This is a genomic window from Amycolatopsis pigmentata (assembly GCF_042684065.1).
In the GTDB taxonomy this organism is placed as follows: Bacteria; Actinomycetota; Actinomycetes; order Mycobacteriales; family Pseudonocardiaceae; genus Amycolatopsis_E; species Amycolatopsis_E pigmentata.
Map to the genome: position 1 here is coordinate 678,810 of NZ_JBHUKR010000004.1, position 115,343 is coordinate 794,152.

General features: G+C 68.1%; 87 protein-coding genes and 2 pseudogenes (1 of these 89 only partly in view). 56 read left to right on the forward strand and 33 right to left on the reverse strand.

Translation table 11 applies throughout. The annotated features are described in order from the left end of the window. Positions 1–112: 112 nt before the first annotated feature. The 17 genes from ACFSXZ_RS04965 to ACFSXZ_RS05045 all read left to right on the forward strand — a co-directional run bounded on the left by ACFSXZ_RS04965 (position 113) and on the right by ACFSXZ_RS05045 (position 17,271). Positions 113–1,858: a helix-turn-helix domain-containing protein gene (locus ACFSXZ_RS04965; protein WP_378261674.1), complete on the forward strand. Its 1,746-nt coding sequence runs from the start codon at positions 113–115 to the stop codon at positions 1,856–1,858. Positions 1,859–1,976: 118 nt separating this feature from the next. Beyond that, complete coding sequence (locus ACFSXZ_RS04970) at positions 1,977–3,152, forward strand: lipid-transfer protein (protein WP_378261676.1); 1,176 nt, start codon at positions 1,977–1,979, stop codon at positions 3,150–3,152. A gap of 3 nt (positions 3,153–3,155) precedes the next feature. Next, the gene (locus tag ACFSXZ_RS04975) at positions 3,156–4,697 is read left to right on the forward strand and encodes a class I adenylate-forming enzyme family protein (protein WP_378261678.1); all 1,542 of its coding nucleotides are present in this window, start codon (positions 3,156–3,158) and stop codon (positions 4,695–4,697) included. Between the two features lie 70 nt (positions 4,698–4,767). After that, positions 4,768–5,751, forward strand: a complete 984-nt coding sequence (locus ACFSXZ_RS04980; RefSeq protein WP_378261680.1) for a fumarylacetoacetate hydrolase family protein — start codon at positions 4,768–4,770, stop codon at positions 5,749–5,751. Next, a complete protein-coding gene (locus ACFSXZ_RS04985; RefSeq protein WP_378261682.1) occupies positions 5,748–5,942 on the forward strand; it encodes a ferredoxin in 195 nt (64 codons plus the stop codon). The genes ACFSXZ_RS04980 and ACFSXZ_RS04985 overlap by 4 nt, the downstream gene beginning before the upstream one ends. Position 5,943: 1 nt before the next feature. Further along, complete coding sequence (locus tag ACFSXZ_RS04990) at positions 5,944–7,119, forward strand: NAD(P)/FAD-dependent oxidoreductase (protein ID WP_378261684.1); 1,176 nt, start codon at positions 5,944–5,946, stop codon at positions 7,117–7,119. Then, positions 7,116–7,343, forward strand: coding sequence for a hypothetical protein (locus ACFSXZ_RS04995; RefSeq protein WP_378261686.1), 228 nt, complete (start codon positions 7,116–7,118; stop codon positions 7,341–7,343). The genes ACFSXZ_RS04990 and ACFSXZ_RS04995 overlap by 4 nt, the downstream gene beginning before the upstream one ends. Continuing rightward, positions 7,336–8,571, forward strand: coding sequence for an aromatic ring-hydroxylating oxygenase subunit alpha (locus ACFSXZ_RS05000; protein WP_378261688.1), 1,236 nt, complete (start codon positions 7,336–7,338; stop codon positions 8,569–8,571). Before ACFSXZ_RS04995 ends, ACFSXZ_RS05000 begins: the two co-directional genes overlap by 8 nt. Positions 8,572–8,728: 157 nt before the next feature. Continuing rightward, entirely contained in the window at positions 8,729–9,181 is a 453-nt protein-coding gene (locus ACFSXZ_RS05005) for an aromatic-ring-hydroxylating dioxygenase subunit beta (RefSeq protein WP_378261690.1), read from the forward strand. 42 nt (positions 9,182–9,223) lie between these two features. Beyond that, positions 9,224–10,204 (forward strand): MBL fold metallo-hydrolase, encoded by a 981-nt coding sequence (locus tag ACFSXZ_RS05010; protein ID WP_378261692.1) that lies wholly within the window; start codon positions 9,224–9,226, stop codon positions 10,202–10,204. Positions 10,205–10,370: 166 nt separating this feature from the next. Next, positions 10,371–11,495: a sugar ABC transporter substrate-binding protein gene (locus ACFSXZ_RS05015; protein ID WP_378261694.1), complete on the forward strand. Its 1,125-nt coding sequence runs from the start codon at positions 10,371–10,373 to the stop codon at positions 11,493–11,495. Then, a complete protein-coding gene (locus tag ACFSXZ_RS05020; RefSeq protein ID WP_378261696.1) occupies positions 11,492–13,000 on the forward strand; it encodes a sugar ABC transporter ATP-binding protein in 1,509 nt (502 codons plus the stop codon). The genes ACFSXZ_RS05015 and ACFSXZ_RS05020 overlap by 4 nt, the downstream gene beginning before the upstream one ends. Then, the gene (locus tag ACFSXZ_RS05025) at positions 12,997–14,061 is read left to right on the forward strand and encodes an ABC transporter permease (protein ID WP_378261698.1); all 1,065 of its coding nucleotides are present in this window, start codon (positions 12,997–12,999) and stop codon (positions 14,059–14,061) included. The genes ACFSXZ_RS05020 and ACFSXZ_RS05025 overlap by 4 nt, the downstream gene beginning before the upstream one ends. Positions 14,062–14,094: 33 nt before the next feature. Further along, a complete protein-coding gene (locus tag ACFSXZ_RS05030; RefSeq protein ID WP_378261700.1) occupies positions 14,095–15,087 on the forward strand; it encodes an alpha/beta hydrolase in 993 nt (330 codons plus the stop codon). Continuing rightward, positions 15,084–15,800: a CoA transferase subunit A gene (locus ACFSXZ_RS05035; RefSeq protein WP_378261702.1), complete on the forward strand. Its 717-nt coding sequence runs from the start codon at positions 15,084–15,086 to the stop codon at positions 15,798–15,800. The genes ACFSXZ_RS05030 and ACFSXZ_RS05035 overlap by 4 nt, the downstream gene beginning before the upstream one ends. Continuing rightward, the gene (locus tag ACFSXZ_RS05040; protein ID WP_378261704.1) at positions 15,800–16,450 is read left to right on the forward strand and encodes a 3-oxoacid CoA-transferase subunit B; all 651 of its coding nucleotides are present in this window, start codon (positions 15,800–15,802) and stop codon (positions 16,448–16,450) included. Before ACFSXZ_RS05035 ends, ACFSXZ_RS05040 begins: the two co-directional genes overlap by 1 nt. Positions 16,451–16,509: 59 nt before the next feature. Beyond that, the gene (locus ACFSXZ_RS05045; RefSeq protein WP_378261706.1) at positions 16,510–17,271 is read left to right on the forward strand and encodes an SDR family NAD(P)-dependent oxidoreductase; all 762 of its coding nucleotides are present in this window, start codon (positions 16,510–16,512) and stop codon (positions 17,269–17,271) included. Positions 17,272–17,316: 45 nt separating this feature from the next. On the opposite strand, the gene ACFSXZ_RS05050 is transcribed toward ACFSXZ_RS05045, so the two are convergent. Further along, entirely contained in the window at positions 17,317–17,688 is a 372-nt protein-coding gene (locus ACFSXZ_RS05050; RefSeq protein ID WP_378261708.1) for a thiamine pyrophosphate-dependent enzyme, read from the reverse strand. Positions 17,689–17,695: 7 nt separating this feature from the next. Continuing rightward, positions 17,696–18,013, reverse strand: a pseudogene (locus tag ACFSXZ_RS05055) (thiamine pyrophosphate-binding protein); the annotation flags it as partial. Between the two features lie 222 nt (positions 18,014–18,235). Here ACFSXZ_RS05055 and ACFSXZ_RS05060 point away from each other — a divergent pair. Next, a complete protein-coding gene (locus ACFSXZ_RS05060) occupies positions 18,236–18,661 on the forward strand; it encodes a cupin (RefSeq protein WP_378261710.1) in 426 nt (141 codons plus the stop codon). A gap of 107 nt (positions 18,662–18,768) precedes the next feature. Here the strand turns inward: ACFSXZ_RS05060 and ACFSXZ_RS05065 are convergent, their stop codons facing one another. Further along, positions 18,769–19,386, reverse strand: a complete 618-nt coding sequence (locus ACFSXZ_RS05065; RefSeq protein WP_378261712.1) for a TetR/AcrR family transcriptional regulator — start codon at positions 19,384–19,386, stop codon at positions 18,769–18,771. A 108-nt stretch (positions 19,387–19,494) separates the two neighbouring features. On the opposite strand from ACFSXZ_RS05065, the gene ACFSXZ_RS05070 reads away from it, so the two are divergent. The 6 genes from ACFSXZ_RS05070 (at position 19,495) to ACFSXZ_RS05095 (ending at position 24,707) form a co-directional block, all read left to right on the forward strand. Then, positions 19,495–20,001 carry a (2Fe-2S)-binding protein gene (locus ACFSXZ_RS05070; protein WP_378261714.1) on the forward strand — a complete coding sequence of 169 codons (507 nt, stop codon included), beginning with the start codon at positions 19,495–19,497 and terminating at the stop codon, positions 19,999–20,001. After that, on the forward strand, positions 19,998–20,984 hold the full coding sequence (locus ACFSXZ_RS05075; RefSeq protein WP_378261716.1) for an FAD binding domain-containing protein: 987 nt from the start codon (positions 19,998–20,000) through the stop codon (positions 20,982–20,984). The genes ACFSXZ_RS05070 and ACFSXZ_RS05075 overlap by 4 nt, the downstream gene beginning before the upstream one ends. Next, complete coding sequence (locus ACFSXZ_RS05080; protein WP_378261718.1) at positions 20,981–23,296, forward strand: xanthine dehydrogenase family protein molybdopterin-binding subunit; 2,316 nt, start codon at positions 20,981–20,983, stop codon at positions 23,294–23,296. The genes ACFSXZ_RS05075 and ACFSXZ_RS05080 overlap by 4 nt, the downstream gene beginning before the upstream one ends. 85 nt (positions 23,297–23,381) lie before the next feature. Continuing rightward, a complete protein-coding gene (locus ACFSXZ_RS05085; protein WP_378261720.1) occupies positions 23,382–23,522 on the forward strand; it encodes a hypothetical protein in 141 nt (46 codons plus the stop codon). Positions 23,523–23,620: 98 nt separating this feature from the next. Next, positions 23,621–24,052, forward strand: coding sequence for an SPW repeat protein (locus tag ACFSXZ_RS05090; RefSeq protein ID WP_378261722.1), 432 nt, complete (start codon positions 23,621–23,623; stop codon positions 24,050–24,052). A gap of 250 nt (positions 24,053–24,302) precedes the next feature. Further along, positions 24,303–24,707: a hypothetical protein gene (locus ACFSXZ_RS05095; RefSeq protein WP_378261724.1), complete on the forward strand. Its 405-nt coding sequence runs from the start codon at positions 24,303–24,305 to the stop codon at positions 24,705–24,707. A gap of 159 nt (positions 24,708–24,866) precedes the next feature. Here the strand turns inward: ACFSXZ_RS05095 and ACFSXZ_RS05100 are convergent, their stop codons facing one another. Next, the gene (locus tag ACFSXZ_RS05100) at positions 24,867–27,740 is read right to left on the reverse strand and encodes an FAD-binding and (Fe-S)-binding domain-containing protein (RefSeq protein WP_378261726.1); all 2,874 of its coding nucleotides are present in this window, start codon (positions 27,738–27,740) and stop codon (positions 24,867–24,869) included. A gap of 132 nt (positions 27,741–27,872) precedes the next feature. Between ACFSXZ_RS05100 and ACFSXZ_RS05105 the strand changes: the two genes are divergently transcribed. Both ACFSXZ_RS05105 and ACFSXZ_RS05110 read left to right on the forward strand, forming a co-directional pair. Next, positions 27,873–29,660: a thiamine pyrophosphate-dependent enzyme gene (locus ACFSXZ_RS05105; RefSeq protein ID WP_378261728.1), complete on the forward strand. Its 1,788-nt coding sequence runs from the start codon at positions 27,873–27,875 to the stop codon at positions 29,658–29,660. Between the two features lie 117 nt (positions 29,661–29,777). Further along, positions 29,778–30,455, forward strand: a complete 678-nt coding sequence (locus ACFSXZ_RS05110) for an alpha/beta hydrolase (protein ID WP_378261730.1) — start codon at positions 29,778–29,780, stop codon at positions 30,453–30,455. Here the strand turns inward: ACFSXZ_RS05110 and ACFSXZ_RS05115 are convergent, their stop codons facing one another. Next, positions 30,456–34,298 carry a CHAT domain-containing protein gene (locus ACFSXZ_RS05115; protein WP_378261732.1) on the reverse strand — a complete coding sequence of 1,281 codons (3,843 nt, stop codon included), beginning with the start codon at positions 34,296–34,298 and terminating at the stop codon, positions 30,456–30,458. Positions 34,299–34,394: 96 nt separating this feature from the next. Here ACFSXZ_RS05115 and ACFSXZ_RS05120 point away from each other — a divergent pair, with 96 nt between their 5' ends. Together ACFSXZ_RS05120 and ACFSXZ_RS05125 are read left to right on the forward strand one after the other, a co-directional pair. Beyond that, complete coding sequence (locus tag ACFSXZ_RS05120; RefSeq protein WP_378261734.1) at positions 34,395–34,796, forward strand: hypothetical protein; 402 nt, start codon at positions 34,395–34,397, stop codon at positions 34,794–34,796. Further along, on the forward strand, positions 34,793–35,734 hold the full coding sequence (locus ACFSXZ_RS05125; RefSeq protein WP_378261736.1) for a hypothetical protein: 942 nt from the start codon (positions 34,793–34,795) through the stop codon (positions 35,732–35,734). The genes ACFSXZ_RS05120 and ACFSXZ_RS05125 overlap by 4 nt, the downstream gene beginning before the upstream one ends. A 33-nt stretch (positions 35,735–35,767) precedes the next feature. Here the strand turns inward: ACFSXZ_RS05125 and ACFSXZ_RS05130 are convergent, their stop codons facing one another. The 3 genes from ACFSXZ_RS05130 to ACFSXZ_RS05140 form a co-directional block, all read right to left on the reverse strand. Next, positions 35,768–37,216, reverse strand: a complete 1,449-nt coding sequence (locus ACFSXZ_RS05130; RefSeq protein ID WP_378261738.1) for an aminotransferase class V-fold PLP-dependent enzyme — start codon at positions 37,214–37,216, stop codon at positions 35,768–35,770. Next, positions 37,213–38,766 carry an ABC transporter ATP-binding protein/permease gene (locus ACFSXZ_RS05135; RefSeq protein ID WP_378261740.1) on the reverse strand — a complete coding sequence of 518 codons (1,554 nt, stop codon included), beginning with the start codon at positions 38,764–38,766 and terminating at the stop codon, positions 37,213–37,215. Before ACFSXZ_RS05135 ends, ACFSXZ_RS05130 begins: the two co-directional genes overlap by 4 nt. A 693-nt stretch (positions 38,767–39,459) precedes the next feature. Next, positions 39,460–41,778 carry a transketolase-like TK C-terminal-containing protein gene (locus ACFSXZ_RS05140; protein ID WP_378261742.1) on the reverse strand — a complete coding sequence of 773 codons (2,319 nt, stop codon included), beginning with the start codon at positions 41,776–41,778 and terminating at the stop codon, positions 39,460–39,462. 126 nt (positions 41,779–41,904) lie between these two features. Between ACFSXZ_RS05140 and ACFSXZ_RS05145 the strand changes: the two genes are divergently transcribed. Continuing rightward, complete coding sequence (locus ACFSXZ_RS05145) at positions 41,905–42,417, forward strand: Lrp/AsnC family transcriptional regulator (RefSeq protein WP_378261744.1); 513 nt, start codon at positions 41,905–41,907, stop codon at positions 42,415–42,417. A gap of 9 nt (positions 42,418–42,426) precedes the next feature. Here the strand turns inward: ACFSXZ_RS05145 and ACFSXZ_RS05150 are convergent, their stop codons facing one another. Beyond that, positions 42,427–43,632: a glycosyltransferase gene (locus tag ACFSXZ_RS05150; protein ID WP_378261746.1), complete on the reverse strand. Its 1,206-nt coding sequence runs from the start codon at positions 43,630–43,632 to the stop codon at positions 42,427–42,429. Positions 43,633–43,810: 178 nt separating this feature from the next. Here ACFSXZ_RS05150 and ACFSXZ_RS05155 point away from each other — a divergent pair, with 178 nt between their 5' ends. Then, the gene (locus tag ACFSXZ_RS05155) at positions 43,811–44,491 is read left to right on the forward strand and encodes a hypothetical protein (RefSeq protein WP_378261748.1); all 681 of its coding nucleotides are present in this window, start codon (positions 43,811–43,813) and stop codon (positions 44,489–44,491) included. A 123-nt stretch (positions 44,492–44,614) separates the two neighbouring features. Continuing rightward, positions 44,615–44,806 carry a hypothetical protein gene (locus ACFSXZ_RS05160; RefSeq protein ID WP_378261750.1) on the forward strand — a complete coding sequence of 64 codons (192 nt, stop codon included), beginning with the start codon at positions 44,615–44,617 and terminating at the stop codon, positions 44,804–44,806. A gap of 87 nt (positions 44,807–44,893) precedes the next feature. Here ACFSXZ_RS05160 and ACFSXZ_RS05165 read toward each other — a convergent pair whose 3' ends face one another. Beyond that, the gene (locus ACFSXZ_RS05165) at positions 44,894–45,340 is read right to left on the reverse strand and encodes a winged helix-turn-helix transcriptional regulator (protein WP_378261752.1); all 447 of its coding nucleotides are present in this window, start codon (positions 45,338–45,340) and stop codon (positions 44,894–44,896) included. A gap of 137 nt (positions 45,341–45,477) precedes the next feature. On the opposite strand from ACFSXZ_RS05165, the gene ACFSXZ_RS05170 reads away from it, so the two are divergent. Next, positions 45,478–46,341, forward strand: coding sequence for an aldo/keto reductase family oxidoreductase (locus ACFSXZ_RS05170; RefSeq protein ID WP_378261754.1), 864 nt, complete (start codon positions 45,478–45,480; stop codon positions 46,339–46,341). 22 nt (positions 46,342–46,363) lie between these two features. Here the strand turns inward: ACFSXZ_RS05170 and ACFSXZ_RS05175 are convergent, their stop codons facing one another. The 7 genes from ACFSXZ_RS05175 to ACFSXZ_RS05205 all read right to left on the reverse strand — a co-directional run bounded on the left by ACFSXZ_RS05175 (position 46,364) and on the right by ACFSXZ_RS05205 (position 52,744). Continuing rightward, positions 46,364–47,236, reverse strand: coding sequence for a LysR family transcriptional regulator (locus tag ACFSXZ_RS05175; RefSeq protein ID WP_378261756.1), 873 nt, complete (start codon positions 47,234–47,236; stop codon positions 46,364–46,366). A 271-nt stretch (positions 47,237–47,507) separates the two neighbouring features. Then, positions 47,508–48,089, reverse strand: a complete 582-nt coding sequence (gene rdgB / locus ACFSXZ_RS05180; protein WP_378261758.1) for an RdgB/HAM1 family non-canonical purine NTP pyrophosphatase — start codon at positions 48,087–48,089, stop codon at positions 47,508–47,510. Beyond that, positions 48,086–49,030 carry a hypothetical protein gene (locus ACFSXZ_RS05185; protein WP_378261760.1) on the reverse strand — a complete coding sequence of 315 codons (945 nt, stop codon included), beginning with the start codon at positions 49,028–49,030 and terminating at the stop codon, positions 48,086–48,088. Before ACFSXZ_RS05185 ends, rdgB begins: the two co-directional genes overlap by 4 nt. Continuing rightward, positions 48,997–49,515 carry a hypothetical protein gene (locus tag ACFSXZ_RS05190; RefSeq protein ID WP_378261762.1) on the reverse strand — a complete coding sequence of 173 codons (519 nt, stop codon included), beginning with the start codon at positions 49,513–49,515 and terminating at the stop codon, positions 48,997–48,999. Before ACFSXZ_RS05190 ends, ACFSXZ_RS05185 begins: the two co-directional genes overlap by 34 nt. Positions 49,516–49,603: 88 nt before the next feature. Next, a complete protein-coding gene (locus ACFSXZ_RS05195; protein ID WP_378261764.1) occupies positions 49,604–50,527 on the reverse strand; it encodes a hypothetical protein in 924 nt (307 codons plus the stop codon). A 29-nt stretch (positions 50,528–50,556) separates the two neighbouring features. Next, positions 50,557–51,291: a cytidylate kinase-like family protein gene (locus tag ACFSXZ_RS05200; protein ID WP_378261766.1), complete on the reverse strand. Its 735-nt coding sequence runs from the start codon at positions 51,289–51,291 to the stop codon at positions 50,557–50,559. A 1,048-nt stretch (positions 51,292–52,339) separates the two neighbouring features. After that, the gene (locus ACFSXZ_RS05205; RefSeq protein WP_378261768.1) at positions 52,340–52,744 is read right to left on the reverse strand and encodes a recombinase family protein; all 405 of its coding nucleotides are present in this window, start codon (positions 52,742–52,744) and stop codon (positions 52,340–52,342) included. A gap of 216 nt (positions 52,745–52,960) precedes the next feature. Between ACFSXZ_RS05205 and ACFSXZ_RS05210 the strand changes: the two genes are divergently transcribed. Then, positions 52,961–54,250 (forward strand): helix-turn-helix domain-containing protein, encoded by a 1,290-nt coding sequence (locus tag ACFSXZ_RS05210; protein ID WP_378261770.1) that lies wholly within the window; start codon positions 52,961–52,963, stop codon positions 54,248–54,250. Here ACFSXZ_RS05210 and ACFSXZ_RS05215 read toward each other — a convergent pair. After that, positions 54,240–54,956, reverse strand: a complete 717-nt coding sequence (locus ACFSXZ_RS05215; protein WP_378261772.1) for a Type 1 glutamine amidotransferase-like domain-containing protein — start codon at positions 54,954–54,956, stop codon at positions 54,240–54,242. The two genes, ACFSXZ_RS05210 and ACFSXZ_RS05215, sit on opposite strands and share 11 nt — an antisense overlap. A gap of 416 nt (positions 54,957–55,372) precedes the next feature. Between ACFSXZ_RS05215 and ACFSXZ_RS05220 the strand changes: the two genes are divergently transcribed. Further along, a complete protein-coding gene (locus ACFSXZ_RS05220) occupies positions 55,373–55,762 on the forward strand; it encodes a hypothetical protein (protein ID WP_378261774.1) in 390 nt (129 codons plus the stop codon). Further along, positions 55,762–56,127, forward strand: a complete 366-nt coding sequence (locus ACFSXZ_RS05225; protein ID WP_378261776.1) for a hypothetical protein — start codon at positions 55,762–55,764, stop codon at positions 56,125–56,127. Before ACFSXZ_RS05220 ends, ACFSXZ_RS05225 begins: the two co-directional genes overlap by 1 nt. A gap of 216 nt (positions 56,128–56,343) precedes the next feature. Here ACFSXZ_RS05225 and ACFSXZ_RS05230 read toward each other — a convergent pair whose 3' ends face one another. From ACFSXZ_RS05230 to ACFSXZ_RS05240, 3 genes and pseudogenes are all read right to left on the reverse strand, one after another. Further along, positions 56,344–56,703 carry a recombinase zinc beta ribbon domain-containing protein gene (locus ACFSXZ_RS05230; RefSeq protein WP_378262767.1) on the reverse strand — a complete coding sequence of 120 codons (360 nt, stop codon included), beginning with the start codon at positions 56,701–56,703 and terminating at the stop codon, positions 56,344–56,346. A gap of 12 nt (positions 56,704–56,715) precedes the next feature. Further along, a pseudogene (locus ACFSXZ_RS05235) lies at positions 56,716–56,844 on the reverse strand (hypothetical protein); the annotation flags it as partial. A 382-nt stretch (positions 56,845–57,226) separates the two neighbouring features. Beyond that, entirely contained in the window at positions 57,227–57,379 is a 153-nt protein-coding gene (locus tag ACFSXZ_RS05240; RefSeq protein ID WP_378261778.1) for a hypothetical protein, read from the reverse strand. A gap of 360 nt (positions 57,380–57,739) precedes the next feature. On the opposite strand from ACFSXZ_RS05240, the gene ACFSXZ_RS05245 reads away from it, so the two are divergent. Next, positions 57,740–58,543, forward strand: a complete 804-nt coding sequence (locus ACFSXZ_RS05245) for an NADPH-dependent F420 reductase (RefSeq protein WP_378261780.1) — start codon at positions 57,740–57,742, stop codon at positions 58,541–58,543. A gap of 28 nt (positions 58,544–58,571) precedes the next feature. On the opposite strand, the gene ACFSXZ_RS05250 is transcribed toward ACFSXZ_RS05245, so the two are convergent. Beyond that, entirely contained in the window at positions 58,572–59,378 is an 807-nt protein-coding gene (locus tag ACFSXZ_RS05250) for a DUF1684 domain-containing protein (RefSeq protein WP_378261782.1), read from the reverse strand. Positions 59,379–59,583: 205 nt separating this feature from the next. On the opposite strand from ACFSXZ_RS05250, the gene ACFSXZ_RS05255 reads away from it, so the two are divergent. The 5 genes from ACFSXZ_RS05255 (at position 59,584) to ACFSXZ_RS05275 (ending at position 65,372) form a co-directional block, all read left to right on the forward strand. Further along, positions 59,584–60,429, forward strand: coding sequence for an SCO2525 family SAM-dependent methyltransferase (locus ACFSXZ_RS05255; RefSeq protein WP_378261784.1), 846 nt, complete (start codon positions 59,584–59,586; stop codon positions 60,427–60,429). Between the two features lie 178 nt (positions 60,430–60,607). Beyond that, positions 60,608–62,491, forward strand: coding sequence for an SCO2524 family protein (locus tag ACFSXZ_RS05260; RefSeq protein WP_378261786.1), 1,884 nt, complete (start codon positions 60,608–60,610; stop codon positions 62,489–62,491). Positions 62,492–62,493: 2 nt separating this feature from the next. Then, positions 62,494–63,405 carry an SCO2523 family variant P-loop protein gene (locus ACFSXZ_RS05265; protein WP_378261788.1) on the forward strand — a complete coding sequence of 304 codons (912 nt, stop codon included), beginning with the start codon at positions 62,494–62,496 and terminating at the stop codon, positions 63,403–63,405. Then, complete coding sequence (locus ACFSXZ_RS05270; protein ID WP_378261790.1) at positions 63,402–64,436, forward strand: SCO2522 family protein; 1,035 nt, start codon at positions 63,402–63,404, stop codon at positions 64,434–64,436. Before ACFSXZ_RS05265 ends, ACFSXZ_RS05270 begins: the two co-directional genes overlap by 4 nt. Then, the gene (locus tag ACFSXZ_RS05275) at positions 64,437–65,372 is read left to right on the forward strand and encodes an SCO2521 family protein (RefSeq protein ID WP_378261792.1); all 936 of its coding nucleotides are present in this window, start codon (positions 64,437–64,439) and stop codon (positions 65,370–65,372) included. It begins immediately after the preceding gene. A gap of 173 nt (positions 65,373–65,545) precedes the next feature. Here ACFSXZ_RS05275 and ACFSXZ_RS05280 read toward each other — a convergent pair whose 3' ends face one another. The 5 genes from ACFSXZ_RS05280 to ACFSXZ_RS05300 all read right to left on the reverse strand — a co-directional run bounded on the left by ACFSXZ_RS05280 (position 65,546) and on the right by ACFSXZ_RS05300 (position 71,672). Next, positions 65,546–66,379, reverse strand: a complete 834-nt coding sequence (locus ACFSXZ_RS05280; protein ID WP_378261795.1) for a hypothetical protein — start codon at positions 66,377–66,379, stop codon at positions 65,546–65,548. A 219-nt stretch (positions 66,380–66,598) separates the two neighbouring features. Then, a complete protein-coding gene (locus ACFSXZ_RS05285) occupies positions 66,599–67,591 on the reverse strand; it encodes an aldo/keto reductase (protein WP_378261797.1) in 993 nt (330 codons plus the stop codon). 120 nt (positions 67,592–67,711) lie between these two features. Continuing rightward, positions 67,712–68,647, reverse strand: a complete 936-nt coding sequence (sigJ, locus tag ACFSXZ_RS05290; RefSeq protein WP_378261799.1) for an RNA polymerase sigma factor SigJ — start codon at positions 68,645–68,647, stop codon at positions 67,712–67,714. A gap of 40 nt (positions 68,648–68,687) precedes the next feature. Next, the gene (locus tag ACFSXZ_RS05295; RefSeq protein WP_378261801.1) at positions 68,688–69,863 is read right to left on the reverse strand and encodes an MFS transporter; all 1,176 of its coding nucleotides are present in this window, start codon (positions 69,861–69,863) and stop codon (positions 68,688–68,690) included. A gap of 192 nt (positions 69,864–70,055) precedes the next feature. Then, positions 70,056–71,672, reverse strand: a complete 1,617-nt coding sequence (locus tag ACFSXZ_RS05300) for a DEAD/DEAH box helicase (protein WP_378261803.1) — start codon at positions 71,670–71,672, stop codon at positions 70,056–70,058. Positions 71,673–72,156: 484 nt separating this feature from the next. Here ACFSXZ_RS05300 and ACFSXZ_RS05305 point away from each other — a divergent pair, with 484 nt between their 5' ends. Then, a complete protein-coding gene (locus ACFSXZ_RS05305) occupies positions 72,157–72,375 on the forward strand; it encodes an MbtH family protein (protein WP_378261805.1) in 219 nt (72 codons plus the stop codon). An 80-nt stretch (positions 72,376–72,455) separates the two neighbouring features. On the opposite strand, the gene ACFSXZ_RS05310 is transcribed toward ACFSXZ_RS05305, so the two are convergent. Then, positions 72,456–72,662, reverse strand: a complete 207-nt coding sequence (locus ACFSXZ_RS05310) for a hypothetical protein (protein WP_378261807.1) — start codon at positions 72,660–72,662, stop codon at positions 72,456–72,458. On the opposite strand from ACFSXZ_RS05310, the gene ACFSXZ_RS05315 reads away from it, so the two are divergent. The 8 genes from ACFSXZ_RS05315 (at position 72,661) to ACFSXZ_RS05350 (ending at position 98,192) form a co-directional block, all read left to right on the forward strand. Further along, positions 72,661–84,834 (forward strand): amino acid adenylation domain-containing protein, encoded by a 12,174-nt coding sequence (locus ACFSXZ_RS05315; protein ID WP_378261810.1) that lies wholly within the window; start codon positions 72,661–72,663, stop codon positions 84,832–84,834. The genes ACFSXZ_RS05310 and ACFSXZ_RS05315 overlap by 2 nt on opposite strands. After that, the gene (locus tag ACFSXZ_RS05320; RefSeq protein WP_378261812.1) at positions 84,831–88,133 is read left to right on the forward strand and encodes an amino acid adenylation domain-containing protein; all 3,303 of its coding nucleotides are present in this window, start codon (positions 84,831–84,833) and stop codon (positions 88,131–88,133) included. The genes ACFSXZ_RS05315 and ACFSXZ_RS05320 overlap by 4 nt, the downstream gene beginning before the upstream one ends. Continuing rightward, positions 88,130–93,718 (forward strand): amino acid adenylation domain-containing protein, encoded by a 5,589-nt coding sequence (locus tag ACFSXZ_RS05325; RefSeq protein WP_378261814.1) that lies wholly within the window; start codon positions 88,130–88,132, stop codon positions 93,716–93,718. The genes ACFSXZ_RS05320 and ACFSXZ_RS05325 overlap by 4 nt, the downstream gene beginning before the upstream one ends. Positions 93,719–93,844: 126 nt before the next feature. After that, on the forward strand, positions 93,845–93,970 hold the full coding sequence (locus ACFSXZ_RS05330) for a hypothetical protein (RefSeq protein WP_378261816.1): 126 nt from the start codon (positions 93,845–93,847) through the stop codon (positions 93,968–93,970). After that, positions 93,967–95,199: a cytochrome P450 gene (locus ACFSXZ_RS05335; RefSeq protein WP_378261818.1), complete on the forward strand. Its 1,233-nt coding sequence runs from the start codon at positions 93,967–93,969 to the stop codon at positions 95,197–95,199. The genes ACFSXZ_RS05330 and ACFSXZ_RS05335 overlap by 4 nt, the downstream gene beginning before the upstream one ends. Continuing rightward, positions 95,196–96,218: an ATP-binding cassette domain-containing protein gene (locus tag ACFSXZ_RS05340; RefSeq protein WP_378261821.1), complete on the forward strand. Its 1,023-nt coding sequence runs from the start codon at positions 95,196–95,198 to the stop codon at positions 96,216–96,218. Before ACFSXZ_RS05335 ends, ACFSXZ_RS05340 begins: the two co-directional genes overlap by 4 nt. A 25-nt stretch (positions 96,219–96,243) precedes the next feature. Next, positions 96,244–96,978: an ABC transporter permease gene (locus ACFSXZ_RS05345; protein WP_378261823.1), complete on the forward strand. Its 735-nt coding sequence runs from the start codon at positions 96,244–96,246 to the stop codon at positions 96,976–96,978. A gap of 56 nt (positions 96,979–97,034) precedes the next feature. Next, positions 97,035–98,192 (forward strand): nucleotide disphospho-sugar-binding domain-containing protein, encoded by a 1,158-nt coding sequence (locus ACFSXZ_RS05350; protein WP_378261825.1) that lies wholly within the window; start codon positions 97,035–97,037, stop codon positions 98,190–98,192. Between the two features lie 60 nt (positions 98,193–98,252). On the opposite strand, the gene ACFSXZ_RS05355 is transcribed toward ACFSXZ_RS05350, so the two are convergent. Next, positions 98,253–99,476 carry a sulfotransferase family protein gene (locus ACFSXZ_RS05355; RefSeq protein ID WP_378261827.1) on the reverse strand — a complete coding sequence of 408 codons (1,224 nt, stop codon included), beginning with the start codon at positions 99,474–99,476 and terminating at the stop codon, positions 98,253–98,255. 221 nt (positions 99,477–99,697) lie between these two features. On the opposite strand from ACFSXZ_RS05355, the gene ACFSXZ_RS05360 reads away from it, so the two are divergent. Continuing rightward, positions 99,698–100,261 (forward strand): flavin reductase family protein, encoded by a 564-nt coding sequence (locus tag ACFSXZ_RS05360; protein ID WP_378261829.1) that lies wholly within the window; start codon positions 99,698–99,700, stop codon positions 100,259–100,261. A gap of 2 nt (positions 100,262–100,263) precedes the next feature. Next, on the forward strand, positions 100,264–101,031 hold the full coding sequence (locus ACFSXZ_RS05365) for a thioesterase II family protein (RefSeq protein WP_378261831.1): 768 nt from the start codon (positions 100,264–100,266) through the stop codon (positions 101,029–101,031). A 62-nt stretch (positions 101,032–101,093) separates the two neighbouring features. Here the strand turns inward: ACFSXZ_RS05365 and ACFSXZ_RS05370 are convergent, their stop codons facing one another. Next, positions 101,094–102,632: a tryptophan halogenase family protein gene (locus tag ACFSXZ_RS05370; protein WP_378261833.1), complete on the reverse strand. Its 1,539-nt coding sequence runs from the start codon at positions 102,630–102,632 to the stop codon at positions 101,094–101,096. A gap of 250 nt (positions 102,633–102,882) precedes the next feature. Here ACFSXZ_RS05370 and ACFSXZ_RS05375 point away from each other — a divergent pair, with 250 nt between their 5' ends. The 4 genes from ACFSXZ_RS05375 (at position 102,883) to sbnA (ending at position 108,388) form a co-directional block, all read left to right on the forward strand. Further along, positions 102,883–105,285, forward strand: a complete 2,403-nt coding sequence (locus tag ACFSXZ_RS05375) for an amino acid adenylation domain-containing protein (protein WP_378261835.1) — start codon at positions 102,883–102,885, stop codon at positions 105,283–105,285. Next, positions 105,285–106,247, forward strand: coding sequence for a TauD/TfdA family dioxygenase (locus ACFSXZ_RS05380; protein ID WP_378261837.1), 963 nt, complete (start codon positions 105,285–105,287; stop codon positions 106,245–106,247). The genes ACFSXZ_RS05375 and ACFSXZ_RS05380 overlap by 1 nt, the downstream gene beginning before the upstream one ends. Positions 106,248–106,260: 13 nt before the next feature. After that, positions 106,261–107,292, forward strand: a complete 1,032-nt coding sequence (gene sbnB / locus ACFSXZ_RS05385; RefSeq protein ID WP_378261839.1) for a 2,3-diaminopropionate biosynthesis protein SbnB — start codon at positions 106,261–106,263, stop codon at positions 107,290–107,292. 109 nt (positions 107,293–107,401) lie between these two features. Continuing rightward, entirely contained in the window at positions 107,402–108,388 is a 987-nt protein-coding gene (sbnA, locus tag ACFSXZ_RS05390) for a 2,3-diaminopropionate biosynthesis protein SbnA (RefSeq protein WP_378261841.1), read from the forward strand. Positions 108,389–108,405: 17 nt separating this feature from the next. On the opposite strand, the gene ACFSXZ_RS05395 is transcribed toward sbnA, so the two are convergent. From ACFSXZ_RS05395 to ACFSXZ_RS05405, 3 genes are all read right to left on the reverse strand, one after another. Then, complete coding sequence (locus ACFSXZ_RS05395) at positions 108,406–113,385, reverse strand: amino acid adenylation domain-containing protein (RefSeq protein WP_378261843.1); 4,980 nt, start codon at positions 113,383–113,385, stop codon at positions 108,406–108,408. A 104-nt stretch (positions 113,386–113,489) separates the two neighbouring features. Beyond that, positions 113,490–114,728, reverse strand: a complete 1,239-nt coding sequence (locus tag ACFSXZ_RS05400; RefSeq protein ID WP_378262769.1) for a glutamate synthase-related protein — start codon at positions 114,726–114,728, stop codon at positions 113,490–113,492. A gap of 2 nt (positions 114,729–114,730) precedes the next feature. Then, positions 114,731–115,343, reverse strand: partial view of an asparagine synthetase A gene (locus ACFSXZ_RS05405; RefSeq protein WP_378261845.1) — the 3' portion only. 395 nt of this gene lie beyond the right edge of the window; the window shows 613 of its 1,008 coding nt (coding positions 396–1,008); its start codon lies off the right edge, out of view; it ends in the stop codon at positions 114,731–114,733.

Consider the following 115,343-nt stretch of genomic DNA (forward strand, 5'->3'; position numbering starts at 1 on the left):
CGTGCGGCGGAGACGAAAGATGTATTCGCTGACTCATTCTAGGTCAGCTGGACTAGAATGAGTCAGCGGGTCGGCCAAGTCGGCTTGGCACTCGGCGGACAAGGAGGTCCGGATGGTGATCGAATCCCGGTCGAGGGCTGTCCTCCTCGACAGGCTTACGACGGCGGAAGAACACCCGCCGCCCGGCGGCGACGATGCCTACCAGGCTCTCGTGCGGATCGGTACCCACCTGCAGGCCGGCGAGGTACACGGAGACGACGTCTTCGGGCTGATCGTCGGACACGTGAAGAAGCTGCTCGACGGCGACGTGGCGTGGCTCGCGCTGGCCGATCCCGCCGAAGGAACCGTGCGGGTCCAGGTGGCCGCTGGGGCACTCTGCCCGGACTTCGCCCGCATGGAGGTCCCCTTCGGGGCCGGCATCGGAGGCGCGGCGGTCGATCGTGGCCGCCCGATCGTGGTCCGGGACGCCACTCGATACGACAACGACCTGCCGGCCGCCGTGGCCGATACACTCCGGCGGGAAGGGATCCAATCGATCCTCTGCGCGCCCATGGCCATGGACGGGGCCGTCGTCGGCGCACTGTACATCGGCAGCCGCGAGGTGGTCGCTTTCGACTCCGCGGCGTCAGCGCTCCTGTCGTCCGTCGCCGCGCAGGCGGCGGTGACCATCCAGAACGCGCGGCTCTATCAAACGCTGACCGAGCAACGCGACACGTTGCAGCAGGCATTCGAGGCACACCGCATCCTCACCGACGCCTCCCTGTCGGGCGCGGGCGTCGAAAAGATCGCTGCCGAGCTGGGCCGGTTGATGCGGTGCGTCCTGGATCTGGAGGTCTACGGCGGGATTCCGCGGTCACTGCGGTTCGCCGCCGACGGCGTGGCCGATCTCGCGTTCAGCGACCGGGCGGCGCAACAGCCCGCGAAGGCGGACCGTGACGAGGCGTGCGTCAGCGTGCCGATCATCGCGGGAGGCACGGAACTGGGCCGGTTACGGGCACTGGGCATGGAGTTTCTCGCGCCGGTACAGCTCAGGACGTTGGAGCACGGCGCCACGGTGATCGCTCTCGAACTCGTCAAGGAACAGGCCGTCCTCGAAGTCGAGTGGCGAATGCAGGGTGAGCTGTTCGAGGAACTGGTCCGGACCAGTGAAACGGTGCCGGAGAGCCTGAAAGCGCGTGCCGCGCGGATGGGCATGGACCTCGACCTGCCGCACAGGGTCGGCGTACTCACCCCCTTCGACGAGGCTCACGACGCCCGCCTGATGGAATTCGTCCGGCGCCATCTGCGCAGCGCTTCCGGCCTGGTGAGCCGCCACGAAGGGCGGATCGTGATCGTCCTGGCCGACATCGACGGCCAGGACTTGGTGACGGAACTCCACCAACGGGCGGCCCGCGCTCAGATCGCGTTCTCCTGTGGGCTCAGCCGAGCCCACACGCGTCTGGACATCGCCGTCCGCGAGGCGAACGCCGCCCACGGTCTCGCCCGCCGGAGCCGGCACATGCTGATCAGCTACGAACAACTGGGCCCGCTGCGTTTCCTGCTGGACTCGACCGAGACCGGCGAAACGCTCGGCGTCGTCGAGGAGTACCTCGGACCGTTGATCGCACACGACGCGCAACGGCACGGCGATCTCGCCCCGACACTTCGCGCTTTTCTCGCCAACGGCGGGCACCATCCGAGCACCTGCGCCGACTGCCATATCCACGCCAGTACGTTGAAGTACCGCCTTGGCCGCATCGCGGCGATCACCGGCCAGGATCTCAACGACCCCACGACTCGTTTCCACTACCGGCTTGCCTTCGAACTGCTTGCCTTCCTGGAACTACTCGGCGTCTCGCCCTTCGGCCAACGGTCGTGAGTACGGCCTGTCGCCACGAGACAGGAACCCACGGCGAGGTTCGGCCCATGCGGACGTTTCGAGGATTCCCTCGGACGGCGCATGCTCCGGGTAAGGAACCGCGACGCGGAGGTAGGACATGAGCGATCACGCTCGAATCGTCGGAGTGGGCATGGTGCCGTTCTCGACCCCTCGCAACAGCAAGCCGTACAACGAGATGGGCGAGCAAGCCGCCCGCGCGGCGCTGGCTGACGCGGGTATCGGCTACGCCGCCGTCGAGCAGGCTTTCACCGGCTATGTGTACGGCGACTCGACGTGCGGGCAGGCCGCCCTCTACGGACTCGGTCAGACCGGCATCCCGATCATCAACGTGCACAACAACTGTTCGACCGGTTCCAGCGCGCTTTACCTTGCGCGGCAGGCCGTCGAGTCGGGAACCGCCGACTGTGTGCTCGCGCTCGGCTTCGAGCAGATGCGCCCCGGCGCCCTGGACATGCTGTGGCAGGACCGGCCCACCCCCTTCGATCGTTTCGAGGAAGCCGCCCAGCAGGGTGAAAGCGAAGCGCCCTTCGCCGCCCGCTTCTTCGGCGGGGCCGGTGCCGCGTACGCCGGCAAGTACGGCCTTGAAGAGGACACGCTCGCCCGTATCTCGGTCAAATCGCGTCAGCACGCGGCCAACAATCCCTACGCGGTGTTCCGCGACCCGCTGACCGTGGAAGAAGTACTGGCATCACCGGCCATCTACGGTCCGTTGACCCGGCTGCAGTGCTGCCCACCCACCTGCGGCGCCGCTGCCGCGGTGGTGTGCTCCGAGGAGTACGCCCGGGCTCACGGACTCGACGCCTCCATCGCGATCCGGGCCCAGGCCATGACGACCGACCTGCCCAGCACCTTCGAGGGAGACCTGACCAAGTTGGTCGGTTACGACATGGCGCGGCTCGCGGCCGACCGGGTTTACGCGGCTTCGGGTGTTTCGCCGGAGGACATCCGCGTGGTGGAACTGCATGACTGTTTCACCGCCAACGAGCTGCTCAGCTATGAAGCGCTTCGGCTCACCCCGGAGGGAACCGCTGCCAAGTTCATCGCCGACGGCGACAACACCTATGGCGGCCAGGTGGTCACCAATCCCTCCGGGGGCCTGCTGTCGAAGGGGCACCCGCTGGGTGCGACCGGTCTCGCCCAGTGCGCCGAGTTGGTCTGGCAGTTGCGTGGTCAGGCCGAGGACCGGCAGGTCGAGGACGTGACCCTCGCGCTGCAGCACAACATCGGGCTGGGCGGGGCCGCTGTGGTGACCCTGTACGAAAAGGTCCGTTGAGCGATGCCGACCATTCCCGGCTCGCTACGGGCGAGTGCGGGGCGCCTTCCCGGCGCACCCGCACTGACGTTCGGCGGCGTCCGTTACACCTACCGCGAACTCGACCAAGAGGTCGACAGAATGGCGAATGCCCTCCTGCGTTCCGGGCTGCGCAGAGGTGACCGCCTCGCCTTGATGGCCGCCAATTCCGACCTGTTCGTCATCGTCTTCTATGCCGCGTTGCGGGCGGGCGCGATCTTCGTTCCGGTCAACCCGGCGTCGGCACCACCCGAGTTGGCCTACATTCTGACCGACTCCGGAGCGACCACCCTTGTCTTCGACGCGGAACTGAGTGACATCGTCGACGTGGCCCGGTCCGGCGATTCCGGCGGGGTACGGTTCTTCGCTCTCGGCCAGGTCGCGGGGTACGACGATCTCCGGCACCTCGCCGCCGACGCCCCGGCTTCGCCGCCGTTGATCGTGGTGGAGGAGGATGACGACAGCCTCATTCTCTACACCTCCGGGACGACGGGACGCCCGAAGGGCGCCCTGTTCGACCACCACCGCTCGGTCTGGGTGGGCGTGGTCGTGGCCGCCGCGAGCGGGATGCGGTCAGCGGAACGGTTCTTACACGTCGCGCCCCTGTATCACGCGGGCGAGTTGTGCATCATGCTGATCACCGGAACCATGCTCGCCGCGCACCACGTCGTGCACTCCGGATTCGACGCGCGCGAGGTCCTGGACACCATGGAGGCCGAAGGCATCAGCATGTTCTTCGGGGTTCCGACCATGTACCAGGCATTCCTCTCCGATCCCGGCCTGCGTGCGCGCGACCTGTCCCGCTGGCGGGTCGGCATGTTCGGCTCGGCTCCCATGCCGGGAGCGGTCGTGGAACAGTTGCTGGCCGTCCTGCCCGGCGTGGAGCTCATCCAGTTCATGGGCCAGACGGAAGGAGGACCAGGCGGCGTCTACAGCACCCCCGAGCAGGTCCGGGCTCGTCCCGATGCCTGTGCCCGCCAGGCTCTTCCGTTCACCGAAGCCCGGGTGGTCGACGCCGCCGACCGTGATGTCCAGCCCGGTGAGATCGGCGAACTGGTCCTCCGCGGGGAGACGGTGATGAAGGGCTACTGGCACCAGCCGGGAGAGACCGAAAGGACACTCCGCGACGGCTGGCTGCACACCGGGGATCTGGTGAAGGTCGACCACGACGGCTACCTCACCGTCGTCGACAGGCTCAAGGACATGATCATCAGCGGCGGACGCAACGTGTACTCGGTCGAGGTCGAAAACGCCTTGGCCGCTCATCCGCACGTCCTCGACTGTGCCGTGATCGGGCGGCCGCACCCCTACTTCGGCGAGAGCATCGTCGCTGTCGTCGTCCCCCGCGACGGCACGACGATCACTTTGGACGGCATCAAGGCGCATTGCCGCAAGCTGGTCGCGTCCTACAAGGTGCCGCACGATCTTCTCCTCCGCCAGGCGATCCCGCGCAATCCCTCGGGCAAAGTGCTCAAGCACGTTCTCCGGGACGGAATGCGGCCGGGCACGGCACCGAAATCTCTCTGAAAGCCTTTCCCTGAACGGAAACAACGCGCCCCCGAAGGCGTCGAGGAACAAGTCCTGAAAGGAATAACGCATGCGGCTGGTCAGTTTCGGGGTGCGGACGGGAGCCGGGCCCACGGTGCGGGCGGGCGTGGAGATCGGCGAGCACGTGGTCGACATCGCCCACGCGGTCGCGCTGGTCACCGGGCAGACGCTCGCCCCCGACCTGCTTTCCCTTGTCCGTGCCGGTGAACCGGCCCTGGATCTGGCACGAGAGGGCACCGAACGGGCATTCCGCAACGGTGACGAGTTCCTCCGCGGGGAGCGGGTCATCAACGACCGCGCACACGTCCAGCTCGTCGCCCCGTTGCCGCGTCCCAACAGTCTCCGCGACTTCATGGTCGTCGAGGAACACGTTGCCGGTGCCGTTGGGCCACAGGGGATTCCCCAGGACTGGTATCACGTGCCCGCGCATTACAAGGGAAACGTGGACGAGATCTACGGGCCCGACGACATCGTGCCCTGGCCCGCCTACACCGATGCGCTGGACTACGAACTGGAAATCTGCGCGGTGATCGGCACCGGCGGGCGGCGCATCCGGGCCGAGGACGCCGGCCGGCACATCCTCGGGTACACGCTCTACAACGATTGGAGCGCACGCGACCTCCAACGCCGCGAGGTCGGCCTCTACTGCGGCCCGGGAATCTCCAAGGACTTCGCGTCCTCGATCGGCCCGGCGATCGTCACGCCGGACGAGTTCGACCGCCCCTCCGCCCAACTCGAAGCGCGCATCGACGGCGAGGTGTGGTCGTCGGGATCGACGCTGGCCTCTATGCATTTCAGCTTCGAGCAACTGATCGAGTGGACCAGTCAGGAGCAGACCCTGCATCCAGGCGACCTGCTCGGCAGCGGAACCGTGGGTCGCGGATGCGGCCTGGAACTCGACCGGTGGATCAAGCCGGGATGCGTGGTCGAACTGGAGGCCGAGGGCATCGGTGTGCTGCGCAACCCCGTCGGGCTCAAGGGCGCCGGTCCCCGTCGTGCCTTCCCCGGCACCACGAAGGGAGCGAGCCGATGAGCGGACGCATCCGGGTCGACCGGGCCGTGTGCGACCACCACGGCCAGTGCACGTACACCGCCGCCACACTGTTCTGGTTCGACGGTGACGGCGAACTCGCGCACGTGCCGGAGCTGACCGGCGAGCAGTTCGCTCTCGCCCGCGATGCCGCGGCCGCCTGTCCGGTGCGGGCGATCCGGATCGAGGATTGAGATGCGCCGGGGAATCGCCGTCGTGGGCGCGGGCCTCGCCGGCCTGCGCGCGGCCGTAACCCTGCGCACCGAGGGGTTCGACGGCCACCTCACCATTCTCGGCGCGGAACCCCATCGCCCTTACGATCGGCCACCGCTGTCGAAGGGACTACTGGACGGGACCGTCGCGACCGAAGACCTGACCCTTTTCGAGCCCGACGACCTGGCGGCCGAATGGCTCCTTGGCGACCCGGTCATTGGTCTGGATCTCATCGACCGAGCGATCACGACGGCATCGGGCGGACGGGTCACCTTCGACGGTCTCGTCATCGCCACGGGGAGTACCAACCGGCGACTGCCGAATTGTCCGTCTGGACTCCCGGGCATGTGGTCCCTGCGCACCCTCGACGAAGCACAGGCTCTCCGTGACGCTCTGCGCACCGGGACGCGGCTGATCGTTGTGGGAGCCGGCCTCGTCGCGATGGAAGTCGCGTCCGCCGCGAACGCGCTCGGTGCCGCCGTGGAGATCGTCACGGTGGATCCACCGCTGGCCCGGTTCGGCGAAGCGATCGCCCATGCCTGCGCGGACAAACTGGCCGAGTGCGGGGTGCGCGTGCGCACCGGTCGGCGCGTGGTGCGCACCGACAGCTCCGGCGGATCCGTCACGGTGAGCCTTGACGACGGGTCTGTGCTGACCGCCGACGTGCTGCTCGTCGCGATCGGGGCCGTGCCGGAAACCGGGTGGCTGAAGGACTCCGGAATTCCGATCGAGGGCGGGGTCTCCTGCGACGAGACCCTGGCCGTGCGCGGTGTCTCCGGCGTCGTCGCCGCGGGAGACGTCGTCCGCTGGCCCCATCCGCTTTTCGGTGGTCGCCCGGTACAGATCGGGCATTGGAGCAACGCGGTCGAGCAAGGAGCGGCGGCCGCGCGAACACTGCTGAACGGTCCGGACCGCGCGGTTCCGTTCGCCGCGGTACCGAGCTTTTGGTCCGACCACTGGGGAACACGGCTCAATGGCCTCGGAATCGCGGCGCTCGCCGACCGCCACGAGATCGTGGCGGGAGAGCGGTCGCTGATCGTCGCCGGTTATCGCGGCGAGCGCCTGGTTTCGGCGACCGGATATGGCGGCGCTCGACTGCTTGCCCCCTACCGCGCGCAATTGGTTCGCCAGGCCGGACGGCTGGAGGTGACGCGATGAGCGGGCGGAACGACAAGCACCTTCATCTGCGAAGCGAATTCGGTTCGGTCACGGTCGCTCTCGACGAGTCCGGCAACGGTCCGCGCCTGGAAATCACGAATTGCGGCAACGGCCGCCGGATCCTGTTGGACCCGCTGGAACTCGCGAGCCTCACCTGGCTCACCCACGCTCGCCTCGCACCGTTCCTGGACCCGAGCAACAACGGATGGAGTTGGGATGAATGACCGAGCCGCCACGGTGAACGACGACACCTCCCGGCAGGCGCCGCCTCCCGGCGTGGTGTCCGGACTGTTCACCGAAGACTGGCGGGTGCACGGCAGTATCTACAGTTCACCGGAGATCTTCCGGCTCGAGCAGGAGCGCATCTTCCGCCGCTGCTGGCTCTACGTCGGTCACGAGTCCGAACTTCCCGAACCGGGCGACTACAAGACCACCTTCGCCGGGACGCAACCGGTGATCGTCACGCGCGGCAGCGACGACGGGGTCATCCGGGTGCTGCTCAACCGATGCCGGCACCGCGGCGCCTCGGTGTGTCACGACGAGGCGGGCACCGCCAACTTCTTCCGCTGTCCCTACCACGGGTGGACCTATTACAACTCCGGCGGACTGCGGGGCGTGCCCTACGACGACGCGTACACGCGCCTGGACCGGGACCGGCTCGGGCTCACCGCCTTGCCGAGGACCGAGACCTACGCCGGGTTCATCTTCACCATCTTCGCCGAGGAAGGCCCGTCCCTGGTCGAGTATCTCGGCAACGCGGCGCCCTACCTCGACCTCGCCGCGCAAGCCGGCCCCGAAGGCATCCAGCTGTCCGCCAACTCGCACAAGATCGGCTATGACGGCAACTGGAAGCTCCAGCTGGAGAACACCCAGGACGGCTACCATTTCGCGTTCGTTCATCGCAGCTACCTCGCGGTGCTCAGTGACCGGGCCGGCACCCCGCCGCCGGTCGTGCCGAACCTGATGGCCAACTGGCGCACCGCCGACCTCGGTGGAGGCCACTCGCTCGGCGAGGACACCACCGCCGCCGAGGTCACCGCCCGCGGGCTGATCGGTGGCCTGCCGTTCAACGTGGTCGTCTTCCCCTCCCTCGCGATCATCGGGGCACAGGTGCGTCATGTGCTGCCGAAGGCGGTCGACCGCACCGAAGTGCGGCTCTATCCGATGATGCTGAAGGGGGCCGACAACGCCGTGAACGCGGCGATCCTGCGAAATCACGAGGAATTCAACGGGCCCGCCGGCGCGGGCACCACGGACGACATGGAAATCGCGTTCTTCCGCACCGCCGACGGCAAGGCCGCCACCGAAAAGGACTGGGTCGTGATGTCCCGGGGTCTCGACACCGAAAAGCCCGGCGAGAACGGGATCGTGTACGGCCATGCGCTGGATGAGCTCCCCCACAGGGCGTTCTACCGGCAGTGGCGCCGTCTCATGGAGGAAGAGGAATCATGACACGCGGCTGTCAGGACGACCACAAAGCGTGCCTTTTCTTTCCGCTGTCGGGGCGGCAGGGCGCCCAATTGCACCACGTGAGGTGCGGTGGCAAGGAGCGCCCTGCCGACACGATCGCGGGGGCACGCAAGGCAGCGAGCAAAGCAGAGGAATCGGCGTGACTCCCGAGGAACTGGTATACCACGAGGCCGACCTGCTGGACGGAAGGCGGTTCGACGACTGGCTCGAACTGTTCACCGAAGACTGCGTCTACTGGCTGCCACAGCGTGACGGTGACGACCCGGGCAGAGCGGTGTCCCTCGTGTACGACAACCGGCAGGCTATGCGCGGGCGGGTGGTGCGGCTGAAATCCGGATTCGCGTTCTCCCAGGACCCTCCCTCGCGGACGTGCCACCTGATCGGGAACGTGCGAACCAGCGCCAAGGAGGACGGCTACGAGGTGCGTTCCTCGCTGCTGGTCACCGAAGTGCGCCGGGGCGGACAACACAGCTATTCCGGCGCGATGGAACACCTTTTGGTATCCACGGACGCCGGTCTGCGTATCAAACAAAAGGTCGTGCGGCTCGTCAACGCCGATCTTCCGCTGGGCAACCTCAGCTTCCTCATCTGAGCGTCTCCCGGCGCGGCACTTTCCTTCGAAGATCGGAGATTCATGCGCGATCACCACTACGCGGCCGACCTCACCCGGCTGGCGCCCGGTGCGTATTCCTATGTCGTCGGTACCGGCACCTGGAATCAGAGCAATTCCGGCCTCGTCACGTCGCGAGGTGAGGCCCTGATCGTCGACACACTGATGACGCTCGACCTGACCCGGCGGATGCTGTCGGCCTACGGTGCGGCCGATCCGGCGGCCACGCACATCGATCTCGTCGTCAACACCCACGCGGATGGTGACCACACCTGGGGCAACCAGCTGGTGGCCGACGGCCGGATCATCGCCACGGAGGCCACCCTCGAGGACCTGAAGCACCTGCCGACCCCTCAGCAGGCCGACGCGATGGCGCCGAACCTTGCCGAACTCGGCTCGACCGGCCGCTTCCTGGAGCGTTTCGTCGCAGGCCTCGACTTCGCCGGCGCGGAGCTCGTCTGTCCGAATGAGACATTCCGCGGGTCACTCGAGCTGACTGTCGGGGACAAGGACGTCAAGCTCGTCCAGGTCGGCCCGGCGCACAGCAACGGCGACCTGGTGGTCCACGTGCCCAGCGACCGAGTGATCTACGTCGGCGACATCTTGTTCACGAGCGGGCATCCGGCGGTGTGGTCCGGTCCCTATCAGAACTGGATCGAAGCCTGCACCACGATCGAAGCGCTCGACGTGGACTTCGTGGTGCCCGGGCACGGACCTCTGTCCGACCGGGCGGGCGTTGCCCGGCAACGTGGTTACCTGGAGTACGTGCGGGATCAGGCCGGCGCGTTCCACCAAAAGGGACTGAGCCTCGGTGAGGCGGCACGCGTCTTCGACCTCGGGCCGTATGCGGGCTGGCCGGATCCCGAGCGGATCCTCATCAACATCGACGCCGTCTACCGGGAACTGGAAGACGGTCGCGCGCCGGACAAGCTGGACCTGTTCGGCAAGATCGCCGACCTGCTGGACGAGGCCGACACCGGGCGGCCGATGCCCTGGTCTCGCTGAGACGAAGATTTCGCCCGGCAATGGTCCCGCGACCATCGTGCGGGCCGGTCACCCGCCTTTCTAGTGTCTACGCAAGGCGATCGGCCACGCCTCGATATCACTGAGGCGTCGGGAAGACGAATGGGTTTTTCTCCGACTCCCTCGCATTTCACAAGGAAGTGAAACCATGAGGCCCAGAACAGGCATTACCGCGATCTTGAGTATGGCGCTGGCGCTCACCGCATGTGGCGGAGGAAGCACCTCGGCAGGCCCGGGCGCCGGCGCCGCGGCCAAGAACAACCCCGCCGCCGCCGCGGCGGCGAAAAAGCTCGAACCCTACGCCGCGGAGCGGTCGGCGATTTCGCTGACACCGCTACCGCAAGCGCCGCCACGCGGCAAGACGGTGAGTTTCATCTCCTGCCCCTTGCCCACGTGCCAGCAATACCTCGACGCCATGAACCAGGCCGGTGCCAAGATCGGCTGGACCGTGAAGGTCTACGACGGCGGCCTCACGCCGGACACCCAGGCCTCGGCGTGGAGAAGCGTCGCGCAGAATCCGGGTGACGGGGTCGTCGCGGTACCGACCATCCCGAACTCCGCGTTGACCGACCAACTGGCGACGCTGAACAGCAAGGGCATCCCGGTCGTCGAACTCGGCGGACCGAGCACGCCGAGCGCACCCGTCATCGGCCATTACAACAACGCCAAGCAGTCGACGGTGCAGGGCCAGATCTGGGCGGACTGGATCACCGCAGACTCCGGAGCCGGCGCGAAAGTCGTCTACTACACCGACACCTCGTTCGAATCGCTCCTGCCTTACACCGAAAGCTTCAAGAAGGAGCTGTCCTCCGCCTGTCCACAGTGTTCCGTCGATGTCCAGACCACCAACTATTCCACGGGAGTCGGCAAGTCGATCCCCCAGCAGATCGTCAGCTACCTCCAGCGCACACCCGACGCGAAGTACGTGTTGATCAATGTGGGTGACGCGTCGGTCGGTGTTCCGCAGGCGCTGGCCGCCGCGGGCTTGCGAGACAAGGTCAAACTGGTCACCGGTTCCTCCAGCGTGGCCAACGTGAAAGCGGTTTCCGACGGTTCACAGGCCATGGCCGTCGTCGGTGAGCGTTACGAATTCGGCTGGCGTGCGTTCGACCTGATCATCCGGCATCTGGAGGGCGCCCCGATCGCGGACCCGGAGCCGGTCGGCTCGCTGCACGTGATCACGAAGGACAATCTGCCGAAGAACCTGGACGTGCCCTACAGCGTGCCTGGTTACCAGGACGGCTTCCTCCAAGCCTGGCATGTGACGCCGTGAACGAAGGCGGTGCCGGACTCCACCTGCGGCGCGTGTCCAAGACGTTCCCGGCACAACGCGCCCTGGCCGATGTCGACCTCGATCTGGAACCCGGCCGGGTCCATGCCCTGCTGGGGCAGAACGGATCGGGCAAGTCCACCCTGATCAAGATCCTCGCCGGCTACCACACGCCGGATCCGGGATCGGCCGCGTGGCTGAACGGCGAACCGCTGACGCTGGGTTCGCCGTCGGCCGCGCACCGCGCCGGGTTGCGGTTCATCCACCAGGACCTCGGCCTCGTCCCGGGCCTCGACGTCGTCGACAATCTCGCTCTCGGCACCCGCTACGGGGGTCGCTGGTGGTTGCGCGAACGGCCGGAAGCCGCCGCGGCGCGGGCCTTGCTGAGCGACTTCATCGACGACGTCGACGTACGACGGCCCGTCCGTGACCTGTCAGCCGCCCAGCAGACGATCGTGGCGATCGCTCGCGCGCTGCGTGACCGGGTCGCGGACGGCGGTGTCCTCGTCCTCGACGAGCCGACGGCCACGCTGCCCGAACACGAGGTCGACGTGCTGTTCGAGACCGTTCGGCGGGTCCAGCGCACCGGTGCGGCGGTCCTGTACGTGACCCACCGGCTGGGCGAGGTTTTCGAACTGGCTGACACGGTCACCGTGCTGCGCGACGGCGTCAAGGTGCGGACGACGGCGGTTTCCGCCACCGATCACGCCGACCTGATCGCGCAGATCGCCGGCCGGCCTCTGGAACAGCTCTACCCCACTCCGCCGGAAAAACGCGAACAGGTGCTGCTGAGCGCGAGACACCTCAAGGGGAACACGGTCCGTGAGGCCGGTTTCGACCTCCACAGCGGTGAAATCCTGGGCGTGGCCGGGGTCGACGGGTCCGGCCGGGACGAGCTGAACTCGTTGCTCTTCGGTCGTTACGCCGCGGACAGCGGAGAGGTCCGGGTCGACGGCCGCGTACTCGCCCCGGCCCAGCCGTCTTCCTCGATCGCAGCGGGCCTCGGGTACCTGCCGGCGGACCGGCGGAACCTCGCCGCGACACCCACGATGACAGTGGCGGAGAACGTCACTCTGCCGAAGATCGGCAAGCGGCCGCTCGGCTGGCTCAGCCGGCGTTCGGAGACACGCGAAACGCTCCCGTGGATCCGGCGCCTCCGCGTCGTCCCGACGGATCCGCAACGGCCCTTCTCCACCCTCAGCGGCGGCAACCAGCAGAAGGCGCTGCTGGCACGCTGGCTCAGATGCGGGTCACGGGTGCTCCTGCTCGACGAACCGACACAGGGCGTCGACATCGCCGGCAAGCGCGCCATCTACGACGCGCTCGGTGAGGCCGCACGCGACGGCGCCGGGGTCATCGTCGCGTCCTCCGACGCCGACGAACTCGCCGAGATCTGCGAACGGGTCCTCGTCTTCCGCGACGGTCGCCTCACCACCGCGCTGGAAGGACCGGCGCTGACGGCCGGCGCCATCGTGACGGCGAGTCTGCACGAAGGGAAAGCATCATGACCATTGGGCCGGTCGATCTCGGTTTCACCGGACAGAAGCGGCCGTCGAGACCGGCCGATGAGCCGAAACGCACCCGCACACCGCGTCTCGATCTCGCCCGCTACAGCGGAGTTTACGTCCTGGCGGCCTTCATCATCGGCTACGGACTGTGGGTGCCGGAGACCTTCCTGACCAGCACCACGCTGCAGAGCATCCTGGGCGATCAGGCCGTGGTCGGCATCGTGACCGTCGGCGTGGTCATCGCGCTGAGCGCCGGGGTCTTCGACCTCTCGTTCGCGAACAACATCTCGATGAGCGGCGTCCTCTGTGGCTCGCTCATGTACTTCCACCATTTCGCCCCTTGGCAGGCGATCGTCGCATCGCTGGCGTCCGGGGTGGTCCTCGCGGTGGTGAACGCGTACTTCGTCGTCAAGGTCGGCCTCAACAGCATCGTCGTCACGCTCGGCACCAGCTCCGTGCTACTCGCGCTGACTTCGTGGCTGAGCGACAACGGACAGTTCATCACCGGTTTCCCCGCGTCGTTCACCCGGATCGCGTCGCCCAAGCCGTTGGGCATCCCCATGCTGACGATCATCTTCGCGGTCGTCGCGTTCCTGGGCTGGTACCTGCTGGAGCACACCCCGGTCGGACGACGGATGCAGGCGACCGGACTCGGACCGGACGCCGCGCGGCTCGCGGGGGTCGCCACCAGCCGGATGACGCTGATCGGCTTCCTGGTGGCCGGGCTCACGTCGTCGCTCGCCGGCGTGCTCGTCACCGCGCAGGTCGACTCCGCCATACCGACCGCCGGGGCGGGCTACCTGCTGCCGGTCGTCGCCGGGGCGTTCCTCGGTGCCACCCAGTTCAAACCGGGGAGGCTGAACATCGCCGGCACTGTGCTGGCCATCTACCTGCTCGCCACCGGCGTGAAGGGGTTGCAGCTCGGCGGCGGGGGCCACGCCTGGATCACCGACGCCTTCAACGGGGTCGCGCTCCTGGCCGCCGTCACGTTCGCCGCCCTCAGCCAGCGGAGCACCGGCGGTCTCTGGCGACGGCTCGGGTTCCGGCGAGAAAACGTCTAGACCACTTTCCGTCCAATGAGGAGGTTCGATTCCGTGGCACTCGACTCCCAAACCCGCGCCTTCCTGGCTGGCACCTCCCTCTCCCCCGCCGTCCCGCCCGAGTGCGTGACCGTCGAACTCGTCCGTGCCGCCGGCGAGCAGTACGCAGGCCTCGCCCTCCCCAGGGAAGAGATGCACTCTGTCATCGACGTGACCGTGCCGGACACGGGCGGCGCCGGTACCGAGGTCCGCATCTACCGTCCCAACGCCGCGAAGCCGTTACCGGTGGTGGTGTGGCTGCATGGCGGGGCATGGGTCCGGCTTTCGGTGGAGACGCTGGACAACCACGTGCGCGCGTACGCGAGCAGGACGGGTTGCGCGATCGCCGCGGTCAGCTTCACGCGGGCGCCCGAGTCGCGTTTCCCAGCGCAGATCGAGGAAATCCATGCCGTCGCCACCTGGCTCAAGCACCACGCCACCGAGCACGGCCTCGATGCGAACGCGATCGCCATCGCGGGAGAGAGCAGCGGGGCGAACCTGGCCGCGGCGGTGACCTTGCTCGACCGCGAGCGGCAAAGCGTCCACTTTGTCCTACAGGTGCTGCTTGCTCCTTTGCTCGACGCACGTTTCGCGTCCGTCACGTGGGACGAGTTCGGTCAGGGCTACGCCATGGGCCGCGGGCAGTTCGAGTGGGCGCTGGCGCACTACGCACCCGGCGTCGACCGGACCGAGCCACTGCTCTCCCCCGTCCATGCCGAGTCTCTCGCCGGCCTGCCGCCCGCGCACGTCGTTGTGGGCGAGTACGACCCGCTGCGGGCCGACGGCGAAACGTACGCGGCCCGGTTGCGGCGCGACGGCGTACCAGCGGTGCTCGACGTGCGCGCGGGAATGATCCATCAGGCTCACATCGCGCCGGCCCCGCTCGACACCGGGCGAGCAATGGTGATCGACACCGCCGCGGCGATACGCGAAGCTCTCCTGCCCACGACGGCCTCGTCCGAAGGACCCGCAACCCCTGAGGCGACACGCTGCTGGAGGAGTCGATGAACAAAGTCAGGACTGACGCGCAGGATGCCCTGGACGGCCTGTTGTACGACGGCATGACGATCGCGGTGGGTGGCTTCGGGCTGTGTGGCGTGCCGTATGGCCTCATCGACGTCGTCCGAAACAGCGGCGTCGGAGATCTCACCATCGTCTCGAACAACATGGGGACCGATGGCCATGGTCTTGGCGTCCTGCTCGAGGAGGGTCAGGTCCGGAAGGTGGTCGGGTCCTATGTGGGCGAGAACCGTACGCTCGAGCGGCTTGTCCTCTCCGGCGAACTCGAGATCGAATTCACGCCCCAAGGAACCCTCGCCGAGCGTCTCCGTGCCGGCGGCTCCGGGATTCCCGCCTTCTACACCCCCAGCGGAGTCGGCACCGTAGTCGCTGACGGCAAGCCGACCCGGAGCTTTGAAGGCGTCACCTACCTTCTCGAACGCGCGATCGTCGCCGACCTCGCCCTGGTGCACGCGCACACCGCCGACCCTGCGGGGAATCTCCGGTATCGCTACACCGCGCAGAACTTCAACCCGCTCGTCGCGATGGCCGGGCGCACCACGATCGCCGAAGCCGAGGTGATCCGGTCGCCCGGGTTCCTGGAGCCTGACGAGGTACGCACGCCCGGCATATTCGTGGACCACGTGGTTCCTGCCGATCCAGGCCGCAAGCCGATCGAACAGCGCACGGTGCGCACGGCCGGCGAAACGGTGGTGCGCTGATGGCGTGGAACCGTACGCAGATCGCCGAGGTCGCCGCCCGCGAGATCCGGCCCGGTGACTACGTCAACCTGGGCATCGGGATTCCCACGCTGGTGGTCGACCATGTGCCGCCCGGTCACCGGGCGAGTTTCCACAGTGAAAACGGACTGCTCGGGATGGGCCCGTTTCCCCTGGTAGGCGACGAAGACCCGGACGTGATCAACGCCGGAAAGCAGACCGTCACGATTGCCCCCGGCGGCAGCGTTTTCGACTCCGCCACGTCCTTCGCCTTGGTGCGAGGAGGCCGGATCGCGATTTCGTTCCTGGGCGCCATGCAGGTCTCGGCGGAAGGCGATCTCGCCAACTGGGCCGTTCCCGGTGCGGCGGTCAAAGGCATGGGCGGGGCGATGGACCTCGTCGCCGGCGCACGCCGGGTCATCGCGCTGACCGAGCACACGACACGCGACGGCAGCCCGAAAATCGTCGACCGGTGCACACTTCCGCTCACCGGACGCAAGGTCGTGGACCGGATCATCACGAGCCTGGGTGTCTTCGACGTGGAACCGGATGGTCTGGTCCTGGTGGAACTCGCCCCGGGAACACAACTCGACGACCTACGCCGCAAGACCGCCGCCGACTTCCAGGTCCGGTTGACGGCCGCCAAGGGCTGACACAGCCAGTTCGACCCGGCGCGGAATTCGCGCGGGGATTGCGAGAGAACGGAGAAAACGTGGAACTTCGCGATACGGCCGCGCTCGTCACCGGAGGCGCATCGGGCCTGGGCTTGGCCACCGGCCTGCGACTGGCCGCGGCGGGAGCGCACGTGGTGCTCGCCGACCGGGCGCCAGTGGACGCCAAGGTCGAAAAAGGGTGCCCCGGAAGTGTCACCGGTATCCTCGCCGATGTCACCGACGAGGTGCAGATGGCCGCGGCGCTCGACACCGCATCGCGCCTCGGGCCGCTTCGTGTACTCGTCAACTGCGCCGGTGTGGTGACGCCCGGCCGCGTGTTGAGCCACAAGGGAACCGTGTTGTCCCTCGATACCTTCAAGCAGGTCGTCATGGTCAACCTCGTCGGCACCTTCAACGCGATCCGGCTCGCCGCCGAGCGGATGGCGGCGGCGGCACCGGCCGGAGAAGAGCGTGGTGTGATCGTCAATACCGCCTCGATCGCGGCCTTCGACGGGCAGATCGGCCAGGCCGCATACTCCGCGTCCAAGGGCGGAGTGGTCGGTATGACCCTGCCGGTCGCCCGCGACCTCGCCGGTAAACTCATCCGCGTCGTCACGATCGCGCCCGGGCTCTTCCGGACCCCGGCCATGGCCGGCCTTCCCGAGGAAGCCCAGGAATCGCTCGCCGCTCAGGTCCCGCATCCGGCACGGCTGGGAGAAGCATCCGAATTCGCCGCACTGGTCGAACACGTCGTGGCCAACCCCATGCTCAACGGCGAAGTCATCCGCCTCGACGGCGCCATAAGAATGGCGCCTCGTTGACGGTGTGCCGCGACCCGCACCGCGACCGGAAATCAACCCGGTAGCTCAGAGGTTGCGTAGCGTCGGCTCGAGCGAGTCCGGATCGGACACTTTCCACGATTCGATGCCGAAGGAGGCGCCCGGCGCGGCGAAATCCGGGCTGTAGGGGCTGCCGTCCGGGCGCGAGAACTCCGTGCCGATGTGGCGCGAGGTCTGCTTGCGCTGACCACCGCGGATCGACATGTATCCGGCGTTGTTCTGCACGACGAACACCACCGGCGCACCCATGGTCACGCTGAGCGCGATTTCCTGGGCGGTCATGAGGAAATCGCCGTCGCCCAGCACACATACGACGGTGCGGTCGGGCCAAGTCGTTCGCGGTGTAGCGATCCAACTCCTGCAGCAGGACGTGACCCCGCATGTGGGTGGGCGGGCCACCGCTGATGACCAGCACGCTGGTCGAACCGGTGAAGGCGGTACCCATGCCGATGACGGTGTTGCTTGCCCCCGCTCCGATCGAGGTCACCGCCACGATGGGACGGCCGGTCGCCCGGTAGAAGCCGTCGGCCAGGTGAACGGCGCTCTGCTCGTGAAAGGTCTGAACGAACGGGATGGTCGACTCGTCGTCGAGAAAGGCAGTACTGCTCCGAGGCGACCCGGAAGTCCGCCACGCCGTCGGTGATCTCGCGCTCACGATCCACAATGGACACCCGGTACGGGTGTTTGATGCCTTCCCCGGCCGGATGTTCCAGGAAACTGCCACCGAGCAACCAGTGGTACTTGATGCTGGTGCGGAACGCGGCGGCCGCCGTCGAGGAGCATCGACGTCTACCTGACCAGCGAAGACCTCGCCGACCCTGACAACCGTGTCCGCGTGGACGACGACCGGCCACCGGGCCGACGGCGGCCACTCCCCCGTTTCGGCGAGGAGCCGGCCGCCAGGGTTTCGTGTTCATGTCCATTCACACGGTCTGGGCTCAGCCGAATGAACCGGAAACCACTCGTGCTGGTCACCGCCTGCCTGACCTTCATCGCGCTGCCCGCCACGGCGGGCGCCACGCCCGGCCGGGGCGTTACGGCGGTCACGATTTTCGACCACGTCGCCGGGAACACCGACTACGTGCTCAAGGAAATCACCCTGGCACCAGGCGGCAGCACGGGCTGGCACTACCACCCCGGCGAGGTGACCGACTACGTCAAGCAGGGCGTGCTCAGCCACGACGACGCGACCTGCGAGAGCGACGGCGTCTACCACGCCGGTCAGGTGATCTCCGAGGAGAGCGGTCCCGGATACGTCCACATCGGACGCAATCTCGGCACGACGAACGTCGTGCTCGAAGTGTTCTACCGCAGTCCGGTCGGGCAACCGCTGGCGGTGGACCAGCCCAATCCGGGGTGTTCCTACGAATGACGTCGGCGGCTCGTCCGCCACAGCCGATCGGCGAACTCGCGCAGGTACCCGGACAGGTCCATCGCCGCTGATCGTGAAACCCCGGCACCCTCCACCGCCGGCACCCGTCAGGTCGGCGGGCGAAGTCCGTCGAGCATGGTGTGGAGCATGGGGCCGAGGTAGCCGGGGTCGCTGTGGATCTTGGCGATGGCGGCGATCATGTCGAAGATCTGTTCGAGGGTGAGGTCGGCACGGATCTCGCGGGCCTGCTGCGCCGCGGTCAGCAACGGCCGGCCGGCGGCGAGGGCCCGGGCGCGGCTGCTGTGCACGAGAGGGCTGTCCTGGTCGGTCAGTTCGAGGAGTTCGGAGACGATGAGCCGCTTGCCGGGGAGGAAGGCGAACAGCCGGCGGAGCCAGGTGGTGAGCGCCTCGCCCGGCGGCTGCCCGTCCTCGGCGCGGGCGGCCTCGCAGAGCGCGTCGACCTCGTCGGCGTAGAGGGCCTCGAGAAGTTCCTGACGCCCGGGGAAGTTGCGATAAAGGGTGGCCATGCCGACGCCGGCGCGACGCGCGATCTCGGCCATCGAGACCTCAGCGGCGGGGTCGGAGAAAGCGTCCCAGGCGGCGCTGAGGATCTTGTCCCGGTTACGCGCCGCGGCCGCCCGCCTCGTGGGGAACGAGGGCTTGCCCGAAGTCACCAGCAGTCTCCTGTCCGTCTTCGCCAGTTTGGTGGACAGCCTATCCGGCATTCGCTAACCTGATGCCGGACAGCCTATCCGGCATCGTCCCCGATTCGAGTTCACGCCCGAAGAACCCACCCGCACGGCCGGAGCGCCGGCCGTGAAGAGGAGGCAGCCATGCCTGTCGTGATCAACGGAGTCGCGGTGGAACTCCCGCCCGACCCGCGCGTTTCCCTGCTCGACCTCCTCCGCGAAGGTCTGGCGCTCACGGGCACGAAAAAGGGATGTGACCAGGGCGGTTGCGGGGCCTGCACGGTACTCGCCGACGGCGAACGCATCCTCTCCTGCCTGGCGCTCGCGGTGGCCTACGACGGGCGGCGGATCACCACCGTCGAGGGCCTGTCCGCCGGTGACGAACTCCATCCCCTCCAGCAGCAGTTCATCGACCATGACGGCTTCCAGTGCGGCTACTGCACACCCGGTCAGCTCTGCTCGGCGATCGGCATGGCGGCGGAAGCCGGACGCGGGGTCCCCTGCGCCGTCTCCACCGACATCACCGACGAAAAGATCGTGCTGACCGATGACGAGATCCGGGAACGGATGAGCGGCAACCTCTGCCGCTGCGGCGCGCACAACGGCATCATCAGCGCCATCGCGGCGACCTATGCGGAGCCGCCGCGATGAGGCCCTTCACCTACACACGACCCGCCGACACCGCCGACGCGGTCCGGCTCGCCGACGCCGGAGGCACCAAATACCTCGGCGGCGGAACCAATCTCGTGGACCTGATGCGGGAGACCATCGAGCGGCCGACGGCCCTGGTCGACGTGACCGGCCTGGCCGACACTGTCGAGGAGACCGACGGCGGCCTGGTGATCGGCGCGGCGGCGCGCAACGTCACCGTGGCGGAGCACCGCCTGGTTCGGACGAGATATCCCGTGCTGAGCAAGGCGATCGTGGCCGGCGCCTCCCCGCAGATCCGCAACATGGCCACAGTGGGCGGCAACATCCTCCAACGCACCCGCTGCGCCTACTTCTACGACCGAGACGGCGCACACTGCAACAAGCGCCGGCCGGGACAAGGTTGCGACGCCATCGAAGGCTTCAACCGCATGCACGCCATCCTCGGCGCCTCCACCGCCTGTTGCGCCACCCACCCCTCGGACATGTGCGTGGCGCTGGCCGCCTGCGATGCGACCGTCCACCTCCGCAGCGCCGACAGCGAGCGGACGATACCGATCACCGAACTCCACCTGCTGCCGGAGGATCGGCCCCAGGTGGAAACCGTGCTCAGGCCTGGTGAACTGATCACCGCGGTCGAGTTGCCCGCCCTGCCGGTCGCGGCGTCCTCGGCCTACCGCAAGGTCCGCGACCGCGCCAGTTATGCCTTCGCCCTGGTCTCGGTCGCCGCGGCGCTCAACGTCCAGGACGGAATCGTGAGCGACGTACGGATCGCACTCGGCGGAGTCGCCCCCAAGCCCTGGCGCGCTTGGAGGGCCGAAGCCGCACTCCGAGGCGCCCCCGCCACCGCGCGGCACTTCCGCTCCGCCGCCGACGACGAGCTGGCGAACGCGGTCCCGCTGCGCCACAACGCCTTCAAAATCGAACTCGCCCGACGAACCATCACGGCCGTCCTGACCGACCTCGCCGGAGACCAGCCATCATGAGCACGAGACACGAAGCAGCCAGGGCGACGGTGGACACGGCGGTCGGACCGGCCCCGGGCACCTGGGGCCCGGACGGGGTCCCCGACCCGTTGGGAGACCAGGAAAAGAACCGCTTGCTCGGCACCTCGGTGTCGCGAGTGGACGGACCCCGGAAGGTGCGGGGCGCGGCGCGATTCGCGGCCGAGTTCCGGTTCGACGGCATGGTGTATGCCGCTTTGGTCTTCAGCACCATCGCCAAGGGCCGCATCATGAAGCTTCACACCGCTGAGGCTGAACGAGAGCACGGCGTGGTCTTGGTGATGACCCACCGGAACGCGCCGAAACTGAGGGCGTTGCCGCTCTGGTGGACCGAGGGGAAGTCGGTGGCCGGTGACAACCTGCCGGTGATGCAGGACGACCGGATCCACTGGAACGGCCAGGTCATCGCCGTGGTGCTCGCGGAAACCCCGGAGCAGGCCGGGCACGCCGCGTCCCTGGTCCAAGCCGACTACGCGGCCGAACCGGCCGTCACCTCGTTCGACCAGGCCAAGGCCGCCGGCGGTGAGCCCGCGTTCCACTATGGACGGTTGCTGAAGACCGAGATCCACGATGCGGAGGCGGCGCTGGCGGCCGCGCCGGTCAAGGTCGACGAGATCTACCGGACACCAAGGCAGAATCACAGCGCGATCGAGCCTCACGCGGTCACCCTCGCCTGGAGCGGCGACGAGTTGATCGTCCACGATTCCAGCCAGGGGGTCGTCCACGCCGCTTGGTCGCTGGCCTATGCGTTCGGCCTGTCCCAGGAACAGGTTCACCTCAGCTCGCCCCATGTCGGTGGCGGGTTCGGCGCCAAGGGTCTGTGGTCGTACCACATCCTCGCCGCGGCGGCGGCGAGGATATCCGGGCGGCCGGTGCGCGTCTCCCTTACCCGCGAAGGAGTCCATCGCGTGGTGGGCGGGCGGGCGAACACCGAGCAGCGGGTGGCGATCGGCGCTCGACCCGACGGCCGGTTCGACGCCCTCATCCACACCGGTTTCTGCGGCATGAGCCGTCACCACAACATGGCCGAGAGTTTCATCTCCTCGTCCGGGTCCCTCTACGCCGCCGGGAGCTTCAAGCTCGAGGTGCGAGCCGCTCACCTGAGCACGATGGCCACCACGTTCATGCGCGCACCGGGTGAGGCCGTCGGCTCGTTCGGACTGGAGTGCGCGGTCGACGAACTGGCCGAGCGCCTGGGCATGGATCCGATCGAGCTGAGGATTCGCAACGAGCCGGACAAGGACCCGGCGTCGGGCCGGCCTTTCTCGTCCCGGCACCTGGTGGAGACCTTCCGTGCGGGCGCCGAGCGGTTCGGCTGGTCCCGGCGCGGCGTCACGCCCGGAACACGACGCGAGGGCGAATGGCTGTCCGGCATGGGAATGGCCACCGCGTCCCACGGCTACGTCCGCCTGCCGGGCGGCGCGGTGCGGGTCACCCTGACCGGCCACGGCACCCTGGCCGTCGACGTCGCGGCGCACGAAATGGGCATGGGCACCGAGACCACGATCGCGATGGTCGCCGCCGAGCGGTTCGGCCTCGGCCTCGACCAGGTGAAGGTCCGCTACGGCGATTCGACGCTGCCGGGTGAGATCCTGGCCGGCGGTGCCCAGCAGACGGCCGTGGTCGGCGCGGCGATCGGCGCGGCCCAGCGCGACGTCGTGGAAGAACTGATCAAGATGGCGGGCCACGGCTCTCCGCTCGCGGGGTTGACGATCGAGGAGGTCGGCTGCGCCGACGGAGGGCTGTGCAAACTCGGCGAGCCGGACCGGTTCGACAGCTACACCTCCATCCTGGCCCGCTCCGGCCGTGATGAACTGTCGGTGGAGGCGTCCGGGGCGCCATCGCAGGAAATGACGACCTGGTCCATGCGCTCCTACGGCGCGATGTTCTGCGAGGCACGCGTCAACGCCGTCACGGGCGAGATCCGGATCAGCCGTTTTCTCGGCTCGTTCGACTGCGGCCGGATCATGAACGCCAAGACCGCGGCAAGCCAGTTCCGGGGCGGGATCATCATGGGCCTTGGACTCGCGCTCATGGAGGAGACCCTGTTCGACGAGCGCAACGGCAGGATCATGAACCCGAACCTGTCGGAATACCACATACCCGTGCACAGGGACGTGCCGGAAATCGACGTGATCTGGACCGACATTCCCGACCCGCACGCACCCATGGGCGCACACGGCGTCGGCGAGATCGGCATCACCGGGGTCGGCGCCGCCGTGGCCAACGCCATCTACAACGCGACCGGCAAACGCGTCCGCGACCTGCCGATCACCCTGGACAAGCTCCTGTGAACCCAAGACACACCGCGTAACCCGGCGTATGCCATGGCCGTGTGGGTACCTGGGCGATAGGGGTTCATGGGGCAAACGCGACGACATGATCGTGCACCAACGAGATCCGTTCAACGCCGAACCGCCCCGCGCGGCGCTGGCCTCGGAGCGGGAAACACCGCTCGAGGCGTTCTACACCCGCAATCATGGGCCGATCCCGGACTTCGACCCGGACCACTGGCGGTAGGATCCGCCTGACCTGCCGTCCGTCGGCGCGTCACGCGTCACATTATTCCATGTTTGTCCACGGCAATACTTCGGAACCCCGGAAGTGGAGGTGAAAGAATGACGAATACGACAAGCATCGAACAGCATCCCGATCTGATGGAGTTGCGAGCCCGTTATGACCGCGCGGCCGAAACGCCGGTGGCCCGCGCGCTGGAAGGCTTCACCTTCCTGGCCGGGCTGTACACCGCGGTTTCGCCGTGGGTCGTGGGCTTCACCAACCACTCCGACGTCGCGACCAACAACCTCATCGTCGGGCTGGCGCTGGCCGTGCTGGCGATCGGTTTCGCTTCGGCCTATGGCCGCACGCACAACCTGGCCTGGGTCGCACCGATCATCGGGGTGTGGACGATCATCGTCCCGTGGGTCGTGCTCGGCAGCCCGGTCCCGGTCAACATGATCGTCAACAACGTCATCACCGGCGGGGTCGCCGTGCTGCTCGGCTTGGCGATGGCCGCGACCGGTGCCCGGACCGGGCGACGCACCCGCTGACGACAACCGTGGGTGTGGCGGCGTGACGCCGTCACACCCCCTCGAAAATCATGCCATCGGCGCGGCGGGAAAACCCGCCGCGTTCTGATCTACGCCGCCATACCGAAATCCCCGATCTTCGCACAACCGATTCGGCCTGACCGGCGTTTGACCGGCAGCCAGGCGGGTAGGAACCGAGTGTCGCCGAGGGCTGCCGATGGGGCCCGCGTCGCACGAAAGGACAGTGGAGACGCAAATCAGCCTGGAGAGAATGATGGCTCTGACGCTCAAAGAACGACGCGCACTGGCTGGTATGGACCGGGTCCTGTCGGACGATCCGGTGCTCGCCGCGATAGCAGGTCTTTTCGCCGCCGCTGTTCCGGCGCGGCAAGAACTCCGGATGAGCCCTCCGGTGCCCCGGCCGGGACCGGTGGACAAGGTCCGGGTCCCCACTCGCCATCAGCCCGCGCCGAGGCGCCGCGTCGTGATGATCCTGAGCATCCTCACCGTACTGGGCGGAATCACCGACATCGTCACCGCCGCCGTGCGCGTTCCCCTCGCGATCGGCACGATCGGTGTGCTCGTCACCGCGTTCGGGATCATCCTGCTGGTGGCGGAACTCGCCGGAGTAGGCACCAGGGTGGGCCGCTCGGCCACCTCCCAGCCCAAACCGTAACGGGCCGGTATGCCGCTTGTGGTTGACGGTCGGCGCCGGCGGCGGGATTCGCCGGCGCCAGGCTGGGAGTCCACAAAGGACCGGCCAAGGCCGTGAAGGCCGACTTCCCTTTCCCTGACCGCGTCCGAAGTCGAGAAGCCAGGTGACCGGCGAGGGTTCTCAACCCCCATCGGGGAGCGTGAGGACCTCGGCCAGGTGCAGCGCGCGACGGTGAGTTCCGGACGCGATCTGGCTGCGGCAGCTGAAGCCGTCGGCGAGAATGAGAGTCGCGTCGTCGGCCTCCCGGACCGCGGGCAGGATGACCCGTTCGCCCGCCGCCATGGAGACGTCGTAATGCTCGCCGCGTTCGTAACCGAAGCTGCCGGCCATGCCGCAACAACCCGAGTCGGGGCGGGCCAGGTCGAGCCCCATGGCTTCGAGAAGTTCGGTGTCGGCTTCGGTGCCGATGACGGCCTGCTGGTGACAATGGCCCTGCACCAGCGCTTTCCGGTTCAGTCGCGGTGGCTCGTAATCGCCGCTGGTGAGCAGTTCGGCCAGTGAGCGGGCTTGTCCGGCCAAGCGGCGCGCCGCGGCGTCGTGGGGAAAGAGGTTGCGCAGTTCGTCGCGGAAGACGGCGAGGCAACTGGGTTCGAGGACGACGATCGGGACGCCGGAGGTCAGTGCGGGCCGCAGGGCGTCGAGGACGCGCCGGAGCCACCGTTTGGCGGTGGGCAGCATGCCGTAATCGAAAAGGGGACGGCCACAGCACAGCACCGCGTCGGGGATCGTCACGGTGAACCCCGCGGCCTCAAGAGCCTGGACCGCCGCCATGCCGATGTCCGGGGTGAAGTAGTTGGTGAAGGTGTCCGGCCACAGCACCACCGGACGGCCGAGGGGGCGGCCCTGGTGCCCGGCGAACGCCGACCGGAAGGTGCGGTGGGCGAACCGGGGCACTTCACGCCGTGGCGCGACGCCGGCGGCCCACCGGGCGGCGCGACCGAGCACGGGCGTGCCGAGCACGCCGTTGGCGAGATGCGGAACACGCGCGGCCAACCGGGCCCACACCGGGATCAGGCCCAGGGCGTAGGCGGACCGGGGGCGCAACCGGCCCCGGTAGTAGTGGGCCAGAAATTCGGCCTTGTAGGTGGCCATGTCCACGCCGACCGGGCAGTCACCCTTGCAGCCCTTGCAGGCCAGGCACAGGTCGAGGGCATCCTTGACGTGCTCGTCCCGCCAGCCCTTGCCGTGCGAATCCGGGGCGAGATGGCCGTTCATCATCTCGAACAGCATCCGGGCCCGACCGCGGGTGGAGTGCTTCTCCTCGCGGGTCACCATGAAACTGGGGCACATGGTGCCGCCCGAGGTGTGGCGGCACAGTCCGATCCCGAAGCACCGGTTGGCGGCGTCCGCGAAGCCGTTTTCGTCGTCGGGGTAGGCGAAGTGGGTGCGCACGGACCGTGGCCGGTAGGCCGGGCCGGTGGCGAGGTTCGACCCCGGCGGGTAGGGATGCACGACCTTGCCCGGGTTCATCCGGCCTTCGGGATCCCAGATCCGCTTGAATTCGGCGAACGCGCCGACCAGGTCGGATCCGAAGATCTTGGTGAGCTGGTTGGCGCGAAGCTGGCCGTCACCGTGCTCACCGGACAGGGAACCGCCGTAGCGGGCCACGAGGTCGCCCGCTTCGTCGAGGAAACGCTCGAAGTTCTCCACTCCGGCGGCGGTGGTGAGGTCGGCGTCGAGCCGGTTGTGCATACAGCCCTGACCGAAGTGTCCGAAAAGGACAGTGTGGTAGCCGTGCCGCGTGACCAGCGCGCAGTAGTCGCGGATGTAGTCGCCGAGCCGCTCCGGGGCCACCCCGGCGTCTTCCCACAGGGCCAGCCCGGCATGCTCGCCGGGGATGCGGGTGTATTCGATGGTGGACCGGCGGATCTCCCAGATCTCGCCCTGACGCCGGGGATCTTCGACCACGGTGGTGACACCGGGCTCGGTGACCAGCTTGGCGGCGCGTTCCACCTCGGCATCGGTTTCGGCCCGGGTCTCGCCGGCGTATTCGGCCAGCAGCCACGCCCCGCCCTCGGGCAGTTCGTCCATGCCGGGCAACTGGATGCCGTGCTTGTGCAGATTGTCGATGACACCCGCGTCGAAGCACTCGAGCCCGATCACGCCGGTGTCGGCGAGTTCGGGCACGTGGTCGGCCGCGGTGGCGGCGTCGGGAAAGCCCGCGACGAGCAGGCTCCGGTTCGGCGGATCGGACAGGAGCCGCACGGTGGCCTCCACGACCAGCACGCACGTCGACTCGCTGCCCACGAGCGCCCGCGCCACGTTGAAGCCCTTCTCGTCGAGAAGGTCGTCGAGGTTGAACCCCGAGACCCGGCGGGGCACGTTCGGAAAACCGAACCGGATCTCCTTCGCGTGGCGTTCGGCAAGCGCTCGTAACCGCCGGTAGATGTCGGCGCGCCGGCCGCCCTCGGCGAGGATGCGCTGGTATTCGTCCCAGGGAGTCGGGCCGACCGTCATCCGGAGGCCGTCATAGGTGATCACGTCGAGCGACAGCACGTTGTCCACGGTCTTGCCCGCCCGCTGCGAATGCGTGCCGCACGAATTGTTGCCGATCATCCCGCCCAGTGTGCACCGGTCGTGGGTCGCCGGATCCACCGAGAAGGTCAGGCCGTGTTCCCCGGCCGCGTGGCGCAGGTGGTCGAGAATGAGCCCCGGCTGAACGCGCGCGGTGCGGCGGTCCGGGTCGATTTCCAGTACCCGGTTCATGTATTTCGAGAAGTCGAAGGCGACCGCGTCGTTGACGGTCTGCCCGGCCAGGCCGGTACCGCCACCGCGGGCCATGACCGGCGCCCCGTGTTCGCGGCACACCGCCAAGGCGGCCGCGACGTCGCCTGCGTCGCGCGGAATCACCACCCCGACCGGAACCTGCCGGTAGATGGACGCGTCGTTGGCATACAGGGCTCGCGATCCCTCGTCGAAACGGACCTCACCGGCGACCCGGGCGGCCAGTCCGGCTGCCAGCGCGCCCCGGTTCAGCACCCCGGATGTCGTCATCGCCCCGCCTTCCCCGCGACTTCGAATACCACTTCGACTTCCCGGGTGGTGACCATCGAAACCCACGCGTAGGCACCGTTTTCGCGGGTAGCCGGACATTGTCAACCGTCGCGCCGAGCAAACGGACATATCATGGCAAAAACAACTTCGGACATGATCGTCGAACGACTGCTGGAGTGGGGTATCGACACCTGTTTCGGTATCAACGGGGACGCGGTCAACGGCTTTTTCGAGGCTCTGCGCACGCATGCCGACCGCATGCGGTTCGTGCACGTACGCCACGAGGAGAACGCCGCGCTGGCCGCCGTCGGATACGCCAAGTTCACCGGGCGCCCGGCCGCCTGCGTCTCGACCGCCGGGCCGGGCGCGGTCCACCTGCTCAACGGCCTCTACGACGCCGAAATGGACGGCGTGCCGGTCCTCGCGATCACCGGGATGACCTACCACGACGTCATCGGCGCGCACCTGATGCAGGACGTCGAGTCCGATTTCCTGTTCCGTGACGCCTGTGCGTTCAGCGAGCGGGTCATGGGTCCGGCGCACGCCGTCAACGCCACCGATCTCGCCGTCCGCAAGGCGCTGGCGGCCCGCGCGCCGGCGCATCTGGCCATCCCGGCCGACATCCAGTCCCAGACCGAAGACACCAATTCGCCCAAGAATCCTCCCCGGCACACCTCCACCGCGGCCCAGGTGCAGATCCCCGCGCCACCCCGCGAAGAGCTGGAACGGGCTGCCGAGGTGCTCAACTCCTGCACCCGCGTGGCCATCGTGGCCGGCGCCGGTGCCCGGGGGGCCGGCGACGCCCTCGAACGGATCGCCGACACGCTGGGCGCCCCCATCGTCAAGGCCGGTCTGGGCAAGGACGCCGTTCCCGACGACAGTCCCTTCACCACGGGCGGGATGGGCATCATCGGCACCCGGCCTTCGCACGAAGCGTTCGAGAACTGCGACGGCCTGCTCATCGTCGGCAGCGCCACGGCCTTCTACGAGTTCTGGCCGCAGCCCGGGCAGGCTCGCGGCGTGCAGATCGACCTCAATCCCGCCCGCCTCGGCCTGCGTTATCCGATCGAGGTCGGCCTGGCCGGCGACGCCGCCGCCACGCTGACCGACCTCATGCCGCTGCTCCGGCGCAAGACCGACCGCGCGTTCCTCGAACACGCCCAGGCCGGGATGAGCCAGTGGTGGGACGTGCTGCGCGAGCAGGCCCACGACGACGTCGTTCCCATGCGGCCCCAGACGATCACCTGGGAGCTGTCGGAACTGCTGCCCGACAACGCGATCGTCACCAGCGACGCCGGCACGGTCACCGCGTGGGGCGGGCGGCTGCGGTTACGGCGCGGCATGAACTACTCCTTCTCCGGCACCTACTGCACGATGGGTTCCGCGGTCCCGTACGCGATCGGCGCCAAGACCGCGCACCCGGACCGTCCCGTGATCGCGTTCAACGGCGACGGCGCCATGTCCATGGGGCTCGGCGAACTCGCCACCCTGGCGCAGTACCGGCTTGACATCACCGTGATCGTGCTGCGCAACGATTCCCTCGCGCTGGAGGTCTGGGAGCAGAACGCCTTGCTGGGCAATCCGCAGCACGGCTGTGAACTGCACTCGATCGATTTCGCGAAGATCGCCGAAGCGTGTGGCCTCGAGGCGTTCCGGATCGAGAAGGCGGGCCAGGCCCGCAATGTGCTGTCCGCGGCGCTGGCGCACGAAGGCCCGGCGCTGGTCGAATGTGTGGTGGATCCCTACGAAGCGCCGTACGCGGACACGATCAAGAACACCCACGCGGACAAGCTCGTCGCCGCCTACGAAAACGGAGAGCCCGAAGCCCGCCGCATGGCCCGGAACCTCCTGGAACCGGCACGGCTTCCGATGGCCCCGGCGGTGCGGCACGCGGAAAACGAACTCCGCCGCTTCCTCTGACCGCTTCGTCGCGGACAGGTCCGGCGGAGCCTTTCCGGCTCCACTCTGGACCGCACATGGAGCCGGCGTTTGGCGAAAACGGCTGCACCGGCGTGGCGAAGCGGGCACACTGCGGCCATGCCCGACGACGAACGCATGATGCTCATAGGCTTCCACCCCGACGAAGGGCGGCTGATCCTCGCACGGAACAACCCGGACAACGCGCGCTACGTCGTCGTCCTGGTCCACGGGATCGGCGGCGGTTTCCCCGCTGTCGACCAGCTCCAGGGCCAGGCGGAAAGCCTTTACGGCAGGATCGCCTCCGGCCAGGAGGATCGTGACGTCTCGATCATCACGTGGGCGGACTACGTCCCGCCGGAAAGCGCCGCGCAGGCCGGGGATCCGTCGTTCGCCGCCGCGGCCGCCCCGCGGCTCGCCAGTTTCCTCGCCGCACTGCCGGTGACAGCCGCACACGGCCGCTACGGCACACCCGCCCGGGTCGTGGTGATCGCGCGCGGCTACGGCGGCCTGGTCGCCGGGCTTACCGGGCGCGACTACGCCTTGGAGGCCGACGCGCTGGTCTTCCTCGGATGCGCGGGAGCCGGAGTCGAGTCGGCGAGCGCACTGCGCTTCGACGGTCCCGTCTACGCCGCCTCCGCCGGCGGCGACGGCACGCCCGACGGCGTGCACGGCCCTCGCCCCGACAGCCCCGGTTTCGGGGCCACACAACTGCGGTCGGGTCCGCTGTCCTTTCAGAACGATCCGTTCGTCCGCTACCTGCCGACGCTGCGCAAGATCATCTTTGGCCGGCTCTGATCACGCGCCGAAGTGCAGGTGCGCGGCCCACAATGAAGGCGTGGCGGGGTAAAGGTCCCGCTGAGCCCGGATCGCGCGGTGCAGGGAGCGGGCGGCGCGGCCGGGATCGAGGGCTCCGTCGGACTCGGCCAGCCCACGGTAGAAGTCCTCGGTGATCTCGACGGCGACCTCGTCGTCCAGCTCCCACAGGGTGCCGACCACCTGCGGGAAACCGGCCGCCTGCAACGCTCCCGCCAGGTGCATCGCTTCGTCGAGCAGCCTGTCGCTGGGGTTCACCGCGGTGTGGCAGGCGGAAAGGTAGGCCAGCCGCGCGCCGTCGAGATTCACCGCGTTGAGGTCTCCGACGGTGAGCGGAGTCCGTTCGTGATCGCGCAGCAGGAGGCTGCCGGCCGCCGGGTTTTCGACGTCGTAACGGCCGTGGCAGGCGAAATGCGCTATCTGGTGTCCGGGGAGTTCCGCCAGCACCTGCTCGCGGTCCGGCTCCGTCAGCGTCACCGCACCCGGCAGGATCGTGGTCAGCAGCTCGGCCTCGGCGCGGACGTTCGACAGGTCGGAAAGCCCTGGCGTGGAAGGCATCGCGACGATCAGCGAACGACTCGGGCTACCAGCCGGGGTGCGCCGGCGCGCGTGGCGCAACGTCCGGATGGTCGGCGTGTACGAGGAAACGACGCGGTCCATGACCGTCCGGTCGCCCGCCGGATCGTCGTGGTGACCGGCGGCGTGCAGCGGCAGCAGGCTGAAGTACCCGCCGGGGGCCCACCAGCACCGGGGCCAAGGCTCGCCGGCTTCAGGGGTTCCGTGGTAGCCGAGCGAATCCAGGACCGGGCCCGTCACGGTGTCCCAGAGCCATTTCAGTACGTCGCTCAACACGGTTTGGGCCGCCGCGCGGTCCGCGTCCGGGTCGTAGGCTTCGCGCAACGCCACGTGGAAGTTGTTGATCTGGTCGATCACCGCCCGCACGGTGAGGCCCGGCAACGGTAATGCCGTGACGCCGCCGGTGGTGAGCAGGAGCGCGTGGCCACCGTAGGCGAGGTTGAGCGTGACGATCGGGCCCTGCGCCGCGGCGGCGCGAAGCTCCCCCGGTGCCGGCGGCAGGGCGAAGGTGCCGAATCCCTCGACGTCCCGGATCTCCCGGAGCGTGGCCGCCAGCTGTCCGGCAACACCGATGCGGTCGGCGTTCGCGTCGTCGGCGTCCAGGAGTTCGCGCAGCCTGGCGAAGCGCGCGGCCAGGTCGGGGCGAGCCTCCCGGAGGTCCGTCAGATCGCCACGGGTATCGAGGAGCCGGCTCAACAGCACGGCTCGTCCCGCTTCCAGCAACGACAGCGCGCGCTGGGCCCGCTCCCCCGGAGCGCGATCTTCGGCGAGCAACGCCAACGCCGCGGCGTCGTCGGTGAACCCGGAGGCCGTCTCCAGGGCGTCGTGCTGTTCGCGGTGACGCATGCTGCGCGGCGCGACTTCGGGGATCAGGTGCACCGCCGTCTCCAGCAGGTCAGCCGCGAGCTTCAGGTCTTCCGTGCCGGGCTCCCGCTCCTCGACGGCCATCCAGGCGCCGATTTTCGCGCCCCGGATCCGCACCCTCGGCGAGGTGGCGGTGCGGGCGACGAGTCGCGAGGCCACACGGATCGCCTCCGCCCGGTCCGACTCTCTGACTTCCTTGTCCGGTTCGGCACGCCGCGCGGCGTGCCGGAACCGCACGAGCAGCGCCTCGGCGTAGGTGAGCAGCCAGTTCGGCCGATCGAGGTCCTCCTCGTCGGCCGCCTCGATCGACCGCCGCCCGGCCTCCACCGCGTCGTCGATGTCCGCCGGGAACCGCTCCCGTTCGAACCGGGTGCGCAGGAGCACGGACAGATTCGCCCAGGCCTGTGCGCGGTAGCCGCCCTCCAGGGGGAGGCCGGTCGCCCGGCGTCCCATTTCGACAGCCTCGTCGAGATCGGCCTTGTCGCCGCCGTTCTCGAACCGCAGCCTGCGGGTGTCGCTCAACGACACCAGGAACAAGCCGTTCTCCGGTTCGAGCGCGAGGGCTCGCCGCCCGGTCACCACCGCTTCGTCGAGGTCGGACCGCTTGCCCGACACCAGGAAACGGCTTTTGAGCGCGTGGCTCAGCGCCGCGAGGCTCGCGGCCTGCTTCGTCCGATCGGCCTCCGCGACCACCTGGCGCCGCACGTCGACCAGCGCATCGGCGTCGGCTGGCACGTTGGTCCATTCGAAGCGCCGCGACAGGTAAGCGCCGAGCAGGCGGAGCACTTCCCCGTGCCCCAACGCTTCGCCGGCCATCCGGGCGCTCCAGATGTCCAAGGCCCGCAGCTGGAGGTACGTCCGCGGCGGAGTCTGGTCCCCGTCCACGGTCGCCGCGGCGGCACGCCGGACGAGCGTGATCGCCGCGTCGAGGTCGTCCAGATCCGCCGCCACCTGCGCCCGTCGCTCCAGCAGGTGCGCCAGGTTGAGCAGCACGCCCGGCGGCAGGGACCGCGCGAGGACACCTCGTGCGATGGTCGCTGCCTCGTCCAGCGCTTCTCGCGCGCCCTCGTGCTGGTATCGGGCGAAGAGCACACCGCAGATGTCGGAGAGGCAATACACGCGGTCGGTTTCCGTCGACGCGGCGCGGAAGGCCGCGCGAACCACCTCCTCGGCCTCGGCCAGATCACGCGGGTCTTCGGTGCGCTTGAAGCGGTCGAGCAACGCGTACGCCAGGCTGGTCAGGGATTCGCACAGGCCGTCGTCATCGGCCGGGAGCGCCTCCACGATCTCCCGCCGCGTGGCGATCACTTCGTCCTGCTCCCCGGGGTCTCCGGACAGCTGGAAGCGTGACGACAGCGACTCGGCCTTGTGCCGAAGGATCTTCAGCAGGTTCGACGCGAACATCGCCGCTTCCCAGCTGCCTTCGCCGGTCCGCACGGCCAACCGGGCGGCACGCAGCGCTTCGTCCAAATCGGACACCGGACCACCGTGGACGAAGCTCTCGCGCAACGCCTCGGCGAGGTTGTTCAGCATCGCCGGGCGGTTCGGATCTTCCGGGCGCGCGGTGGTGGCCGCTCGCCGGATCGCTTCCGTGGCCTCGTCCAGGTCTTCCCGCCGTCCCGTCCGCGAGAACCGGACGATCAGCGCGCCGTTCAGGTTCGTCAGCGCGGCGACGGTCTTGTCCCGCTCCGCCGACGCCGCGACGGCACGGCGCCCTACGTCGATGGCCTCGTCCAGGTCCGCCGGGTCACCGGTCTGCTCGTACCGAAGCTTGAGGATCGCGCACAGGTTCAGCAGATAGGTGTCGAGGAGACGGTCGCCGGCGCCCAGGCCGACCGCGTGGCGGAGGGCCCTCAGCGCGCTCTCGAGGTCTCGCGCGTCGCCGGCCCGCTGAAATCGGGCCATCAGCGCCGCGCCGAAGAGCGACAACCGTTGCGGAAGGTCCGGGTTGTCGTTGAAGGTCGTGCCCACCACTTGGCCGAAGACGGCGATCGCCTGCGAAAGCAAGGCCGTGTCACCGGCTCGGCTCGCCCGCTCGGTCAAAGCGGCCAGCTGCGGCATGAGCGCGTCGCCGAGCGCCGGCATCAGCGGTTCGGGGAAATCCAGCGTGCCGAGCAAACTCGCGGCGGGAAGGAGCAGCTCGAACGCGTTCTCGGCCGCGGCCTGCCGCTCTTCCCCGGTCAGGGCTTCGGCCTGGAGCCACCTCAGCCAGCCCAGCACGTACCACGCTTCGGCGTTGCCCTGGGCCGTTTCGTCGATACTGGCGGCCAGTTCCGAAGCTGGCTCCGTGACGCCGGGAGCGAACGCCTGCGCGTGATCACCACTTTCGCGGATGCGCCCCACGAACTGGGCGAGCAGGTCGATCAAGTCGTCCTGGCGGCCCATCCGATCCTCCTTGTGGCACTCTTGGCTCAGGCTACGATTACCGGGTCTCACGGCGCGGGGATTCGTGGGAATTCGTCGTCGTTTGCGGGGAAGCCAGTGGCGAACAGGTCGGCCGAAGAGATCGCGGACGCCGTCGCGTATGTCTGTGAGCACGTGGATTCCCTCCGCACCACGCTGACCAGCGGTCCCGCGGACGGCCCGCGGCGGCTGGACGAACTGCTGACCGCGCTCCGCGATGAGGCCGACCCCGCCGATCACCTCGAAGCCGTCCATCGCGCCCTGCGGCGAGCCCGGGACGCGCTCGGCGTGTTCGGCCGGAACAGGGACGCGCCGATGGCCACGCTCGCCGGGGTCGAGCGCGATCGCCCGCACGAGCCGGTGTTGCTGTGCCCCCGCGCGAGCCGTCCCTGCGCCCGGTTCGCTTGGCCGGGCCGGGGCGAAGCGCCGGTCTGCGTGGTCACGGGTGCGCACCTGCGACGGACGACGTTGGCGCCGTGACGGGATTCCTCGGCGGGTTCGGCGGCCAACTCGGCAAGAGCCTGGCCGACAAGTGGCTTGGCCTGCTTGTGTTGCCGGGCGCGCTGTACCTCGCGGTCGTGACCACCGCCCGCGCGCTCGGCCAGTCGCGTGCGCTGGATGTTCCCTACCTGGTAAGCCAGATCACCGCCTGGGCGCACGCCCCGGCGGTCGGCACCGCCGGCGGTCAGGTGGTGCTGTTGCTGGCCCTGCTCGCCGGATCGGTGGCGGCCGGCCTGGTCGCCCGCGTTCTCGGCGCCGCGATCGAGCGGGTGACGCTGGCGGCCGGATGGCATTCGTGGCCGCGCTGGATCCGCCCGCTCGCGGGGTGGCGCATCCGCGCGCGGCGCAAGCGATGGGACGAGGCGCATCGCGAGTACAGCGCCGCGTGGACCGAAGCCGCGCACGCGAAAGCCTTGGGGCGCACCGTAGACGCCGAGCGGCGCCACACCGCGCTCCGCGCCAGGGCGGCGATCGCCCCGGAACGCCCGGACAGACCGACCTGGAGCGGTGACCGCATCCACGGCGTCTCAGAGCGCCTGCGACGCGACCATCGTCTCGACCTCGCGCTCCTGTGGCCGCACCTGTGGCTGGTGCTGCCGGAGCAGGAGCGGACCGAGATCACGGCGGCACGCACGTCGATGACCCGTGCCGCCGAACTCGGCGCCTGGGCGCTGCTCTGTGCGCCGCTCGCCGCCCTGTGGTGGCCCGCCGGCGTGGTCGCGGTCGTGCTCGCGATCGCCGCCCGCGGACGCACCCGGGCGGCGACGGACACCTACGCCCAGCTCGTCGAAGCCTCCGTTCGCCTGCACACCCGCGATCTCGCGGAGCGCCTCGGCATCGAGTGCGCGGGCCCACTGCCGCCGGACGCGGGCGACCGGTTCGACGAGGTCCTCGGCTCCGCGCCGCCCCTGGCGTGAGCGGCTGAACCGGTGACCGATGACATCGCAGGGTCAGCAGCGGGTCCTGGGCGCGAGGCCGCTGGTGTCCACGCGGCGATCGCGATAGGTGCGTTCGGCGAAGTTCAGGAACCGCTGGACGTCGGCGACGGAAGAGACGATGCCGAGTGAGACCCGGATCGCGCCGCCGCTGGGAAGGCCGAGCCGGTCCAGATACTCGTCGATGGTCGGGATGCGCCGGCCGAGGAGCCGCCGCAGCATGCGTTTGTCGACGATGTCGAACGCGACCTCGCCGGCACCGGGGTTGCAGAAACATCCGGCGCGAAGCGAAATATCGGCCGCGGCCGACTCCTGCTCGACCAGGCGCTCGTCGACTATCGCGCCATCGGGAGTGAGGAAGTTGAACGCCACGGTGCCGCCGCGGTCCACGGTGTCCTTCGGTCCGTAGACCAGGACCATCGGGGTGCCGTTGCTGTGCCGCAACGACATCAGGCGGTCCAGCAGCCAGCCGGTCAGGCAGCGGACCCTGCGGTTGATCAGCTCGACACCGATGCCGGTCAGCCAGGACATGCCGGTTTCCACGTCGGGAATGGACAGGTAGTTCTGTGTGCCGTCCTCGAACGCGGCCTCGTCGGGTGCCATCGAGTGCCAGTCGCCCTTGACGCTGACCGCCTGGATGGTCCCGCCCGAGAACCATGGCCGTCTCAGCCGGGCCAACGCCTCCCGCCGGGCCACCAGGCAGCCGACCCCGGTCGGATAGCCGAACAGCTTGTACCAGCTGACCGTCAAGAAGTCCGGGTGCACGGCACCGAGATCGAGCACGTTGGTCGGCAGGTAGGCGGCGGCGTCCAGGAACACGTCGTAGCCACGCTCGTGGGCGAGGTCCACCCAGTGCAGCGGGTGACGCACGCCGGAGAAGTTGCTCTGCGCGGGATAGGCGAACAGGCCGCGCCCCGGGGGCAGCATCGTGCGCAGCACGTCGTCGCTGATCCGGAGTTCGGGCGGTTCCAGCGGGACATACCGCAAGCGGGCATGCCGGGCGCGGGCGAACTCACGGATGCCGTTGACCGAGTTGTGGTTGTCGAAGGTGAGCACCAACCGGGTGCGGCGGCCGAACGGGTAGGCCTCGCCGACCAGACGGCAGGCACCGCTGGCGTTCGGGGTGAAGATCGCCACGTATTCCTCGGGCGAGGCGTTGAGGTGGCTGAGCACCTTCGCCCGGGTCTGCTCGACCAGCTCGGTGGTGGCCCGGGAGGTGGGGTTGACCGAGTGCGGGTTGCCGAAACAGCCGCTGACCAACCGGTCGTGGTGCAGTCGGTACTGGGTGAGCGAGGCGAGACCGGCGCCGGTGTAGTCCAGGTAAACGTGGTGGTCGTGGTCGAGATAGCGGTACTCGGTGGCGCGCAGTTCGTCGATCCGGCGGGTGCTCTCGTACTCGGGGTAGTGGGCCAGGAACTCGGCAGGCTCGTCATCGGTGGCACACGGCGCGGTGACCTGGTTCATCGCCGCGTTCCCTTTGTTCGCACGGTGAGCACCACCTGGGTGGCGATGGCGGCCAGGAGCAGGAAACCGGCCAGGATCACCCAGTCCACCCAGACCGGATGGTCGAACGTGTCCTGGTACGACGCGAGCAGCGGCGGTCCGAGCGGCGAACCGCCGGAGCGCCAGAGGCCGGGCAGGCCGGCGGTGTGGCCGAGCGCTTCGAAGGCCCAGCGGTTGGACATCGCGTAGCTGACCCAGCGGCCCGCCGCGGCCATCACCGGAACCGGCAGGAACGCGCCCACGAACAGCACCTGGGGAAAACACAACATCGGCAGCATCAGCGTGGCCTGGCTGGGCTTGCTGACCGAAGCGGAGGACAGCAGCCCGAGGGTGAGCGCGCAACCCGAGGACAGCGCCAAGGTGACGAACAGGGTTGCCAGACCGGGAAAGTCCAGCGCTGGCAGCCGGTCGGTGAGGCGTAGCACAACGAGCAGCACCGCGTCGACCACGAGCAGCAGCGGGAGCAGGGCGGCCAGTTTGCTCAACGTGTAGGGGCCCAGACGCAGGCCGGTGAAACGTTCCCGGCGCAGAATGGGGTACTCGTCGCAGATCTGGGACAGGCCATAGGTGAGACCGAAGAAGAAACCGCCGAACGCCATCCAGAACAGGATCATCACGGTGGTGTTCGGACTCGGATCGGCGAAGTCGAACGCGCCGGCGCGGAACAGCATCAGGAACATCACGATGATCATCACCGGCGAGCCGAGCAGGATGGCCAGGGTCAACCGGTTGCGCAGCAACAGGTCCAGACCGCGGGTGGTGAGCAGGCGCCACTGGCCGAACGCGCCAAGCCGCGGCGGTTCGAAAGGGGGCGGCGCGGCCGGGAATTGTCCGGGGACTTCCGGTGACCAGGGCGGCAGCTCGGGTTCCTTCAGGAATTGGTAGATGCCCTCGACGGTGTTGGCGCCGAAGTGAGCGAGGGCGGCGGCGGGGGTGCCGGCGAAGGTGAGGCGTCCGCGCGCGAGCACCGCGACGGTGTCGCAGCCGGCGACGTCAGCGGGGTTGTGCGTGGTGAACACGACCGTGCTGCCCCCGTCGGCGATGCGGCGCAGCAGCGCCATCAGGTCCAGCGCGGTCGCCGGGTCCAGACCGGAGGTCGGTTCGTCGAGGAACAGCGCGGGCGGGCGGGTGAGCAGTTCCACCGCGATACTGGCTCGCTTGCGTTCCCCGCCGCTGAGCGACCCGACACGACGCCCGGCGCGGTCGGTCAAACCGAGTACGGCGAGGACTTCGGCTACCGCGGCATCCAGGTCGGTACTGGAGGTGCCGGCCGGTAGGCGGAGGCGGGCGGCATAGCGCAGGGTGCGGGCCAGTGGCAGGTCTCGATGGATGATGTCGTCCTGCGGCACATAACCGACCAGGCCGGGAGCGGCGCCGTTGTGCCGCACCGTGCCGTTGCTGGGCGGGCGCAGACCGGCGAGCAGGTCGAGCAGGGCCGTTTTACCGGCTCCGCTGGGCCCGATGACGGTGACGAGCTCACCCGGCCGGCAGACCAGGGAAATGCCACTCACCAGATCAAAACCGGATCGTGTGACATGACCCACCTCGGTCGCGGTCAGGTGTAGACCGTCAATCTTTTCGGTCGCGTCCGTTGACCCGACACCGATCTCGCCGACATCCCCGTTCCCGGCCATGACCCCTGCCCCCCCCCCGCATTCGATTCGTGTCCCCAACTGAATCTCATCGAACACGGCCCGGTAATCAGCCGGACGGGTGAAGGTGGCCACCACCAGGGCCTCCGCGATGGCTTCTTTCCGGTCACCGGAGAGATCAAATTCCGGCGAGCAGGCCGCAAGTCCACACGACATCCGATTGAGACAGGCAGGCCGAAACACTGTCCACAAAGACATCCCAGGCCCCTCTTCGGGGGTACTGGCAAATCCGAGAAAAAGTCAAGATGGTCGCACCACAGGCGAACGAACTCACCCCGGAGGACAAATGAAGCCGTAGGTTTCCCCCAGGTGCTCCCTGCCGTGCGCAACGGTGGCAGGATCGCCACCCTGCGCTTTTACACCGGTAGCGAAAAGCGCGAAATCGCCTGGCATCCGGTATTCGTCAACCAGTACGTGGGCGCTCGAGCGCAACTCGACAGGCTCCCTCAGCAAGCCGAAGCCGGGGTGCTCACTCCCCGGATCGCGGACATCATGCCCGTCGAGAAGGCGGACGACCGCCCCGGTGGCGAGGATCGCGACCTGCGGCTGGTTTCAGATCAGGTCGAGGGCGGCGGCGACGGTGCTGTCCGCGTCGATGCCGTGATACCGGTACATGCTGCCGAGGTCGCCCGACTGACCGAAGCGGGTCACGCCGAGATGCCGGGCACGGACCTGGTTGATCCCGGCGAGGAACGCGAGGGTGTGCGGATGACCGTCGAGCAGAGTGACCATGGGTGCGGCCCGGCGGGCAGGGAAGGCGGCGTCGAGGACCCAGGTGTCAGCCTGGCCATGGCCGGCGCGCGCCCGCACCGCGTCGAAAAGCAGGCCCGGGCTGGTCACGGTCACGACATCCGTGGCGATGCCCAGCGACGCCAGGCGTTCGGCCGCGGCGAGGGCTTCGGGAACCATCGCGCCCATCGCCGCGATCGTCACGGTGGGATTCCCCTCGCACCGGCGCAACGGATACGCACCGGCCACGACCTGCCGACGGCGCAGCTCACGGGCGGCCGGGTCGGTGGGCACCGCGGCCAAGGTCTGGTCCACGGGCCGGGTCGACAGCCGCAGGTAGGCGCTGGTCCCGTCCGGACGGCCGAGCCGGGACAGCGAGGCCAGCAAGGTCCACTCGACGTCGATCGCGAAAGCGGGCTCGTAGGCGACGCAGCCGGGTTGTTCCAGCCCCACGGAGGGAGTGGTGATCGACTGGTGGGCACCGCCTTCCGGGGCCAGGGAAACCCCCGACGGGGTGCCGACCAGGATCGACTGCCCGCCCGCGTAGATCCCGAACGACCACGGCTCCAGCGCGCGCTCGACGAACGGGTCGTAGAGCACCCCGATCGGCAGCAGCGGCTGCCCCCACCGCGACCAGGTCGCGCCGAACTCCCCGAGCGCACCGACCAGGTTGCCTTCGGCGATCCCCAGTTCGACGTGCTGGCCGGTCGGGCGCTCCCGCCAGTGCAGGATCGTTTCCGCGTCATCGTCGAACCAGTCGCGGCGCTCGTCCGGTGACCAGACGCCGACCTTGTTCACCCAGCCGCCGAGATTGGTCGACGAACTGACGTCCGGGCACAGCGTCACCACCCGGCGAGCGGCATCCGGAGCTTCGCGGGTGAGGTCGAGCAACGCGCGCCCGAGCGCGGCCTGCGTCGTGGCTCTCCCGGAGGGCGTGCGGCCGATGGTGGTAGGCAGCGCGGGAACCGCGCCGGCGGGCACCGGCTCGCGGCGCAGCCGTTCGGCCGTGGCGGCGCAGACCCGCCCCGCCGGGCTGTCCTCGGCGAACCGCTGCCAGGGCGAATCCACCGACATGCCCAGGCGGGAGGCGAGTTCGGCGAACTGATCCGCGGTCAGCAACGACGAATGGTTCTGCGGGTGCCCCTCACTGGCCAGCCCGTACCCCTTCACGGTGTAGGCGAAGATCACCGTCGGGCGAGTGTCGTCGATGCGGGCGAACGCGTCCCCGATCGCCCCCAGGTCGTGTCCACCGAGATCACGGATCGCGGCGCACACGGTTTCATCATCCAAAGTGGACACGAGCTGGGTCAGTTCGGGCGAGTCGGGCAGCCGGTCGCGCAACTGGGCCGGATCACACCGCAGCAGCCGCTGATACTCCGGATTGCTCATCTCGTCCAGCCGGCGGCGGAGCGCCTCGCCGCCCGGGCGTCCGAACAGCTCTTCCAGTAACCGCCCGTACTTCACCGTGAGCACCTGCCATCCCGCGGCGCTGAACATTCCCTGCAGCCGCGGCGCGCCGATGTCGGGCACGACCCGGTCCAGGCTCTGCCGGTTCAGGTCCACGATCCACACGATTTCGCCGAGCTCCGCGACCATCGGATCGGCGACGGCCTCCCAGACCGCGCCCTCGTCCAGTTCCGCGTCGCCGACGAGCGAGTACTGCCGGCCCGCTCCTGCCTGCTCCCCCAGCGTCGCGACGTACCGGCGGGCCAGCGCTCCCCAGATCGGTGCCGTAGCACCGATTCCGACCGAGCCCGTCGAGTAGTCCACCGGGTCCGGGTCCTTCGTCCGCGACGGATAGGACTGCAACCCCCCGAATTCCCGCAACGTGGTCAAGTACTTCTCGTCCAGCTCACCGAGCAGATAGTTGATCGCGTGCAGCACCGGCGAGGCATGCGGCTTCACCGACACCCGGTCGCCCCCACGCAAATGCTCGAACCACAACGCCGTCATCAACGTGGCCATCGAAGCCGACGACGCCTGATGACCGCCGACCTTCAACCCCGACGGATTGGGCCGCACCCTGTTCGCGTGATCGATGATCGCGGTCGAGAGCCACAACACCCGCCGCTCGATCTCCCCGAGGACGGCCGGCCGGTCCCCGGCTCCGCTCGGAACGGCCCATGGCGACAGCGCGGTCATCGCGAGCTCCTCTCGTGCATAATGCTTCAACAGGACACCAGGGATACGTTCACTGCACAACGGGTCGCTGTGTCGGTGTGCAACTTGCACGTTCTGGCGCTATGGATTCCTATGGAGGTGAGCAAGATGCACCCTGCTCGACGAAGCGACGCGAACCGCGGCAGGCCGGCACCGATCGACGCCATCGACGCACGGCTGCTGCTCGCCCTGATCGAAGACCCGCGTGGTACCGCTGTGGCGCTCGCCGAACGCGCGGGCCTTTCCCGCAACACGGTGCAGGCCCGGCTGACCCGGCTCGAAGAAAGCGGCGTGCTCGGCAGCGTCGAGCGACGGATCGACCCGGCGGCGCTCGGCTACCCGCTCACCGCCTACCTGAACGTCACGGTGGTGCAAAGCCGGCTCACTCCGGTCGCCGACGGACTGGCGAAAGTGCCCGAGGTCGTCGAAGTCCTTGGTATGACAGGCGAAAGAGACCTGCTGGTTCATGTCGTCGCCCAGGACGCCGACGATCTCTACCGCATCGCCGGCCTCGTTCTCGCGATCGACGGCGTGGAGCGCACCACCACCTCGCTCGCCATGCGACGGCTGGTCGACCACCGCGTGACCGCACTCGTCGAGCGCAAGGCCCGGCAGCGATAGCGGCCTCGTTTAGCGGAGGGCACCGACCAGTCGCGCCGCTGCGACCGTCGCTCCGTCGGTGCGGAGCCTGGCGCCCAGAGCCCTGGCCCGCGCCTGGGTCTCGGGTGCCAGCGCCGTGTCGAACGCGACGCTCAGGGACTCGACGGTCGGAGCCGGACCAAGAAGTGCCACGCCGACATCCAGGTCTGCCACCCGGCCTGCCCAGTACGGGTTGTCCGACACCGGGAGAGGGATCACCACTTGCGGCACGCCCGCCCGGGCGGCCGTCAGCGTCGTGCCCGCGCCGCCGTGGTGCACCACGGCGGCCACGCGAGCGAACAACCGCTGATGGTTGACCTCCCCCATGGCGAAGACGTCGTCTCGCTCGTCGACGAGTTCCAGGTCCGCCCAACCACGGGAGACGAGTATGCGCCGGCCTTGTGCGCGGATCGCCTCGACGGCCGTGTGGCCGATGTCCGGTGACGGGCGCATGCTGCCGAAGCCCACATAGACCGGCGGCGCGCCGGCGTCCAGGAACGCCACCAACTCGGCCGGGAGCGGGCGTTCGTCCGGCAGGGTCCAGGCACCGGTCTGGACCACGTCGAAGCCCGGGGTCTCCGGACACGGACCCAGGACCGGATCCGCCGCCAGCCACGGCCGGCCGGAGTACACGTGATCGCGCACGTTGTCCACCGGTGGCAGGCCCATCGATGCCCGGTGGTGGTTGAGCGCCTCGGCGAACTGCGTGTTCACGTTGTGCGCGTCCATTTCCCACAACGTCCGGTGGTCGCTCACCGGCGGCTCCGGCCAGCCCGTCCGCGGTGGCGGCGCATGGTGCGGCGAGGGCAGGTTGACCGCCGAATAGCTCACGTACACGTACTGGAGGCCGGCCGCTTCCGCCACGGACCGGGCGGCGATCTGTCCCAGGCCGGCCGCCACCAGCGCGTCACATCCCTCGGCCGCCGTGGGGAGAATGCCGAACTGTGCGGCGACCAACTCGTCGCGGTATCGCGACAACTCCCCCGCCGACGGCGGCGTCGGCCCGCGCATCAACTCCCGCACCGGTGGCCCGGCCGGCACCACCGGTATCCCCAGACTTTCCAACCGCCGCGCGAACTCCTCGTCCGGCGGGACGCACATGCGCACCTGGACATCGAGCGCCTGTAGCCGCACCGCGAGTGCCACCAGTGGTTCGACATCACCACGCGTCCCGTACGTCGACAACAGAACCCGCATTCCCCGCCCTCTTTCCTTGCCGTGGGGGATCCGACGGTACGCGTCCGGTGGTGGTTCCGGCTCGGCGCTGCCTTCACGGGCAGCGGGGAACGCCCATTGCGCCCCATCGCGCGCGAATTCGCGCAAATTGCGCTCGATGGACGCACAACCCGGGGACCGGTCGATGCATAGTTCGTTCGTGCCCATCCCTGATGTTTCGATCGTCCTGCCCTGCGCCGGATTCGGAACGCGCTTCGGCGCGCCCTACGCGAAGGAGTTGCACTGTCTGGCGCCCGGGGTCACGGTGCTGGACCGCAGTCTGGAGGCCGTCGTCGAACTGGCCGAAAGCGGGCTCAACGTGCGTCTCGTCGTCGTGTTCAGAACCCACAAGCTGGACACCGTGGCCTATCTCGCGCGCTACGCCGGGACCTTCCAGATCGTCTTCGTCTACCAGGACGAATCGTTCGCATCGGGGCTCGACGGGGCCATCCGGTCGGCCCTGCCGATGACACAGGGACCGGTGGCCCTTGTCCTCCCTGACATCGTCGTCACCGGCACGGGCAGTCTTCTCACCGCGGTGCGGCAGCTGGGAAGGGCGGACTGGAGCGTCGTGGCCGCCGAAGAGCGGGATCCCGACGTGCTGCGGCAGATGGGCGCGCTGACCGTGGCCGAGAGGGACGGCGTCGCGAAGGTCGAGGCGGCCGCCGAAAAGCCGGCGGATCCCTCGGGCTTCAACGCGTTGTGGGGCATGGTGGCAGTCGCCGAAGAGGAGGCGCACCGGTTACCCGACGTGGTACGAAAAGAGGCGGACAGCCCACTGCCCGGCGCGGTTGCCCTCATGGTGGAGCGCATCGTCAACTACAACACGACCGCGGGCTGATTCCCCGGGGAACCGATTATGGCTGTTGCGAAACGTCTGCAGTGGATGCGGGATACTTGATCTGCTCGCGGAGGAGGTCGCCGTGGCCGGAGTGACGCGCGATCGCGAGGAGGTAGATGAACCGTGTTCTGCCACACCCGCGAGTCGTTCGCTGCCTGCGTCGAACGCGAGACCGCGGCTCGCCGTTCTCCGTTGCCGCACATGTGCGGTGAAGGCGTGCTGCTGGTCGACCGGGACGGCCTCGGACGACGAACCCCGCAGGAGGCGCACGCACGGCTTCAGGCAGGTCCACCGCCGCTGTCCGCACACGAGTGAGCCGGCGGCCGGATGCTTACGGGCTATCGGCGAGCGGGCATCCACACAGGAACCCCGCCGTTCATAATCAGGACAGCCGCCCACCGTTCAGGTGCCGATGTGATCGTCGTTCGTCGCACGGTTGGCGAGTACCTCGTCCATATGCGTTTCGGCCCAGGTTTTGAGGCCTCGCATCGTGTGGTGCAGGGACAGCCCGAGGTCGGTCAGCTCGTAAGAGACCGTGACGGGCACCGTGGGCGTCGCGGTGCGCGTGAGGAGGCCGTCCCGCTCCAGGGACCGCAGTGTCTGCGTAAGCATCTTCTGGCTGACACCGGCCAGCAGACGCGACAGCTCCGAGTACCGCATCGCCCGAGGCTCACCGGTGCAGTCGTCACCCGGCCGAGGCGAACCGCCACCACCGAGCGCGGCGAGGATCAGCGTGACCCACTTGCCCGAGATCCGCTCGAGCAACTTGTGACTGGGACACACCGCCAGGAAAGCGTTGTAGTCCGCCTTGGTCTCCGCCCTCTTCCGGGCCGCCGTCCTCGTGGCCATCGACCGGCTCCTCCCCGTGGGTGTGTTACGCACTTTGAAGTGCCTACTTCCCGATGGAACGTTACCAGCCAATACTGAAGCAAGGTGCCGTTCGGCACCAGCACCGGTAAACCCTGAAAGGCCGAAGGTTGAGCACGTTGTCCCCATCCCTTCCCGGCGGCACCTGGACCCTGGGCGACCTCACGGTCACCCGGTTCGGCTACGGCGCCATGCAACTGGCCGGCCCCTGGGTCATGGGCCCACCCGCCGACCACGACGGCGCACTGGCCGTCCTGCGCGAGGCCGTCGAGCTCGGCATCACCCACATCGACACCGCCGACGCCTACGGCCCCCGCATCACCAACCAGCTGATCCGCGAAGCGCTGCACCCCTATCCCGAATCCCTGCGCATCGCGACCAAAGTCGGCGCGATCCGCGACGAGCGGGGCGGCTGGCCCCCCGCCCGCAGGCCCGATGACCTGCGCCGGGCCGTTCACGAAAACCTGGAAACCCTCGGACTCGAGGTGCTCGACCTGGTCAACCTCCGCCTCGGCAATGCCGAAGGCCCCCAACCCGAACCGGTCGCCGAGGCGTTCGAAACCCTCGTCGACCTTCAGCGCCAAGGCCTGATCCGCCACCTCGGAGTCAGCAACGCCACACCGGAGCAGATCACCGAGGCACAAGCCATCGCACCGATCGTCTGCGTGCAGAACATGTACAACCTCGCCCACCGCCACGACGACGAACTCATCGACGAACTCGCCGAGAAGAACATCGCCTACGTGCCCTTCTTCCCGCTCGGCGGCTTCACCCCGCTCCAGTCCTCGGCACTGTCGGCCGTCGCCGCCCGCCTGGACACGACACCGATGTCCGTCGCCCTGGCCTGGCTGCTCCAGCGGTCCCCCAACATCCTGCTCATCCCCGGCACCTCATCGACCGCGCACCTGCGCGAAAACATCGCCGGCGCGGGACTCTCACTCGGCGACGAGGATCTGGCCGAACTGGACAAAATCGCCGGCTAACGAGATGTCCCGCGCCCGGCCCTCAGTCCGCGAGTGCGGCCGCATAGGAGGCCGCACACGGTCCCGGTGTGGCAAGTGAGGTGACAACGTGGCCGTCGATGGTGACCGGCGGGTCGAGCGGTAGGTGGACTACCCGCTCGGACCGGGATCCCGAAAGCTGCTCGGCCGGCATCAGCGTCCAGCCACCGGGATCCCGGGCCACTTCGAACAGCACGTTGAGCAGGTCCCCGGCAGGCCGCCGCCGTGGCGCCACGGTCAGGGTGGCGAGAATCGCGTCGTACATCGCCGGATCACTTTCGCGGGCGGGCAGCCGCAGGCCGTGCGGATCGAGGTCGTGCGGGCTGATCGCGGGTTTGCCGGCGGCGAGGTGTTCGCGGGAAACCACCGCGTGCAAGGGCTCCGACCACGCTCTTACCACCCTCATCCCGGTCGGCGTGACCGCACCGCGGACCAGCGCCAGGTCAAGTTCACCGTTACGCACGGCGTCCAGACGCGCGGCCACCGGAAGGTCGACCAGTTCCGGCTCGACGGGGCGTTCCCCTTCGCGCAGGCGAGCCAGCGCGCGGTCGAGCCGCTCGGTGACGCAGGACGCCACACCGATCCGCAGCACCGTCGCACGATCCCCCGCCACCACCCGCACCCGGGCCGCCGCGGCGAGGGTGTCCCGGGCCGCGGCGAGCACGCGCTCGCCGGCCGGAGTGAGCCCCACCCTGCGGGAGGTCCGGTCGAGCAGCCGCACGCCGAGCTCACGCTCGAGCCGGCTGATCTGCTGGCTCACCGCCGACTGCACGATCCGCAGCCGTTCCGCGGCGCGGCCGAAGTGCAGTTCCTCGGCGACAACCACGAATTTTCTAATGCGCTCTAGATCCAGCGCTGGCCTGCTCAGATCCGTCATGTCTCCTCCCAGGTCCGTCCCAGTCAACCGACAGAAGGGAAAAACGGTCACTCGGACAGGGGTCCGCCCCACCTACATTCTGCCGTGTCGGCCCGTTGGCCAGTCGAGCACTATGCCCGGACGCCGTACGGCGAGGCGGTCCACACCAAGGCTGTACCCGGTTGACGTCAAGGCGAGGGCGGGGCGCGCGCTCAGATCGTCGGAGAACCGGTGTCGCTGCTGTCGGCTCGTGACGGGCGGACCGACAGCAGCGCCCTGCTGAGGCGGGTTGTCAGCGGTTGGAGATGCCGACGCCCTTTTGTAGTTCCTCGACCGCCAACCGTCGATGTGAGATCGCGTTCTTCTGCTCGCTCGACATCTCGGCAAAGGTGAGATCCGTACCGGCAGGTACGAAAATCGAGTCGTAGCCGAACCCGCCGTCACCGCGCCGCTCGGTAGTCAGCGTTCCCTCCAACGTGCCGGTGAAGACGCGGACGCCATTGGTGTCCGCGTAGCCGAGTGCCGTCGTGACTGTGGCGCTGCGGTCGGCGACTTCTGAGGCCATATCGAGGATGCCCTGAGCGCCCACCGAGGAAAGGAACCATGCGACCAACGCGCCGGGCAGACCGTTCCAGGCATTGAGGACAAGGCCAGTGTCGTCGACCAAGACAGGGCGTTGCAGTTTCGAGTACGCATCCTCGACTTTCCGTTTCACGACTTCCACGACATCGAGAGACTGAATTTCGATGAGGTCTTCCTTGAGTGCGCTGACCTCAATACCGAGTAGGGCAGCGTACTCGCGAGCCTTGCCTTCGTTGCCTGTGATCAGCGAGATACGGTCTATCACTGAAATCCTTCCAAGGTTGGGGTTCACTCTTCGATCCTCAGCCAGTGCCGAGTAAAATTTGTCAAACGTACAACAGTATTGCCGTCAACGGTGACGACGCTACCACACACCGTTATCGTGTCTTCGTTGCGCACCGGGGTACTGAACTTCCACCATAGGATGTACACATCCATGCTCCCGCCCTCGGTTATCACGCTGAACTTTCTCGGGAAGAGATTACTTCCATCGGCCTCGCTTACTCGACCGGACACCACCACGTCATGAGAGTCCTCTCCCAACGGTGTCACCAGTTCGAGGGGAACCGTGAGTGCGGGATCGCGTAACCGAATGGTGGTCACTACTCGCTCGGAAAGTTGAAGACTGGTCCATCGTCGCGCAACGATGGACCGGATCGAGTTGTTTTTGTTCCGAAAGACCTTCTGGTACCGCGCATACTGGCGGAGCTGCCTTTCCGTTGTTATTTCAGTAAATCCGAGCTTCTCTCGAATCGTCGAAATCTGCTGTCGGAGCACTTCTACGTTCGCGATTCCTTGTATGACAAAATCGACATCCTTGCGGACCTCACCGCCGGACGTCAGGTGCAGCCCGAACATCGCGGAACCAAAAATACCTACCGACTCGCGGCCAAAGATGCGGACAAGTTCCGCGTAAAGGTCGAACCATATCGTTGACGCGAAGGTGGCACTTTCCATCCTGGCTGACTCTATAGGGTCATGATGCTCGCGGATTTCCTTAACGGAAACGAGTTCGTAGGCGTCCAGGACATCGACCGGCAAATCATCATCCTCGATGAAGTTCTTCCTGTACCTCCGGCCTCGATATACTCTGTCGCCCTCGCTACTGGGCGAGTAAACGTTGTAACCGAGGAAGCGTGTCCGACTATCCAGGTTTCCAACGACGCGGTATATCCGGCCATCGTTCATCACGACGTGGTCTAGATCGAGTAATGCGATTTCGCCGAATCCCATTGACTTCTCCATTCATCGGCCACGGCGACACGAATACCATGAGCATGGGCGTCGGAAATTAAAAAGTCTTGTATCGTGAGCATCGCTGGAATACTCTCCCGCCACTTCTTGCGGTCTCCTCCCGGCGCGCGCTCCGCTTCCTTGCTATTGATAAGTTTGCGCAACTCATCGGCAGTGCTGACGGTAAGCAATGTCGGCTGCACATCGGTGTCGACGTTCTCAGCGCGAATGTCGTCTATTATGCCGCTGTGAAAGTGCGCTCCCTCAACCATGGCATCAAACCCGTCGCGACCCAGCTTCCCGATGACAATCCTTACTCCGCGCGCTACCGCATTGGCATGCTCCACAAAACCCGCTACCACGTTTTCTTCGGTCGGCGATCCGTGAAGCTCCCAGGCGTTATGGCTGACTTTGTGGAGCGCTGGCACCTGCTCCGGAGTAACGAACCCCCTTTGCATCTCCCTGATGTAGTCGGTATGAATCACGGTCCTTATGTTGTGATGGTATGCGAACGCAACAGCGGTTGTTGACTTTCCTACGCACGGCACTCCATAGAGGACGTGAAGCGTCATGTTACGATTCGTCATATCGGAATTTCCTGCTGTAGGCGACTACTGAGTCGCGCTCTTCGTCCGTGAGCCGCGCAAGGCGGATTTCGCGCTCGATGTTCGTACCGAACAGCACTGGATCATCGGTATTGATGGAAACCGGGATGCCGAGCCGAAGAGCACGCCTTGCTGGACTCTCGCATTTCCAATTCACCACACCCAGCACGGTATTACTGGTAGGGCACATGTCCAGGCAAATCCCGTGAGACTTCACAATGTCGATCAAGGCTGGATCCTGGAGAAGAAGCACGCCGTGACCGATGCGATCGGGCACGATGTTCGCCAGGACGTACCGCGAAACGTCATTGTCGAACAATTCGCCGAGGTGGATATTGACTCCAAGGCCGCTACTTTGAAGACCTCGAATGAGGTGAAGATAACGGTTGAATTTAGGCAGATCGCCAGGCAGGAAGTTGAGGTCAATACCTGCAATCCTGTCCGCCACTTCTCCGTCGGAGAGCACATCGAATATTGCGTCGAGTTGCTCCTCGGACTTCGTCATATTGATCCCGGCGAGGAAGGATACCGTTAGGCCATCGTATCGGCTCAACTCTTCGCGAAAGATTGTGAGACCGTCTGCGGCGCTGCGCATCCATCTCCATCGCCCTGTTGATGGCCCGACACGCAAGTCAATGTGTTCAACGCGAGAGGCCCTTGCGTCATCCAGCAGGCGCCGAATGATCTGGCGGAATGTTCCTTCACCGAATATATCTTCACCCTCGGTGAGGCTTAGCACTTGCTGCCAGAGCAATGTGAGTCTTTCGGCTGGTGTAGCACACCGATATGAGCGCGAATCGTATATTGCTCGCACGCATTGAAGCCTGCCCGGCTTGACGAGCGCCAACGCCCTGAGTGCAGACTCGAAGTGACAATGAAGCAGGCTATACACTGCACCTCCTGCGTTCCGGTACTCTACCTTTAGGGTTCGCGAGAATTGCTTAGCTCGTGGCCGTTGTCCCAAAAAGAATCGATCGAGGCCGTTATGCGCTGAACGGCTTGCGGGTTGACCTGTTGGAGGATTCGGGCGCTGGATTCGTTCGCCCTCATGACGCATACTGCTGCTGCGTAGACGATGGGCGCGAATGACTGGATTCCCGAATTTGCAGCCGCCGCCGTGGCGACCGGTATTAGGTGACTGTTGCAGAGGACTGCGTTATAGCGGTCCCTATCGGTGAACAGGTCGAAATCGTGTCGCGTTCGGAACATGGTACGGTTAAATTCGTCTTTCTCCTGAATCAACTTCTTTGCGGTGTCGGGAGATATCCGCTTGCGTCCACGCGATACAACGCATTTCCGGACCCGCGATTCGAGATCAGACTCTATCCAAATGCGCACCATTGGATCGTCGCCGATCCATGCGAGTGCCCAGGTGTCAAATACCGTCCTTTGTCGCGTGCGACTCAAGGACACGAGACGTTCCTCAAGTTCAGCATCGATGGCACCGGTCCCTCGGACAGATTGGATCTCCTCAAGGCGCGTGAACCAGACTTGATCGCTGGCGTCTTCGATACCTAAGATCTCCAGCAGGATTTCGGTAGCTGACACGTAGTCGTAGCCAAGTTCTGCTGCCAGTCGCTTTGCATGCGTCGTCTTTCCGGCGGCGGTTAGTCCGGCAAAGGCAATATTCGGAGCGGACTCCATGGAAACCGACATACCCCCGTTGCTTTGTCGCGTATTTGTTAGCGGCTCGGCCTGGTTTGGCTGGCACGGCGCCAGTCCAGTTCCGCTTTATGTGACTGCGCATACTCGGCAGGCGACGCGGATAGCTCGCCTGTACCGTGCGCCAGAACCAATTTTTTCCTCATTTTCGAATGCTGCAAGTAGGGCCGCGGCCTGGGAGATTCAGCCGACGACTCCTGCTCGTCCCAATCCCGTTCGGGCCATACCCACCCCAGTGGCAGACCGGCCAGCCCTGCGAGTCGCCGCGTGTACGGTCGGAGGTTGTCAGTTTGCTCAGCCCGTTGCCGCATGACCCGCGCTGCGATCGCTTCCACCGACTGTTCGCCGTTTCGCAACCTGGCGACCGTCCGCCGCTGGTGTATGACCAGTCCGCCTACCCACACCAGAGGCAGCCCGAGAAACACAGCAGCCAGCAACAGCCAATGGGTCACAGGGGCGAACACGGGCCTGTCACTCTCTCCGCATGCGGCGACCCGCCCACGTCAGCGAACGGGCCATGTTCGACGGCGTGTTTATGCAGCAGCTCGCTCAGCGAACTCAGCAACTCCGCGAACTCGTGCTGTCTCTCCGCTGAGAGCCGTCCCGCGAACAACCCAGCGGCCACAGCTTCCGTGTGACCGTTGACTGCCCGCATTGCCTTGACGAGTTCGACCGTTTCAGGCGTGCCCTCGGCCGTTGCGTCCGTCAGCCTGGCCTGCAATCGCTGACCGAATCCGCTCAGGCGTTCTCCGAGACGCGCTTCCTCTCCGGCCAGTGTGGGTATCCCCGGCCTTGTTGATCCGAGACCACCGCATCAGCGACAAAGGAAGTGGTATCGCGAGCGAGGACAGCCAGCTCGGCAATGAGTTCCAGTTCGTCTTGTTTCACGATCCCCGCCCCCGTTCGTGAGGCCGTCCGGTCACAGTTGGGTGGTGTTTCTTTGGCAGGTCAGCATCCTGAAATGCTGGTATGACCACGAAAAAACCCACGAGAATAAGGGTGAGTACCGAGCCCGCCACTTCTCCGAGATCGACCATGAGGCTCAACATGCGCTCCTCCTGATCTTTGGCTTGTGACCGTTGATTTCGTCTGTGGTGACGAGTTGACCACCCGCGACCCGGATAGATTGTTCGAGGCTTTTACGGACCAGTTCATCGCGAGATAGGTGCTCCTTCTCCGGTACCAGCACCACAACTGACCCGCTCTCGTCCGCGCTGACGGCGTCGAACAGCCCGGTGAATCCAGCGCGGGCCAGTTCGGTGTGCTGTACTTCGCGGTCGCAAAACACCGTCACCAGTCGGTAACCCCGCTGCTGGCAGTAGGTGCCGAGACGCGACCGAAGTCGTGAGATCTCAGCTTCGTCAGGTTCAGCCATTCGGAGGTAGCCATACGCCACGGAACCTGGCTTCGGTCCCTTCGTCTCCTGCTCCGTCAACCGGATGCTCATATCGTCCCGCCCGCTCGTGTCTCGTCGCTATTTGGAACGGCACCCGGCGCTGAGGATTAATGCACCACGAGCGGGAATGGACAGAGTGCAAACGCTCATGGTCCTATCCGGAACGGTCGGTCACCCAGCGCCGGGTACCTGAAAACAGGTTCCTGTGTTTGACTGTTCGGGTCGAGTTGTCCGGACCGGTTGTGAAGAGCTGTCAAGGGGTTTGAGATGCCGGGTGACCTGGGGTTAGGCACCGTCTTGCGTGAGCTGCGTACGGCGCGCAAGCTCACGCTGGCCGCCGTTGCCCGTCGGGTAGGTTGTGCTGAATCCCTGATCTCGTACGTGGAGACAGGGAACCGCCAGTTGTACCCCTGGCTGGCAGAGCGGTTGGATAGCGTCTACGAAACGGGTGGCACCATTGCGGCCTTACTTCGGGGCACGCGTGAACCGGTAGCAAGCGGGGTAACCGCCACGGATGACCTGCTCGTGGTGCAGTTGCCGGGAGGAGGTGTCGCGGTGCCGATTTCACGTCGTGCGCTACTGGCCGGCCTGGGGATCGGTGCGCTCAGCAGCGCAGTGTCATCGCCCCTTGAACAGGCGATGCGTAACGTGGACCCGGGTTCCGAGACGCTGGCGCGTTTCCAGAGGGCTTTCGAGGGGTTCCAGGCTGCCGCACGAGTGTTGCCGCCCTCACGGCTTATCGACGGCGTGACCGGCGAGGTCGCAGTTCTGGACGCCCTACGTCGTCGGTTGACCCACCGCGATCAGCGCCCGTACACGGTCATGCAGGCCCGCTATGCGGAGTGCTTGAGCTGGCTCTGTGAAGAAGCGGGGGACGCTGAAGGCGCCCTGTACTGGACTGACCGAGCAGCCGAGTGGGCGCAAATGATCGCCTGGACACCAATGGTCGCCTACACCTTCGTGCGTCGCTCCATGATGGCCATCAGCTTCACCAGCGACGGCCGTAGCGCGGTCGACAACGCCGAGCACGCCTTGTATCTGCCGGATGCGCCGCCCCGCGTCAAAGGGTTGGCGGCCAAGCAAATGGCGTTCGGGTATGCCTTGGCCAGGCAACGCGACGCGAGCGCTCGCGCTCTCGACGAGGCGATGTCGCTGTTGAGCGCGCCAACTCGCGAGGACGAGGCCGCTCTCGGGCAACGCAGTGTCGTCAGCGACGACCTCTACACCATCTTCCAGACCACCTGCGAAATCTATCTGGGTCGCAGTCAGCAGCCGATTGTTACGCTGGAACCACGCCTGAACAAGCTGGCCAAGGCGTCATTGCGGACAGCGACCATTACCCGCGCCAAGCTCGCCCGCGCCTATGCCAATGCTGGCCAGCCAGCGGACGCCTGCCGTCTGACCTTGGACGCGTTGGAGTCGGTGAGGGCGGTCGGCTCGCTGTCCGCCTACGCCGAGTTGCGCCGAACGCTGCCTGTCCTCGACTACTGGCGTAGCCGAGCCGATGTGCGGGAAGTAATCCACGCTGTCAGGAGTGCACCACCATTCAGCGCTTGAGCCGTCGCGGTTCGATCACCGCTTCGCGGGCGGTGCCGTCCGGTTGTCGTTCGAGCCAGTAAGCCTTCGCTCCCGAGCGATCGGCTACCGCCTCGATGAACTCCGTGTCTCGGAAGTACAGCCCCGCTCCGGCGTCGGTGGCATAGCCGTCCGGTAACTCGCCCCGGGCGATCAGCCCGAGGTGCAGTTCGCGCCGGTCCGCGTAGTGCACCGCATTGGAGTACGGCAGGAAGCGGAGACCGTCATCGAGGCACCGCACCGGACCGAACGAGTCCGTCGTCCCGCCGCTGTGCCAGCACAAGGATCCGGCCGACTCACCGCCGAGCACGACGCCGGCCTGCCAGCACTCACGCATGACGCGGTCGAGTTCGTGCACCCGCCACACCGCCAGCAGGTTGGCAAGACTGCCTCGATCCACCCAAACCACGTCCTGGTCAAGCAGATGCTCGCGGATGTCCTCGACGTTGGGCTTGTCGAACAGCGCCAGATGCGACGGGCGCACGTCAGTATCGGCGAACGCGGCATAGAAGTGGTCGACGCTTTGCTGCCGGTCGCCTGTTCCGGTCGAAACGAAGCATGCCTTCGGGTGCGCTGGGCTTCCAGCGAGTTCGAACGCGAACCGGAAGATCGGTCCCGGCTCCCACGGGTCACGCGCACGGTTGAAACCCATCGAAGCTGCCAGAATGGTCGGTGCGTCTGCGGGCACGACTCACATGATGACACGAACAACTACCCCGAAGGACATCACGCGGAGCACGAGCTATGAGCTCAGCGACCACTCGACCCGGTGATGTCAAGGGGACACCGTTTGCAGATTTTGTGGTCAACGTCACATTGACTTGCCTTGAGCGGTGTTGTCGCGCTCTCTTCGAGGGTCTAGAGCTGGATGGTTTACCCGGTGGGCGCCGTGAGTGGGAAGGGAGGGTGTGCGGGGCCTGCGGGTGGGTTGTTGGTTCTGGGTTCCACTGGTTGTACCGGCTCGCGATGATCCTTGAGAGGCCGCGAGTGTCTGAGTCCCGGTGGCCCGCAACGGTGGCGGAGTCTTACCCCTGTTGCTGATTGGTTCGCTGGCCAGTTTCCGGCGATTTTCCTTGTGTCACAACTGAATCCCGGTGCGGACGAGTGTCTTCGCTGATTTCTTGTGCGGCCGGTTGTGTGGCTTTTTTCGACGATGAGGCCGGGGTGTCGATCATGTTCGATTCGTGGGAGCGCATCCACGGTGAGGCGGTCGTGCCTTGCCCAGACAACGAAAAGGATCTTCTCATGCCTGAGACCACAGGTGAGGACTACGACAACCAGGACGGCGACGGCTGGGCCGAGGGTGGGGAAATGGAGGATTTCGAGCACCTGCCTTACCCGGCGGTGTGGAACGACGACACCGATGACGAGGTGATTCACGCGGCGTTGGCGTGGCAGCGCGCGGTGGAGTTGCTGACGGAGCAGGGGTACGCGCCGCAGGAGTGTGAGGCGGACGCCGTTGTGCGAAGGTGTCGCGCCGGGCGCGGGCGCTGATGGACCGTATCGAGCGGGAAGAGGCCGCGTACGCCGAGCTGGCGAACGACGAGTCGTTGTGCGAGTGGCCCTGGGGCCGGTTGTGCCCGGAGCACGGGAACACGCTGTCCCACACGCGTCGCGGTACGACGTGTCGGCATGAGGGGTGTGAGCGGCGGTGGCCGGGCAGCCATTGGAAGGGGCACTGTGACCTTCCGGCGGCGGTGATCACGCACAGCACGGTGAAGAAGAGCGGGCAGTGGAGGTTGTGCGCCGGGCACCGTCGCATGTTCCCCGCCGGGACGCTCGCGCGAATCTTGCCGACCGCCACGGGCGAGCCCGGTACCGATCCCGCCGGGATCGGGCTGCCGGACGGTAGCGCGTAGACAGGCGGGTCCACTGTGGTCTCGGGCGGGCCGCGCCGTTGGGGTCGGCCCGCCCGGGCCGGGGGATGTTATCACTCGGAAACGTTCAGGAGACAAGGAGTTAAGGTCATGTTCAGGCGTGGTTACACCGAGTTGGATGTGCGGTTGGATGCGGCGTTCCCGTCCGGGTTCGCGCCGGAGGAGCACATGCCGCGCGAGATCCGGCGGGCGGAACGGTTACGGGAACGGGAGTTCGGTTTTGCGCTGGAGGAGGCGATGCTCCGGCACGGCGCGCGGGTGGAGACGGTGGCGCAACTGAATCTTCTGCTGCTCCGCGATCACCAGCGCCTTCACATAGGCGTCAATCGGTGCGGCCACCCGCGCGATACCGCCGCACCCACCCTGCCCTTTCCCCGGGCACCGGTAGATCTCCACCAAATTACCGGACCGGGGATCACGCCGACGCGAGCCCACCATACGGGCGTTGCATTTCCCGCACCGCACGAACGGCGACAACAGGTGATTGGTGCGGTAGCCGCGCCACTTACCGCCCACCCGGGAATGCTCGGACTGGTCGACCGGCGCCCACGCGCGCACGACTTCCGCATACTCATCATCGGTCAGGACCGGCTCCCAACTACCCCGAACGGGATTTCCGGCGTCATCCTTCAGGACTTCACCGCGATAGACCGCCATTCCACACATACGGGGCCGGAGAAACATATTCCGGAGCGTGGCCGCCCGCCACGCCCACCCGTCACCGTCGGGATTCCACGATCATTCCACTCACGGGCAAGCGTCAGCGGGCTCACCCCCGCAAGGATACGCGGAAGCGCCTTACGGATATGTGCCGACTCCCGCTTGTTCAGCGTGGGCCGATCCTTGCGCCACCCGAACGCGCGATTGGGACCGCCGTGATTCTTTCCGGCGCTCGCCGCGCGCCGTTTCCCGTCGATGACACGACGTGACGTATTCCGCGATTCGGCGTTGCGCTGATTGACCAGGTTCCGGGCGGCCGAGATCCCCGCATCGGTGGACAGGTCAATGTTTGCCCGTCATGCTGACCACATACACGCCGTACAGTTCCACGGCGTCGATCAGGTCTTCCAGAATACGCGGGTCACGGGTCCGCCCGGTCGATATCCACCACCGCCAACGCGTTGCACTCACCCCGCCGCAACGCGGTCAGAATGGCCTCCCAATCAGGCCGCACCACCCGATAGCCGTAGGTGCCATCCGGCAACATCACCCGCCGCCGCTTGAACGAGGACACGTTCGGCTCCGGTACCTCCCGATCAACTCGGCCCCCGACCTTCCCCACGAACACACGAAGGTCACTGAGCTGATAATCGACCTGACCCTCACCCACCCGGCGTGTCCCGCCCCGCCGACACCCGCGACTCACGGGCCAACAACACCCAAACTAGCTGGTCAGGGTCACGCTCGATCAGCGTCCGACCCCGCTCACGAAGTGGCTGCGTAGCTCCCATGCCACCAAGTGTGCATCAAAAGCGCCTTGGCCACGGTCACGAAGTATTCCAGGGCTCTCAGCTCCACCCTTCCAGATCTATCACAGGATGTGATCGCTGCTGTTCGCCTCTGCTCATTGTTCGCGCAGCTCGGCTCCGCTGCGATGAAGGCAGACCCAGCAAAGCCGGATGCGGCGCCGCGTGGGCGAACCCGGACAGGAGAGACAGAAGTGAGCACATCGACACTCGGGATCATCGGCACCGGAACGGTCGGCGCGGGAGCCGCCCGCCTCGCGGTCCACGCCGGCCTCGACGTGATCCTGAGCAACTCGCACGGACCGGAGACGCTGACCGACTTCGTCGCCGAGCTCGGCTCGCGGGCCCGTGCGGCCACTCCGGCCGAGACGGCGCGCGACGCCGACCTGGTCATCGCCGCCGTACCACTGGCCGCCCACCAGGCGCTGCCCCAGACGGAACTCGCCGGCAAGATCGTGATCGACCCGATGAACTACGCACCCAACGCCCAATGGCGAGTCGCCGAACTCGACAACGACGAACTGACCTCCAGCCAACTGGTGCAACGCCACCTCACCGGCGCCCAGGTGGTGAAGGCGTTACATTGCATCGGTCCCAGGCAACTGCTGGACCTGTTCCGCCCCGCGGGCGCCCCTGACCGCACCGCCCTGCCGCTGTCCGGCGACGACCCGGCCGCCAAAAAAGAGGTCACCGACCTCTTGGACGTCCTCGGCTTCGACGCGGTGGATCTCGGCACGCTGGCGGAAAGCTGGCTCAGCGAACCCAACACCCCGCTCTATGCCCTGCCGTATGTGGGAGAACCGCCATCCGGCCTCACCGTCCTGGAGCTCGTCGCCTGGGTCCAGGCGGCGCCCGGCGTCCCCGTTTCCGCCGCCCGCGTCAAGGAACTGGCCGCCGCCACGGTACGCGGGCCCGCCGGTTTCCGGATGTAGCGGACCTTTGGTGCCCAACGCGACGGGGTCAGCGACGTTCGAAAGGAATCCGTTCGCCGGCCTCGATCGCGACCGGCAGCCGGTTTTCCGCCGGGGGCAAGGGACACGTCGCCAGATCGGTGTAGGCGCACGGAAGGTTGGTCGCCCGGTTGAAGTCGAGGGTGACCGCGCCGTCCGCGCCGGGCGGAGGCAGCCACAGCGCCCGGTTCGCCGCATACGTGGTCACCCCGGACGTGGCGTCGGTGAAGAGGACCAACAGACTGCCGGGGGCGTACCCGGGAAACGCCGTCAGGCTCAGGTCCCGCCCGTCGATCGCGAAATGGATTCGTCCCGGTGCGTCGTAGACGTGCTCCAGCCCGTCAACGGCGGCGCCGACCGTGGTCGGTTCGGGCTGGTCGAACGGTTCGTAGCGACCGGTCACCACCCACTTCGGGTCAGGATCGTAGGCGGGGGTTCCGGCGAAGGCGACGCGTAACGGGTTGTCCGGGTGCCGTGGCCGCACGATGTCATACCCGCCTCGCTTGGCGACTTCGATCACCGCGTCGCCCCAGACCGCGTTCACCCCGCCGCGCTCGGGAATGACGCCGAACGAGTGGCGCCCGTGCACCGCTTCGCCGTCGATCACCAGTTCCGTGCCCTCGTCGAGCACGACCGTCACGCCCTCGGGGCCGGTGGACCATTCGCCCGGGGCATCCGGGAACCGTGCCGGAACAGCGCCGAGCCAGTGCAGACTGGTGATCGACAGGAACCCGTGGGGCGCGGCCAGATTCTCCTCGCGGCCGCGATGCCACGCCCGCCATTCGGCGGTGAAGGCGTCGGTCTCGGTGGTGGTCATCGGTGCTCCTTCGGTTCGAGGACGGCCGGCAGGGGGACCTCCTCGTCTCTCGACGCTAGGCGCGGAGCGGCAGGCCGGTCAACGAATCCCATTTCGTGGACGGCGCGGGTCCTGTCGAATTCACGATGCCGTGCCGATCGTTACGTCTCCGCCTGCTTATGGCCGGATTGGTAAAATCGCCGAGGGACACCGCCCGATCGACCAGGTGATCACAGTGGGGGGCACGGTGACGTCCGAGGACCTGCGCAATGGCGACTACCCGTGGGACTCCTTCGATCCGGAACACTACCTTCGGCAGAACTATGCCACCGTGCACGAGGACGACCGGCGAACCCTCGCGTTCGTCCGGGACTTCTTCGCCGAAGCCTTCGCCGGTGATCCGGTGCGAACCGGCAGGCGCGGCATCGACGTCGGTACCGGCGCGAATTTGTACCCGGCACTCGCGATGCTGCCGTTCTGCGACCGTCTCACCCTCTATGAACACTCCCGCGCGAATGTCGACTGGCTGGTCGGGCAACAATGCGACGGTTGGCCGAGCTGGGCGGAAGTCTGGGAAAAGTTCTGGCTCCTGCTCTGCGAGCGAAGGGCCTACGGCGAGCTGGGCGGAAATCCGCGCCACGAACTCGCGAAATGCGCCGATGTCGTCGAGGGCAGCGTCTTCGCGCTGAGCGGGAGCGATCGGCGATGGGATATCGGCACGATGTTCTTCGTCGCGGAATCGATCACACCCGCCTACGCCGAGTTCGTCGCGGCGGTCGATCACTTCCTCGGCGTGCTGCGGCCGGGCGCGCCCTTCGCGATCGCCTTCATGCAACACTCCACCGGCTATCAGGTCGCCGACAACCGTTTCCCCGCGATCGCGGTCGGCGCCGATGACGTCCTCCGATGTCTTTTCCGGCGCGCGGCCGGTGTGCTGATCCAGCGCACCGTGGCGGACGGCAAACCGCTCCGGGACGGATACCGGGGTATGATCATCGCCTGCGGACGGGCCATGGCGGGCAGCGATCCGGACCCCAGTGGTACGACCCGGCCGACGAGATCGCGCGGATAAGACGTGCCCGTCACCCGAGAGGGGGCTTTTATGCCCTCGCGCACGGCCGATACTGATATCCACGCCGCCTTCCGTTGCGCCAGGAAACGCCGCTTTTCGTGTAGGGTCCTGGCGTCGCGACGCAACGGTCCCCAGCGCGGCGTGCTTACGGGGTACCGGCTTTTCCGAGGTGGCGAAAGTGAGACTTCAACCGAGGCAACAGCTCCTCGATGTGTGGCGGGCGCTGACGGCCACCGCGTACTCCGGCCGCGAGTGGGAATGGTGCGGCCGGGAGGACCCCAATTCGGTCAGCGACGCCGAACAACTGCTCTGCCTGCTCTATCCGGCGACCGAGCTGACCAGTCTCGCGCTCGACCGGCCGGACGCGATGGCTTCGGATGTGCACAACGCGCTCAGGGATTTCGGCGACCCCGTCCGCATTCCCCAGGTCGTCGTCGACGTGATCGCCGACTACATCGCCCGCTACACCGACGAGGACGGTGAACCGGAATTCGGTGGCGGGAGCTATCTGCGTACGCACAGCGCCGCCCGCGCCCCGGACGGCGCGGCGCAGCTCAGTGCGGAGCAGCGAAGACTCGGCGTGGTCGACTCGTATTCGCTGTCGGTGACGCTGTGCCTGGGAGCGCTGGGTTTTCTGGGTGTCTTCGGCCAGTCGGTCCGCAGGCCCGACCTCAAAGCCAAGGTGAAGGACCTCCAGGGAGCGGTCGGCAAACGGCTGACCTCGGCGATGATCGGCCTGTTGCGGAGCTTCACGGTGCAGGTCGTCGAGCCGGACAGCGAAGTCGGCGCCGTCATGCTCAGCACGGTCAACCAGACCGGCGCGCCCGAGCACGTCGTGCTGGACGAACTGCGCACCAGGCTGGTCCGGTTGCGCGCCCGCCTGCGGGACGACGTGCGCATCGGTATCGACCGGGAAACCGTGGACCTCGACAACGACAACCTGCTCTTCGAATGCGGCTGGACCTGGGGAGTGGCCCGCAGCGCCAAGCCGGTCGACATCAACCTCGCCGAAGCCGGCCTCACCGTGCGCCCACGGATCTGCGACCAGGACGGTGTCGCCGACGCGCGGCCCTACCTGTACTCGACCGTGGTCGCGCTGGACGGCATCAACGACCTGTTGTCCGCCCGCACCGGCGAACTCGGCCTGCTCAACGACGCCCAGGTCCGGCTGGCCGAGGCGCTGCGGGTCCGGTGGACGCTGACCCAGCGGTACTGGTCCGCCATCGCGCGGTTCGGTGACCAGCAGTGGCCGCTGGAGGACATCCCCTGGCGCACCTCCGACGGCCAGGAGTCCGACTACTTCAGTCTCCTGGTGTCCGCGGTGCTGGTGCAGGATCTGCAGGACCGGCAGGCCACCGACGACGACCTCAACCGCGCCGTGTCGGTGTTCGAATCGCTGGCCCAGCGCGGCCGGATCACCCGGCGGGTGATGGAGTCCGACCGCAGCGTCGGAATGCACGTACCCGGGGTCCAGATGCGGCTGGGCGGCACCGACACGATCGGCCCCCAGCTGTACTGGTCGGTGGCTGATTTCGCGCCCCTGTTGCTGAAGCGGACGCTGCAGGCGGCCCGGCTGTCGGCCAACGTGACCGCTCGCAACCGGCTGCTCCGCCTCGCCGAGACGACCATGGAGCATCTGGCCAGGCGCCAGATCAGCCGGGGCCCGGCGGCGGGGTTGTGGGACGATCCCGCCGAGGTCCTTTTCCCTTATGAGGAACGAAAACCCGAGGAAGCGCCGTCCTGGTATCTGACCGAACGAGTGGTCGAAGCGCTGGTCGCGGCGGCTCGCCTGTTCGCCGAACAACCGCTGCGCAGCGCGGCGCTGATCATCAGGACCCATGACCTGCTCAACGAAGCCGAACACCTGCTGAACCAGGAACTGCTCGGCGCCGACGCGACGACCGCGGTACGCAACAAACTCGGCGAGATCGAGGCCAAACTCATCCGGGCGAGAGCCATGGTCAGCGAGCGGCCGGGCACGGCCCACTCGCTGACCGTGGACGCCCTGCTCAAACTCGACCAGATCGCCATCGGGCACGACGACGCGGCCAGGAGCTTTTGACCATGCTGGTTTTCGCGGTTTCCGACAAGGGGGGCACCGGCCGCTCGGTCACCGGCTGCAATCTCGCTTTCCACCTCGCGCAGGAGCACGACGTCGCCTATCTCGACTTCGACTTCGGCTCCCCGACCGCCGGAGCGATCTTCGAGATTCCCAAGCTGGAGCGGGGAATAGCCGGTGACGAGGGGCTGCACTCCTACATCGAGGGGCGGACGGTCGCGCCCTACCAGGCCGATATCTGGCGCATGTCCGACCGGCGGGAACTGCGTTCGCGCCAGTCCCGGGCCGGGCGCCTGGTGTTGTTCCCGGGTGACCGGGGCGGTGCCGAGTTCTCCAGTCAGCCGGAGCACGTGAAGCGCTGCGCGGATCTGTTCAGCAAGCTCGACCGGGAGTTCGAGATCTGTGTCGTCGACCTGAGCGCCGGCCGGTCGCACGCGGTGCAGATGGCGCTCAGCGCGACCGCGGTGCCCGCGCTGCGCTCGATCACCGCCCGCTGGCTGGTGTTCCACCGGTGGACCCGGCAGCACATCGTGGCCGCGGGCGGACTGGTCTACGGCGACCGCGGTCTGCTCGCGGTCGCCGTAGACGCGGGGCACGCCCGCGATCCGCTGCTCAACTCCATCCGGTTCGTGCGCACCGCCGTGCCCGACCTCGACATCGATCCGAACTCCACCACCGCGGCGCAGGCCAGTTGGCTCAGCACCTGCAACGGAGAACTGAAAAAGCTCGCCGAACGGAACAAGGTCGGCAACAGCGCGCTGCTCGGGGAAACGCCGATGGAGCCGGTCCTTCAATGGCGTGAACAAGTGATCTCCGATGTGGACGTGTCGAAGGAGATCGCCAATGCTCGTACCGTGGAGGCCTTCCGCGACCTGGCCAAACGGCTGATGAACCCCGTCGTGTGGGAAGGACTATGAGCGCACCGCATCCTGCCGTGTACACCGAAGCGACCGAACGGGACAAGGTCAAGGGCGTCGCACTCGCCCACCTGTCCATCGAGGTCGGCCACCTCTACATGGAAGACCTCCGCCGTGGCGACGGCTCGATCCGCGCCCAGTTCGAGCAGGTGGCGCCGTGGGCCGCCGCCGCGACGGCGGCAGCCTCGGCGCAGGTGCGCGCGGTCGGGAACGAGACGCCCCGGGTCAGCACCTGCTTCCTGATCGACGACTATTTCCGCAACGACACGTGTCCCCGCGAAGTCATCGAAAAACTTCTCGTCATCGCGGAGCGGTCCGGCATCACCATCGACTACCTGGCACGGGAAGCCGGGTGTTGCGCGGCCGGTGACGTCGACGTCGCCGGACTCACCGCGGCCATGTTGCTGCCGGAGCCGCCGCCCGGCACCGACGGGGGCCGGCCACCGCTGTCGGCCAGCGGCTGGCTGTGCAACGGCGAACGCTCCTCCCCCGCCGGTTCGGACCAGGCCATGCAGGTGGTGCCGTGGCGTCCGCCCGAGGAGTTCGGCAAGCGCAACCATTCGATCTTCCTCGACATCGAACTGTGGAAGGAGAAACCGGACATCGTCGGCGGCACGCCGACCACCCGGCGTCAGTGGTCCTGTCCCTTTCTCGCCGCGGTATGGCAGTTGCTCCGGCTCGGCATGCTGCGCAACTACGGCGATCCGGTGGTCCAGCCACAGCAATGGGACACCGAGGCGCCGTGGCCGGACGATTGGCACGACCTGCCGCCGGTGATCCAGCTCAACCGGCACGCGGCGCCGTTCGCGGCGTTCCGCTCGCTGTCCATCCTGCCGAAGACCTACCTGCAGATCGAGCACGCGGTCGACGTGATTCTCCAGCACCTCGAACTGGACGAGGCCGTGGTCCGCCAGGTGATCGCGCGGGGTGGCGAGGCCGGGCTGACCGTGCCCGCGAAAGTCACGGACCGGATCTCACACGTGTTCGTCGATCATCCGGCGCGCGACGAGCCCGCGGTGAGTGAACGCTGAATGATCATTCTCGGCGAGATCCGCACCTGCCTCCTGCACAATTCCCGGCCACTGCCGAAAGCGGTCGTCAGCGAACTGCTCGGGCTCAAGCCCGGCAAGCGGGTGCGGGTCACCGACCGTCCGGTCAATCTTTCGGTGTCCCCCAGGCTGGCCGTCGGTGTCGACTGCCGGCTGGCGAGCGAACCGTCCGCCAAGGCCCGTGGCATCGGGACGGTCGTCTCGCGGGCGATGGTCACCGGCGGGGTGGTCCTGCAGGCTTCGGCGCACGCCTCGCTGACCCGGGCCGCGTCCGACATCCGGCAGGGCTGGTCGCACTACGCGCGCCGGGTGGGGACCGTCGAAGTGATCGGCAAGGCGGACGCCGGGCAACTGGCGCTCGGTCACCGGACCGGCGGCACCGGCGGCGTGCTCGACCTCGGGGCGATCGCCGAATACCTCCTCGACGTCGTGCAGATGCGGCCACAACTCGACCACACGACCGCGATCCGTGCCCGTCCCACCTGGGTGCGCTGGACCGCCGCCTGCGCGGACGGCCTGACCGAGCCGGTGGTGCGCCTGCGGTTGGAGGACGAGGTGTCGCGCACGATCGAGGTGGTGGTCGCGGCGGACCAACTCGGCCTGGCACAACGGTTCTGCGAGGACGTGGCGTTGCACGACTGGTTGCTGACCACGCTCGGCAGCACCATCGACCAGGCGGCCCGCGGCGATGACGCGCGGACCGACGTCCTGGCCGCGGTCGTGGAACGGCTGGTGCATCTGTGGATGCCCGGCGCGCACGTCCATCCGGCGATGCAGACGCTCTGGGACAAGCTGGAACGACAGCCCGGATTCGGCAGGCAGTGGGGCGCGCAGGTGGCCCAGATCCGCGATCTGGTCGCGCTGCGGACGTTGCGGGCACTCGAACAGGCGCGGCAGCGGGAAACCGCGGACTACTAGAACGCGTATCGAAGTCCGGTTTCCGCTTGAGGCGAGGAGAGGCGCGCGAGCCCCGAAGGCCTCGGATTTGGGGAGGCGGGCCGCCTGCCCGCGACGGTGAAGGTCGGGCTCGAAGCCACGGCCTGGCTGCCCAAATCCGATCGCGCGCACTGTGAAACACAGCCTGGTAGCGGTCAGGTGCGGAACCAGCGCCGGACGAGCAACGCGAAGAACACGCTCAACGACACGTATCCCGTGTAACTTTCGATCACCAGCAAGATCCGGGCCAGGCCGGGCAACAAGGCGGTGTCACCGTTGCCGAGTGGGTTGAGATAGTTGGCGAACGCCATGTAGACGCTGTCGTCGACCGGCCGGCGTGCGGCCAGCGCGATGGCCACACCGAACACGACCAATTGGGCCAGTACCCACAACAACAGCCGATAGGGCTGGTAGCCGTAGCCGCAGAGCGCGGACGAAACGGCGGCCATCGCCCGTTCCCACCCCGGCCTGGCCGCGTGATGACGGCAGCGTTCCTTGGCGAAAAGGCAATGGTCGCGTTTGACGTGCTGGTTGAGCAGCAGGTAGATGTCGGCGGCCCGGTCGAAGGCGAGCGCGGCGTGCAGCAGCAGGCCGTCCGCCTCGCACGCGGTGCCGATGCGCTCGAACAGTTCGGCGAGTTGCGCGTTCTGCTCCCGGGTCTGCCGGAGCGGACCGCGTGACTCGACCTCGGCGGCCATCAGCGCGGCGATCGTCGCCCGGCGGGACTCGTCGGCGGGCGCGTCCCGCTGCGCGTCGTAAAGCTGGGCGAACACCAGGTTGGTGGGCAAACGGGTGCCCCGCGGATGGTAGCGGTCGAGGACGATCGCGGTCAGGCGCTCGAAGCGATCGAGCAGAACGCTTTCCTCTTCACGCAGAGCGCCCCGGCGCAGGACATCGTTCACCGCCTCCATATACCGATCCGCGCGCCGGACAACGCGGATGATCGTCGATTCCACGTAGTCGCGGGGTTCCGGCGAAAGCGCGGACATTCTCCCAGTGTCGGGGAAACGACCGCCGCTCGAAAGCACTGTTCGGTCGCGGTTACGGTTATCGCCGATAACCTGATCAATTTCGACGGAAAAGACAGCAGGATCGGCTCTATTCGAAACTTTCTCGCCGATATCGGCCGCCCGCGCAAAAATACGTCGCGGTGTTCGAAGAAGATGTCATGACCGAACACCCGGATACGGCGCCCCGGAGCCCGCCGGCTAACCGCGAGCGATCTCAGCGGTGTGCGCGGGGGCGTAGCGCTCGCCCGTCACCTGGTCGCTCAGCGGGTCCAGCGCGGCCAGCGCCTCGGCGTCCAGGGTGAGCTCCAGCGCGGCCGCGTTCTGCTCCAGCCGGGCCGGGCTGCGGGTGCCCGGAATGGTCGCCACCGCCACCCCGAGCCGCTCGGCCTGCGCGTACACCCAGGCCAGCGCCACCTGGGCCGGGGTGGCACCCAGCCGGCCGGCCACCTCGCGCACGGTCCGCGCGATCTTCTCGTTGGCCTCGCCCGCCTCGCCGGCGAAGCGCGGGTTGGTGCGCCGGAAGTCCTTCTCTCCCAGCGTGGAGCGGTCCAGAGTGCCGGTCAGGAACCCCCGCCCCAGCGGCGAGTACGGCACCAACCCGACCCCCAGCTCGGCCATCACCGGGGTGACCGCCTCGACGTCGCGGGTCCACAGCGAGTACTCGCTCTGCACCGCGGTGATCGGGTGCACCGCGTGCGCCCGGCGCAGCAGCTCGCCGTCGACCTCGGACAGGCCCAGATGGCGGACCTTGCCCGCCTCGACCAGCTCGGCCATCGCCCCGACGGTCTCCTCGATCTCCACGTCCTGGGGCGGGCGGTGGGCGTAGTACAGGTCGATCACCTCGACGCCCAGCCGCAGCAGCGAGGCGTCGCAGGCGCGCAGCACGTAGTCCCGGGCACCACGGATGCGGCGTGCCCGGTCTCCGGCGCTGCGGTCGATGCCGAACTTGGTGGCCAGCTGCACCTGGTCCCGGCGGCCGTGGACGGCCCGGCCCACCAGCACCTCGTTGTGCCCGGCGCCGTAGGCGTCGGCGGTGTCCAGGAACGTGATGCCCAGCTCCAGGGCCCGGTCGATGGTGGCAAGGCCGCCGTCCCAGTCGGCGGCGCCGTAGCTCTCGCTCATCCCCATGCACCCCAGGCCCATCGCGCTGACGGTGAGACCGGGCGAGCCGAGCGTGGTTCGGGTGATCATGCGCGGATACTCCTCCTGCCCGGCGGACCGGGCGCTACCTCGAGGGCTGACGAACGCCTCCGACGCTAGGACCTGGTGCGCGCTCAAGGTCAAGCCGGAGGACCGGCCCCCGCCGACGGGTCAGGCGCGACGGGCGAGCGACCGGGCTCGTCCGCCGGCGGGCATCGCGTCCGGCAGGTGCGCGAGTTTGGCCGGGTCCAGCAGGATGTCGAGAGTGCTCACGCGTGAATGGCGCACCACGACGCTGACCACCGCGACCACTCTGTCCTCACCGCCGTCCGCACACATCACCACGATGCCCGGCGAACCGCCGACGATGGCCGACCGCAGCCGCACGTCCCATTTCGCCAGAACCCGGCTGAGATAGGTGGCGACGCGTCCGCGCCCGTGGATCGGACGGCGCGCCGCGGTGACCGCTCCCCCGTCGCTTCGCACGACGACAGCGTCGTCCAGCAGAGGGAGCAGGGCGTCGACATCCCCGCGGACACAGGCTTCGCGGAACGCCGAAACCACCGCGCGGTGTTCCTTGGCGTCCACCGGAGCGCGCGGACGGTCCCCGCGCACCTTCGCCCGGGCCCTGCTCGCCAACTGCCGGCACGACTGGGGCGTCCGCCCGAGGAGTTCGGCGATCGTGGTGAACGGCCAGCCGAACACCTCGTGCAGAACGAAGACCACACGCTGGGCGGGCGTCAGCGTCTCCAACAGCACCAGAACGGCGCTGCCGATCGCCTCGTCGAGCACCACCTCTTCGGCCGGGTCGGCCGGTTCCGGCGCCACCGGAGGAACCGGTAGCCAGGTGCCTGTCGGCCGTTCCCTGCGGTGGCGCGCGGACCGGAGGTGGTCCAGCCCGAGGTGGCACACCACCTTGGCCAGCCAGGACCACGGCTGGGCGATTCCGTCCGGACCGGCCTGATACCAGCGCAACAACGCTTCCTGCACGATGTCCTCCGCCTCCGGGACGGAACCCACCAACTGGTAGGCGAGGCGGATCAGCCGGGGCCGCAGGTCCCTCACCGTGGTGGCGGGAGATCCGGCCGTCGGCTCTGCTGGGGGCACCCTCACAAGGTCCGAACCTAGAGTCCGGCCACCGGCCGCGCTACGCATACCGGCCCGCGTGTTCGGCGCTGGGCTCGGAGCGCACCGGGCCGTGCACCCACCGCGCCACCAGCGCCCCGGCCGCCGCGGAAACCGCGGCGGCGAACGGCAGAACCGGGAAGGCCCAGCGCGAGAACACGAACCCCCCGAAAGCCGAGCCCGCCGCGATACCCACATACATCGCGCTCTGGTTCCACGCCAGCACGGCCGACCGTTCCCGGTCGAACCGGCGCAACAACTCCGCCTGTTGTGCCGGAAAAACCAGGTACGCGGCCGATGCGAACACCCCGAGCGCCACCGCCACGACGGGCACGGCCGCGCCGACGACAACGCCCAGCAGGAGCAGCGCCGCCGCGGTCCCCAGCAGCGCGGTCACGATCAGCGGCCGGGGCCGCCACCGGTCGGCGATGCGCCCGCCCGCGACGCTGCTCGACACCGCGCATATTCCGTAGGTGGCCAGTCCCACGCCGACGGCACCGCTACTCCATCCCTCACCCAGCCTCAGTCCCGACGAGAGATAGGTGTAGACCCCGTACACCGCGACCGCCCACAACGTGGTCGGAAGGACCGCGGTCGCCTTGTCCCAGGCCGATCCCGCGACCGGGCGGGCATCACCGTCCGCCGTTTCCGGCTCCACGGACCAGGAGGCGCGGTTGATCACCAGCAGGACGACCGCGAAACCGGCCAGGCACCCGAACACCGCCCGCCACCCGATCCACTGGGACAGCAGCGCGCCGGCCGGCGCGCCCAGCCACAGCGCCGACAACAACCCCGAGGTGGCCACCCCCAGCGTCCACGCCTTGATTTCCGGCGCCGCCGTGCCGCCGACCAGCGCGAAAACGGTCGGTGTGATCCCGGCGGCCGCCATGCCGGCCACCACCCGCACCACGATCAACATCACCGGACCGGCCGCCAGCGCGGTGCCCAGGTTCGCGGCGGCGAAGACGGCCAGGGAAACGGTGAGCGCCAGACGCCGTCCCCGGCGATCCGCCCACGAACCGGCGAACGGCGCGGAAAACACGTACGCGACGGAAAATCCGGTGACCGCGAGTCCGGCCCTGTCCAGGCCGATCCCGAACTCGCGGCTCCACGGCCCGAGCATCGGCGAGACCACGAACAAATCGGTGCCCACCAGCAACAACGTCACCCAGGCCACCAGCAGCTTGACCTTCGGCATTGCCCTTCCTTCGCCTTCTCCGGCAGTTCGGACCGCGTACCAATCCGGCCGAAAGGAGGCGGACACGTTCCGGGCCGGCCCGCTTGTAGACACCGGTTTCCGCCGTGGCTGCCGTCGGATTGGTAACGAACGACGCAGTAAGACGAAGCAGGCGCCGGAAGTGTGACGCTCCGGCGCCTGGGCCGGTGCGGGTCAGCGGGAGCGGCGGGAACCGGCGCGGGTGCCGGCCGAGAAGGCGGCGGCACCACCGCGGCGAGCGGGAGCACCACCGGAGGAGTCGTTGCCGGACTGGGCGTTCTTGGCACCCGAACGGCGTCGCGTGGTCTCGGCGCCACCGCGACGGGCCTGGCCACCTCGAGACCCACCGGACTTCCCGGAACCACCCTCGCGATGTCCGGTGGTCTCGTCGGAGCGGCGGCGCTGACCGGCGGACGCGCCACCGGCACGGTTCCCGTCGGTGCGGGACCGACGCGACCGGCCTTCCGCGGCGCCGCGGCGGGCACCGTCGGACCCGCCCCGGCCACGGCTGCCACGGCCCCGGCCGGGCGGGCGATCCTCGTCGCGCGACGGTACCGCCCCGCCGTTCGCGCTGACCTTCTTCGGTCGCGTCTCCACGACCGGCCGCGGGGGTGGCGCGGTGAACGACCGCTCGCCCGGCGCCAGCTCGGACAGCAGCGGGTGGCCGGGGCCGAGCTGTGTCGTGGTCGGCTTGATTCCGGCCTTGCGGGTCAGGTCGCGGACGTCGGAGACCTGTTCGTCGGTCATCAGCGTGACCACGGTGCCCGACGCCCCGGCCCGCGCCGTGCGCCCGGACCGGTGCAGGTAGGCCTTGTGCTCGACCGGCGGGTCCGCGTGGATGACGAGCGTGACGTCGTCGACGTGGATGCCGCGGGCCGCGATGTCGGTGGCCACCAGCGTCTTCGCCGCCCCGGACGAGAACGCCTCCAGGTTGCGCGTCCGCGCCGTCTGCCCGAGGTTGCCGTGCAGTTCGACCGCCGGAACGCCGGACGCGAGGAGCTTGCGCGTCAGCTGCTTCGCGCGGTGCTTGGTGCGGGTGAACACGAGCGTGCGGCCCGGTGCCGCGGTGAGATCGATCAGCACCGGCAGCCGGTGGCTCTCCTCCAGGTGCAGCACGTGGTGCGCCATGGTCGACACCGGCGACCGAGCCGAGTCCACGCTGTGCGTGACCGGGTTGTCCATGAACCGCTTGACCAGCACGTCGACCCCCGCGTCGAGGGTGGCGGAGAACAGCAGCCGCTGGCCGCGTACGGGGGTGGCCGCCATGATGCGCCGGACTTCGGGCAGGAAGCCGAGGTCGGCCATGTGATCGGCCTCGTCGAGCACGGTGATCTCGACGGCGTCGAGTTTCACCGCCCCCGAACGCATGTGGTCGGACAGCCGCCCGGGGCAGGCGACGACGATGTCGACGCCGTCACGCAGCCGGGAAATCTGAGGATTCGCGCTGACCCCGCCGAAGATCGTGGTCACCTTGAGGCCGAGCGGCCTGGCCAGCGGCACGATCGAGCCCTCGATCTGGGTGGCCAGCTCGCGGGTCGGCGCGAGGATCAGCGCACGCGGGCGGCCGGAACCGCGCCGCGCCGGGGCGCCGGCGAGCCGGGCCAGCACGGGCAGCACGAAACCGTAGGTCTTGCCGGAGCCGGTACGGCCGCGGCCGAGGACGTCCCGGCCGGCGAGCGAGTGCGGCAACGTGGCGGCCTGGATGGGGAACGGGCTGGTGACGCCCTGCGCGGCCAGCGCGTCGACGAGCGTCTTGGGCAGGCCGAGTTCGGTGAAAGTAGGTGTGTTCATAAGCAGTTGTGGACGCGGGGCGCCCTGAATCTCCATAAGTAGGCGGTTGTCCTGCCCGGCGCGGACCTGGTCGGCCGCGGCGCGTGGTAGTCGACAACAGAACGCGGCCCGAGGCAGAACTGAGCGGACCGCGTGATCACTGTACCCGAAGGCTGTCGGCGCGGTGTTGCCCGCCGTACCAAGCGGTGCCGTATAGGTCGTTATACGTCTTGGACGGCCCGCGGGCGGACATCCGGGTTACCTCCGGGCGATGCCGGATGCCCAGTAGGCTGCTGGACGGGCCCTCGCCCTGTTACCCCGAGGTCCGGGTTCCTGCCCTGACTCGGTACCGCACACCGACCCGGCCCTCCTCGGTCAGTCCTTTGTGGACATACGCTTGGCCGCGTGCCTGAACCTGACCTGCGGCGCGCTCGATAACTCGTCGATAAGCGAACTCCATAACCTCGGCCCAGGGTATTGAGCCGAGGAGTCGAGGAGTCCGGTGATGACCAACCCGTTCGAGGACGAAGACGGTACCTACCTGGTGCTGGTCAACGACGAGGACCAGCACTCGTTATGGCCGTCCTCTTTGGAGGTGCCGGCGGGCTGGACGGTCAAGCACGGCGGCGACACCCGCCAGGCATGCCTGGACTACATCGAGCGGACCTGGACCGATATGCGCCCGAGGAGCCTCGTCGAGTTCATGGACTCCCCGCGCGACTGAACCCACCATGCTGTCCGCGGAGCGAGCCCTGCCCGCGCCGGACGCACTCCCGGGCCGCGCGGAGGCCCCCCGCGAGCTGTTCACGCGGGCACTCGACGACTCTTCTCGCTCGGCGGCCACTCGTCGCTCGCGGCCCCGCTGACCAGCCGGATCCGTGCCACCTTCGGCGTCGAACCGGCGCCGCGCTTCTGTTCGAATCGGCGACCGTCGCCGCCCTCACCGGCCGGCCGAGGCCGGGGCGGCGCGGCCGGCACCGCGCCGGACGCCAAGGCCCGAGGAGGTCTCATGATCCCGCTGTCCTTCGCCCAGCAGCGGCTGTGGTTCCTGAGCCGGCTGGAGGGGCCGAGCCCCACCTACAACGTGCCGCTGGCGGTGCGGATGTCCGGCCCGCTGGACCGGACGGCGCTGGTGGCCGCGCTGGGCGACGTGATCGCGCGGCACGAGTCGTTGCGGACGACGTTCCCCGAACGGGACGGCGAGCCCTACCAGCGGGTGCTGACCCCCGCCGACGCGCCGGTGACCCTTCCGGTGGTCGATATCGCTCCGGACGGCCTGGACGCGGCCATTGCCGAGGCCGTCGCGCAGCCCTTCACCATCGACACCGAGGTCCCGCTGCGGCTGCGACTGCTCACGCTCGGAGCGCAGGAGCACGTGCTGCTCGTCGTGACGCATCACATCATCGCCGACGGCTGGTCCACGCGGCCGTTGCTGCGGGACCTGTCCACCGCCTACGCGGCCCGCCGCCGGCAGGAAAGTCCACAGTGGAGCGAACCGACGGTGCAGTACTCGGACTACGCGCTGTGGCAACGGGAAGTGCTGGGTGCCGAGACCGATCCCGACAGCGTCATCAGCCGGCAGTTGGCACAGTGGAGCACGTTTCTCCGGGGCGCGCCGGAGGTGCTGGAACTGCCTACGGACCGGCCGCGTCCCGCCGTCGCCTCCTATCGCGGCGACAAGGTCCCGCTGCACCTGGATGCCGCGGCACACCGGGCGGCAGTGCGGCTGGCCAGGGAGACCGGAACCACCGTCTTCATGGTCGTGCAGGCCGCGCTCGCCGTGCTGTTGACCCGGCTGGGGGCCGGCACGGACATCCCGATCGGCACCGCGGTCGCCGGCCGTTCGGACGAGGCCATGGAGGACATGGTCGGATTCTTCGTCAACACCCTGGTACTGCGCACCGACACCTCGGGCGATCCCAGCTTTCGCGATCTGCTCACCCGGGTGCGCACCGCCGACCTCGACGCCTATGCCAACCAGGATGTGCCGTTCGAGCGCGTGGTCGAGTCGCTGAACCCGGCCCGCACCCTCGCCAGCCACCCGCTGTTCCAAGTGATGCTGGTACTGCAGAACGCCAACGAGGACCGGGTCGATCTGCACGGACTGCGGACGGAGGTCCTGCCGACCCCGCTGTCCGGCGTGGCCAAATTCGACCTGTCGTTCGGCGTGGCGGAGATGTCGGCGGACGACGGGGAGCCGGCGGGCATCAAGGGCACGCTGGAATACGCCGAGGAGTTGTTCGACCGGACGACCGCGCATGACCTCGCGGCCAGATTGACGCGCGTACTGGCCTCGGCCGTCGCCGACCCGAACCGGGCCATCGGCGAACTCGATCTGCTCGAGCCGGTCGAACGGCAGCGGATTCTCGTTGACTGGAACGGCACCCAGCGCCCGGCTCCGTCCGGCGACCTGGCGACGTTGTTCGAGCGACAGGTGCGACGCGACCCGCAGGCGCCCGCGTTGACCTACTGGGACATCACCGTGTCCTATGCCGAACTCAACACGCGCGCGAACCGGCTCGCCCGCCGGCTGGCCGGTCTCGGCGTCGGTCCCGAGGTCCCGGTGGCGGTACTGATGGAACGTTCTGCCGACCTCGTGGTCGCCCTGATCGCGGTGGTCAAGGCCGGTGGTGCCTATGTACCGCTGCACGCGAGTTCTCCGCGGGCCAGGTTGAGCTGGATGGTCCGTGAGACCGGCGCGCCCGTGCTGATCACCGATCGCGGCCTGGCGGGGCACGGATTCGACCACGACGCCACCGTGGTGGTGGTCGACGAACAATCGCTCGACGGACTGCCCGGCACGGACCTGGGCCCGCGGCTGACCGGCGAACATCTCGCCTACGTCATGTACACCTCGGGTTCGACCGGCAACCCCAAAGGGGTTGCCATCACCCATGCCGATGTGGTCGGACTGGCCTCGGACCACAGCTGGCGAAGCGACGCCCATCGCCGGGTATTGCTGCATTCCTCGCATGCCTTTGATGCCGTCACCTATGAGATCTGGGTGCCGCTGCTCAGCGGTGGCACGGTCGTGGTGCTCCCACCGGGCGAACTGGACGTGCGGGTCCTGCGGAGCACCATCACCCGGCAGCGGGTCACCGCGTTATGGCTCACCGCCGGGCTTTTCCGGCTGCTGGCCGAGGAGTCGCCGGACTGCCTGTCCGGCGTCCAGGAGCTGTGGACAGGTGGAGACGTGGTGCCGGCGGCCGCGATCGAGCAAGTACGCGCGCGGTGCCCGGGCTTGACCATTGTGGACGGCTACGGGCCGACCGAGACCACCACCTTCGCCACTCGCCACGTCCTGCGCCCTGGCGACCCGGTGCCGGATCCGGTGCCGATCGGCCGGGCCATGGACGACGTACGGGCATACGTGCTGGACGAAAAGCTGCGTTTGGTGGCACCCGGCGTGCCCGGAGAGCTCTATCTCGCCGGTCTCGGTCTGGCGCGTGGCTATTTCCGTCGGCAGGCGCTGACCGCGGAACGCTTTGTCGCCGCCCCGTTCGGCCGGCCGGGTGAGCGGATGTATCGGACCGGCGATCTGGTGCGGTGGAACCGCGCCGGCCGGCTGGAGTTCCTCGGCCGGGCCGACCAGCAGGTCAAGCTCCGGGGATTCCGCATTGAGCTGGGAGAGATCGAGACAGCGCTGGCCGCCCATCCCGATATCGCTCAAGCGACGGTGGTGGCCAGGGAGGACCGGCCCGGCGACCGCCTGCTGGCGGCTTATCTGGTGCCCGCGGGCGACCGGACCCCCGATGCGAACGATCTTCGACGCTCCGTCGCGGAAAGCCTGCCCGACTACATGGTCCCCACGGCGATGGTGTTCCTGACGGAAATGCCCTTGAACTCCAGCGGAAAGATCGACCGTGCCGCGCTGCCGGCACCGGTGCTCGGTACCGGACCAGCCGACCAGGGCGACCGGAGCGCGCGGGAGGAGATCCTGTGCGGGCTGTTCGCCGAAGTCCTGGGGCGCGACTCGGTGGGAGTCGATGACGGCTTCTTCGAACTGGGCGGGCATTCGCTGTTGGTGACCCGGCTGATCAGCCGGGTCAGGTCGGCACTGGGCGTGGAACTCACGGTCCGCGCGGTGTTCGAAACCCCGACCGCGGCCGGATTGGCCGCGCGCCTGGATGCCGCCTTCGCGCCACCGCAGCCCGCGTTGCGGCCGGCCGCACGCGCCGAGGTGGTGCCCTTGTCGTTCGCGCAGCAGCGACTGTGGTTCCTCCACCGGTTGGAGGGGCCGAGTCCGACATACAACATCTCGTTCGGTTTGCGGTTGCGGGGCGTGCTGAATCGCGATGCGCTGGCCTCGGCACTGCGGGATGTGGTCGCTCGGCACGAAACGCTGCGCACGATCTATCCCGAGGTCGATGGCGTCGCTCGCCAGCACGTGCTGGACCAGGTTTCCGTCGATCTGGTGATTTCCGACGTGACCGCGGCGCGGCTCACGGACGCGATCGAGCGCGCTGCCCGCCACCCGTTCGATTTGGCGACGGAGATTCCGCTGCGGGCCGAGTTGCTCGTCGCGGACGCGGAAGAGTGCACGTTGGTGCTCGTGTTGCACCACATCGCCGCTGACGGTTCGTCGCTGAATCCCTTGGTGCGAGATTTGGCGTCGGCCTACGAGGCGCGGTGTGCCGGGAAGGCGCCGGAGTGGGAACCGCTACCGGTGCAGTACGCGGACTACACGTTGTGGCAGCGGGAACTGCTGGGCGAGGAATCCGACGCGTCGAGTACCGCGAGCGGCCAAGTGGAGTTCTGGCGCCGGGAATTGCACGGAATGCCGGAACAGCTGGACCTGCCCTACGATCGTCCACGCCCGGCGGTGGCGACGTATCGCGGTGACCGGGTCGAGGTGGAGCTGTCCGCGGACGTTCATCGCGCCGTGGTGGGGTTGGCACGATCGAGCGGTGTCACGGTCTTCATGGTGCTGCAGGCCGCCCTGGCGTCCCTGTTGACGCGGCTCGGTGCCGGCACGGACATTCCGTTGGGCAGCCCCGCCGCCGGACGTACCGACGAAGCATTGACCGACCTGGTCGGGTTCTTCGTGAACACCCTGGTACTCCGCACGGACACGGCCGGCGAGCCGAGCTTCCGGGAACTGCTCGATCGTGTGCGAGCCACCGACCTCGCTGCCTACGCGCACCAGGAGCTGCCGTTCGAGCGTCTGGTGGAAATCCTCAACCCCGCCCGCTCTGCCGCACACCACCCGCTGTTCCAGGTCATGCTCGGACTTTTCCCCTACTCGGACACACATTTCGAGTTACCCGGCCTCGACGTGACCACCACGGACATCAACACCCACACCGCCAAGTTCGACCTGTTCTTCCTGCTGAACGAACAGCGGAACGCGGACGGCGCCGCCGCGGGAATCACCGGTGTGATCGAGTACGGCGCCGATATCTTCGATCGCGCGACGGTGGAGCACCTCGCGGCCCGCTGGACGAGATGGCTGAGCGATCTGCTTGCCGATCCCGATCGGCCGATCGGCGCGCATGATGTGCTGCTTCCGGTCGAACGCGGCAGATTGCTGGCCTGGAACGACACCGCGGCCGGAATTCCGCCCGAGATCATGCCGGAGATGTTCGAAGCCCGGGTACGGGACGATCCCGGCGCGATCGCGGTCGCCTGTGACGACGGGGAGTTGAGCTACGCGGAGCTGAATGTCCGGGCGAATCAGCTCGCGCGGGTGTTGATCGAGTCCGGTGCCGGACCCGAGTCGATCGTGGCCGTCCTGATGCCCCGCTGCCCCACCTTGCTGGTCACGCTGCTGGCCGTGCTGAAGGCCGGTGGCACGTATCTACCGCTCGACCCCGGATATCCGGCCGACCGTCTCGGCTACATCCTCGGCGACGCCGGCTCGGACCTGATGGTGACCACCACGGACACCGCTGACCTGCTTCCGGGATATCCCGGAAGCCGCCTGGTGCTGGATCACCCGGACACTGTCGCGCGACTGGCGCGGCAGGCGGCCACGGACATCGACAACGGTGACCGTCTCCAGCCCTTGAGGGCGGAGCATCCGGCTTACGTGATTTACACGTCTGGATCGACCGGCGTGCCCAAGGGTGTCGTGGTGACGCACGCGAACCTGACGAACTTCCTCACCGCGATGCGTGCGCCGTGCGCGCTGACTCCCGCGGACCGCCTGCTGGCGGTGACCACGGTCGCGTTCGACATCGCGGCGCTCGAGTTGTACCTGCCGCTGATTCACGGGGCCCAGGTGATCCTCGCGCCGGAGAAGACGGTCCGTGATCCGATCGCGCTTGCCGGCCTTGCCGCGCGACGCGGTTGCACGGTCGCGCAGGCCACGCCGACGATGTGGCAGGTGCTGTTGGGCACGACGACGGACGCGTTCCGGGACGTGCGGATGCTGGTAGGTGGCGAAGCACTGCCCGCTGGGCTGGCGGCCCGGATGCGCGAGCGTTCGGCCGTGGTCACCAACATGTTCGGCCCGACGGAAACGACGATCTGGTCCACGACCGCCACCGTGCGCGCCGACGAACGCACCCCGCCGATCGGTCGCCCGATCGCGAACACCCAGGCACACGTGCTGGATGGCGAGTTGCGTCCGGTGCCGATCGGGGTGGCCGGTGAACTGTACCTCGCCGGTGACGGCCTGGCCCGTGGCTATCTCGGACAGCCGGAACTCACCGCCGGGCGATTCGTCGCGAACCCCTATGGCGGGCCAGGGACGCGAATGTACCGAACAGGCGATGTCGCCCGCTGGAACTCGGGCGGTGAGCTGGAATTCGTCGGCCGAGTCGACCACCAGATCAAACTTCGCGGGTTCCGGGTGGAGCTTGGCGAGATCGAGAACGTGCTTTCGCGCCACCCCGATGTCGCTCAGTCCGCCGTTGTCGCCGGCGACCACCAACAACTGATCGCCTACGTCACCCCGCTTGACCGCTCACAATCCGCCGACGATGAATCCGCCGTACGACAAAAGGTCGGCGACTGGCAGCAGGTCTACGATTCCGCGTACGAGGAAGAAGCGAAGTCCGGCGATTTCAGTGAAAGCTTCTCGGTGTGGCGAAGCAGCTACGACGACGCGCCGATCCCGCTTTCCGAGATGCGTGCGTGGCGGGACACGACGGTCACGCGAATCCGGGGACTGCGACCACGGCGCATACTGGAGATCGGCGTGGGATCCGGTTTGCTGCTGTCCCAGCTGGCTCCGGACAGCGAGGCATACTGGGCAACGGATTTCTCGTCCATCGCCGTGACGGCGCTGGAGGACATCATCGCCGGAAATCCGGATCTCGCGGATCGGGTCGTGTTGCGAGCGCAACCCGCCGACTGCTTCGACGGCCTTCCGGCGGAGTTCTTCGACACCATCGTCATCAACTCGGTAGTGCAATACTTCCCGAACGTCGACTATCTCGTGTCGGTGCTCCGACAGGCTTTGAGCCTGGTGATCCCGGGCGGTGCGGTGTTCGTCGGAGATGTGCGGAATCACCGATTGCTACGGTGCTTCCGGGCGGCCGTCGAGGTGAGCCGCCATCCGGACGAGGATCCGGCGCAATGGCACCGATCCGTGTCGCAGGCCGTTCGGCGGGAAAAGGAACTGCTGATCGATCCGGAGTTCTTTCCGGCCTTGGGTCAGGTGCTCCCCGATGCGCCGGCGGTGGAGATCGGTGTCAAGCGAGGCGTGCCACCGAACGAGTTGAGCCGCTACCGGTACGACGTTGTGTTGCGCAGGACCAACGGCTCCGGCCCTGAGCCGGTCGGCGAGACGCCGGAACTGCGGTGGGGTGCCGACGTGGCCGACCTCGTGGCGTTGGAAGCCCGGCTGGTCGCGTCCGGCGCGACGGCGGTCCGGGTGACCGGCATGCCCAATGCCCGCCTGGTGCGGGAACTGGCCGCACTGTCCGCCATCGACGAACAGGCCCCGGCGTCGCCGACGGCACCGGTCGACCCGGATGCGTTGTACGAACTGGGTAGCCGGAACGGGTTTTCTACCGGCGTCGCCTGGTCCCTCGGCGCCGAAGACGGCAGTATCGACGCCGTTTTCACCCGCGACTCGTCGAATGCCGTTGGCGCCATTGGGATCGTGTATCCCCCCGTGGCGGGGAACCGGCCGCTCGCCGGGCACGGGAACGATCCCACCAGGCCGTACCAGGCCGACGTGCTGGGTCGGTCACTGCGGTCCTACCTGCGGCGCTGGTTGCCGGAATACATGGTGCCGGCGGTGGTGACCGTGCTGGACGAAATGCCGTTGACGACGAACGGAAAGATCGACCGGAGGGCCTTGCCCGCGCCTACGGTAGCCGGTTCGGCCGCGTCCCGGGCTCCACGGTCCGCCCAGGAAGAGATCCTGTGCGGGTTGTTCGCCGAAGTGCTGGAACTGGACTCGGTGGGGATCGACGACGGATTCTTCGACCTCGGTGGTCACTCCATCCTGGCGATCAGGCTGGCCAGCAGGATCCGGCTGGTGTTCCAGCGTGAAATCCCGGTCTGGGCGATCTTCGAGGCCGGGACGGTGGCGCGACTGGCGGCCACGCTCGATGGCGCCGACACGGGCCGCCCGGCGCTGGTGCCCGTCGAGCGTCCGCGGTACGTGCCGTTGTCGTTCGGCCAGCGCCGACTGTGGTTCTTGCACAAGCTGGAAGGTCCCAGCCCCACCTACAACATGCCGATCGCGCTGCGGCTGTCCGGGAATCTCGACCGGGCGGCACTCGAATCGGCGCTGGCCGACGTCGTGCACCGGCACGAAACGCTGCGCACGGTGTTTCCCGAACATGACGGAATCGCGTGCCAAAGCGTTCTCGACCCCGGCCAGGCGTGCCCGGAGCTGGTGGCCGTCGACGTCGACGAGGCCGGATTGCCTGCCGCGGTGCACGAGGCGGCGGACTACGCCTTCGAACTGGCCGTCGAAATTCCCGTCAAGGCATTCCTGTTCGTGCTCGGCGACGCCGAGTACGTGTTGCTGCTGCTGATACACCACATCGCCGCGGACGGTCTGTCGCTGGGGCCGCTGAGCCGGGATCTCGCTTCCGCTTACGCCGCTCGGCGGGCCGGCGAGGCACCATCGTGGACCGATCTCCCCGTGCAGTACGTCGACTACACCCTGTGGGAGCGGGAGATTCTCGGCGGGGAAGACGACCCGCACAGTCCGATCGGCCGGCAGGTGGAGTTCTGGCGGCGAACGCTCGCCGATTCTCCGCAGTTGATTTCCTTGCCGGCGGATCGGCCGCATCCGGCCGTGCCGACCCACCGAGGCGATGACGTGCGCTTCATGGTGGACGCCGCGACCCATGCCGCCATGACGGAACTGGCGCGCGGCCACGATGTCACCATGTTCATGGTCGTGCAGGCCGCGATCGTGGCTCTGCTGACCAAACTGGGCGCGGGCACCGACGTCCTGATCGGCAGCCCGGTCGCCGGACGGGCCGACAGCGCACTGGATGATCTCGTCGGCTTCTTTTCCAACAATCTGGTGCTGCGCAACGACACATCGGGCGATCCGACCTTCAGCGAACTGCTGGCCCGGGTCCGGAAGGCCAATATAGCCGCTTACGCCAATCAGGATGTGCCCTTCGATCGGCTGGTCGAGGTCCTTCAACCGGAACACTCGCTGGCCCACCACCCGCTGTTCCAGGTCAGTCTGGCCTATTCCAGCGGTACGGACGAAAAATGGGAACTGGACGGCCTGACGGTCGATATCGCGGATTTCGGCTCGGGCGGGGCGAAGCTGGACCTTCAGTTCGGGCTGGAGGAAAAGCGTACCGGGCAAGGCCGCCCGGACGGCATCGATGGGGTTCTGCAGTTCGCGGTCGACCTGTTCGACCGCGATTCGGTCGTGCGGCTTGCCGCGCGTCTGACCCGGTTGTTGTCGGCCGTCGTCGCGGCTCCCGATCTCCGGTTGAGTGAGGTCGAGGTACTGTCCGAGCGCGAACGCCGGCTGTTGCTGACGGACTACAACGCGACGGACCGGACAGTGCCGGTGGCGACGATTCCGGCGTTGTTCGCCGAGCAGGTCGCACGGGGAACGGACGCGCCGGCGGTGGTGTTCGAGGACGAGACCGTGTCGTACCGGGAGTTGGACGCGCGCGCCAATCGACTGGCGCGGTACCTGGTGGGATGTGGGGTCGGGCCGGAACGACTGGTGGCGGTGGCCCTGCCGCGGTCGGCGGCGTTGATCGTGACGTTGCTGGCGGTGCACAAGGCCGGCGCGGCCTACGTGCCGGTCGATCCGGACTATCCGCCGGACCGGATCGCCTACATCCTCGGCGATTCGGTGCCGTCGCGTGTGCTGACGACCATGGCGATCGCGGAGCGCCTGCCATCGGCACCGGGCACGGTCGTGCCGGTGGACGAGGCCGGCACCGCGGCCGCGATCGCCGCATCGCCGGAGACGGATCTCGACGATGCCGATCGGCTCGCACCGTTGGGCGTCGATTCCCCGGCCTGGGTGATTTACACGTCGGGTTCGACGGGCCGGCCAAAGGGCGTCGTGGTGTCGCATCGCGGAATCGCCAGTTTGGTCGCTGCCCAGATCGAGCGGCTCGTCGTGGGGCCGGGCAGCCGGGTGCTGCAGTTCGCCTCACTGAGTTTCGACGCGGCCGGATGGGAAATATGCATGGCGGTGCTCTCCGGTGGCTGCCTTGTCGTGGCTCCCGCACCGCGGCTGGTTCCGGGAGAACCACTGGCGGAACTGATGTCTCGGCGACGAGTGACGCATGCGACCTTGCCACCGACCGTGCTGGGCGCGATGCCCGAGGATGGATTGCCGGCGGGTATGACGTTGGTGGTCGCCGGGGAGGCGTGCCCGCCGGAACTGGTCGCCCGGTTCTCGCGGGACCGTCGAATGATCAACGCGTACGGCCCGACGGAGACGACGGTGTGTGCGACGATGAGCGCGCCGTTGCCGGCGACGGTCGTACCGCCGATCGGCCGTCCGATCGTGAACGCCAGAGGATATGTCCTGGATGCTTCGCTGCGTCCGGTGGCCCCGGGCGTAGTCGGAGAACTGTATGTGACCGGTGCCGGATTGGCGCGGGGCTACCTGAGGCGGCCCGCGCTGACCGCGCAGCGCTTCGTGGCGTGTCCGTTTGGCGATCCCGGTGCGCGGATGTACCGGACCGGGGATTTGGCCCGCTGGAATTCCCAAGGGCAGCTTGAATTCGCCGGCCGGGCCGACCGGCAGGTGAAGCTGCGGGGTTTCCGTATCGAACCGGGTGAGATCGAGGCGGTACTCGCCGCGTTCCCGGAGGTGACCCAAGCCGCCGTGGTGGTCAGGGAGGATCGCCCGGGGCACCGGCGGATCGTGGCGTATGTGGTCACCAGTGCCGATCCGGCCGCGTTGCGCGTGCGGGTGGAGGGTCTGCTGCCGGATTACCTTGTGCCTTCGGCGTTGGTGCGGCTGGCGGCCTTGCCCGTGACGCCGAACGGGAAGATCGACCATGCCGCGCTACCGGCGCCGGAAACCGGCAACGGTGTCGAACGACGACCGCGCGGGCACCGCGAGGAGACCCTTTGCCGGGTTTTCGCCGATGTGCTGGGGCTGGCCGAGGTCCATGCCGGCCAGGACTTCTTCCGCATCGGTGGAGACAGCATCCTGTCCATCGAATTGGTCGCGGGTGCCCGGCGCGCAGGCCTGGGGCTGACCGTCCGCGACATCTTTCTCCACCGCACGGTCGAGGCCCTTGCCTCCGTGGCGACCAAAGTGGACTCCGGCCCGGCCGGCCACGACGAGAACCACCGCGAGCTGGATCCGACACCGATTATCGCGTGGTTGGCCGAACTCGGCGGACCGTTCGACGGCTACAACCAGTCGGTGGCCGTGCAGGTGCCCAAGGGCGCTCGGCTCGATGAGCTGCGGTCCGCCCTGCAAGCGGTGCTCGACCGCCATGGCTCGCTGCGGTGGCGGTTGACCGTCTCGCCGGACGGTCGATGGAAGCTGGCGGACTCCGGACAGACCTCGGCCGAGGATGTGCTGTCCCGAGTGGACGTCGGTGGACTGGCCGACGATCAACTCGCCGCCGTGGTCACGGCGGAAGGTGAAGCGGCGCGGCTGCGGCTGCGGCCGGCGGACGGTGTGATGTGCCAAGCGGTGTGGTTCGACTTCGGACGACACCGTGCCGGCCGGTTGCTGTTGGTTCTCCACCATCTGGCCGTCGACGCGGTGTCCTGGCGGATTCTGCTGCCGGACTTGGCTTCGGCCTGGCGAAGCGCGGTGGCCGGTCACGTCCCTGTGGTCGAACCGGTGCTCACTTCGATGTCGACCTGGGCGCGGGCGCTGACGGAAGAGGCTCGCCGGCCGGGCCGTGTCCGCGAACTCGCGTTGTGGCAACGGGTGCTGGCCCCGGCCGGCCCGAACCTGGGTAGCCGTCCGTTGGATCCCGCGGTCGATGTCGTGCGGACAGTCCGGTCGTTTTCGGTGAGCCTGACGGCCGAGCAGACCGGCGCGTTACTGACGACGGTGCCCGCCGCCTTTCACGCCGGGATCAACGATGTACTCCTGACCGGGCTCGCCCTCGCGGTCGGCCACTGCCAGGGAGGAAGGCGCTCCGGCAGTGAGGTCGTGCTCGACCTGGAGGGACACGGTCGCGAGGACATCGTTCCCGGCCTGGACCTCACCCGGACCGTAGGGTGGTTCACCAGCCTCTATCCGGTGCGGCTCGATCCGGGACAGGTGGACTGGCAGGAAGTGCGAGCCGGTGGTCCGGGCGTCGGCCAAGCGCTCAAGGCGGTCAAGGAGCAACTCCGAACACAGCCGGACAACGGAATCGGCTATGGCTTGCTGCGCTACCTCAATGAGGAAACCGCGCCGGTGCTCGCGGCGCTTCCCCGTCCTCGACTCGCGTTCAATTATCTCGGACGGTTCGGCAGCTCGGTATCGGACGATCAGGCCGAACCCACCGACTGGGAGCAGGTCTCGGACATACCCATGCCCGCGCATCGCGACGCGGAGCAGCCCGTTCCGCATGTCCTCGAAATCAATGCCGCGGCAAGGCGCGACGGAAACGGTTCGCGGCTGGTGGCCGACTGGATGTGGCCGTCGGCGTTACTGGCCGAAGAGGAGGTTCGCGAGTTGGCCGAGGCCTGGCTGACCGCGCTACGCGGGCTGGTCCGGCACGTCGAAAGCCTCGCCGCCGGTGGCCACACCCCGTCGGATCTGTCACTGGCCCTGGATCAGGGTGAGATCGATGAACTGGAAACAGAACTGGGGACATTGCGGTGAAAACTGGCCAACGCTCGCCGGCGGAGCGGTATCGGTCGCCGGGCGAACAGAGTGCGGTCACCTCTGAGCTGTTCGCGAGGCAGGTGGTGCTGGGGGGTGCGGACGACGCGGTGGTCGCGGAGGGCGAGTCGTTGTCGTACGCGGAGTTGGAGGCGCGAGCGAACAGGCTGGCCCGGTACCTGGTGTCGGTGGGCGTGGGGCCCGAGCGCTTGGTGGGGGTGATGCTGCCGCGGTCGACGGAGCTCGTGGTCGCGTTGCTGGCGGTGCACAAGGCCGGCGGTGCCTACGTGCCGTTGGATCCGGGCTACCCCGTCGACCGCCTCGAGTTCATGGTCGCCGACTCCGCACCGGTGTGCGTGATGACAACGCGGGAATTGGCGGGACGGCTGCCTGAGGGCTCACCTCCGGTGGTGGTCGACGACCCGGCGGTGTCCAGGGCGATCGCCGAGTTTTCGAACACTCCGGTCCTGGCCGGCGAGCGGTTGGCGCCGCTCAGTGTCGATTCCCCGGCGTGGGTCATTTACACGTCGGGCTCGACCGGCAGGCCCAAGGCCGTGGTGGTCACCCACCGCGGCATCGAGACCATGGTGGCCGAGCAGAGCGAGCGGTTCGCCATCGGCCGCGGCACTCGGTTGCTGCAGTTCGCCTCGCTCAGCTTCGACGTGGCGGCCGCCGAGATCTACGGAACCCTCCTTTGTGGAGGGTGCCTGGTGCTGGCGGACGTGACCCTGGCCGGGTTGCCCGGTGTGGTGGCCGCACGGGGCGTGACGCATCTGATGATCCCGCCGGTGGCGTTGGGGACCTTGCCGGAGGGTGCGCTGCCCGAGGGGATGACGCTGATCGTGGGGGCTGACGCGTGCCCGCCGGAACTGGTGGAGCGGTGGGCTCCCGGACGGCGGATGTTCAACGCGTATGGCCCGACCGAGGCGACGGTGAACGTGACGATCAGCGAACCGTTGTCGCCGGGGGACGCGGTGGTGCCGATCGGCCGTCCGATCGCGGGGACGCGGGTCTTCGTGCTGGACCAGTGGTTGCGTCCGGTGCCCGAGGGCGTCATCGGCGAATTGTATGTGGCGGGCGCGGGATTGGCCCGCGGCTACCTGGGGCGGGCGGCGTTGACCGCGGACCGGTTCGTCGCGTGCCCGTTCGGCCCGCCGGGCACCCGGCTGTACCGGACCGGGGATCAGGTGCGGCGGAACCAGCACGGCGAGCTGGTGTTCGCCGGCCGCACGGACGGGCAGGTGAAGGTGCGGGGGTTCCGCATCGAACTGGGCGAGATCGAGGCCGCCCTGTGGCGACATCCCGCGGTGGCGCAGGCCGCGGTGATCGTGCGAGAGGACCGGCCGGGCGACCGCCGGTTGGTGGCCTACGTCGTACCGGGCGGCGAGCCGGCTCCGGCGGACGAGTTGCGCCGGCAGGTCGCGGGCCTGCTCCCCGAGTACATGGTGCCTTCGGCGTTCGTGACGCTGGACAAGTTGCCGGTGACGCCCAACGGCAAGCTGGACCGGGACGGGCTGCCCGCGCCCGGCAACGAGGTCGAAGCCGAGGTGGCCGACGGCCCGCGCGACGCGCGTGAGGAAATCCTCCGCGGTCTGTTCGCCGAGGTGCTCAACCTGTCCCACGTCAATCCCGGCCAGGACTTCTTCGCCCTCGGCGGCGACAGCATCATCGCCATCGAACTCGTCGCCGCCGCACGCCGGGCCGGCCTCGTCCTGACGGTGCGGGAGGTCGTGGAACTGCGCACCGTCGCCGCGCTCGCCTCGGTGGCCGCGTGGGACGAATCACCGGCGGCCGAACCGGACGACGACGACGGCGAGTTCGGTCCCCTGCCGATCATGGGCTGGCTGCGCGAGCTCACCGACCACTACGACGGTTTCAACCAGTCCGTCGCGGTGCGCCTGCCTCGCGGCATCCGGCGGGACGACCTCGAAGCGGCGCTGCGAGCCGTGGTCGACCACCACGAATCGTTGCGCCAGCGGCTCACCGTCACCCCGGATGGCCAGTGGAGGTTCACCGTCCAGCCGGCCGGTGAGCCCGCGGTCGGCCGGCTGCTGCGCCGGGTCGACCTCGCCGGGGCGAGCGACGACGAGATCGCCACGACGACCGCTGCCGAGGCCGAGGCCGCACGGGACCGGCTGTCCCCACGGGACGGCCTGCCGTTGCAGGCGGTGTGGTTCGACCTGGGGCAGGCCCGGCCGGGACGACTGCTGGTGGTCGTGCACCACCTGTCCGTCGATGTGGTGTCCTGGCGGATCCTGGTACCGGACCTGGCATCGGCCTGGCGGCACGCGGCGGCCGGCGACACGCCGCTGCTGGATCCGGTGCCGACCCCGGCCCGGACCTGGGCCCGAGGGCTGGCCGTGGAGTCCTGCCGGTCGGGCCGGGTGGCCGAGCTCGGCACCTGGCAGCGGTTGCTCGCCGGAGTCGAGCCGCCGCTGGGCAACCGAAAGCTTGACCCGGCGGTGGACGTCGCCGGCACTTTGCGCTATCTGTCCACCTCGCTCCCGGTGGAACAGACCGTGCCGCTGCTGACCACGGCGCCGGCGGCGTTCCACGCCGGAGTCACCGATGTGCTGCTGACCGGGCTGGCCATCGCCGTCAACCGGTGGCGGGACCGGACGGGCGGCGCGGTACTGCTCGATCTGGAGGGCCACGGCCGTCAGGACGTGGTACCCGGAGCCGACCTGTCCCGCACGGTGGGCTGGTTCACCAGCATGTACCCGGTGCGGCTGGATCCCGGCCCGGCCGGCAGGCAGGCGATCAGCGCGGGCGGGCCGGCGATCGGCCGCGCTCTCCGGGCGGTCAGGGAACAGTTGCGCGCCATACCCGACCATGGCATCGGGTTCGGCCTGCTGCGTTATCTGAACCCGGAGACCGCGCCGGCCCTCGCCGCCCTTCCTGTCCCGCAACTGGGGTTCAACTACGTCGGCCGGTTCGGGGTCAGCTCCGGAGACAGCGCCGGGGAGGACTGGGGCCAGGTGGATGACATCGGCAAACCCCCGATCCTCGACCCCGCCCAAGCCGTACCGCATGTCCTGGAGATCAACGCGGCGGCGATCGACGGACCGGACGGGCCCAGCCTGTCGGTGACCTGGGCCTGGCCCGAGGCGCTGCTGGCCGAGCCCGACGTGGCCGAGTTGGCCGAGGCGTGGTTCGACGTGCTGCGGGCGTTGGCCAGGCACTCGCTGGATCCAAGCGCGGGCGGCCTCACCCCATCGGACCTGTCGATCGAGCTCGCGCAGGCCGAGATCGACGAGCTGGAAGCCGAACTGGAAGCCGAACAGGGAGCTCTGGAGTGACCAAGTCAGTGCTCGAGGACGTGGTGCCGCTCACCCCGCTGCAGGAAGGCATGTTCTTCCATGCCACCTACGACGACGATGCGGTCGACGTCTACCAGGCGCAGTGCGTGCTCGCACTGACCGGCAGGCTGGAGCCTGAGCTGCTCCGGACGGCCGCGGCGAGCCTGGTCCGCCGGTACCCGTTGCTGCGATCCGGTTTCCGGCTGCGCAGGACGGGCGAGCCGATCCAGGTCATCTACCGCGAGATCCCGCTCGAGTGGTCCGAAGTGGACCTGTCCACGCTCGACGCCGGCCGGCGGGACCGGGAACTCGGCGCGCTGCTGGCCGCCGACCGGGTGGCCCGGTTCGACCTCGGGCGACCGCCGCTGCTGCGGTTCACCCTGATCAAGATCGCCAGTGACGAATACCGGCTGGTGCTGACCAACCACCACATCCTGGTCGACGGCTGGTCCTTGGCGGTGCTGATAGAGGACCTGTTCGCGCTCTACACCAGTGATGGCGACCAGGCCGGGCTGCCACGGGTCACTCCCTACCGGGACTTCCTGGCCTGGATGTCCGAACAGGACAGTGGAGAGTCGTTGCGAGCGTGGCAGGTCGCGCTGGCCGAAGTGGTCCAGCCGACGCTGGTGGCTCCGGACGCGAGCCTGGGCTCCGAGTTGCCCGCGCGGACCGATGTCCGGCTCGACCCGGAGGTGGGTGCGAGACTGCAGCAGTTCGTCCTGTCGACCGGCCTGACCGCGAACATCGTGGTGCAGGCGGCCTGGGCGACGGTGCTTCAGGCCATCACCGGGCGCGAGGACGTGGTGTTCGGCACCCTTGTGTCCGGCAGGCCGCCGGAGATCGACGGCGTCGGGAACATGGTCGGGATGTTCATCAACACGGTGCCCGTGCGGGTCCGGCTGCGGCCCGGGGCGAGTGCCGCGGACAACCTGGCCCGGCTCGCGGACGAGCAGTCCCGGCTCATGGCGCACCAGTACCTCCGGTTGACCGATGTCACCCGGCAGACCGGCCTGGCCACCCTGTTCGACACCTTCGTGGTGTTCGAGAACTACCCGGTCGACCTGTCCGCGCGGCAGGTCGCGCCGGGGCTGCGACTGACCGGGATCACCGGCGACGACGCCGCGCATTACCCGCTTCGCTTGGCGGCCAGGCTGACCGGCGACCGCCTGCACGCCGTGCTGGAGTACCGGCGGGACCTGTTCGGCGATGCCACGGCACACTGGGTCGCGGACGCGTTCGCCCGCGCGCTGCGCCGGCTGATCGACGCGGCGGACGCCCCGCTGGGCAGGCCGGTCACTCTGCCCGAAGACGATCGGGGCACGCTGTTCGGCGATCTGTCCCGGGGAGCCGCCCCCGCCCGGACCGGCGACGCGCCCTCCTCGTCCCGGCTACGGGATCCGAGAGAGGAAATCCTGTGCGGCCTGATCGCCGATGTGCTGAAACGGGAACGGGTCGCGCCGGACGAGGACTTCTTCGCCATCGGCGGGCACTCGCTGAGCGCCATCCGGTTGCTGTCCCGCGTCCGGGCCGTGTTCGGTGTGGAGCTGCCGGTCCGGGCGGTCTTCGAGGCGCCGACCGCCACCGTTTTGGCGGCACGGCTGGATGAAGCGGGCACGGCCAGGCCGGTGCTGCGGCGGGCGGCGAGGCCGGACCGGCTCCCGTTGTCCTTCGCCCAGCAGCGGCTGTGGTTCACGCACCAGGTCGAAGGGCCCAGCGCGAACTACAACCTGCCGATGTCGGTCCGGCTGACCGGTGAGCTCGATCAGGCGGCACTGGTGGCCGCGCTCGGTGATGTGGTGGGCAGGCACGAGAGCCTGCGCACGTTGTTCGTCGAGATGGACGGCATGCCCTACCAGCAAGTGCTGCCGCCTGCCCAGGCCCGCCCCGTGGTCGAGTTCGTCGATGTCACCGGCGAGGACCTGGCCGCCGCGATGCTGCGGGCCGCGACCACCACCTTCGATCTGGCCACCGAATTGCCGATACGGGCCTGGGTGTTCGCCACCGGCCCGCGCGAGCACGTGTTGTTGATGCTGGCCCATCACATCGCCAGCGACGGCTGGTCCGCCGGGCCGCTGAGCCGTGACCTCGTCAGCGCGTATACCGCGCGTCGCGCCGGACGACTGCCGGACTGGCCGGCACTACCGGTGCACTACGCGGATTACACGCTGTGGCAACGGGAATGGCTCGGCTCGGAGTCCGATCCGGACAGTCCGCTCAGCACCCAGCTGGAGTTCTGGCGGCGCTACCTGGCCGATCTGCCCAGCCAACTCGACCTGCCGACCGACCGGCCGCGCCCGGTGACGCCGAGCTACCGGGGCGACGTGGTGGCCTTCGATGTCGACGCCGCCGTGCACCGCCGGCTGGCCGGCCTCGCCCGCGCCGGCCAGTCCAGCATGTTCATGGTGGTGCACGCGGCGATCGCCGCCCTGCTCACCCGGCTGGGCGCGGGTACCGATGTAGCGCTGTGCACCGTTGTCGCCGGCCGGAACGACCAGGTGCTCGACGACTTGGTCGGGTTCTTCGTGAACACCCTGGTGCTGCGCACGGACACCTCGGGCGAGCCCAGCTTCCGGGACCTGGTCGGCCGGGTCCGGCAGGCCGACCTGGCGGCGTTCGCCCACCAGGATGTGCCGTTCCAGCGCGTGGTCGCGATGGCCAACCCGACGCGGTCCGCCGCGCGGCACGCGCTTTTCCAAGTGATGCTGGTGTTCCAGAACAACGAAGGGCCGGCGCTGGACATGCCGGGCCTGAGCGTGGAGGCCGAGGACTTCGGCATCGGCGTCGCCAGGCTCGACCTGTCCTTCACCGTCGCCGAGCGGTTCACGGACGGGGAGCCTAACGGGATTCACGGCACGCTCGACTACGCGACCGATCTCTTCGACGCCGATACCGCACAGGCCATCGCGGACCGGCTGCCGCGGCTGCTGGCGCAGGTCGCGGACAACCCGGACCTCCACCTCGGTGGGCTGGACCTGCTGTCCGAGACGGAACGCGGCCAATTGGTGGCCACTGGTGACGACGTCGAGGCCGATCCCCCCGCCACCTTGGCCGCCCTGTTCACGGCCCAGGCCAGGAAAACCCCTGACCGCCCGGCGGTCGAGGACGGCGGAGCGACGGTCAGCTACGCGGAGTTGGACACGCGCGCCAACCGGTTGGCGCACTACCTGATCGGCCTCGGCATCGGGCCGGAAGACATGGTCGCGCTGGCCCTGCGCCGGTCCGTCGAATTCGTGGTGGCCCTGCTGGCCGTCACCAAGGCCGGGGCCGCGTACGCGCCGGTCGACCCGGACGATCCCGCCACGCGGTTCGACCGCCTGCTCGCCGACCTCGCTCCGGCGGTGGTCTTGACCACCCGGTCTGTCGACGGGCCGGTTCGAGGAGGCGCCAAGATCGTCGAACTGGACGACCTCGACCTGACGGGGCTGCCCGCCACCGAGCCGACCGACGCGGTTCGCACCGCGCCGCTACGGCCCGCAAACCCCGCGTACGTGCTGTACACGTCCAGCGCCACCGGGAGCTCGCGCGGGGTCGTGGTCACCCACGACGGACTGGCCGGCCTCGCCGCCAACCAGCGCGCGCACTACCGGATCACCTCCGATTCCAGGGTGCTCCAGTTCGCCTCACCCGGCACCGACGTGTCGGTCGCCGAACTCACCCTGGCCCTGCTGTCCGGAGCCTGCCTGGTGGTGCCGCCGCGCCGGCCGGCCGGCGCGGACCTGGCCGGCGAGTTGGACCGGCTGCGCATCACCCACGTGCACGTGCCGCCGTCGGCGATGCTCGCCGTGCCCACGGTGTCGCTGCCTCACCTGTGTGCGTGGATCACCGGCGCGGAGCCATGCCCCGAGAAACTGATCGACCACTGGTCGCGGGACCGGTTGGTGCTCAGCGCGTACAGGCAGACCGAGGCGACCGTTGACGTGACCTGCGCGCGGTACCGGCCCGGCGACCGCTCCCCCGGCATCGGCCGGCCGATCCGCGGCGTACGGACCTATGTGCTGGACGCCGCACTGCGGCCGGTCCCGCCCGGGGTGACCGGCGAACTGTACATCGCGGGCTCCGGCCTTGCCCGCGGCTATTTCGGCCGGCCCGGGCTGACCGCCGAACGCTTCGTGGCCAACCCGTTCGGTCCGCCGGGGGCACGGCTGTATCGCACCGGAGATCTCGCGCGGTGGCGGCGAGACGCCGGGCCGACGGCCACGCGGTGGCGGCTGGATCTGGCCGGGCGCGGGGAGGACCGGGTCGAGATCCGTGGTTTCCGGGTGGAGCTCGGCGAGGTCGAAATGGTGCTGCGGCGGCATGACCGGGTCGCCGCGGCAGCAGCGGTGGTACGCGAGGGCCGGCCCGGCGCGCGCCGGCTGGTCGCCTACGTGGTGCCGGCCGGTGAGCCGGCCTCGGCGGACGAGCTGCGCGAGTATCTCGCCAGCCGGCTCCCCGAGTACATGGTGCCCTCGGCGTTCGTGACCGTGGCCGATTTGCCGTTGACTCCCAACGGAAAGCTGGACCGGGCCCGGTTGCCCGTGCCGCCGGCCGAGGTGCGGCCAGTCGGCCGCGCACCGAAAAGCCTGCGGGAATACGTATTGTGCCGGCTGTTCGCCGAAGTACTCGGTGTGCCCGAAGTCGATCCGGATGATGATTTCTTCGAGCTGGGCGGCAGTCCCCCGCTGTGTGCCCGGTTGGCCGCTCGAGTGCGCTCGGCGCTGGCCGTAGACCTGACCGCCCGCGCGGTGGCCGGCGCGGCGACCCCGGCCGGCGTCGCCGCGCTGCTGGATCGCGCGGCCGGCGAACTGGGCGCGTTCAACCGGGTGCTGCCGCTACGCGCCGAAGGCGACTTACCGGCGTTGTTCTGCCTGCCTCAGGTCACCGGGATGAGCTGGAGGTACGTCAACCTGCTGAGTTCGCTTGATTCCCGGGTCCCGGTGTACGCGCTGCAATCCAAGTGGCTTACCGAAGACGGCCCGCTGCCGGACAGCCTCGCCGAGATCGCCGCCGACTGCGCCGACGCCATCCGCGACATCCAGCCCGAGGGGCCCTATCACCTGCTCGGCTGGTCCTTCGGGGGAAACCTCGCACAGCCGATCGGCGTGCAACTGCGACGGGCCGGCGAGCGAGTGGGCCTGCTGGGGATCCTGGACACGTATCCGCCGGAGCCCGGGCGGATCGGCCGGCACGACGAACGTTACGTGCTGGCCAACATGTTGACCGGATACGCCGAGTACTACGGCGACCAGGACGTGCGGCCGCGGTCCGACCTCGCGGCCCTGCGTGCCCAGGTTCTCGGCTACCTCGGTCGCGGCCGCAGCGAGTTGCACTACCTGTCCGTCGCCGAACGGTCCCGGGCCCTGGACGTCATGGTCAACAACGTGCAGGGTCTGCTGGCCGAAGAGCCGGACCGCTACGCCGGCGAGGTGGACCTGGTGGTCGCCGACCGTGGCCGCAAACCTTGGGAGACCCCGGAGAGCTGGGAGTCCCGTGTGGAGGGATCGATCCGGGTGACCAGAGTGGACTGCCGGCACGAGGAACTGATGGACGCCGGACCGGTGGCCGAGATCTGCGCGGCGCTGACTCCGCGCCTGATGGAGAAATGAGCGGGGCTACTCGGCTGTGCGGATCCGAGCGTGGCGGGAAACGAGCCGCCGAGAACCCGGTTCGATAACTCGGCGATAAGTGGAATACATAACCTCGGCGCGAGGCCTGAGCAAAGGAGTCGAGTGATGGCGAACCCGTGCGGGAACGAAGACGGTACCGGTCCTCGACGACTACGTGACGAGCGGCGGGCGGTGCTTGCGGGGTCGTTGCCGGGGTACCTGCCGCGGCCCGGCGAGGAGGTCGACGGATGAGTGCCGCGGTGCCGGATCTCGGAAATCCCGATCTGTACCGATCGGACGCCCGCTTCGCGATGTGGCGGGATTATGCGGTCGCCGATGAACTGGTATGGAGTGAACCGGGCAGCTCACCGCACGGATTCTGGTCGGTGTTCTCCCATGAGGCGTGCCGCGGTGTGCTCGCGCCTTCGGCGCCGTTCACGTCCGAGTACGGCATGATGATCGGGTTCGACGCCGAGACTCCGGACCACGCGGGCGGACGCATGCTGGTGGTCACCGACGGCGAGCACCATACCCATCTCCGACGGCTGATCACACCATTCCTGTCCCGGACGAACGCGACCACGCTGGACCGGTTCATCGATACCGAGGTGCGGAAGTGCCTAGCCGAAGCCCTCGCGGCCGGGCGGGTCGACGTCGCCATGACAGTCGGGCCAAGGCTGCCCGCCGCGGTGGTCTGCGAGATACTCGGCGTGCCGCCGGAGGACCGGGAGCGGCTCGTCGAACTGACCAATCACGCTTTCGGTGGCAGTGACGGCACGTTCGACAAAATGTCGCCGAGCGAGGCGCATTCCGAAATACTGATGTATTTTTACGAACTCGTCGAACGGCGGCGATCCGCACCCGGCGACGATCTGGTGAGCACGCTGGTGTCCGACGGCGGGCTCAGTGTTCGAGACGTCCTGTTCAACTGCGACAACGTCCTGATCGGCGGTAACGAGACCACCCGGCATTCGATCACCGGGTGCTTTCACGCGTTGAGCACGGTGCCGGACGCGTTGGACCGGCTGCGGGCGGACCCCACGCGGATCCGGACGGTGGTCGAAGAAGTCATTCGATGGACGTCACCGGCCATGCACGTGCTACGGGTCGCCACGGAGAAGGTCGAGGTCTGCGGCCGGACCCTGCCGGCCGGAAGCCCGGTGGCGGCATGGCTGCCCGCCGCCAACCGCGATGAGCGAGTGTTCCAGGAACCACAACGGTTCCTGATGGACCGGCAGCCGAACAAACATCTCGGGTTCGGCAACGGGCCTCATCACTGTCTTGGCGCGGCACTGGCACGCGCCGGCCTCACCGCGTTGTTGCGGGCGCTCGTCGAGCAGGTGCGCTCGGTCACGGTCACCGGGCCGCCGGAATGGCTGCGCAGCAATCTCACCCAGGGCTATCTGCATCTGCCGGTGGAACTCGAACCGATGCCGACGGCCGCCGATCTCGAGGTCACCGCGCGGCAGGGACGCCGATGACCACCGCGATTCAGGCCCAGGGGCTGGTGAAACACTTCGGTGACGTCCGTGCCGTCAACGGGGTCGACCTCGATGTGGCCGCCGGCACCGTACTCGGCCTGCTCGGGCCGAACGGCGCCGGCAAGACCACGACGATTCGCATGCTGGCCACCCTGCTGCGGCCGGACGCGGGACGGGCGTGGGTCGCCGGGCACGAGATCAGCGACCGGCCGGACCTCGTCCGCGAATCGATAGGTCTCACCGGGCAGTACTCCATGGTGGACGTCGACATCTCCGGCCGCGAGAACCTCTACCTGTTCGCCCGGCTGCTGGACTTTCCGCGGCGCAAGGCATGGGCGAGAGTGGACGAACTACTCGACCGGCTGGAACTGACCAGGGTGGCAGGCCGGCACGTGTCCACCTATTCCGGCGGACTCCGGCGCCGGCTGGACTTGGCGGCCAGCCTCATCGGGCGGCCGAAAGTGCTCTACCTCGACGAACCGACGACCGGACTGGATCCACACAGCCGCAACGGCTTGTGGGAGATCGTGCGAGAACTGGCCGCGCAGGGCACCAGCGTGCTGCTGACCACCCAGTACATGGCGGAGGCCGAGGAACTGGCCGACCACGTGGCGGTCATGGACGACGGTGCCGTGATCGCCTCCGGTCCGATCGCGGAACTGTGCGCCAAGGTCGGCGGGACGGTGCTGCGTGTGCGACCGGCACCCTCGGTGCCGCCGGACGCGGTGGTGTCGGCGTTCACCGACGCCGGGCTCGGGGCGGTCAGAGCCGACGAGGGGACCGGCCTGGTTTCGCTGACGATCAGTCAGGACGACCAGCTCACCAGGGCGGTCCGGACGTTGGGCGAAACCGGTCTGCCGCTGGTGAGCGTCGATACGCATACCCCAGGCCTGGACGAGGTGTTCCTGGCCCTGACCGGGCACACACCGAACACCGAGCAAAGGCGGAAGGCGGGAGAGGAATCGGATGGACCCTTCGCAGACCCTGCCCATTTTGGCCCCGGGCAGGTCGACGACTGATCCGCGACGGGTGTTTCGCCAGTCCATGGCGATCTGCCGGCGCAATCTCCTGCACATGCGGGGTTCGCCGATGCAGCTGGTTTCCACCGCGATCTTCCCGATGCTGTTCGGGGTGGTCCTGATCTACGTTTTCGGGGGCGCGATCAGCAATGGCCGCATGGACTACAAGGAGTACGTGCTGCCGGGAATCACCTTCCAAACCGTCGCCGTCGCGTCCAGGCTGACCGGGACCTGGTTGAATCTGGATTTCACCACCGGGATGATGGACCGGTTCCGCTCGTTTCCCATCGCGCGCTCGTCGGTACTGATCGGGCGGATCACCGCCGATCTGTGCCGCATGATCATCGTCCTGCTCCTGATGTCCGCGTTCGGGTTCGCCATCGGATTCCGGGTGTCCGGCGGTCCCCTGGCCGTACTCGCTTCGATGCTGCTCATGGTGGGTCTCGGCGTCGCGCTGTCCTGGGTGTCGGCGTTCATCGGCCTGGTTCTGCGGCGGCCACAATCCGTTCAGATGACCGCGTCACTGTGGATGATCCCCTTACAGTTCGGTAGTTCCATGTTCGTGCCGCCCGACACGATGCCGGGCTGGTTGCGGGTGTTCGCCGAGGTGAATCCGGTGACCCTGGTGTGCGACGCCTCTCGTGATCTCCTGACCGGTGCCGATGCCGCGCGGCCGGTGCTGGGCACCATTTTGTGGATCCTCGGGACGATCACGGTTTTCGGTCCCTTGACCGTCATGCGCTACGCCCGCCGGGTCTGAACCGCACACCGACCGGCCACACCGGATCCGTGCGAGGAGAAAGGACGACCAGGACGATGCGTGTGCTCTTCCTGCCGATCCCGGCGATCGGCCATGCGTATCCGATGGTGCCGCTGGCGTGGGCGCTGCGGGCGGCCGGGCACGAGGTGCTGTTCGGCACCGCGTTCGGCGGCCTGGCCGTGGAAAAGGCCGGGCTTCCCGTCGTAGAAGTCGAACTCGGACAGGACCGGCCGGAAGTATTGGCGAAGCTGGCCGGGAAGCTCGCCGAAACAAATCCCGGGCTCCACGCCAAATTGCGCGAGCGTGGTGACACCGGACTGGACTCGCTCGAGGAGGCGGTACCGTTTTTCGCCGAGAAGTCCGCCGCGTTCACCGGCGTGCTGGTCGATTTGGCCCGCACCTGGCGGCCCGATCTGGTGGTGCACTCGCCGTTGTACGGCGGTGCCCTGGTCGCGGCGGCGGTGCTCGGGGTGCCCTCGGTCGAGTGTCGCGAAGGTTTCGGCCGAACCGAGTGCCTCGCGGTCCTGATGTACGAGCACATGAAAGAGGTGTTCGCCGACTACGGCGCCACCGGCCTGCCGGAGCGACGCACCGGTACCGATTCCAGTCCGCCCAGCATGATCGAAGGATCGCCCGGCGGCTGGCCGATGCGCCACGTTCCGTACAGCGGCGGTGCGCGGCTGCCCGCCTGGTTGATGCCGCCGGTCGTCACGCCGGAACGCCCCCGCGTCGGTCTCAGCTTGGGCTCGGGCTCGGGCACCTGGAGGCTGGAGATGGCGGCTTCGATCCTGGCCGCGGCCGCGGACCTCGACATCGAGTTGGTGCTCGCGCTCGGCGACGTGGACATCGACGCGCTCGGCGCGATCCCGCCGAATACCCGGATCCCCGGCTGGGTACCGCTGTCCGCCTTGGTGCGCACCTGTACCGCGCTGATCCACCACGGTGGTGGCGGTACCACACTGACCGCGCTGGAAGCGGGCGTCCCTCAACTCGTGCTGGCCACCGGCGCGGACAACGGCATCAATGCCAGGGCGGTGCACAACCGTGGCGCCGGCATATCGGCCAAGATCGAGGAGGTCGACACCGCCTTGTTGCGCCGGCTGATCACCGACGACGCGTTGCACTCGACCGCGCGGCAGGTGCGGACCGAAATCTCCACCATGCCGGCCCCGGCCGAGATCGTGCCCAGGCTGGTGAGCCTGTGCGGGCCGTGATAGCGAGCCGCCCAAGCCGTCCCGGACGAGCGAAGGGACAGCACGGGGCGCGCACCGGGATTACCGGACCTCAAGGCGCACAGGGTGACACTGGTAGTAGAAGTCGAATCGCTCGCGGAGTTTTTCCGGATCGACCCCGAAGTCGGCCCGCAGGTCGTGGACGATCCGCTGCTGCCGGTAACGACGGTGCTCGGCGTTGAACGTGGCGATGTTTTCGCACAGCTCATCGGTCACGGTCAGGCCGGCGGCGGCGTAGATCCGCCGCACAGCGGACAACTGGTCGGCCGTGAATTCGTGGAAGAGCACGTCGACGACCTGGTCGTCCGGGATGAGCGGACGGTCGCGCATCCTGGCCCGGAGCATGCCCTCGATGCGATCGGCCGCCGCGGCGAAAATCGCGTCGACGTCCACTTCCGCCGACCGTAGTCGCGTCACGTAGGCGAACATCGTGGCGAGCGACTGGACCATCGCCACCGGGTCGCGGTGGGTCATGACGAACGTGGCGCCGGGAAAATTGGCCAGCAGCAGACGAAGGTACTGGCAGTGCTGCGGCGCCTTGAGGACCCAGCGGTCCGGCCCGCGCAGCCACTGCAAGGCCTTGAGCATGGTCGCCATGTAGGCATAGTGCGGTGCCTGGTCCTCGTCGTCGATGGGAAAATTGGAGTCCATCAACATGTTTTCCTGCGCCACGTCATCGGGACCGAGTTGCAGGATGGTGGCCAGGTGGGGCAGCAGGTCGGTTCGTACCCCCGGCAGCACCATGCTCGGTTTGCCCCCTTCGCCGCCGGCGATGGACAATATCTCTCCGCTGTCGGCCAACGGTTTGCCGCCGGCCTCGAGAAACGGGTCGGCCGCCTCCCGCAGGCGAAGTGACCGCAGCCGGGAATCCGCGGCGATCGTGCCCTGCAGATAAGTGGTTCCCGAACGTGACGGCCCGACGATGATGACGGGTTTTTCGATCCGCAGATCACGAATTTCCGGGTGCCGGCCGAGGAGATCGTGGAACCGCAGCCGGATGGCCAGATTGCGCACGACACTGCGAAACATCTCGGCACGGTCCAACGGTGTTCCGGTCGTGTCCGCGAGCTGGCGGCGCAGACCGGCGCGAAAGGTGCCGGGGCCGAAGTCGGTGAGCCCGGTCAGCTCGCTCGCCGAGGACAGTACCGCGTCCTCCGTCAGGTCGACCGGGTCGCGTTCCGCGTGCTCGATCGTCCGGCGCGCGGCGTCGGTGAGCACGGGGTTCCGCAGGTCGTCGATTCGGATGGATTGATGGTTGGCTGGCATGATGGCGATCCAATCGAAATCAACCGTGCCGCGGACAAAACGCTTCAACTCTGCTTCGCGTCGACGATACTAAAGGTCGTCTATTTCGAGATGTTATCGACTAGCCGGACCATGCCGGCGATAACGCCGAAAAAACACCACACCCTATTCTCGAATCGCCCCGGTCCGGCAGCGGACCCGGATCGTCAGGACTTCCCATCCGGAGCGAGGAGCCAGACGCGATGACCGACGGACCGACCAAGACGATCCTCGACCCGGCGCCGGCGGCCGATCTCCGTTCGCTGATGGCACGGTTTCCCACCGGTGTGGCCGTAGTGACCACGACCGACGATGACGGCAGGCCACGGGGCATGACCTGCTCGTCACTGTGCAGCGTGTCGCTCGCGCCCCCCACCCTGCTCGTCTCGCTGTGGCAGGACAGCCCGACCCTGCACGCGATGCTGCGGAGAACGACGTTCGCGGTGAACCTGCTGCACAGGCGAGCGAAAGCGACCGCGGAACTGTTCGCTTCGGGCATGCCGCACCGGTTCGAGCAGGTCCGCTGGACGCTCGATCCGGCCGCGGGCGGGCCGCACCTCACCCTGGACGCCCACGCCACCGCGGACTGCCGGGTGACCGGCACCCGGCTGGTCGGCGATCACCGGGTGGTGTTCGGCGCCGTGTTCGCCGTCACCGAGCGGCACGAGGGGCTGCCACTGCTCTACGGCCTGCGCGAATACCGGTCGTGGCCGGAACGGGAGGAACCCGGCGACCGGCCGGGTCCAGGACACGAGCACGGAAGGTGATCATGGCACACATCATCGATGAGCCCACCAGGTCGCTCCGCCGGTTCGGTGCGGCGCCCTCGCGCGGGACCCCGACCCTGCTGTGCTTCCCGCACGCCGGCGGATCGGCGAGTTTCTTCGCGCCACTCGCCCACGCGCTCGCCCCGGACGTGACGGTGCTGGCCGCGCAGTATCCGGGCCGCCAGGATCGCGTGGCCGAACCGTGTCTGGACGCCATCGGCCCCCTGACCGACCTGATGTACCACGCGACCAGGGCGATGGCGCCGCGGCCTCTGGTCCTGTTCGGGCACAGCATGGGAGCGATCGTGGCCTACGAGGTCGCCCGGAGACTGGAGCTCGACGGAGGACCCCAGCCGACGCGGTTGATCGTCTCGGCCCGGGGCGCGCCCGGCCGGAGACGGAACGGCCGGCCGCGCTGGGACAAGGACGACGAGCTGTTCGAAGAAATGCGTTCACTGGGCGGCACCGACGTGGGCGTGCTGGACGATCCCGACCTCACCGAGCTCCTGCTGCCGATGATACGGGCCGATTTCAAGGCACACGAGGAGTACCGGCCCGTGCCGGGCGCGACCGTGTCCGTCCCGATCACCGCCTTCCTCGGTGAGGAGGACCCGACCACATCGGTCGAGGACGTCCGGGAATGGGATCGGCACACGCCGTCCGGCTTCGATCTGCGCCTGTTCCGGGGCGGCCATTTCTACCTGAACCCTCCGCCTCGCGCGGTTGTCGCCGCGCTGACCGGAATCGTGCTGGGGCACAACGCGGACTGACCGGGTGGCCGGCCCGCTGACGTCACCACGCCGTGAGGTCAGCGGGCCGGAGGCAAAAACCGCTAATGAATCGTGGCGAGATATTCCTGGCAACTGGGCAGAGCCGCCACGATATCGTTCGCGTCCGCGCGCAGCCGCGCGAGTTCCCGCTCGGCCGTGACCTTGTCCATATGCGCCAACGCCGGTCTCTCCGCGGTCTGCGACCAGCCCAGGCCGAGCAGCATCGTGTTCCACGAATACGGCTCGAACCCGTGGTAGTAGGGAAAAATCGTTTCGTTGTCCAGCAGATGCGATTTCGCCAGCCGGAGCCGGGCCGCCAGGCCGTCGGGAATCGGCCGGACCTTCGCCTCCTTCCAGTAGGGCGAGTCGTCCCTGGCCGCGGCCCGGTAGTGCAGGACCAGGAACTCCTTCACGCCGTCGATGACGTGCGCGACCCGGTTGTTGTAGTCCTCGACCAGCAGCGGATCCCAGCGCTGGTCCGGGAAATGCTTGACGAGCTGTTCGATCCCGTGCTGGATGAAGAAGATCCCGGTCGATTCCAGCGGTTCCACGAAACCGCTCGCCAATCCGATCGCCACGCAGTTGCGCACCCACGAGCGCCGGTTGCGGCCGATCCGCATCCGGATGTGGTTGGCCTCGAGGTCGTCCTGACCCGGCGCGGCGAACTCGCGGAGCGTCCGTTCCGCCTCCTCCGGCGTGCAGTACTGTTCCGAGTACACATAGCCGGTGCCCTTGCGATTGAAGAGGGGAATCGTCCAGATCCATCCGGCGCTCATCGCGGTCGCGGTGGTGTAGGGCCGGATCCCGGTGGCGGAGGTGTCCTGTGGCACCCGGAGCGCGACCGCGCGATCGTTCGGCAGTACGTCGAGGAACGATTCGAACGGCTCCTCCAGCGTCTTGTTGATGAGTAGTCCGCGGAAACCCGTGCAGTCGATGAACAGTTCCCCGGTCAGCCGGCCGTGGTCCTTGGTGACGACCGCCGAGATCCACCCGCGCTCGTCCTGCTCGACCTCCACGACGTCGTCGGTCACGTGCCGCACGCCCCGGTCCACGCCGTAGCCGGTGAGGAAGCGGGCCAGCAGGTCGGCATCGAAGTGATAGGCGTAGGGGAACTGGGCACGCTGCTCGGCCAGGGTCGACCGGTTGAGCGAGCCGTCCGCGCCCGCCATGAACAGCGAGCCGTCGAGGTGGCGTGGCGCCCGCTGGGCCTCGCACAGCCAGGGGGTGACATAGCAGGCACGGTCGAAGGACTCGGAACGGCCGCCGTGAGCCAGCCACCACTCGGTCAGGGTGAACCCGTCGGCGACGCGTTGCCGCTCGAACGGGTGGTAGAAGTGTGTTCCGGGCGAACGCCAGTTCTCGAACCGGATCGCCAGCTTGTAGGAGGCCGAACAGTGCGGCATCCAGTCCCGCTCGTCCAGCCCGAGATAGTCGAAGAAATGACGGACGGTACTGAAGGTGGCTTCCCCGACACCGATGTTGCCGACCCTGCTCGATTCCACCAGGGTCACCGAGATCCGGTCTCCGAAGGCCGCCTTCAGGTAGGAGGCACTCATCCAGCCCGCCGTGCCACCACCCACGATCACCACTGATCTAATCACGTTATTCCTTCTGTTCTGGTGCGGTGAAATTTCGACCCACCCTATCCGGGGCGCACATCGAATATTTATCGCCGGAATTTCGGCCGCGGACAGCGAAACCGATATCCCAGCGATAATCGGCCCACCTAGCCTTGACCGGAAGTACCGGCGAGAAGGAGTCAGTTCATGACGAATCCCTTTGCAGACGGGGACGGCACCCCTCCGGGGTCCTCCGGCGACGAGTACCCGGCGTCTCGCGACTGAGCGTCCGATGAAGCCCGCATTCGGCACCATCCCGCGCTGGGCCGCCGTTCCCGCCGAGGGAATCCGCGAGCACGAGACGGCGATGCCGGACGATTTCGCCACCACGCTGGCGGCCACGGCCGGACTTCTCGGTGTGCCACCGCACGTGCTGGTGCTGGCCGCGCACGCGAAGGTGCTCGCCGTGCTGACCGGCGAACAGCGCATCGTGACCGGGTACCTGGCGCCCGGACAGGATGACCTCGCCGCGCTGGACCTCACCGTCGGCGACACCTCGTGGCACGAGCTGATCACCCACGTGGAGCGGGCCGAACCGAGCGAGCCGGGACGACGGCACGCCTTCGAGGCGACACTCGACCCGGTCGGCGACCGGCACTGGCCGGACGCCCTTCCCGAGGGTGTCGTGCTCGCGATCCGGTTCGAGCAGGCGACGAACCGGCTCCGGCTGCGCTACCAGTCCGAGCTGATCGACGACGACTACGCCGACCGGATCGCCGGGTACCACCGCAGCGCCCTGGACCTGATCAACGCCGACCCCGGTGCCCGGCACCACGGGGCGAACCTGCTTTCCGAGGAGGAAATCGCCTTCCAGATCGAAGCTCTCGCCGGACCGCGGCGCGAGCGGCCGGACCGCGCCTTCCACGAACTGTTCGAAGAACGCGTGCGGGAGCGGCCCGACGCGATCGCCGTCGTCCACGGCACCGCACGGCTCACTTACCGGGAGCTGAACCGCCGCGCCAACCGCATCGCGTGGGCCCTGCTCGCCAGGGGCACCGTCCGCGAAGACGTCGTCGCGGTGATGACCGAACGCAACCTGGACTGGTTCGCCGCGGTCATCGCCGTGTTCAAGGCCGGCGCCGCCTACCTTCCGATCGAGCCGCGATTCCCGGCAGGCCGCGTCGCGACGATGCTGGCCCGCTCCGGCTGCCGCCTCGCCCTCACCGAACCGGGTTCCGACCGCGTCCTGCGGGATGCCGGGCCGATCGCGACGATGGTCATCCCGGACCTCTATACCGGGGACGGACCGGACGGCGATCTCCGCCTGCGCGTCGAACCCGGTCAGCTCGCCTACATCTACTTCACTTCGGGCTCCACAGGAGAACCCAAGGGCGCGATGTGCGAACACGCCGGGCTGATCAACCACCTCTACGCCAAAGTGGACGACGTCGGGATCGGTGCCTCGGACGTGGTGGCCCAGACCGCACCACAGTGTTTCGACATCTCCTTGTGGCAGTTGATCTGTGGCCCGCTCATGGGTGGCCGTACGGTGATCTTCGGGCCGGAGCTGATCCTGGACGTCGAGCGCCTGATCGACCACCTCGTCCGGGAACAGGTCACCGTCCTCCAGGTCGTACCGTCCTATTTGGATGTCATCGTCTCCTTTCTGGAGAAGCACAACCGCCCGCCGGCGGCCCTGCGCCACGTGCTGGTCACCGGTGAGGAGATCAAGAAGGAACTGGTGCGCCGCTGGTTCGCCGCCGCACCGGGAATCGGGCTGATCAACGCCTACGGGCTCACCGAGACCTCCGACGACACCAACCACGAGATCATGTACCAGGTCCCCGCGCAGGACCGGGTTCCGCTCGGCCCGCCCGTGGCCAACGTCCGGATCTACCTCGTCGACGAGGGCCTCCGGCTCGTCCCGCTCGGTGCGGCGGGCGAAATCGTCTTCTCCGGGATCTGTGTCGGCCGCGGGTACGTCAACGATGCCGAGCGCACGCGGCTGGCCTTCGGCACCGATCCGCACTGTCCGGGGCAGCGGCTGTACCGCAGCGGTGACCTCGGCCGGTGGCTGCCCGACTTCAAACTCGAGTTCCTCGGCCGGGCCGACAGCCAGGTCAAGATCCGCGGCTTCCGGATCGAACCGGGCGAGGTCGAAAACGCCCTCCTGCTCGTGCCCGGGGTGCGCGCGGGCGCCGTCGTGGTCGCCGAACGCGCCGACGGCACCCGGCAACTGGTGGCCTTCTACCGCGCGGAGAGCGAGGCGACCGCCGACGAACTCCGGGCCGTCCTGGGCCGGACGCTCCCCGCGTACATGATCCCCGCCGCGTTCCATCGTCGCGACCGCCTGCCGGTGACCGCCAACGGCAAGGTCGACCGGAAGGCACTCGTCCGGCTCGCCGCCGAACTCGATCGACTCGGCACCCGGCGGGAGTCCGGGGCGGGCACTCCCGCCCAGCGGCGGCTGGCGCTGGCCTGGTCGAAGGTGCTCAGCATCCCCGTCGACGAGATCGGCTGGTCGGATCATTTCTTCGAGCGGGGCGGCACATCGCTGTCGGCGGTGCGCCTCGCGATCACGCTCGACCGGCTGATCTCGCCGAAGGACATGACCGACCACCCGGTTCTCGCCGACCTGGCCACGGTGCTGGAACAGCGGTCCCGGGAAGCATCCGAGGCGGAAAGGCGGGCGTGATGGAGTCACCATCGTCGACCGAGGTGCCTGCTCTCGAAATGCCCGCCGGCCGCCATGCCGGGGTGCCGTGGGCGGAGCTACGCGAAACCGTCACCCAACACGGCGCTGTCATCGTGCGGGGGCTCGAACCGCGGCAGCGCGGCGATGCGGTCGAGCTGTGTCAATCGCTCCCGGTCCCGCTGATGGCCGAACGGGAGCCCTTCGCCCCGCGCGACCGCCACGCCGAGGGTGTGTACTCCTCCTCGAAGTGGCCGCCGGACCAGCCCATGTGCATGCACCACGAGGTGAGCTACGCGCTCGAATTCCCCGCTTTGCTGATCTTCCTCTGTGTCACCGCACCCGCCACGGGCGGCGCGACCGCTGTCGCCGACTCGCCATCGGTGCTGGCTGCGCTCCCCCGGGACCTGGTCGAGCGGTTCGAGCGCGACGGATGGATGCTCGAGCGCACCTACAACGGCGATGTCGGCGTCTCGGTGGCCGAGGCCTTCGGTACCAGTGATCGAGGGGCCGTCGAAGCGTACTGCCGCGCCAACGCGATCGACTTCGAGTGGCGACCGGACGGCGTCCTGCGGACGCGGCAGCTCCGCCCCGCTGTCGTACGGCATCCCGTGACCGGCGCCCGTTGCTGGTTCAACCAGATCGCCTTCCTCAACGAGTGGACGATGGCCGCCGAGGTCCGAACCTATCTGGTCGACCTCTACGGAGCCGAATCGCTGCCGTTCACAACGCGTTTCGGCGACGGCACGCCCATTCCCGAGGAGGTGGTGACGACGATCAACGGCGTGTACGACGAACACACCGTCAGCCACCGCTGGCGGGCAGGAGACGTGATGATCGTCGACAACATCCGGACGAGTCACAGCACGCAGCCGTATACGGGCGACCGCGAGATCGTCGTCGCCATGGCCGAGCCGGTGCGGCAGGCCGACTTCGCCGGTCCCCTGGCCACCCCGTCGATCTGAGGGAGTTCCAGTCATGTCAGAAGCCGGCGTGCCCTCCTTCGCCGTGATCCCGGGTACGCAGGTAGCCGGCGCGCTCCGTGGCCGCGAACGGCGGATCGTCGACCTCGTCGAGGAGACCTACCGGTCGCATGACGCCGGCGGCACGGTCAACCCGCCGTCGTACTTTCTGCGTTTTCCCGACCGGCCGTCGGCACGGATCATCGCGCTGCCCGCCGCGCTGGGCGGGCCCGCGGCGGTCGACGGTCTCAAGTGGATCTCCAGCTTTCCGGACAATGTCGCCGCCGGGATCCCCCGCGCCTCGGCCGTGCTGATCCTCAACGACCCGGAAACCGGATATCCGTTCGCCTGTATGGAAAGCTCGATCATCAGCGCCACCAGGACCGCGGCGTCGGCCGCACTGGCCGCCGACCGGCTCACCCGGACCCGCGCCCGGCCGACCGCGATCGGTTTCTGCGGGACCGGGCTGATCGCCCGCTACGTGCACCGCTACCTCACCGCGACAGGCTGGTCCTTCGACGAGGTCGGCATTCAGGACGTCTCGGCCGAGCACGCCGAGGGTTTCCGCTCGTACCTCGCCCGGTCCGGTGCGCCAGGCAAGGTCACGGTGCACGCGAGCGCGGCGGAACTGATCCGCGCCTGCGACCTGATCGTCTTCGCCACCGTCGCCGCGGTACCCCACATCACCGACCCCGGCTGGTTCGAGCACAACCCGGTCGTGCTCCACCTGTCCCTGCGGGATCTCTCGCCGGAGATCATTCTCGACGCCGTGAACGTCGTCGACGATGTCGAGCATTGCCTCAAGGCGGACACGTCGCCCCACCTGGCCGAGCAGGTCTCTGGCGGCCGCGACTTCGTGCTCGGCACGTTGCCCGGGGTGCTGGCGGGCCGCGTTGCCCCACCCGCCGGCCGGCCGCTGGTGTTCTCGCCGTTCGGGCTCGGTGTCCTCGATCTGGCCGTGGGCCGCTTCGTCTACGACGAGGTCAGCCGCGACGGGCAGCTCGGGGTCGTCGACGGCTTTTTCCACGAGTTGCGGCGGTACGGCTGAAATGCTCGCGCGCACGTGACGGCCGGCGGCCGTGCCCGAGGCTTCTCCCCCGTTCGCCCGCGCGCCCCACAGACCCCGCTCGATCCGCCGTCGCAGGAGGAATGCCACCGTGCCGGTCATTTCCGCTCCGCACGAATTCAACGAGGAGGACCTCTACGTCGACCTGGAACCGGTGTTCGGCACCTCGCTGTATCTCAAATGCGAGGGGTTCAACTTCGCCGGTTCGGTCAAGCTCAAGGCCGCGGTGCGGATGGTCACCGCGGCCGAACGCGCCAAGGCGCTGGTGCCGGGACGGCTGCTGGTCGAGTCCTCGTCCGGAAATCTCGGCGTCGCGTTGAGTGTCGTCGCGGCGAGCCGTGGCTATGAGTTCCTTTGCGTGACCGACTCGCGCTGCAATCTCTCCACCCGGCGCCTGATGGAGGCACTGGGAACTCGCGTGCACATCATCACCGAACCGGAGGCCGAGGGCGGTTTCCTGGCGGCACGCCTGAACTACATCCGGGCGCTCTGCTCCTCCGACAGCCGTTATCTCTGGCTCAACCAGTACACCAACCCGGGTAACTGGGCCGCCCACTACGCCTCGACCGCCCCGGCCATCGTCCGCCAGTTCCCGGGACTGGATGTGCTGTTCGTCGGCGCCGGTACCACCGGAACGCTGATGGGCTGCGCCCGTTTCCTCCGGGAATGGCACCGGCCGGTCCGCATCGTCGCGGTGGACGCCGTGGGCTCGCAGACCTTCGGCGGCCCGGCGGCACGCCGGATGATCCCGGGGCTGGGCACCAACGTCCGCCCCGCCATCCTCGACGAATCCTTTGTGGACGATGTCGTGCACGTGTCCGAGCCCGACACCATCCGCACGTGTCACCGGCTGGCCAGGCGGGGGTTTCTGTTCGGTGGCTCGACCGGCACGGTGATCAGCGGTGCGATTCGCTGGCTCGCCGAGAACGACGCGAGAGACGTCACCGCCGTCGCCATCGCGCCCGACCTCGGTGAGCGATACCTCGACACGGTCTACCAGAGCAACTGGCTGCGCGACCTCTACGGCGAGGACGTGCTCCAGCCGGACGAGCTGCCCGCGGAGTCGCTACCGACCTGAGCCTGTGGCCGGCCGGATCATCCGACCTCCTCCGGCCGCGGCATGCTCCGCAAGGCGGGCCGGGCCTTCTCCGCATGGCTGAGATGGTCGACGAGGGACAGCACGGTCGGCGACTCGAACAGCACCCGAAGGGACAGCTCCGCGCCGAAGGTGGAGCGGATCCGGCTGATCAGCCGGACCGCGAGCAAGGAATGCCCGCCCAGCGCGAAGAAGTTGTCGTCGATGCCCACCGCCGGTATGCCGAGTGCCTCGGCGAACAGCCCGCACAGGATCTCTTCCTGTGCCGAACGCGGCGCGCGGCGTGACGCGTCACCCTCGTACACCGGAACGGGCAGCGACCGCCGGTCCAGTTTCCGGTTCGGCGTCAGCGGCAGCACGTCCATCGCCACGAAGGCCGACGGGACCATGTATTCCGGCAGATACTCCGCACACCGGGCGCGCAGCGCCGCCGTGTCGACCGCCGTGGCGCGTTCCGCCGGGACGAAGTAGGCGACCAGCCGCCGGTCGCCCGGCCGGTCCTCGCGCACGATCACCGCGACGTGCGCCACCGCCGGGTCCTGGCCGAGCACGGCCTCGATCTCACCGAGCTCGATCCGGAAACCTCGAACCTTCACCTGGTCGTCGACCCTCGCGAGGAACTCCAGCCGGCCGTCACGGCACCGCCGGGCCAGGTCCCCGGAACGGTACATCCGCGAGCCCGGCGGACCGAAGGGGTTGGCCACGTAGCGCCCGGCGGTCAGCGCGGGCCGCCGGTGATAGCCACGGGTCACGAGCTCACCGGCGATGTAGATCTCGCCGGCCACCCCTACCGGCACCGGGCGCAGGGCCGCGTCCAGCACATACATCTGGGTGTTCCAGCTCGCGTAGCCAAGGGTCACCACCCCGGGCGGGACCGTCTCGCCCGGCAGGATCCGGCAGTCCATGCACTCGACGGTCGTCTCGGTCGGCCCGTACTCGTTGAAGACGGTGACGTCCGGATGCTTGGTCCGCCATTCGTCGAGCACCTCGCCCAGCAGCGGCTCACCGCCGAGCACGAGCTGCTCGGTGGGCGAGAACCGCCCCGGCAGGGCGATCAGCAGCGGCAAATGGCTCGGCGTCGCCTTGACGAAGGTGGGCCGCACCGGGTTCTTGCGCGCGGCGTTCTCGTCGAGGTCGATCAGGTGGACGCATCCTCCGGCGGTCAGGGTCGCGTACAACCCGGTCACCGTCAGATCGAACGACACCGACGAGTGCACCAGCGCACGCCCGGCGACGCCGGGGTAGGCGTCGCGTGCCCAGGCCAGGTAATGGTTCAGCGAATGGTGCTCGACGACGACCCCCTTCGGGCGTCCGGTCGAACCCGAGGTGTAGATCGCGAAGGCCGGGTTGCGTGGCCTCAGGGGATGGGTCCGCTCGTCATCGGTGACGGCTTCGCCCGGCAACGCGTCGAGCACCGCCGCGGTATGCGGATCGTCCAGCACGACCAGGTTTCCGTCGACCGGGAGCGTGCCGGCGACCTCGGTGCTGGTGAGTACCAGTACCGGATCGACGTCGTCGAGCATGAACGCGATCCGCTCCTGCGGATAGCTCAGGTCGACGGCCACGTAGGCCGCGCCCGCCGTGAGCACCGCCAGCATGGCCACCACGAGATCGGTCGATTTCGGCAGCGCGACCGCGACGAACCGCTCCGGCCCGACCCCGGCCCGCACCAGCATCCTGGCCAGTCTGTTCGCCCGGGCGTCGAGTTCGGCGTAAGTCAGGGTCTCGTCCTCGAACGCCACCGCGGGTGCCCCGGGCACCCGGCGCACCTGGGTGGCGAACAGCTCCGGCAGCACGGCATCGGGCACCTCGATGTCGGTTTCGTTGCACGCCACCAGCAGCTCATGCCGTTCGGAGCTGGAGAGCAGGTCGATCCGGCTGATCGGCGCGTCCGGCTCCGCCAGCGCCCCGCACAGCAACCGCACCAGGCGGGTCACGAGTTCCTCGGCCGTCACCGCGTCGAACAGATCGGTCGCGTAGTCGAGATAGCCCTCGATGGTGGTGGCGGTCTCCCAGACGAAGAACGACAGGTCGAACTTCGTCGTGCCCGAGCCCGCGAGATAGGGTTCGACCGACAGCCCGGGAAGTTCCGGCCGGATGTCGGCGCCGCTGTCGTAGGTGAGAATCACCTGGAACAGTGGCGTGTGAGACACCGACCGCGCCGGATTGAGCGCTTCCACCAGCCGCTCGAAGGGGACGTCCTGATTGGCGTAGGCGGCCAGGTCGGTTTCCCGCACCCTCCGCAGCAACGCACGGAAGCTCGGATCACCGGAGGTGTCAGTGCGAAGGACCACGGTGTTCACGAAGAACCCGACGACATCCTCGGTCGTCTCGTCGTCGCGACCGGCGAGCACGGTGCCGACCGGGATGTCGGTTCCCGAGCCCAACCGGGTCAGCAGCGCCGCGAGCGCCGCGTGCAGGACCATGAACACGGTCGTGCCCGTTTCCCTGGCGAGCCCGGCCAACTTCCGGTATGACGCACTGTCCACAGTGAACCGGACGCGGTCGCCCCGGTAGCCGGCCTCCGCGAGCCGCGGCCGGTCGGTGGGCAGCTCCAGCAGTTCGGGAGAACCGTCGAGCGTGCGCCGCCAGTATTCCAGTTGCCTGGCGATCGGATTCGCGTCGTCCCCGTCCGTCCCGCCGAGATGCTCTCGCTGCCATAGCGCGAAATCCGCGTACTGCACCCGAGGCGACGGCAGGTCGGGCCGCTGCCCGGCCCGGCGTGCCGTATACGCGGCCGACAGATCGCGCACCAGCGGAACGATGGAACCGCCATCGGCGGCGATGTGGTGCATGACCACCAGCAGCACCTGCTCGTGCTCGCCCAGCGAGAACAGGCTCACCCGTAACGGGATCTCGGCGGCGAGGTCGAAGGGCCGCGCGGCCGCCACGGCGACCGCTCCGTCCAGTCCGGCCTCGTCGACATCCACAATGGACAGTACCGGCCGGGCACTTTCCGTGCCCAGAACCAGCTGGTACGGCTCTCCGTCACGTTCGAAGAACACCGTGCGCAGCGATTCGTGGCGGGCAAGGACATCACCGAGCGCGCCGGTCAGCGCCGAACGGTCCAGTTCGCCCGACATCCGTACCGCCCAGACCACGTTGTAGGCCGGATTCGGCCCGTCGAACCGGTGCAGGAACCACAACCGTCGCTGCGCCAGCGAAAGCGGCACCAGTTCGGGCCGCTTCATCCGGCTGATCGGCCGCCGCGTGGCACTCCCGCCATCAAGCCGGTCCAGCAGCGCGGCCGGTGACGGTGCCTCGAACACGGCGTGCGGTCGCACTTCGGCATCCAGGACGGACCGGATCCGGCTGATCAGCCGGAAAACCAGCAACGAATGGCCACCCAGCACGAAGAAATCGTCGTCCGGGCCCACCTGCCGGACTCCCAGCACATCGGCGAAGAGCTCGCACAGGATCCGTTCCCGTTCCGACTCCGGCGTCCGCTCGGTACCGGTGATCTCCGGTGCCGGCAGCCGCGCCCGGTCGAGCTTTCCGTTCGGCGACAAGGGAAGCGCGTCCAGCGCCACGAACGCCGAGGGGATCATGTAACCGGGCAGCCGATCACCCAGATACGCGCGCAACCGCGCCGGTTCGAACGGCCCGACCACGTAACCGACGAGACGCTGATCGCCTGGCCGGTCCTCACGCACGCTGACGGCTGCCTGCGCCACGCCGGGAAAGCCCGCCAGTACCGCCTGGATCTCGCCGAGTTCGACCCGGTTGCCCCGCAGTTTCACCTGGTCATCGACCCGGCCGTGGAATTCCAGCGCACCGTCGGCACGCCGGCGCGCCAGATCGCCCGTCCGGTACATGCGGGAACCGGGCACACCGTGGGGATCGGCCGGAAAGCGTTCGGCGGTCAGCGCGGGACGGCCGGCGTAGCCGCGGGCGATCTCGTCACCACCGAGATACAGCTCACCAACGGTGCCCGGCGCGACCGGCCGTAACCGTTCGTCCAGCACATAGCACCGCGCGTTCGGAATCGGCCTGCCGATGGGGATCCGGGGCCCCGGTTCCCCGTCGACCGGGTGGGAGGTCGCGACCATCGTGCATTCGGTGGGGCCGTATTGGTTGATCAGCCGCCAGGCCGTACCCAGCGCGCCGGCACGCCGGGTATGTGCCAGGGTCAGTTCCTCGCCGCTCACCAGGCCCACCCGCAGCCACGGTGACGGGGCTGTCCCGGTGGCCTCGGCCGCGTCGGCCAGCGCGCTGAGCATCGTCGGCACCAGCGCGGGCAGCACCGTCACCCGGTGCCGGTTCAGCGCGGCCAGCAGCGCTTGAGGATCCTTCGCTTCCTCGGGCGGCACCATGGCCAACGTCGCACCGGCCGTCAACGGCCCGAAGATGTCGCGCACGGAGGGATCGAAGGACACCGAGGCGAGATTCAGCACGGTGTCCCCGGGGCCGAGTCCCGTGCGCTCGCGCAGGTGGGCCAGGTAGCCGACGACACCGTGGTGCGGCACCACGACGCCCTTCGGCCGGCCGGTCGAACCCGATGTGTAAATCACGTAGGCCGGATGGGCGGCGGTCAGGGGAACGCTCCGGTCCGCGTCCGTCGGATCGGTTTCCGGGTAGCCCACCGCCCCATCGAAGGTGCGCTCGTCGATCCGCGCCACCACGCGCACGTCCTGCTGCATGAAGGCGATTCGCTCCGGCGGATAGTCCGGGTCGATCGGCAGATACGCCGCACCCGCCTTGAGCACGGCCACCAGCGCCACGACCAGTTCCACCGACCGCGGCAGGCACACCGACACGACCTTTTCCGGGCCGGCGCCGCGCGCGATGAGCGCATGGGCGAGCCGGTTCGCCCGGACGTTGAGCTCACGGTAGGAAAGGCTTTCCGCACCGCGGACCACCGCCACGCCACCGGGATCGCGGCGGACCTGCCGCTCGATGTGTCCGGGGAGGGTTTCCCCGGTGGTCCGGCGTGCCGTGCCGTTCCGTTCCGCGTGCATCCGACCCGCCTGATCATCCATCGTGCAGACTCCAGTTCGCTGTGCCAGACACCCGGGAGGACGTTAGAGGGCAACGGTTTCACCGCGTTATCGGCGCGCCGATAACGGCGCACCGGAACACGGGACTATTCCGGCAACAACACGTCACCCGAATCGAGAGCCTGGGGCGAGTATTTTCCGAGCGCGCTGATGAGCATTCGCATTTCGAGTTCGACACAGCGGATCAGCCGGATCAGCCCCACCTCCGGTTCTTCCTCCGCGGCCAGCAACGCGGCCCGGCCGAGACCCGCCGCGGTCGCGCCCAGTGCGAGGCTCTTGACGATCCGGGAGCCCTCCCACATCCGGCCGCTGACCAGCAGGCACGACGACTGTCTCCCGACTCTCCGCAGGCACTCGCCCAGCGGCAGCCCGACGTGGTCGAGGAACGGTCGCGGCGCCCAGCCGGTGCCGGCTTCGGCACCGTCGACGGTCACCGCGTGCGCGCCGCTGTGCCAGGACAGCAGCGCCGCGTCCAGGACATCCCGGCCCGGATGCAACTTGACCCAGACCTTGGCCCGCGGAAAGTTGTTGCGTATCAACCGGATCTGGGACCGGAGGATGTCCTCGGTGAAGGTTCCCGGGCTGCTGCTGCGCAGTGCGATGCGGTCCTCGCCGCCGGAAAACTCCTCCAGCACGTAGTAGTCGGCGACCCGCTCCGCCTCCGCGCCGCCGACCATCGTCATGCCGCCGAGCCCGGGTTTGGCGCCCTGCCCCACCTTCAACTCGAAGGCCAGCCGCCCGGTGTCCAGGAGCGGCTGTACGGAAGGGTCGCTGTAGGTCAGGTTCCACACCTCGGCGTCGGCGTCCTCGGTGCTCTGCTGGATGATCACCCCGCCGAACTCGTCGGGGACCTCGTCGAGGTAGGCCCGGATCCTCGTCAGCAGGGACCCTCTTTCGCCTCCCGGCACACGGCCGTACCCGTTCATCGGGACGATGTTCTCGCCGATCACCATGGGTACCCCGAGCCGGCCCGCCTGCCTGCTCACCGCCAGCCCCACATCTCCCACCGCCACCTGAGTCGATCCGAACGCGGACACGTAGACGGGCAGCGGCGAGCGGAACCCGCCGATCGTCGTTTCCAGCACCACGTCCCCGTACATCGGCTCCCGGCCGAGTTCGATCAGCTTCTCCATGCGCTGGGGCATGAACACCGGCGGTAGCAGCCGGGCGGCGTCGATCAGATCGGGCCTGCCGCTCCCGGCGCCATCGGGGGTGGCGCCGAACAGCACCCTGCCATAGGTCCCCGCGGGTGGAAAGGCACATGCGGTTCCGCATCGGGCCCGCTCGCGCACTTCCTCCTCCGGAAAGCCCCATGCTTGGAGCATGCTCACGGCGAAACCACACCGGGTATCTTCGGGTAGGCGCTCGCGCGCCACACCGCGTCGAGGCCACACACGTACCTGGTGAACCGCTCCAGGCCCAGTCCGAAACCGGCGCTGTCGGGAATGCCGTCCCGTACCATGTTCAGATACCACTCGTACTTCGCCGGGTTCTCCCCGGTCTCCCGCATCCGGGCCATGATCCGCTCGTACTCGAACTCCCGCTCGCTGCCGCTGGACAGCTCACCGTATCCTTCGGGCGCGATGAGATCGAAATTGTTCAGCCTGCCCGGTTCGGTCCTGCTCTCCCGGTCGTAGAACCCGCGGGACCCCTTCGGATAGTCGGTCAGGAAGAACGGGCGGCTCGCCTTCCGGGACAGGATCTCCTCGCCCGGCCAGTCGATCTCCGCATCCGGATTCTGGTCATGCCGGTCGCCGCGCAGCGCGTCGACGGCCGCCGCGTGCGGCATCCGGTCGAAGGGGAGACCGAGGAGCAGTTCGTTGAAGGCGCCCGGGTCCCGGCCGAGCGATTCCAGTTCCGCGGGCAGGTCCCGCACCACCTGGCCTACCACGTGCATGACCAACTGCTCGGCCACGCGCGTGATGTCCGCGCGGGTGGCG

Coding starts and splice junctions, on each gene's coding strand:
- ACFSXZ_RS05115 (WP_378261732.1), bottom strand. CDS start 34,298: ATGGGCCGCCAGGACGACTTGATCGACCTGCTCGCCCAGTTCGTGGGG.
- ACFSXZ_RS05310 (WP_378261807.1), bottom strand. CDS start 72,662: ATGAGACCTCCTCGGGCCTTGGCGTCCGGCGCGGTGCCGGCCGCGCCG.
- ACFSXZ_RS05010 (WP_378261692.1), top strand. CDS start 9,224: ATGCGCGATCACCACTACGCGGCCGACCTCACCCGGCTGGCGCCCGGT.
- ACFSXZ_RS05265 (WP_378261788.1), top strand. CDS start 62,494: ATGCTGGTTTTCGCGGTTTCCGACAAGGGGGGCACCGGCCGCTCGGTC.
- ACFSXZ_RS05095 (WP_378261724.1), top strand. CDS start 24,303: ATGATGGCTCTGACGCTCAAAGAACGACGCGCACTGGCTGGTATGGAC.
- ACFSXZ_RS05070 (WP_378261714.1), top strand. CDS start 19,495: ATGCCTGTCGTGATCAACGGAGTCGCGGTGGAACTCCCGCCCGACCCG.
- ACFSXZ_RS05315 (WP_378261810.1), top strand. CDS start 72,661: ATGATCCCGCTGTCCTTCGCCCAGCAGCGGCTGTGGTTCCTGAGCCGG.
- ACFSXZ_RS05075 (WP_378261716.1), top strand. CDS start 19,998: ATGAGGCCCTTCACCTACACACGACCCGCCGACACCGCCGACGCGGTC.
- ACFSXZ_RS05065 (WP_378261712.1), bottom strand. CDS start 19,386: ATGCCGGATAGGCTGTCCACCAAACTGGCGAAGACGGACAGGAGACTG.
- ACFSXZ_RS05110 (WP_378261730.1), top strand. CDS start 29,778: ATGCCCGACGACGAACGCATGATGCTCATAGGCTTCCACCCCGACGAA.
- ACFSXZ_RS05380 (WP_378261837.1), top strand. CDS start 105,285: ATGGAGTCACCATCGTCGACCGAGGTGCCTGCTCTCGAAATGCCCGCC.
- ACFSXZ_RS05205 (WP_378261768.1), bottom strand. CDS start 52,744: ATGAGCATCCGGTTGACGGAGCAGGAGACGAAGGGACCGAAGCCAGGT.
- ACFSXZ_RS05185 (WP_378261760.1), bottom strand. CDS start 49,030: ATGGGATTCGGCGAAATCGCATTACTCGATCTAGACCACGTCGTGATG.
- ACFSXZ_RS05085 (WP_378261720.1), top strand. CDS start 23,382: ATGATCGTGCACCAACGAGATCCGTTCAACGCCGAACCGCCCCGCGCG.
- ACFSXZ_RS05280 (WP_378261795.1), bottom strand. CDS start 66,379: ATGTCCGCGCTTTCGCCGGAACCCCGCGACTACGTGGAATCGACGATC.
- ACFSXZ_RS05060 (WP_378261710.1), top strand. CDS start 18,236: ATGAACCGGAAACCACTCGTGCTGGTCACCGCCTGCCTGACCTTCATC.
- ACFSXZ_RS05100 (WP_378261726.1), bottom strand. CDS start 27,740: ATGACGACATCCGGGGTGCTGAACCGGGGCGCGCTGGCAGCCGGACTG.
- ACFSXZ_RS05245 (WP_378261780.1), top strand. CDS start 57,740: ATGAAGGCAGACCCAGCAAAGCCGGATGCGGCGCCGCGTGGGCGAACC.
- ACFSXZ_RS05130 (WP_378261738.1), bottom strand. CDS start 37,216: ATGAACCAGGTCACCGCGCCGTGTGCCACCGATGACGAGCCTGCCGAG.
- ACFSXZ_RS04980 (WP_378261680.1), top strand. CDS start 4,768: ATGCGGCTGGTCAGTTTCGGGGTGCGGACGGGAGCCGGGCCCACGGTG.
- ACFSXZ_RS05035 (WP_378261702.1), top strand. CDS start 15,084: ATGAACAAAGTCAGGACTGACGCGCAGGATGCCCTGGACGGCCTGTTG.
- ACFSXZ_RS05080 (WP_378261718.1), top strand. CDS start 20,981: ATGAGCACGAGACACGAAGCAGCCAGGGCGACGGTGGACACGGCGGTC.
- ACFSXZ_RS05200 (WP_378261766.1), bottom strand. CDS start 51,291: ATGTCGGTTTCCATGGAGTCCGCTCCGAATATTGCCTTTGCCGGACTA.
- ACFSXZ_RS04985 (WP_378261682.1), top strand. CDS start 5,748: ATGAGCGGACGCATCCGGGTCGACCGGGCCGTGTGCGACCACCACGGC.
- ACFSXZ_RS04965 (WP_378261674.1), top strand. CDS start 113: ATGGTGATCGAATCCCGGTCGAGGGCTGTCCTCCTCGACAGGCTTACG.
- ACFSXZ_RS05150 (WP_378261746.1), bottom strand. CDS start 43,632: ATGCGGGTTCTGTTGTCGACGTACGGGACGCGTGGTGATGTCGAACCA.
- ACFSXZ_RS05340 (WP_378261821.1), top strand. CDS start 95,196: ATGACCACCGCGATTCAGGCCCAGGGGCTGGTGAAACACTTCGGTGAC.
- ACFSXZ_RS05295 (WP_378261801.1), bottom strand. CDS start 69,863: ATGCCGAAGGTCAAGCTGCTGGTGGCCTGGGTGACGTTGTTGCTGGTG.
- ACFSXZ_RS05330 (WP_378261816.1), top strand. CDS start 93,845: ATGGCGAACCCGTGCGGGAACGAAGACGGTACCGGTCCTCGACGACTA.
- ACFSXZ_RS04975 (WP_378261678.1), top strand. CDS start 3,156: ATGCCGACCATTCCCGGCTCGCTACGGGCGAGTGCGGGGCGCCTTCCC.
- ACFSXZ_RS05395 (WP_378261843.1), bottom strand. CDS start 113,385: ATGGATGATCAGGCGGGTCGGATGCACGCGGAACGGAACGGCACGGCA.
- ACFSXZ_RS05145 (WP_378261744.1), top strand. CDS start 41,905: ATGCACCCTGCTCGACGAAGCGACGCGAACCGCGGCAGGCCGGCACCG.
- ACFSXZ_RS05365 (WP_378261831.1), top strand. CDS start 100,264: ATGGCACACATCATCGATGAGCCCACCAGGTCGCTCCGCCGGTTCGGT.
- ACFSXZ_RS05270 (WP_378261790.1), top strand. CDS start 63,402: ATGAGCGCACCGCATCCTGCCGTGTACACCGAAGCGACCGAACGGGAC.
- ACFSXZ_RS05015 (WP_378261694.1), top strand. CDS start 10,371: ATGAGGCCCAGAACAGGCATTACCGCGATCTTGAGTATGGCGCTGGCG.
- ACFSXZ_RS05275 (WP_378261792.1), top strand. CDS start 64,437: ATGATCATTCTCGGCGAGATCCGCACCTGCCTCCTGCACAATTCCCGG.
- ACFSXZ_RS05355 (WP_378261827.1), bottom strand. CDS start 99,476: ATGCCAGCCAACCATCAATCCATCCGAATCGACGACCTGCGGAACCCC.
- ACFSXZ_RS05350 (WP_378261825.1), top strand. CDS start 97,035: ATGCGTGTGCTCTTCCTGCCGATCCCGGCGATCGGCCATGCGTATCCG.
- ACFSXZ_RS05105 (WP_378261728.1), top strand. CDS start 27,873: ATGGCAAAAACAACTTCGGACATGATCGTCGAACGACTGCTGGAGTGG.
- ACFSXZ_RS05090 (WP_378261722.1), top strand. CDS start 23,621: ATGACGAATACGACAAGCATCGAACAGCATCCCGATCTGATGGAGTTG.
- ACFSXZ_RS05000 (WP_378261688.1), top strand. CDS start 7,336: ATGAATGACCGAGCCGCCACGGTGAACGACGACACCTCCCGGCAGGCG.
- ACFSXZ_RS05375 (WP_378261835.1), top strand. CDS start 102,883: ATGAAGCCCGCATTCGGCACCATCCCGCGCTGGGCCGCCGTTCCCGCC.
- ACFSXZ_RS05285 (WP_378261797.1), bottom strand. CDS start 67,591: ATGATCACCCGAACCACGCTCGGCTCGCCCGGTCTCACCGTCAGCGCG.
- ACFSXZ_RS05040 (WP_378261704.1), top strand. CDS start 15,800: ATGGCGTGGAACCGTACGCAGATCGCCGAGGTCGCCGCCCGCGAGATC.
- ACFSXZ_RS05175 (WP_378261756.1), bottom strand. CDS start 47,236: ATGACGGATCTGAGCAGGCCAGCGCTGGATCTAGAGCGCATTAGAAAA.
- ACFSXZ_RS05210 (WP_378261770.1), top strand. CDS start 52,961: ATGCCGGGTGACCTGGGGTTAGGCACCGTCTTGCGTGAGCTGCGTACG.
- ACFSXZ_RS05225 (WP_378261776.1), top strand. CDS start 55,762: ATGGACCGTATCGAGCGGGAAGAGGCCGCGTACGCCGAGCTGGCGAAC.
- ACFSXZ_RS05360 (WP_378261829.1), top strand. CDS start 99,698: ATGACCGACGGACCGACCAAGACGATCCTCGACCCGGCGCCGGCGGCC.
- ACFSXZ_RS05025 (WP_378261698.1), top strand. CDS start 12,997: ATGACCATTGGGCCGGTCGATCTCGGTTTCACCGGACAGAAGCGGCCG.
- ACFSXZ_RS05335 (WP_378261818.1), top strand. CDS start 93,967: ATGAGTGCCGCGGTGCCGGATCTCGGAAATCCCGATCTGTACCGATCG.
- ACFSXZ_RS04990 (WP_378261684.1), top strand. CDS start 5,944: ATGCGCCGGGGAATCGCCGTCGTGGGCGCGGGCCTCGCCGGCCTGCGC.
- sbnB (WP_378261839.1), top strand. CDS start 106,261: ATGTCAGAAGCCGGCGTGCCCTCCTTCGCCGTGATCCCGGGTACGCAG.
- ACFSXZ_RS05300 (WP_378261803.1), bottom strand. CDS start 71,672: ATGAACACACCTACTTTCACCGAACTCGGCCTGCCCAAGACGCTCGTC.
- ACFSXZ_RS05140 (WP_378261742.1), bottom strand. CDS start 41,778: ATGACCGCGCTGTCGCCATGGGCCGTTCCGAGCGGAGCCGGGGACCGG.
- ACFSXZ_RS04970 (WP_378261676.1), top strand. CDS start 1,977: ATGAGCGATCACGCTCGAATCGTCGGAGTGGGCATGGTGCCGTTCTCG.
- ACFSXZ_RS05345 (WP_378261823.1), top strand. CDS start 96,244: ATGGCGATCTGCCGGCGCAATCTCCTGCACATGCGGGGTTCGCCGATG.
- ACFSXZ_RS05250 (WP_378261782.1), bottom strand. CDS start 59,378: ATGACCACCACCGAGACCGACGCCTTCACCGCCGAATGGCGGGCGTGG.
- ACFSXZ_RS05165 (WP_378261752.1), bottom strand. CDS start 45,340: ATGGCCACGAGGACGGCGGCCCGGAAGAGGGCGGAGACCAAGGCGGAC.
- ACFSXZ_RS04995 (WP_378261686.1), top strand. CDS start 7,116: ATGAGCGGGCGGAACGACAAGCACCTTCATCTGCGAAGCGAATTCGGT.
- ACFSXZ_RS05305 (WP_378261805.1), top strand. CDS start 72,157: ATGACCAACCCGTTCGAGGACGAAGACGGTACCTACCTGGTGCTGGTC.
- ACFSXZ_RS05400 (WP_378262769.1), bottom strand. CDS start 114,728: ATGCTCCAAGCATGGGGCTTTCCGGAGGAGGAAGTGCGCGAGCGGGCC.